A 112,361-nucleotide genomic window follows, 5' to 3' on the forward strand; every position below is an offset into this window, starting at 1 on the left:
TCTCTCACCGGGTTAACCGGGTAAGGCCCCCGCCCAGACCAGCGGGTTGATAGGCCGGAAGTGGAAGCACCGCAAGGTGTGGAGCTGACCGGTACTAACAGGCCGAGGGCTTGACCACACACACCTATCTACTCAGGTTTGTGAAAACGAGTCAGCTAATAGATGTCACGCGTCCACTGTGCGGTTCTGAACGCACGAACCAGTCTGGTTCGACATGTTCACAGAGTTACGGCGGCCATGGCGAGAGGGAAACGCCCGGTCACATTCCGAACCCGGAAGCTAAGCCTTTCAGCGCCGATGGTACTGCCCTGGAGACGGGGTGGGAGAGTAGGACGCCGCCGGACAACCATTACCGAACGGGGGTCAGAGCTAGCGCTCTGACCCCCGTTCGCTTTTTCCATTCCGCCGCCGGCCGTCTCGGCCGTGTGCGGCGTCGAGCGAAGAGGTACCAACAACTCATGACTGCTCCGCGACGCGGTTCCGGCGGCGCCGGATCCGGCGACGGACGACCGGCATCCCGCGGCTCGCGCCCGCAAGGCAACCGCGGATCCGGGGGCAACGCCGGCAACCGCGGTGGTTCGGGGAGCGACCGACCGCGTGGTGACTGGCAGGACCGGCGTCCGCAGGGCGACCGTCCCCAGCGCCCGCAGGGTGACCGGCCACAGCGCTCGGATCGTCCGCAGGGCAGCTGGCAGGACCGTCGCCCGCAGGGCGACCGTCCCCAGCGTGCGCAGGGTGACCGTCCCCGGGGTGACTGGCAGGACCGCCGTCCGCAGGGCGACCGTCCCCAGCGTGCGCAGGGTGACCGGCCGCAGCGCTCGGATCGTCCGCAGGGCAGCTGGCAGGACCGTCGTCCGCAGGGTGACCGCCCGCAGGGCGCCTGGCAGGACCGCCGTCCGCAGGGCGACCGGCCGCAGCGATCCGATCGTCCGCAGGGCGCTTGGCAGGACCGTCGTCCGCAGGGTGACCGCCCGCAGGGCGCCTGGCAGGACCGCCGTCCGCAGGGCGACCGGCCGCAGCGCTCGGATCGTCCGCAGGGCGCCTGGCAGGACCGCCGTCCGCAGGGCGACCGGCCGCAGCGCTCGGATCGTCCGCAGGGCGCCTGGCAGGACCGCCGTCCGCAGGGCGACCGGCCGCAGCGCCCGCAGGGCGATCGTCCCCAGCGCCCGCCGGGTGACCGTCCGCGCGGTGACTGGCAGGACCGCCGTCCGCAGGGCGACCGGCCGCAGCGCTCGGATCGTCCGCAGGGCGCCTGGCAGGACCGCCGTCCGCAGGGCGACCGGCCGCAGCGCTCGGATCGTCCGCACGGCGCCTGGCAGGACCGCCGTCCGCAGGGCGACCGGCCGCAGCGCCCGCAGGGTGACCGCCCGCGCGGTGATTGGCAGGACCGGCGTCCGCAGGGTGACCGGTCGCAGCGCTCGGATCGTCCGCAGGGCGCTTGGCAGGACCGTCGTCCGCAGGGTGACCGGCCGCAGCGTCCGCAGGGTGACCGTTCCCGGGGTGACTGGCAGGACCGGCGTCCGGCGAGAGACGTCGCGGACCGGCGCCCACCCGTCCCGGCCGGCCCGGAGATCCCTGAGTGGGCCGACCCGCGGCAGCTGGACCAAGCGACCCGATCTGCGCTGCGCGGACTGGACCCTCGCAACTCCACCACGGTCGCGGGGCACCTCGTGGTCGCCGGGACGCTCCTCGACGAGGACCCGGAGACCGCGCTCGCGCACGCTCGGGCCGCACGTGACCGGGCGTCACGTCTCGCCGTCGTCCGCGAGGCGGTCGGCGTGGCGGCCTACCACGCCGGCGACTTCGCCGAGGCGGCCCGGGAGATCCGCGCCTACCGCCGCATGAGCGGGGACCAGGGCTACCGCGCCGTGCTCGCCGACTGCGAGCGCGCGCTCGGCCGGCCCGAGGTCGCCATCCGTCTCGTGAACGAAGCGCTCACCGAAGGTGTGGACGCGGAGGAGGAGGTCGAACTCCGCCTGGTCGAAGCCGGAGCCCGCCAGGACCTGGGCGAGGATGCGGCAGCTCGACTGGTGCTGGAGGCGGCCCTGGGTGGCCGTCCCGAGCCCGCAGACCTCCGCGCGGGGGACGAGGGCCGGCTCCGGCTCGCGGCTGCGTACGCCGAGCTCCTCGAGTCCCAGGGTGAGACGGCCCGGGCAGCGGAGTGGCTCGGCGCCGTCGCCGAGATCGATCCCGAGCTCGCCGGCGAGGACCTCGGCGTCGAGTTCACGGAGGCGGAGGACGACGAGGATCTGGACGCCGGGGCGCCGGCCGAGGACGTCGACCTCGAGCTCGACGTCGACGATCTGGGCCTCGGGGACGGCGAGGCCGCCGAGCTAGACGGTGTCGCGGACGACGCTTCGGATGAGGACGCGGCCGGGTCGGCCGAGCCCAGGCTGAGCTTCGCCGAGGAGGTCGAGGCGGAGGTCGCCGAACTGCTGGGCGAGACCGACGACGGGGACGCGGACGCGGCCGACAGCTCCGGGCCCGCGGAGAGCGCCCCGGAGCACTGACGTCCGACAGGACGCCGGAGTCCGTCCACACGCGGGCATGGCGTCCACAGATCGCTGCGTGGCACTCCCGATAGCGCGCAGAGCGGACAGGCTTCGGTCATGACCGTGGCTGTGATCGATCGCAACGACGTGGTTCTGCGGGGGCGGGTGTCCGCCCCCGCAGAACTGCGGACCCTGCCCAGCGGTGACACGCTGCTGACCTTCCGTCTGGTGGTCCGGCGGCCGGCGCCGCGGGTGCGGGGGCAGTCGGTGGACGTGCTCACCTGCATCACCTACGACCGCGCACTGCAACGGCGCATGGCCGTATGGCAGCCCGGTGACGTGGTGGAGGTCGAGGGCGCCCTGCAGCGGCGCTTCTGGCGCACCGGATCAGGCACGGCGTCGGTGTGCGAGGTGAACTGCCGGCGCGGACGCAAGGTCCCGCGGTCGGCCGCGCGAACGGCCGAGGAGACCGCATGAAGCGGCTCGGCGGCCCGCTCAGTCGGGCAGCGGGCGCATCACCAGGCCGGTTCTGGGCTTCGGCACGAACAGCGTCGACTTCCTCGGCATCCGCGCCCCGGCGCGTGCGACGGCGGCGACGTCCGTGGGAGAGGGCGCCCGCAGCAGCACCGCCACGCCGGCCCGGTCCTCGGCTGTCCGCACGGCTTCGTCGAGGCTGTGGGCGATGAGCACGGAGTCCACAGTGTCGGGGCGGCCCCACAGGTGGTGCACGAGCCCGTGGTGAGCCAGCACCACGTCCAGATCCCGCCAGGCCGGCGGGGCCTCCGCCGGGACCGCGGCGCGGACGTCCGGCGTGGCGGCGCTCAACCGCACCAGGCGAACGCCGTCGGTGAGCAGCAGCCCTCGCTCGGCGGGGTCGCCGAGCCACGCGCGCGCCGCTGCGACGACGCCGTCCCGGCCCGCCCCCTCGACCGCCACCTCGGCTGTGACGAAACCGCGCCCGGCTGCGGTGACGGCGTCGCTCCAGGACAGTGCGGGGACCACGCGGTGGATCGGGTCCACCCGGAGACCGCCCGACCCCATGGGCGTGACGAGAGCCAGTACGGCATCGGTCCCCGACGCACACCGCTGGGCCCGGGCGTTGGCGCGTGCCGCAGCGAACCGGTGGTGACCATCGGCGATCACTGCCCGGGTGCGATTGAGCGCCGCGGACACGGCGTCCACCGTCGCGCCGTCGGTCACCCGCCAGAGCCGGTGCAGGACGCCGTCGGCGTCCCGCAGCTCCAAGGTGCGAGGCGTCCGGCGCACCGCCTCCGTCACCCGGGTCACCGCCGGCTCGGGATCGTGGGCGAGCACGATCGGCTCCAGGTCCGTCCGCGTGGCGGCCAGCAGGGCACGGCGGCCCTCGACGGCTGCCGGATAGGTGTCCTCGTGCGGGAGCACGGCCGTCGAATCCGCCGGTGGCAGCGTGACCGCCCCGAGCCAGCCCAGCGTGGCCGCCCCGCCATCGGCCGGCCGCAGCTCGTACAGCCACAGCGCCGGCGATTCGTCGCGAACCAGGACGCCGTCGGCCTCCCACGCCCGGAGAGTGGTGGCAGCCAGGTGGGCGGAGCCGCCGTCCTCCCCGCCGCCGGCGTCCGGCCTCGGCAGGATGAGGCGGACCACGTTGTGCGGGTCGGCCTCGGCCAGCCGATCCCGGCCGGAGGGCGTCACCAGGTCGTAGGCTGGCGAACTGACGCGGGCCAGGTACCCGGGATCGCGTTCTCCGTACGTCAGGGCCCGGAACGGCCGGACGTCGAGCCCGGAGGCCGGTCGGGGAGTCCGGGGATCTGCCGACGACGAGAGCACGACCAGAATCGTAGGAGTGGCACGGCCGGACGGGGTCGGCCGCTCCGGACCGGGCCCGGTGACGAGGCGCGGCAGACCGGCGCGGAGCCGTCCAGGAGGGGGAGCAGCGGTGCCCGAGGGCGGTTCGGCGGAGGAGCGTGCCGGGGCCGGCGACGCCCCGAGCGGCGGTGTCTACGAGTGGTACCGCCGAGGCCTGGACCTGCTCGCGGATCGCCATCCGGATGCTGCGGCCACCCTGCTGGCCCGTGCCGCCGAAGCCGAGCCGGCGTCGCGCAGCATCCGCGAGGCGCTGGCACGCGCCCAGTACGACGCCCACCGCTATCGCGAGGCGATGACCAGCTTCGCGAGCCTGATCGCGGCCAACCCCACCGACGACTACGCCCAGTTCGGTCTCGGCCTGGCCGCCAGCCGGGCCGGTGCCCTCCCACTCGCCGTCGAGCACCTGGCGCTCGCAGTGGCCATGCGGCCGGACTCGGCCCACTACGCGCGGGCGCTGCGCGAGGTCCGCGCCCGCCGGACCCGGGAGTCAGCGTGATCGAGCAGCCCCTCTCGTCCTCCGCGACCGCGCTGGCTGCCGGGTGCCCCGAGCCGCCCGTCCGGCGCTACGACGTGGCCCTGCTGGACCTCGACGGCGTGGTCTACGTCGGCCCGGACGCCGTTCCCGGCGTGCCGGCGGCCCTGGCGGAGGCCCGCTCCGCCGGCATGCGCCTCGGGTTCGTCACGAACAACGCCGCCCGCACGCCCGAGCAGGTCGCCGAGCACCTGACCGAGCTGCAGGTCCCGGCCGAGCCGGCGGACGTCATCACCAGCTCCCAGGCCGCGGCGACCGTCGTCGCCGAACTCCTCGGCGACGGGGCGCGGGTGCTCCCGGTCGGCGGGCCGGGGGTCGCGGCCGCCCTCATGGCCGCCGGCCTGACCGTCGTCGACAGCGCCGACGACCGACCGGACGCGGTGGTCCAGGGATACGGCCGGGAGGTCGGCTGGGCGCAGCTGGCCGAGGCCGTGGTCGCCGTCCGCAACGGCGCCCGGCACGTGGCCACGAACGCCGACGCCAGCATCCCGTCGCCTCGTGGCCCGCTACCCGGGAACGGCGCGATGGTGGCGGTCGTCCGCGGTGTGACCGGGCGGGAGCCGCTGGTCACCGGCAAGCCGGACCCCGCGATGCACGCCGAGTGCGTCCGGCGCACGGGCGCCCGCCGCCCGCTCGTGGTGGGGGACCGGTTGGACACCGACATCGAGGGAGCCCGCCGTGCCGGCGCGGCGAGCCTGCTGGTGTTCTCCGGCGTCACCGACCCGGCGCTCCTGCTCGCGGCGGGACCGTCCCACCGGCCGGACCTGCTCGCGGCCGACGCCTCGGGGCTGCTGCACGCCCACCCCGAGGTGACGTCCGACGGCTCGTCCTGGCGGTGCGGCGGCTGGACGGTCCGGGCCGTCGAGGGCGGCTCCGGACTGGAGCTGGCCGGTTCCGACGGCGACGCCGGGACGACCGGTGCGGTGCCCGACGGGCTGGACGGTCTCCGGGCGCTCTGCGTCGCCCACTGGGCGGCGCACCCCGATGACGGAGCGCCGGTGCACGTGGTGGCCACCGGACGACCGGCGACCGACGCCGTGGCGACCTGGGGCCTCGCGCCGCCGGAGGGAACCTGACCTGCCGCCGTCAGAGCAGCTTGCGCAGCCGCAGCAGGTCCCGCACGCCCGCCTCCAGCTTCACCCGGCCGCTGGCCCACGCCGACCCGAAGGACAGTCGGCCGTCGGTGAGCGCCACCAGGTCGTCACTGGTCATGGTCAGCCGGATGTCGGCCTTCGGGACGGCCGGACCATCGGGGACCGCGTGCAGCTGCTTGACCGCGCCGGAGCTCAGCCGGCCGAGCACCACCTGGTCCAGATCGGTGAGCCGGCAGGAGAGGCTGCGGTCCAGCCCCGCGGCCGCCGGGTTGGCGGCGAGGTCACCGAGGATCCCGTTCAGGGCGGTCATGCACTGGTCCATCGTGGCCACGCGGGCAGGTCTCCCCAGGAGTCGGCGGTCGGTGCGGTCGCCCCGACGCTATCGCGCTGCTCCGTCCGGCCCGTCGGTGTCGCCGCAGGCCGGTAACCTCCGCAGGAGGCGCCGGCACCGGCCGCAGCCGCCCGCGACCCTCGTCCGTTCCCCGATCCCGCACCCGAGAGGCGCACCATGACCGAGCCGACCGTGCCGCGACCGGTACCCGGGCCGTACCGGCCCGTGCCCGGGCCTGCGCCGGTCGCCGCGCCAGATACCGGCTCCGGCCCGGACGGCGCACCGGCGGAGAGCTCGGACGCCCCGCGCGGGCTGGCCGGCCTCGAGGAGCTGCCCGTGGCCGAGCACGTCGCCGTCTTCGAGGCCGAGCACGCGCGCCTGCAGCGCGAGCTCGGCACGATCGACCCCCGCTGATGGCCCGTCGCGCCCGGCTCGACGCCGAGCTGGTCCGTCGCGGGCTGGCGAGGTCGCGCGAGCACGCCGTCGCCCTGATCGCGGAGGGGCGGGTCGCGGTCGGCGGCCAGGCCGCCACCAAGCCGGCCACCGGCGTGGAGGCGGGGACCCCCGTCGTCGTCCGGACCGACCCGGACCAGCCGTCGTGGGTCTCCCGCGGCGCGCACAAGCTGCTGGGTGCGCTCGAGGCGTTCCCCGTCGCGGTCGGGGGGCGCCGCGCACTGGACGCCGGCGCCTCCACGGGCGGGTTCACCGAGGTGCTGCTGCGTGGCGGCGCCGCCGAGGTGGTCGCCGTCGACGTCGGGTACGGGGAGCTGGCGTGGTCGCTCCGCACCGACGACCGGGTGCGGGTGCACGAGCGCACGAACGTCCGCACGCTGACGCCGGAGGCGATCGGCGGGCAGGTGGACCTGGTGGTCGCCGATCTGTCCTTCATCTCGCTGCGCCTGGTGCTGCCCGCGCTCGCCGCGTGCGCCGGCCCCGGCGCCGACCTGCTGCCCATGGTCAAGCCGCAGTTCGAGGTGGGGCGGGAGCGGCTGGGCGCCGGCGGCGTGGTCCGGGATCCCGAGCACCGCGTGCAGGCGGTGCTCGAGGTGGGCAGAGCAGCAGCAGCGCTCGGCTGGGGAACAGCCGGTGTGGTGGCCAGCCCCCTGCCGGGCCCCGCCGGCAACGTGGAGTTCTTCCTCTGGCTGCGGTCCGACGCCGGGCCGGTCGAGGAGGACGCCGTCCGACGAGCAGTCCAGGAGGGACCCCAGTGAGCGAGCCGAGCACGGCAACACCCGACGGGCAGGAGGCCCGGCGGGTCCTGCTGACGGTGCACACCGGGCGGCAGGACATCGTCGAGCTGGCCCAGACGTCCGCGGCGCGGCTGATGCGGGGTGGCATCGGGGTCAAGGTGCTCGAGGACGAGGCGCCCGACCTCGACATCCCCGGCGCCGAGGTCGTGCCCTGCGACGAGAACGCCGCCAAGGACGCCGAGATCGTGATGGTCTTCGGTGGCGACGGCACCTTCCTGCGCGCCGCCGAGCTCGCCCGGTACACCGACGCCGCGCTGATGGGGGTGAACCTCGGCCGGGTCGGGTTCCTCGCCGAGACCGAGCCCGAGGCGGTCGAGGAGACCCTGACCGCCATCGAGAACTGCGAGTACTCGGTGGAGGAGCGCCTGGCGATCCGCGTCGACGTCCGCGACGGCGACGGCACCGTCGTCGGCGGCACGTGGGCGCTCAACGAGGTCTCGGTGGAGAAGGCCGAGCGGTCCCGCGTGCTCGACGTCGTCATCGCGATCGACGGCCGGCCCCTGACCAGCTTCGGCTGCGACGGCGTGCTGTGCGCGACCCCGACGGGGTCCACCGCCTACGCCTTCTCCGCCGGCGGCCCGGTGGTGTGGCCCGACGTCGAGGCGCTGCTGCTGGTGCCCACCAACGCGCACGCCCTCTTCGCCCGGCCCCTGGTCACCTCGCCGAACTCGGTGCTCACCGTCGCGATCCCGGCGGACGGCAACCGGGCCCGGGTGTCGGCCGACGGGCGGCGCACCCTCGAGGTGCCCGACGGCGGCCGGGTCGACGTGCGCCGGGCCAACCGTCCGGTGCGCATCGCCCGCGTGCACGCCGCGACGTTCGGCGACCGGCTCGTCGCGAAGTTCGGGCTGCCGGTGCACGGCTTCCGCGACGCCCGCCACGCCGGGCCGGGGCACGAGCTGTTCACCAGCCGCAACGTCCTGGCCCGGGACGTCGTCACCGCCGACGGCACGGACCTCCCGGCCCCGGCGCGGGAGGTGAGCGGTGGCGGCACGCACGACGACGTCTGACCGGCCCACGAGGACGTCTGACCGGCCCACGCCGGCGGCGACGGCGGCGACCGCAGCCGCGGCCGCGGCCGGCCGGCTCACCGAGCTGCGCATCCGCGGCCTCGGCGCGATCGACGACGTCACGCTCGAGCTCGGCCGCGGTCTGACGGTCGTCACCGGGGAGACCGGGGCCGGCAAGACCATGGTGGTGACCGGCCTCACCCTGCTGTTCGGCGGGCGGGCCGACCCCGGACGCGTCCGCGCGAACGGCCGCGCCGGGGTGGAGGGGCGGCTGGAGCTCCCACCGGAGTCGCCGGCCTGGGCGCGCGCGACCGACGCCGGTGCCGATCCGGACGACGACGGCAGCCTCATCCTGGCCCGCACGGTCAGCGCCGAGGGCCGGTCCCGCGCCTACCTCGGCGGGCGCAGCGTGCCGGTCGGGGTGGTCGCCGAGCTGGCCGAGCACCTGCTGGCGGTGCACGGGCAGACCGACCAGCTGCGGCTCTCGCGGCCGGCCGAGCAGCGCCGGGCGCTGGACCGCTACGCCGGCGCCGACCACCTGGCCCTGCTGGAGCGGTACCGGGAGGCGCACCAGCGCTGGCGCGCCCTCGCGGCGGACCTGGAGCGCCGGCACGGCCAGGCCCGCGAGCTCGCGCAGGCCGCCGACGTGCTGCGGCACGGCCTGGAGGAGATCGAGGCGGTGGCGCCCGAGCCGGGCGAGGACGAGGCGCTCGACACCCAGGCCAAGCGGCTCAGCGACGCCGACGCGCTGCGCGCCGCCGCCGACGAGGCGCGCGCGGCGCTCATCGGTGACGTGACCGGCGACCTGGGCGGGGGTGAGCTGCCCCAGGACGCGTCCGCCGCGCTGGCCATCGCCGAGCGGGCGCTGGCCGCCTCCGACGACCCCACCCTCGTGCTGCTGGCCCAGGACCTCGCCGACGCGGTGGCCGTGGTGTCCGACGTCGCCGGCCAGCTGGCAGGGTACGTCGCCGACCTGGACGCCGACCCCGGCCGCCTGGCCGAGGTGCTCGACCGGCGGGCGGTCATCACCGCGCTCGTCCGCAAGTACGCCGACGCCGGTGCGGGCGTGGCCGGCGTGCTCTCCTGGGCGGAGGACGCGCAGCGCCGGCTCGCCGAGCTGGACGTCTCCGACGAGGCGCTGGAGGCGCTGGCGGCCGAACGGGATGCGGCCCGCGCCGAGGTCGACCGGCTCGGCGCGGAGATCTCCGCCGCACGCCGGGCCGCGGCGGAGGGCTTCGCCGCGGAGGTCGGCGCCGAGCTGGCCGGGCTGGCGATGAAGAGCGCCCGGGTGTCCTTCAGCATCGACAGCCATCCCGACGACCCCGGTCCCGACGGCGTCGACGAGGTGGCGCTGCTGCTCGCCGCCCACCCTGGTGCCCCGCCGCGGCCGGTGCACAAGGGCGCATCCGGCGGTGAGCTCTCGCGCGTCATGCTGGCCATCGAGGTGGTGTTCGCCGGCGCCGACCCGGTACCCGTGATGGTCTTCGACGAGGTCGACGCGGGTGTGGGCGGTCAGGCCGCCGGGGAGATCGGGCGACGCCTCGCCCGGCTCGCCCGGGACCACCAGGTCGTCGTCGTCACCCACCTGGCACAGGTGGCGGCGTTCGCCGACACCCACCTCGTGGTGGACAAGTCACCGGACACCGGCGCGGGGGTCACCGCCACCGACATCCGCTCGGTCGACGGCGAGGACCGAGTGCGCGAGCTCGCCCGGATGCTGTCCGGCCTGGCCGACAGCGAGACGGGTCAGGCGCACGCCCGGGAGCTCGTCGCCGTCGCCGCCGCCGCCCGCTGACCGGCCGTCGCCGGGTCGGGTGACCGGGGAGTGCCGGGCAATGTGCCGGGGTAAGGAGCATCGGTGACCTGCTTCTCCTCCACCGATGAGTCCGCCCACTACGGCCTCTCGGTGTGCATGCTGCTGGCCCAGTACCGCGACCAGCTGCACTGGGCGGAGGAGGGCGTCGACGAGCTGGGCACCGGCGACGCCACCGCGATCGCCGACGTCGTGCAGGCGCTCCCGGGGCTGCGCGTGCACAGCTACGACATCAGCGCACCGTCGGTCGAGCAGGCGCGGGCCAACATCGCCGAACGCGGGCTGGCCGACCGGTACACCGTGGAGCTTGGCGACTTCTTCGACCAGGCCGACTCGGCCGGCGGGCAGCAGGCGTCCACGGTCATCTCGAACCCGCCCTACATCCCGGCCCCCGACCGGGAGATCCTGATGCCCGAGCTGTGGGGCGGTGTGCACGGCAACGACCTGGTGCTCCAGCTGCTCAAGGCGGGGTACACCAACGTCATCTCCGCCGTGGCCAGCTACTCCGACCCCGTGGCGACCGTGCGGACCGCGGAGGAGCTCGGCTACCGCGTCGTGAACTTCCTCGCCATGGGCCTGGACTTCGGGCCCTACAGCAACGAGCCGAAGGTGCGCGAGCACATCCGCCGGCTCTGCGCGGACGGCCACGGCTGGGCGGGGGAGGACGGCTACATGGTCGCCGTCGTCCTCTTCACCCGGGACCCCGACCTCCCCGGCGACCGAGCCGACCAGCTGGTGAAGTCACTGCAGCTCTGACGAGCGCCGTCCTGCCGAGCGGGAGCCCGAAGGGTTCCCCGAGGCAGGACGGGAAGCCGCGGCAGCAACCGGAGCAGGTCAAGACCCGCGGACGGGGACGTGAGCCGCCCCGCGAGGCGTTCCGACGAGCGGGGGCCCGGAGGGCTTCCCGAGGAAGCTCGGCGAACGGCTCAGCCCAGCTCGGGGACGGCACGTGGCCGCGGTGTGATCCGGAGGACCACAGATGTCACCGCGACTTGGCGTAGCCGGCCAGGCCGAACTGCAGGAGTGCGAGGCCGCGACGCCCCTGCCGGCGCAGCTCCGCCGCCAGCTCGGGCCCGCTGACCCCGTCGAGGACCCGGTCGCGCGCCAGCTCGAGCAGCGAGGCGTACAGGCCGAGGACGGCGTGGGCGGCCAGCCACGGCTCGATTTGGCCGGGCTTGGCGGCCGTCTCCTCGGCGATGAGGTCGGCCAGCGAGCCGGTGAGCTCGCCGAGGATCTCCCGCTCGCGGATCTGCAGGGTGCGGCTGCCGCGGATGACCTGCGCCATCTGCGCGACGCCGTCGGCGGCCTCCGGCGTGCCCAGCAGGCTGATCGCGGCGACGACGAAGCTCCCGGCGGCCGCGGACACCGACTCACCGGCGGGGCGCCGGCGCACGGCGTCGAGCAGCGCGGCCCGCATGGGCGGGTCGGCGTCGAAGACCAGGCCCTCCTTCACCGGGAAGTGGTTGAAGACGGTCTTCTCCACGACCCCGGCGCGCTGCGCGATCTCGACGACGCTGACCGCGTCGAAGCCGCGCTCGGCGAACAGCTCGGCGGCGGCGTCGACGATCCGGTTCCGGGTCTGCTGACGGCGGCGCTCGCGGATGCCGGACCCGCGCAGCGCCCGGCGGGCGCGGTGCGGGCCGCCGGAATCACGGTCGGTCACGCCGGCCGGGGGAGCGGCCTCCGCCGCGCCCGGGCTGCCGGACGGGGGCGCCGGATCGTCCTCGACCGCCGGCGGGATCGGCGGGGGTGGCGGCGCCATGGCCGGTCCGGCGGGGGACTCCGCCGACGGGGACTGCGCCGGCGCGGCCCGGTCCGCCCCGGGCGCCGGTTCGGAACCGCCGAGGTCAGGCGTGGGGACAGCCCTGATCACCGCACCGCCGACGGGCGCCGGAGCGTCCTCGTCGGTCTGCGGAAGGGGCATTGCGGTGGTCAGGGCACCCGCCACTCCAGTCACAGCCGCAACGCTAGTCACAACTCGGTAACGGTCCCGCTCAGGCGACACGAGGAGCGCGACCGGCGTGTCGGCCGGACCCGGTGTCGTACACGCTGCGTGACCGGAACGTCGCCGAGGCGCGTCGGATGAACGGCCGGGTAACTCCGCGTGGCAGCATGCGGAGTCATGCGCATCGGCACCGTTCGCCGCGGCCGGGCACAGGAGACGGAGCCCGGCGTCACCGGCCCCGTCCGTCTGGACCGCCGCACCAAGAACCTGACGAAACGACTGCGCCCCGGCGACATCGCCGTCATCGACCACGTCGACATCGACCGGGTGAGCGCGGATGCGCTCGTCGGCTGCAAGGTGGCCGCGGTGGTCAACGCCGCGCCCAGCATCTCCGGCCGGTACCCCAACCTCGGGCCCGAGATCCTCATCAACGCCGGCATCCCGCTGCTCGACGACGTCGGCAAGGACGTCTTCGCCAAGCTCAAGGAAGGTGCGACCGTCCGCCTCGACGGGGACCGGCTCCTCATCGAGGACGGCACCGTCGTGGCCGAGGGCGCCGCGCACGACACCGAGACCGTGGCCGCCGCGATGGCCGAGGCGAAGGCCGGCCTGTCGGTGCAGCTGGAGGCGTTCGCCGCCAACACCATGGAGTACATGAAGCGCGAGCGCGCGCTGCTGCTCGACGGTGTCGGCGTCCCCGACGTCACCACGTCCATCGAGGGCCGGCACGTGCTCGTGGTCGTCCGCGGCTACGACTACAAGGAGGACCTGCACGCCCTCCGCTCCTACATCCGCGACTACCGCCCGGTCCTCATCGGCGTCGACGGCGGCGCGGACGCGCTGGTCGAGGCCGGCTACTCGCCCGACATGATCATCGGCGACATGGACTCCGTCAGCGACGACGTGCTGCGCTCCGGCGCGGAGGTGGTCGTGCACGCCTACGCCGACGGTCGCGCCCCGGGCCTGGCCCGTGTGCAGGACCTCGGGGTCGACGCCATCACCTTCCCGGCCGCCGCCACCAGCGAGGACATCGCGATGCTGCTGGCCGACGAGAAGGGCGCCACGCTCATCGTCGCCGTCGGCACCCACGCCACCCTGGTCGAGTTCCTGGACAAGGGCCGCGGGGGCATGGCCTCGACCTTCCTCACCCGCCTGCGGCTGGGCGGCAAGCTCGTCGACGCCAAGGGCGTCAGCCGGCTCTACCGCAGCCGCATCTCGACCACCGCGCTCGTGATCCTCGTGCTCGCCGCTCTGTTCGCGATCGGGTCGGCGCTGGCCCTCTCCGCGGCCGGCCGGGTCTACCTGGATCTGCTGCTCGACCAATGGAACAGCTTCATGTTCTGGCTGGAGAACCTCTTCTCGTGATCGACTTCCGTTACCACCTGGTCTCGCTGATCGCGGTCTTCCTGGCGGTCGCGCTGGGCATCGTCATCGGCACGACCGCGCTCAACGAGCCGATCCTGGCCGACATCGAGAACCAGGTCGCCGATCTCGAGCAGGACAAGCGGGCCCTCGAGGACCGCACCCAGGAGCTGCAGGCCCAGCTGGACACCTCCTCGGAGTTCGCGGACGCCGTGGCCGAGCCGCTCGTGCAGGGCAGCCTCACCGACCGCTCCGTGCTGCTCATCCCGACCAACGAGAGCGTCACCGCCGAGACGGTGGAGGCGGTCACCGCCCTGATCGGCCAGGCCGGCGGCTCGGTCAGCGGCGTGGTCCGGCTGGAGCCCGAGTACAGCGACCCGGCCACCGCGACGGCGCTGCAGAGCTACGTCACCGGATCGGGCCTGCCCGCGGGCATGCAGCTGCCCCCGGACGGTGACGCCGACGCCCTGGTGGCCTCCCTGCTGGCGCAGACCCTGATGGTCCCGCCGGGCGGGCCGGTGCCCGACACCACCGCGGTCTCCTCGGTCCTCGCCGGCCTCACCTCGCTGGGCGTGCTGAACCCCGAGGGGGCCTCCGTCGTCCCCGCCGACCATGCGGTGCTGCTCACCGGCAGCGGGTTCACCGGCGACGACGCCGAGCGCCGCAACGCCGCACTCACCGAGCTGGCGACCGCCCTGGACGCCCGCGGGCAGGGCGCCGTGGTGGCCGGCGACACGCCGTCGGCCCGCCCGAACGGGCTGATCGGCACGGTCCGCGCCGACCCGGCGCTCGCGGCCGCCGTCTCCACGGTCGACAACGTCGGCACCGTCGTCGGCCGGATCAGCACCGTCCTCGCCCTGGGCCAGGAGTCGCAGGGCACGTCGGGCAGGTACGGGACCGGCGAGGACACCCAGCCGGTGCCGCCGGTGCCCGCCGCCGCGCAGTGAGCGGCCGGCGCCCGGCACTGCTCGCGCTGACCGGGGCGGGGGCGGCGCGTGCCGCCCTCGCCGCAGCCGCCGCGCTGACGGCCCGCCCGGCCGGCGCGCCGTGGCGGCGCACCAACTTCGCCGGCCGGCCGGTGAGCCTGCTGGGCGGCCCGGCGCTGGCGCTGTCGGCCACGGCGGGCGCGGTGCTGGGTGCCCCGCCCGGCACCCGGGCGGCCGCCGCGGTCGTCGGCACCGTGTCCGGCCTGGTGGGCGGCTACGACGACCTCGCCGGGGCCCGGCCGGAGCAGGCCCGGGACAAGGGGCTGGCCGGACACCTGCGGGCGCTGCGGGAGGGCCGGGTCTCCGCCGGTGCGGTCAAGGTGGCCGGCATCGGTGCCGCCGCAGCCGTCGCGGCCCTCCTGACCCGCGGCTCCGGCCGCGGGACCGGTGCGCTGGTCGACGGCGTGCTCACCACCGGGCTGGTCGCCGGCACCGCCAACCTGCTCAACCTGCTGGACCTGCGACCCGGGCGCGCGGCCAAGGCCGGGGCGATCGCCGCGGCCGCCGGTCTGGGCGGGCCGGCCGGGAACCTGGTCGCCGGTCCGCTGGGGGCGACCCTCGCGGTGCTGCCCGCCGACCTCGGCGAGCAGGTCATGCTGGGCGACTGCGGCGCGAACGCACTGGGGGCCCTCCTCGGCCTGCGGCTGGCCGGGGCCTCCTCGCGCGGCGCCCGTGCCGGAGCTCTCGCCGCGATCACCGGGCTCACCCTGGCCAGCGAGCGGATCAGCTTCACCCGCGTCATCGAGGCCACCCCCGTGCTCCGCGAGCTGGACCGCCTCGGTCGCCTGGGCCCGTGAGCGCCCGGCAGGTCGCGCGCGGGGTGGCCGGGGCGGCTGCCCTGATCGCGGCGCTCACCGTCCTGGCGCGGCTGGCCGGCTTCGGCCGCACGCTGGTCTTCACCAACACCGTGGGGCCCGGCAGCACCGGTGACGCCTACCTGGCGGCCAACAACGTCCCCAACATCGTCTTCGAGGTCGTCGCCGGCGGTGCGCTGGCCAGTCTGGTCGTGCCGATGCTCGCCGGCGGCATCGCCGCCGGGGACCGCGAGCAGGTCCGGCGCACGGCGTCGGCGCTGCTCGGCTGGACGCTGCTGCTGCTGATCCCGATGGCGGTCGCGCTCGCGGTGCTCGCCGAGCCGATCGCCCGGCTGCTGCTCGGTGGTGGCGACGACGCCGAGGTGGAGCTGGCGAGCCGGTTCCTGCTGGTCTTCGCGCCGCAGGTGGTGCTCTACGGGATCGGCATCGTGCTCACCGGGGTGCTGCAGGCCCACCGGCGGTTCGCCGGTCCGGCGCTCGCACCGCTGCTGTCCAGCGTGGTGGTGGCGACCACGTACCTGGTCTTCGCCGCCATGGGTGGCGGCGGGGACGCCACCGGGCTGTCCACGCCGGCCGAGCTCGTGCTGGGCGTCGGGACGACCCTCGGCGTCGCCGCCCTGGCGCTGAGCCTGCTGGTCCCGCTGCGGGGTCTGCGGCTCGGCCTGCGGCCCGCCCTCCGGTTCCCGGTGGGCGCGGCGCCCCGAGTTCGCCGGCTGGCCGTCGCCGGCGTGCTGACCCTCGCCGGGCAGCAGCTGCTGGCCGCCGTCGCGATCCGGCTGGCCAACGAGGGCGCCCCCAACGGCACGCTCGTCGTGTACGCCGCCGGTCTCACGGTCTTCCTGCTGCCCTGGGCGGCCCTCGCCGTCCCCCTGGCGACGTCGGCCTACCCCGGGCTGGCCGAGCGCGCCGAGCGCGGCGACGAGGCCGCGTACCGCCGCGCGCTGGCCCCGGTCGCCGTGCTGACGGTCGCCGCCTCCGCCGCCGCCGCCGCGGTGCTGGTCGCGACCGCCGGCCCGGTGGCGCGGGTCTTCCTCGCCGCCCAGGGCGACCGCGACGTCGCCGCGCTGCGGGACACCGTCATGGCGTTCGCCCCGGGGCTGCTCGGCTACGGGCTCGTGGCGCTCCTGACCCGTGCCCTCTACGCCCGTGGGCTGTGGAAGGCCCCGACCGCGTGCGTGCTGGGGGGGTGGCTGCTCGCCGTCGCCGCCGACGTCGTCCTCGCCCGGGCGCTGCCCGCCGAGGACCGGGCGCTGGCCCTGGGCCTGGGGCACACGCTGGGCGTCACCGTCGCCGGCGCCGGACTGCTGCTGGTGGTCGCCCGGGTGGCGGGCCCGCCGGCGCTGGACGGCCTGGCGCGCACCGGCCCGGTGGCGCTGCTGGCCGGCACGCTGGGCGGTGCGGCCGGGCTGTGGGTCGCCCGCACGCTCGGCGCGGACCCGGTGCCCGACGGAGGGCTGCTCGCCACGCTCGGGGCCGGGATGCTGGCCGGGGGCACCGTGCTCGTCGTGGCGCTGGCCGTCATGATGGGGACGGCCCGCGCGCAGCTGGTGGGGGCGTTCCGGGAGTTGCGGTCGACGGGCGAGCAGGAGGTACGCAGTGGCTGAGCCGGCCCTGCGGGACCGCCGGATCACCGAGGTGCTGGCCACCAGCACCGGCGGGGTCGGCACCCACGTGCGCTCGGTGCTGCCGACGCTGGTCGCCGCCGGCGCCACCGTCGAGGTCTGCGGGCCCGCGGCCACCGACGAGCTGTTCGGCTTCTCCGGGCGGGGCGCCGGCTTCATCCCCGTCGAGATCTCGGCCGGGCTCGCGCCCGCCGCCGACGCCCGGGCGGTGCAGGCGCTGCGGCGCGCGCTGGCCGGCCGCGACCTCGTGCACGCGCACGGGCTGCGGGCCGGTCTCGTGGCCGCGACCGCGCGCCGGCTGGGCGCTCCCTCGACCCGGCTCGTCCTCACCCTCCACAACGCCCTCCCGGACGGCGGCGGGCTGCGCCGGCGGGTGCTGGAGCAGGCGGAACGCGCCACCGTCCGCGCCGCCGACGTCGTGCTCGCCGCCTCGGCGGACCTGGCGGAGAACGCCCGCCGGCTGGGCGCGCGGGACGTGCGCCTGGCGCCGGTGTCCGCCCCGCCGCTGCCCCCGGCCACCCGCGTCGCCGGCGAGGTCCGCGCCGAGCTGGGGCTCGTCGACGACCGGGCACTCGTCGTGGCGATCGGCCGGCTGCACCCGCAGAAGGGCTACGACGTCCTCCTGGACGCGGTGGCCCGCTGGTCGACCGACCAGCGCCTGCGCCCGGCGCCGCTGGTGGTCGTCGCCGGGGACGGCCCGCTGCACGACGAGCTGGCCGGTCGCATCCGGACCGAGTCCCTGCCGGTGACCCTGCTGGGCCGGCGCGACGACGTCGCCGACCTGCTCGCCGCCGCCGACCTGTGCGTGCTGCCCTCGCGCTGGGAGGCCCGGTCGCTCACCGCCCAGGAGGCCCTCCGCGCCGGGGTGCCGTTGGTGGCCACCCGCACCGGCGGGCTGCCGGAGCTGCTCGGCGACGCCGCCGAGCTGGTCCCGGTCGGCGATGCCGCGGCGCTGGCCGAGGCGGTCGTGCGGGTGCTCGGCGACAGCGCGCACGCCGCCGAGCTCGGTGAGGCCGGGCTCCGGCAGGCGGCCGGCTGGCCCGACGAGGAGGGCACGGCCGCGCAGCTGGTCGGGATCTACCGCGAGCTGCTGGGGACGCCGGCCCGGCCCCGCGCATGAGCGGCCGGGCCGTGCGGACGGTGCGCCGGGCCGCCGCCCTCCTGACGCTGGTCGCGGTCCTCCTGGTGGGTCTGCCGGCCGGGGCGGGCGCGGTGGTGGAGGAGGAGCCCTACGCCGCCGACCGCGTGGTGGTGGTGGGCGTGCCCGGGCTCACCTGGGCCGACCTCGACCCGGGGACCACCCCGCGGCTGTGGGCCCTGGCCGATGAGTCGGCCATCGGGGCGACGTCCGTGCGTGCCGCCCGCTCGACCAGCTGCCTGCTCGACGGCTGGGCGACGCTCGGGGCCGGCAACCGGGCGCGGTTCCCGGGCACCGACGACGGCCTCCCGCCGGTACCGGTGCCCGCTCCCGGCGACACCGGGGAGACCGGCGGCGACCCGGCGGCGGGGGAGGACCCGGGCGACGGCGCGGAGCCGGCTGCGGCCGAGGAGCCGCGGCTGGACACCTCGCTGACCCACTGCGGCCTGCAGGAGCGGGTGGCGGGGGTGGCCCTCGGCGATCCGCAGGCCACCGTCGCCCGGATCGCCGAGGACGAGGGCACCGTCCGCTTCGGCGCCGAGCCCGGCGCCCTGGGGGAGGCGGTCGGCTGCGCCGCGGTCGTCGGCCGGGCCCCCGCCCTGGCCGCCGCGGTGCCGGGGGTGCGGCTGAGCACCGCGCCCGCCCTGCCCGGGGAGCCGGGCGAGCTGGCCGAGCTGCTCGGGTCCTGCCCGCTGGGCCTGATCTCCCTGGACCAGCTGACCGACGCCGGTGTGCCGGGCGCCGAGCCCACGGACGACGGCACCCGGCCCGAGCCCCGGGCCGCCGCGTTGGGCCGCATCGACGAGGCGCTGGGGCGGGTACGGGCCGCGGTCGACGAGATGCCGGGGGACACCCTGCTGCTGCTCGCCGGCATCTCCGAGGTCAACGACGGCCGTCCCCAGCTGCACGTCGGGATCGCCACCGGTCCGGGGTTCGAGGCGGGCTGGCTGACGTCGGCGAGCACCGGGCGGGCGCCGTTCGTGCAGCTGATCGACGTGGCCCCGACCGCCCTGCGGGCCCTGGGCCTCCCGTCGCCGCCGTCGATGAACGGGCAGCCGTGGCGCAGCACGGGGGAGCGGCCGGCCCTCGCCGAGGCGGTCGACGAGCTGGAGCGGGTCAACACCGCGGCGATCACCCACCACCGCAACACCGGTGGGTTCTTCTGGACCTTCGTGCTGGTCGGCGCGGCCGTCGTCGGGCTGGGCATCCTCCTGGTCACCACCGGCCGGCGGCGCCGGCCGCCCGGCACCTGGCCCGGGGCCCGGCGGGCCCTGCGGCTGTTCTGCCTGGCGGCGGCCGCGCTGCCCGTGGCCACCTACCTGGCGGGGCTCGCGCCGTGGGAGCGCGCCGGCGCGCCGCTGGCCGCGCTCGTGGCCGCCGTCGTCGTCGCCGACCTGGTCGTGGCGGCCGTCGCGGCCCTGGGGCCCTGGCGGCGGCGCCCGCTGGGGCCGCCGCTGGTGGTCCTGGCCGTCACCCTCGCCACCCTGGTCGCCGACGTGCTCACCGGCTCCCCGCTCGAGCTCAACGGGCCACTGGGCTACGACGCGGTCGTCGCCGGGCGGTTCACCGGCTACGGCAACCTGACCTTCGGGCTGCTGTCGGTGAGCGCGCTGACGGTGACCGCGGCCCTCGCCACGGCGGTGGGCCGGCGGGCCGCCCCGGAGCGGCGCCGGACCCGCACCGCGGCGGTGGTCGTCGGCGCCGGGCTGCTCGCCGTCGTCCTGATCGGGGCACCACCGCTCGGCCGGGACTTCGGCGGGGTGCTGGCGGCCCTGCCCGGGTTCCTGCTGCTGGCGATGCTGCTGACCCGCGTGCGCGTGACGGTCGTCCGGCTGATCGCCATCCTCGCCGCCGCCGTCCTCGCCGTGGGGACGGTCGCGGTGCTGGACTGGCTGCGCCCGGCCGGCGAGCGCACCCACCTCGGCCGCTTCGTCGAGCAGGTGCTCAGCGGCGAGGCGTGGACGGTGGTGACCCGGAAGGCCGCGGCGAACATCGGCATCCTGCTCGGCAGCCCGCTGGCCTGGATGCTGCCGGTCGCCCTGGTCGCCGCGGTCTGGCTGCTGCGGCCCGGCGGCCCGCTGCGCAGCGCCGGCGGTACCGCGGTGGCCGGGCCGGGCGGTCTGACGCCGGCCGACACCGCCGTGCTGCGGGCCGCGCTGCTGGCCGTCGCCCTGAGCCTGACCATCGGTGCGGCGGTGAACGACTCCGGCGTGGCACTCCCGGCGACCGCCGCGGCGCTGCTGGTCCCGCTGCTCGTGTGGCTCGTGGTCGCCCCGGACGCCGGGCACCCCGCGAGGGGGGAGACGCCGGGTGGCGCGCCCCACTCCGGGCGGGCGGAGGATGCTGGTCGTGTTACGGTCGTCTCCCGTGGGTCGACCGTCTGGAACACGTGATCTCGGGCTTCTGCACAACACCCAGCCGACGAAGTTCGTCTTCGTCACCGGCGGTGTCGTGTCCTCTCTCGGCAAGGGGTTGACGGCCAGCTCGCTGGGCGCCCTCCTGGCCAGCCGTGGCCTCCGCGTCACGATGCAGAAGCTGGACCCCTACCTCAACGTGGACCCCGGGACGATGAACCCGTTCCAGCACGGCGAGGTGTTCGTCACCGAGGACGGCGCCGAGACCGACCTGGACATCGGCCACTACGAGCGGTTCCTCGACACCGACCTCAGCGGCAGCGCGAACGTCACCACCGGTCAGGTGTACTCCGACGTGATCGCCAAGGAGCGGCGCGGCGAGTACCTCGGCGACACCGTGCAGGTGATCCCGCACATCACCAACGAGATCAAGGCCCGGATCCTCGCCGGCGCCGACAGCGCCGAGCGCGTGGACGTGGTGATCACCGAGATCGGCGGCACGGTCGGCGACATCGAGTCGCTGCCCTTCCTCGAGGCCGCCCGCCAGGTCCGCCACGAGATCGGCCGGGACAACTGCTTCTTCCTGCACATCTCGCTGATCCCCTTCATCGCCCCGTCCGGTGAGCTGAAGACCAAGCCGACGCAGCACTCCGTCGCCGCGCTGCGCAGCATCGGCATCCAGCCCGACGCCCTGGTCTGCCGGTCGGACCGGGAGATCAACGAGGGGCTCAAGCGCAAGATCAGCCTGATGTGCGACACCGACGCCGAAGGGGTCATCTCCTGCCCCGACGCGCCGTCGATCTACGACATCCCGAAGGTGCTGCACCGCGAGGGGCTCGACGCCTACGTCGTCCGCCGGCTCGGCCTGCCGTTCCGGGACGTCGACTGGACGGTGTGGGGCGACCTGCTGGACCGGGTGCACGCGCCGAAGCGGACCGTCACGATCGCGCTGGTCGGCAAGTACATCGACCTGCCCGACGCCTACCTCTCGGTCACCGAGGCGCTGCGGGCGGGCGGCTTCGCCCACCGCAGCCGGGTGCAGATCCGCTGGGTGCCGTCGGACGACTGCGAGACCCCGGAGGGCGCGGAGAAGGCGCTGGCCGGCGTCGACGGCGTCTGCATCCCCGGCGGCTTCGGCGTCCGCGGCATCGAGGGCAAGCTGGGCGCCATCCGGCACGCGCGGGTCAACGGCGTGCCCACCCTGGGCCTGTGCCTGGGGCTGCAGTGCATGGTCATCGAGACCGCGCGCAACCTGGCCGGGATCGAGGGCGCGAACTCCACCGAGTTCGACCCGGAGACCCCCGACGCGGTCATCTCCACGATGGCGACCCAGCTCGACGTGGTCGCCGGCCGCGGTGACATGGGTGGCACCATGCGGCTGGGCAGCTACCCGGCCCACCTGCAGAAGGGCTCGGTGGTCGCCGCCGCGTACGGCGCCACCGAGATCACCGAGCGGCACCGGCACCGCTACGAGGTCGCCAACGCCTACCGGGACCGGCTCGGCGAGGCCGGGCTGGTCTTCTCCGGCACCTCGCCCGACGGCCTGCTGGTCGAGTTCGCCGAGCTGCCGCGCGAGGTGCACCCGTTCTTCGTCGGCACCCAGGCACACCCCGAGCTGAAGAGCCGGCCGACCCGCCCGCACCCGCTGTTCGCGGCGTTCGTGCAGGCGGCGGTGGACTTCCAGGAGGCCGCCCGCCTGCCGGTGCCGGCCGACGAGGCAGAGAAGGTCGGCATCTGATGGGCCAGGAGGAGCCCGACGCCCACGAGTACCGGGTCCTGGCCTCCGAGCCGGTGTACGAGGGCCGGGTCATCCAGCTGCGCAAGGACACCGTGGCCATGCCCGGCGGCGGGGACAGCGTCCGCGAGGTGGTCCACCACCCCGGGGCCGTCGCGGTCGTGGCCGTCGACGACGAGGGGCACGTGGTGCTGCTCCGCCAGTACCGGCACCCGGTCGGGGACTACCTGTGGGAGCTCCCCGCCGGCCTCCGGGACGCCGACGGCGAGCCGCCGCTGGAGACCGCCAAGCGGGAGCTGGCCGAGGAGGCCCGCCTCGCCGCCCAGCGGTGGTCGCTGCTGACGACGCACTACAGCAGCCCCGGGTTCTGCGACGAGATGGTGCTGATCTACCTGGCCGAGGGGCTCGGCGACGTCGACCGGCCCGAGGGGTTCACCGTCGAGCACGAGGAGCTGGACATGACCGTCGAGCGGGTGCCGCTCGCCGACGCCGTCCAGCGGGTGTTCGACGGCGGGATCCGGAACGCCGCCGCCGTCGTGGGGCTGCTCGCCGCTGCGCAGGCGCGGGTGGCGGCCCCACGACTCCGCGACGTCGACGCGACCTGAGCGGCCCGGCGCCACGTCGTCAGCGCGGGTCGGAGGTGCTGCCCGCCGCGGGGCGGAGTCCGAGGCGGTCCAGCTCCAGGCGCGCCAGCGCCCGCACCGCCGTGGGGTCGCCGGACCGCCACGCCGCGCCGGTCCCCGGGGGCAGCGCCGCCAGCTGCGCGAGCGGCGCGGTCGCGGCGGCCCGCAGCGCCAGCACGTCGAGGTCGGCGCCGGAGGTTCGCAGCCGGGCGGCGGCCCCCGCCTCCCGGGCGTACCGCAGCCGCCACGGCAGCCAGCGCAGCAGCAGCCAGCCGACCGGCAGCAGCACGAGCACGACGGCCAGGATCGCGCCCAGCGTGTCCACGGCGTCCTGAGCCGACTGCCCGGCCCCGCGCACGGACCCGCCGGCGTCGCCGAGCGCCGCGAACGGGGTGGCGAGCTCGTCCCCGACGACCGGCACGCCCCCGGCCGCGGAGGCGGCCGACGCCATGGATCCCGAGACCGACCGGCCGAGGCCCTCGACCGCGCGCCCGGGCTCGGCCAGCAGCAGGACCGCGCCGTGCGCGGCCCGTGCCACGAGCACCCACAGCACCGTCCACGCCAGGATGCCCAGGTCAGCGGCGAGCTGACGGGCCCGGAGGGCGGGGTGCTCGGCGTAGCAGCGCATGGACGGTCCTCCGGGAAGGGGTGGGCGGCCCCGTCATCGTGGGCCAGCGCCGCGTGCCCGGCAGCGCGACGGCCGCTGCGCGGGGGGAACGCGGAACGGTCACGAATCGGCGCTCGGCCCGGGACGGGGACGGCCGGCGTGCCTACACTCCGGCGAGGCCCGCCCCGACCGGGCGGCCCACGACGCGGTGGGGTGCCCCGTCACGCTCGGGAGCGGCCCGTCGGGACCAGGAGTGAGTCGATGCGGGTCGGGGTTCCCCGAGAGGTCAAGAACCGGGAGTACCGGGTGGCGCTCACCCCGGCCGGGGTGACGGAGCTGACGCGGGCCGGGCACGAGGTGCTGGTGGAGCAGGCAGCGGGCGAGGGCTCCTCGATCCCGGACGCCGACTTCACCGCCGCGGGGGCGCGGATCGTCGCCTCCGCCGACGACGTGTGGGCCGACGCCGACCTGCTGCTCAAGGTCAAGGAGCCGGTGGCCGAGGAGTACGGCCGGCTGCGCTCGGGCCAGACGCTGTTCACCTACCTGCACCTGGCCGCGTCGCAGGAGTGCACCGAGGCGCTCGTCGCCTCCGGCACCACCGCGATCGCCTACGAGACGGTGCAGACCGCGGACGGCGCCCTGCCGCTGCTCGCCCCCATGTCGGAGGTCGCGGGCCGCATGGCGCCACAGGTCGGCGCACACTGCCTGGAGCGGGCGCACGGGGGCCGGGGGGTCCTCCTCGGTGGGGTCTCCGGGGTGTACGCCGCCAAGGTGGTCGTCATCGGCGCCGGCGTCTCCGGCATGAACGCCGCGGCCATCGCGCTCGGCATGCAGTCCGAGGTCGTCGTCATGGACCGGGACATCGACAAGCTGCGCGCCGCCGACCGGATCTACCAGGGCCACCTGCAGACCGTCGCCTCCAACGCCTACGAGGTGGAACGCGCCGTGCTGGACGCCGACCTCGTGATCGGCGCGGTGCTCGTGCCCGGCGCCAAGGCCCCCACCCTGGTGAGCAACGAGCTGGTCGCCCGGATGAAGCCCGGCTCGGTGCTGGTCGACATCGCCGTCGACCAGGGGGGCTGCTTCGAGGACTCCCGGCCCACCACCCACGACGAGCCGACGTTCCGCGTGCACGACTCGGTCTTCTACTGCGTCGCCAACATGCCGGGTGCGGTACCCAACACCTCGACGCACGCGCTGACCAACGTCACGCTGCCCTACGTGATGGCACTGGCCAACGAGGGAACCTCGGCCGCCGTCCGGCGCGACCCCGCGCTCGCGCACGGGGTGAACGTGGTCGCCGGCCAGGTCGTGCTGCCCGAGGTGGCCGAGGCCCACGGCATGACCGCCGTGCCGCTCCAGGAGGTGCTCCACTGACGAGCGCGCTGTCCGCCGGCCCCGCCGTCGAGCGGGTCGTGACCGGCTACCTCGACCACCTGACCGTCGAGCGGGGCCTGGCGGCCAACACCATCGCCTCCTACCGGCGGGACCTGCGGCGCTACACCGAGTACCTCGGGGCCGCGGGTGTCGGCGGCCTGCGGGAGGTCGCCGAGTCAGACGTCGCGGGCTTCCTCGCCGCGTTGCGCCGGGGCGACGACGACCACCCGCCGCTGTCGGCGACGTCGGCCGCCCGCGCCGTCGTGGCCGTGCGCGGGCTGCACAAGTTCGCCCTGCTGGACGGGCTGGTGCCCGACGACGTCGCGCACGAGGTGCGTCCGCCCACGCCGGCCCGGCGCCTGCCGAAGGCCATCCCGGTGGAGTCCGTGATCGCCCTGATCGAGGCGGCCGGCGCGCTGGAGGGCCCCCGCGGGCTGCGCGACCGGGCGCTGCTCGAGGTGCTGTACGGGACCGGTGCGCGCATCTCGGAGGCGGTGGGCCTCGCCGTCGACGACCTCGACCGCGGGCAGAGCACCGTCCGGCTGGCGGGCAAGGGCGGCAAGGAGCGAGTGGTGCCGGTCGGCAGCTACGCGCTGCGCGCGGTCGAGGAGTACCTGGTGCGGGCCCGCCCGGCCCTGGCGGCCAACGGCACGGCCGGTGTCCGCGGGGGCGCGTTGTTCCTCAACGTGCGGGGCGGCCCGCTGTCCCGGCAGAGCGCCTGGTCCATCCTCCGGACGGCGGCGGAGCGGGCCGCGGGAGCGGGCGGGCTGGACCCGACGGCGATCTCCCCACACACCCTGCGGCACTGCTTCGCGACCCACCTGCTGGACGGCGGCGCCGACGTCCGCGTCGTCCAGGAACTGCTCGGCCACGCCTCGGTGACGACCACGCAGGTGTACACGCTGGTGACCGTGGACCGGCTCCGCGAGGTGTACGCGACGAGTCACCCACGCGCCCTGAACTGACAGACCGACGGCGGATCGTTCGGCGAAAGTTGCGGACGATTCGGCTTGAGTAGTCACACTGGTTGGCATTCGTCGCCATGTCGACACGTCGACGGCGTGCCGCCTTGGGAAGGTCTGCCCTCCTCCCTAGCGTCTCTCCTACCCGAGCGGACAGACGGCTGACCGCACCCCGGAACGTCCGGGCCGGGCATGAGCTGGAGGCGACTACCCATGGCGATCCGAGCGGACGCGGCCTCTGCCGTCGCGCGCCCGCACGACACCGACCCCGAGATGGGGGCGGCCGCGCTGCGGCTGGACCCGGCACGAGCGCGTCAGCGCCGGCTGCCGGACCCCAAGCCGCTGACCGAGCACGGCCCGGCCCGCGTCATCGCGATGTGCAACCAGAAGGGCGGCGTCGGCAAGACGACGTCCACCATCAACCTGGGCGCCGCGCTGGTCGAGTTCGGGCGCAAGGTGCTGCTCATCGACCTCGACCCCCAGGGTGCGCTGTCGGTGGGGCTGGGCGTCCCGGCGCAGAACATGGACCGGACGATCTACAACGTCCTCATGGAGCGGCGGACCAGCCTGCGCGACGTGCGGGTGGCCACCGACATCCCGGGCCTGGACCTCGTGCCCAGCAACATCGACCTGTCCGCCGCGGAGGTGCAGCTGGTCAGCGAGGTCGCCCGCGAGCAGACCCTGCTCCGGGTGCTCGCCGACGTCGTCGACGAGTACGACTACATCCTCATCGACTGCCAGCCCTCGCTCGGCCTGCTGACGGTCAACGCCCTCACCGCCGCCCAGGGCGTCGTGATCCCGTTGGAGTGCGAGTTCTTCTCGCTGCGCGGCGTGGCCCTGCTGGTCGACACGATCGACAAGGTCAAGGAGCGGCTCAACCCGTCGCTGGAGATCAACGGCATCCTCGCCACCATGTACGACTCCCGGACCGTGCACTGCCGGGAGGTGTTCAGCCGCGTCGTCGAGGCGTTCGGCGACACCGTCTTCCAGACCGTCATCCAGCGCACCGTGCGGTTCCCGGAGACCACGGTCGCCGGGCAGCCGATCACCACGTGGGCCCCCACGTCGACGGGCGCCGCGGCGTACCGCGACCTCGCCAAGGAGGTGCTCGCACTGTGATCGAGCGTGCGGGATCACACATGGGTGCAGCGACTCAGGTCATGCTGCCGACGAGCGACGGCGAAGAGGTGTCGGCATGACGCGCCGGCCCGTTCTCCCGGGTGCCTCGGAGCTGTTCCGCCGCACCGACACCGCGTCCGCCGCGGAGGTCACCGAGCTGCCCAGCCTGCCGACGCCGGCCAGCTCCCCGGCGCTGCGCAGCGCCCGCCGCGGCGGCGAGTCCGCCGCGGAGGCAGCCGCGTCGCTGACCCTCGTCCCGGGCGGGGCGCAGCCGGCCGACGACCTCGCCGCCTTCCGCGGCGCGGCCGCCGAGCCGGCCCCGGCCCCGGTCCTGCAGCCGAAGGTCGCCACCCGTGGTCGGCCGGCCCGCGGCCGCGCGGAGCGGACCAAGCACGACGAGAAGATCACCGTCTACATCTCCGCCGACGAGCTGCTGGCCCTCGAGTCCGCGCGGCTGACGCTGCGCGCCCACCACGGGCTGGCCGCCGACCGCGGGCGGATCGTCCGCGAGGCGATCTCGGTGCTGCTGGCCGACCTCGGCGAGCGCGGCGAGGACGCCGTCCTGGTCCGCCGCCTCCAGGGCAGGTGAGGGCCGGACGCCTACCCTCGGCGTCCGTGAGCGAGAGCACCGGAGCGGTTCCGCCGGCCGACGAGGCCGCCGGAGCCGCTCCGGCTCGTTTCACCGTCAAGCTCACCAACTTCGAAGGTCCGTTCGACCTGCTGCTGCAGCTGATCGGCAAGCACAAGCTCGACGTCACCGAGATCGCGCTGTCGACGGTCACCGACGAGTTCATCGCCCACCTGCGGGCGCTGGGCGACGAGCTCGACCTCGACCAGGCCAGCGAGTTCCTGGTGGTCGCGTCCACGCTGCTCGACCTCAAGGCCGCCCGGCTGCTGCCGGCCGCCGAGGTCGACGACGAGGAGGACCTGGAGCTGCTCGAGGCGCGCGACCTGCTCTTCGCCCGGCTGCTGCAGTACAAGGCCTACAAGCAGGCGGCGGCGTTCCTGCGCGAGCGCGAGGCCGCAGCGGCCCGGCGGTTCCCGCGGCAGGCCGGGCTCGAGCCGCGGTTCGCCGAGCTGGTGCCCGAGGTCTCGCTGGAGCTGACCCCCCAGCAGTTCGCCGCGCTCGCCGCCCGGGCGCTGGCGCCCAAGGTGCCCGAGACGGTGAGCGTCTCCCACCTGCACGCGCCGCCGGTCAGCGTCTCGGAGCAGCTGCTGCTGGTCCGCAACCACCTGGTCCGCTCGGGCACCGCGAGCTTCCGCGCGCTCACGGCCGACTGCGGGCACACGCTGGAGGTGGTGGCCCGGTTCCTGGCGCTGCTCGAGCTGTACCGGCAGCAGCGCGTCGTGTTCGAGCAGCTGACGCCGCTGGGCGACCTGCACGTGCGGTGGACCGGCGACACCGTCCCCGACCCGGCCGGTGCGCCGGCCCCCGATGCCGACGAGGAGTACGGGTGACCGACGACCGCCCCGAGCAGGACCGCCCCGAGCAGGACCGCCCCGAGCAGGACCGCGCCGAGCAGGACCGTGCCCCCATCTCGTGGGAGGCGCTCGCCGCCGAGCTGGCCGCCACCCGCGAGGAGGCGGCCCGGCGCGGCGACGACGACCCCACCGCCTGGGACGCCGTGGCCGCGGAGCTGGCGGCCCGGGTCGCCGAGCGCCCGGTGGGGGAGCAGCCGGTCCCCGCCGTCCCGGCCGACGACGAGCCGGGCCGGCTCCCGGAGCCGGCAGCCTTGCCCGCGCCGGAGCCGGAGCCGGAGCCCGAGCCGGAGCCGCTGGAGCTGCTGGACCCGGTCGAGCTGCTCGGTGGGCTGGAGGCGCTGCTGTTCGTGATGGACGACCCGGTGGACACCGACACCCTCGCGGCCGCGCTGCGCTGCCCGGCCGACCAGGTGCGCGCGGGGCTGGCGGAGCTGGCAGCGGGCTACGACGCGCGCTCGGCCGGGATCGTGCTGCGCCGGGTGGGGGAGGGGTGGCGGCTCTACACCCGCGAGGAGCACGCCGCCGTCGTCGAGCGGCACCTGGTCGACGGCCAGCGCAGCCGGCTCACCCAGGCGGCCCTGGAGACCCTCGCGGTCATCGCCTACCGGCAGCCGGTGACCCGCGCCCGGGTGTCGGCCATCCGGGGTGTCGGGGTGGACGGCGTGATGCGCACGCTGCTCACCCGCGGTCTCGTGCACGAGGTCGGCAGCGACCCCGACAGCGGCGGCGGTCTCTACGCGACGACGCCGCTGTTCCTCGAGCGGCTGGGCCTCAGCGGCCTCGACCAGCTGCCCGAGCTCGCGCCGCTGCTGCCGGAGACCGCCACGGTGCTCGACGAGCACCCCGACGTCTGATCGTCGGGCAGCCCGGGCGCCCGGGTCAGGAGCGGGAACGGCGCGGGGGCACGAAGCAGACGGCGGAGGCCACGAAGGTCGCGATCCCGGCGGCCAGCGCGACGCGCAGGGCGGTCCCCGACGCCGCGGTCGACGCCGGGCCGCTGCCGACCCAGAACGCGCCGAGGAGGAGGAGGGAGACCACCGCCAGCGGCGCCCCGATCCGCGCATCGCGCCTGCGGCCCGCCGCGTCGCCCGGCGCGCGCAGGGACACGAGGAGCACGACCAGCGCGATCCCCGAGAGGGCGAGACCGAGCAGGCCCGCCAGGCCGGCGCCGATGTTCGCACCGTCCTCCGGGTCCCCGGTCGCGAGGGCGAGCGCGAACAGCGCCCACGCGATCGTCGCCACCGCGGCGAGGACCAGGCCGACCGTGCGCGTGCCGTTCATGGGGGCATCCTGGAACGGCCGGGCCGCCGGACACCAGCCTTTCGGCCGGGTGTCGCCCGTGCGGGGCGGCGCGCGGCGGACCGCGCCGGGCGCGGGTGGGAGACTGGGCGGCGATGAGCGACGCGACCCCGAACGACGAGAGCACCACCGCGGCCGGCGACGGCTGGTCCGAGGACATGGAACTGGCCCCTGCGCACCCGGGCGACCGGCCGGCCGCCGGCCCCGGTGACGACCGGCAGGGCGAGCGACTGCAGAAGGTGCTGGCCCGGGCCGGTGTCGCGTCGCGCCGCGTCGTCGAGGAGATGATCGACGCCGGCCGGATCGCGGTGAACGGCGAGCAGGTGCGCGTGCAGGGCATGCGGGTCGACGCGCAGCACGACAAGATCGCCGTCGACGGCGTGCGCCTGGAGATCCGGGACGACCGGGTCACCTACGCGCTGAACAAGCCACCGGGCGTCATCACCGCGATGAGCGACGACCGCAACCGCCCCACCGTCGGCGACATGGTGGGCGACCTGGCCAAGGGGCTGGTGCACGTCGGCCGGCTCGACCAGGACACCGAGGGGCTGCTGCTGGTCACCAACGACGGCGAGCTGGCCCACCGCCTGGCGCACCCGAGCTACGAGGTGCGCAAGACGTACCTGGCCCAGGTGTCGGGGTCGGTGCCCCGCGACCTCGCCCGGCGGCTGCGGTCGGGCATCGACCTGGACGACGGGCCGGTGAAGGTCGACTCGTTCCGCGTGGTCGACACCCACGCCGGCCAGTCGGTGGTCGAGGTCGTGCTGCACGAGGGCCGCAAGCACATCGTCCGCCGGCTGCTGGCCGCGGTGCACCTGCCGGTCTCGCGGCTGACCCGGACGGCGGTCGGCCCGATCGAGCTGCGGGCCATGCGGTCGGGCACCATCCGCCGGCTCAGCCGGCAGGAGGTCGGCGCGCTCGAGGAGATCGTCGGGCTCTGAGCCCGCCGGGCCGGCGTCTGGTGGCGGACGCCGGCCCGCCGTCACGCCGGGGCCACCTTGACGGGGGTGGTGAGCACGCGGTCGGCGCCGACGAACCGCTCCGGGCCGGTGAGCCGCACCGGCGCGATCAGCCGCAGGTCCTCGCTCGAGGTGCCCACCGACAGCAGCAGGTCGCCCGGCTCCACGACCCGCCGCAGATCACGGCCGGTGAACGACGCCCGGTCGGTGTGCACCGTGAAGGTGACGCGCGCCGAGGCCCCGGCCGCCAGCTCGACGCGGCTGAACCCGATCAGCCGGCGCACCGGCTGGACGACGCCGGCCACCGGGTCGGAGAGGTAGAGCTGCACCACCTCGGTGCCGGCCCGGTCCCCGGTGTTGGTGACGGTGCAGGCGACGGTGACCGTGCCGTCGGTGGGCACCTCGGCGGGCGCCCGCAGGTCGTCGAGGGCGAAGGCGGTGTACGACAGCCCGAAGCCGAACGGGAACAGCGGGGTCGGGTCCGCGGAGCTGATGCCGCCGGCCCGGCCGAGCGCAGGGCTCAGGTACGTGGCGGGGGAGCCGCCCGGCGTGCGGGGCACCTGCACCGGCAACTTGCCCGACGGGTTCACCCGGCCGCTCAGCACACCGGCGACAGCGCCGGAGCCCTCCTCGCCCGGGAAGAACGCCTGCACCACCGCCTTGGCCCGGCCGACCACCTCGCCGAGCGCGTAGGGGCGACCGCTGAGCAGCACGACCACGACCGGTGTGCCGGTGGCCAGCAGCGCGTCGAGCAGCTCGGACTGGACGCCGGGGAGCCGCAGGTCGTCGGCGTCGCATCCCTCGCCGGAGGTGCCGCGGCCGAACAACCCGGAGACGTCGCCGACGACGGCGACGCAGACCTCGGCGTCCTCGGCGGCACGGACCGCCTCGGCGATGCCCGACCGGTCGGGCTGCTGGACCGAGCAGCCGCGGGCGGAGGTGACCGTGGCGCCGGGGTACTCGCTGCGCACCGCGTCGAGCAGCGTCGGCAGCTCGATGCCCAGTGGCACCTCGGGGTGCTGCACGCCCACGTGGTTGGGGAAGGCGTAACAGCCCATCAGTGACAGCACCTCGTCGGCGCACGGGCCGACCACGGCGACCGACGCCGGCTCGCGGAGCGGCAGCAGACCCGCGGAGTTGTCCAGCAGCACGACCGACCGCTCGGCCATGGTTCGGGCCAGCGCCCGCATGTGCGGCGGGTCGAGGTCGGGCGTCCGGCCCTCGCGCAGCACCTCGGGCTCCGGGTCCCAGCCGGCGTCGAGCAGACCGAGCTCCCCCTTCTGGCGCAGCACCCGCTCGACGGCGCGGTCGACGAGCTCGACCGGCAGCTCACCGGTGCGCAGCTTCTCCAGCAGCGGTTCGCCGTAGCAGCGCACGGTGGGCAGCTCGACGTCCACGCCGGCGGCCAGGGCCAGCGCGGCGGCCTCGCCGGGCGAGCCGGCCACGCCCTGCGTCGTCTGCAGGAAGGAGATGCCGAAGTAGTCGGCCACCACGACGCCGTCGAAGCCCAGCTCCCCGCGCAGCAGGTCGGTGAGCAGGCCGGCGTCGGCGGCCGGCGGCATCCCGTCGACGGCGGCGTAGGAGTGCATGACCGACCGCGCGCCACCCTCGCGCAGCGCCGTCTCGAACGGCGGCAGGACGACGTCGGCGAACTCGCGCGGGCCCAGGTGGACGGGGGCGTGGTTGCGGCCGGACCGGGAGGCCGCGTAACCGGCGAAGTGCTTGAGCGTGGCGACGACGCCGGCACTCTCCAGGCCCCGCGTGTACGCCGCGCCGAGGACGGCGACGAGGTACGGGTCCTCGCCGATGGTCTCCTCGGTGCGCCCCCACCGGTGGTCGACCGCGACGTCGAGCACGGGGGAGAGGCCCTGGTGGACGCCGACCGAGCGCATCAGCGCACCGATGCCGGCGGCCATGGTGCGCACCGTCCCGGGGTCGAACGAGGCCCCCCACGACAGCGGCACCGGGAAGACCGTGGCCTGCCAGGCGGTGAACCCGGCCAGGCACTCCTCGTGCGCGATCGCCGGGATGCCGAGCCGGGAGCCCGCCACCAGGTCGCGCTGCGTCTGGGCCAGCACCCTGGTCGCGGTCAGCGGCTCGACCGGCCCGGTGCCGAACACCCGGGTGAGCTGCCCGAGCCCGGGCTTGGTCAGCTCCTCCCACGGAGGCAGCGGCTCGCTGAACTCGTGCTGGTTGGGCGCGACGTCCTCACCCTCGCCGATGGCCGTCCACACCCCGTAGAGCTGGGCGACCTTCTCCTCGAGCGTCATCGCCGCCATGAGGGCGGACACCCGCTCGGGCAGCGGTCGGGTCGGGTCGGTCCAGGGGAGGGGGCTCGGCTCCGGGACGGCGGGAACCGCGGGCTCGATCACGGACGGTGCTCCAGGGGTGCGGGGGAGGAGGTCAGCGCGGGCGCGCTGCGGTGGAGGCGCGGGGGACGAGGGAGGTGGCCAGCTCCATCCGCTGGGTGTCGAGCTGGCCGCCGGTGATCAGCCGGTGCAGCATCCGGCCGGCCATGCGCCCCATGTCGGCCAGCGGCTGGCGGACCGTGGTCAGCGGCGGGGAGGACCAGCGGGCCATCGGCAGGTCGTCGAAGCCGACGACCGACAGGTCGCCGGGCACGGAGAGCCCGGCCTGGCGGGCGGCCTCCAGGACGCCGAAGGCCTGCTCGTCGCTGCCGGCGAAGATCGCCGTCGGCCGATCGGGCAGCTCCAGCAGCGTCCGCGCCTGGTCGTAGCCGCCCTCGTGGTGGAAGTTGCCGTGCCGGACCAGCTCGGGGTCCACGCCGATGCCCGCCCGCTCCAGCGCGGCGCGGTAGCCGTCGATGCGGGCGCGGCTGCACAGGAACGCCTCGGGGCCGCCGACGACGGCGATCCGGCGGTGGCCCAGCTCGATGAGGTGCTCGGTGGCCGCCAGGCCGCCGGCCCAGTTCGTCGCGCCGACGCTGGGCACGTCCTGCCCGGGCATGTCGACCGGGTCGATGACGACCACGGGCAGGTGCGAGCCGCCCAGCCGGCGCTGGTCGGCGGTGGTCAGCCGGGAGGTGACCACGAGGGCACCCTGCCGGCCGCCGTTGATCAGCGACTGCACCCAGTCGGCGCCGGGCGCGCGGGCCAGGGTGGTGACGACGACGTCGAGCTCGCTCTCGGTGATGCCGCGCAGGATCTCCACCGCCCACGGGCTGTCCAGCGCGGTGAAGACCACGTCGACCAGCGGCCGGTCCGTGCCGGGGGCCCTGCGCACGAGCGGGACGTAGTTGTGCTCCTCGAGCAGCTGGAGCACCAGCGCGCGGGTCGCGGGGGCGACGTCCTGCCGCCCGTTGACCACCTTGGACACGGTCGGCAGCGAGACCCCGGCGGCGGCCGCGATGCTGGCCAGCGTGGGCCGGCCCAGCTGGTGAGTGGCCACCGGGCACCCCTTCCTGTCGATGTCCCGCGGGCGATCCGCCGGCGCTGCCCAGCGGTCCGGACCGTGGTCCGCATCACCGTGGCAGGCCAGCACAAGGTATCGAAAGTTTCGAAGCTCCGAAACCCTGACTGGGGCAGAGTCGCACCATGGCCCGTACCTGCGCTCGGCGTCAAGTGGTGCCGAACGGGGTGGCGGGGCCCAGGATCACGCCGGAGTAACGACCTCGTTGACACCCATGGTGACCGGGCTTACATTCTCGCAACTGCTCGAAACTTTCGGTTTTCAACGACGAAACAGGAAGGTGGCGGTGGGGATGTCCTCCCGGCGTCTGACCCGTACGGCCTGGCAGGCCGGCGCGCTCCTCATGGCAGGCACTCTGGTCGCCTGCGGCTCTTCGGGCCCCGGTGGTGGCGGCGACGGGGGAGGTGGCGGCGGCACCGGCCAGGTCTGGGCCCTGGAGGACGCCGCGCTCAACCCGATCGAGGAGGCCTCGATCGAGCGCTTCAACGAGAGCTCCGACGCCGGCGAGCTCGAGCTGGCCACGTTCGGCAACGACCCGTACAAGCAGCGCCTGCGCGTCGCCATCGGCTCGCCCAACGCCCCTGACCTCTTCTTCAACTGGGGTGGTGGCAACCTCAAGGAGTACGTCGACGCGGGCGAGGTGGAGGACCTGACCCCGCTGCTCGACGAGAACCCGGAGCTGCGCGAGGCCTTCCTGCCCAGCGTGCTCGCCGGCGCCGAGCTCGACGGCAACGTCTACGGCCTGCCGATGCGCGGCATGCAGCCGGTGATGCTCTTCTACAACGACGCCGTCCTCGAGTCCGCCGGCGTCGAGGTCCCGCAGACCTGGGACGAGCTGCTCGCCGCGGTCGACGCCCTCAAGGCCGCCGGCGTCACGCCGATCGCGCTGGCCGGCACCCAGGCCTGGACCGAGCTCATGTGGATCGAGTACATCCTCGACCGCGTCGGCGGCCCGGAGGTCTTCCAGGCCATCCGTGACGGCGAGGAGGGCGCCTGGGAGGACCCGGCGGTCCTGGAGGCCCTGACGATGCTGCGCGAGCTCATCGACCGTGGAGCCTTCGGCAACGACTTCGCCTCCGTCGGCTACGACGTCGGTGGCGCCTCGACGATCCTGGCCCAGGGCGGTGCCGGGTTCCACCTCATGGGCTCGTGGGAGTACACCAACCAGCTCAACGACAGCCCCGAGTTCGTCGAGGCCGGCGACCTGGGGTGGGCGACCTTCCCGGCGATCGAGGGCGGCGAGGGTGACCCGTCCAACCTCGTGGGCAACGTGTCGAACTTCTACTCCCTCACCACCTCGTCGGAGAACAAGGAGGCGGCCCGCGAGTACCTGCGGACCGCGCTGACCGACGACGAGTACATCTCCGACCTCATCGAGGCCGGTGACGTGCCGCCGGTGCAGGGCGTCCGTGACCAGCTGGCGGAGACCGAGAACGGCGACTACGCGACGTTCATCTACGACGCGACGGTCGATGCGGACAACTTCCAGCTGTCCTGGGACCAGGACCTGCCGGCCGACGAGGCGACCGAGATGCTGACCCAGCTGGAGCAGCTGTTCCTCGGCAACCAGACGCCGCAGGGCTTCGTCGACGCGATGTCGGCTCTCTGACGGCATCGGCCGGTAGGGCAGCCAGGGCACGGCGCAGCGGACACAGGACAGGGGAAGCAGGCATGGCGGTCACCCGGCAGGACCGGCCCTCGGGCTGGTACCTGGCACCGGCACTGACGTTCTTCGGGGCGTTCGCGGTGCTGCCGATGGTCCTGGTCGTCTACCTGAGCTTCACCTCCTGGGACGGCTTCGGGATGCCCGAGCTATCCGGGGTGGGGAACTGGGAACGCCTGATGGACGACGGTCGGGCGTGGGACTCGCTGTGGCTGACGTTGGTGTTCATGGTGCTCACCTGGCTCGTCCAGACCCCGATCGCACTGCTGATCGGGGTCTGGGCGGCCGGGCGCCAGCGCAACCGGGCGATCCTCAGCTCGCTGTTCTTCCTGCCGCTGCTCCTGTCGACGGCGGCGATCGCGCTGCTGTGGGCCGCCGTCCTCGACCCCAACTTCGGGGTCACCCAGTCGTTGCCGTTCCTCGGCAACTTCAACTTCCTCGGCAACACCGAGCTGGTGGTCTACACCGTCGTGTGGGTGATCAGCTGGCAGTACGTGCCGTTCCACACCCTGCTCTACCAAGCCGCCGCCCGGCAGGTGCCGCAGAGCCTGTACGAGGCCGCGACGCTCGACGGCGCGGGGCGCTACCGGCAGTTCTTCACGATCACGCTGCCGTTGGTGAAGTACACGATCATCACCTCGACGGTGCTCATGCTCGTCGGCTCGGTCACGACGTTCGACACGATCCTCATCCTCACCGGTGGCGGGCCGGGGACGGCGACGCGCATCCTCCCGCTGCACATGTACATCACCGGCTTCAGCGGGTACGAGTTCGGCTACGCCAGTGCCATCGCGGTGCTGCTGCTCCTCCTGGGCGCCGGGCTCTCCCTCGCCGTCACCCAGGCCACCGGTTTCCGGAAGATGCAGAGCCAGCAGGAGGGCATGTGAGCGACCGGGCGCCACTGGGCGGGGACAGCGTGACGGGCGGTCGGTCGGGCGCGGTGGGCGTGCGGACGGCCGAGGCGCCGCCCTCGCCGATCGCACCGGTACCGGAGGTGCCCGAGCGCCAGCGGCGGCGGGTCTGGAAGCGACGCCGGGGCCACGGCCGCCCGAACGTCCTGGCCGGGGTGCTGGCCACGATCTGGCTGATCGTCGTCGCCGTCCCGCTGTACTTCCTGGTGTCGGCGAGCTTCCGCACCCGGTCGGACTACCTGTCCGACAACCCTCTGGCCCCGCCGCCGGAGCCCACCCTCGAGAACTACGCGACGGTCCTCACCGGCGACTTCCCGACGTACCTGCTCAACACGCTGATCGTCACGATCGCGACCATCGCCATCGTCGTCGCACTGACGGTGCCGGCCGCCTACGCCGTGGCCCGCAACGCGGGCAGCGCAGTCCAGCGCGGCTTCTCGCTGATGCTCGTCGGGCTGGCCATCCCGGCGCAGGCCGCGATCATCCCCGTCTACCTGATGATCACCCAACTGCGCCTGTACGACACCCTGCTGGCGATCATCCTGCCGACGGCGGCGTTCGCCATGCCGGTGGCGCTCCTGGTGATGACCAACAGCCTGCGGGAGATCCCCCGCGAGCTGTACGAGGCGCAGACCCTCGACGGCGCCGGGCCGTTCAAGGCGCTGCGCCACCTGGTGCTCCCGCTGGCCAAGCCGGCCATCACGACCGTGGCGGTGTTCACCTCGCTCACCGCGTGGAACGGCTTCCTGTTCCCCCTGGTCCTCACCCAGTCCGTCTCCACCCGCGTGCTCACCCTCGGCCTCTGGGACTACCAGGGGCAGTTCGGCACGAACGTGCCCGCCCTGCTCGCCGCGGTGACGCTCTCGGTGATCCCGATCTTCGTCCTGTACCTGGTCGGCCGCCGGTATCTGCTCAGCGGCCTGACTGCCGGCGCCGGCAAGTAGCCCGGCCCGCCCCGTCGAGAGGAACCCCATGGCGTCCGTCACCTACGACCACACCCGCTGCGTCTACCCGGGCGCCGACCGCCCGGCGGTGGACCAGCTGGAGCTGCAGATCGAGGACGGCGAGTTCCTGGTGCTGGTCGGGCCCTCGGGCTGCGGCAAGTCCACCTCGCTGCGGATGCTGGCCGGTCTCGAGGAGGTCACCGACGGCCGGATCCTGATCGGCGAGCGGGACGTGACCGACGTGCCGCCCAAGGACCGGGACATCGCGATGGTCTTCCAGAACTACGCGCTGTACCCGCACATGACCGTCGCCGACAACATGGGCTTCGCGCTCAAGATGGCCGGCGTCGGCAAGGCCGAGACCGCCGAGCGGGTGCGGGCGGCCGCGCGGCTGCTCGATCTCGAGGACTACCTGGACCGCAAGCCGCGGGCGCTGTCGGGCGGGCAGCGCCAGCGGGTGGCGATGGGCCGGGCGATCGTGCGCAAGCCGCAGGTGTTCCTCATGGACGAGCCGCTGTCCAACCTCGACGCCAAGCTGCGGGTGCAGACCCGCACCGAGATCGCCTCGCTGCAGCGCCGGCTCGGCGTCACGACGGTCTACGTCACCCACGACCAGACCGAGGCGATGACGATGGGCGACCGGGTCGCGGTGCTCAAGGACGGGCTGCTCATGCAGGTGGGCCGGCCCCGCGAGCTCTACGAGCGCCCGAGCAACGTGTTCGTCGCCGGATTCATCGGCTCCCCGGCGATGAACCTGTTCACGCTGCCCGTCGTCGCCGGCGGCGTCCGGTTCGGCGACGACGTGCACCCGGTGCCGCGAGAGGTGCTCGACCGGGCGTCCGGCGCGTCGGTGACCCTCGGGGTCCGCCCGGAGGACCTGGAGGTCAGCGCGCACGGGCCGGCCATCGAGATCGACGTCGTCGAGGAGCTCGGAGCCGACGCCTACGTCTACGGCCGCACCCGGGCCGGTGACGGCGAGCACCTGATCACCGCCCGCGTCGACGGCCGCACGCCGCCGCGGAAGGGCGACGTCCTCCACGTCACCCCGCGGGCGGGTCGCGTGCACCTCTTCGACGGGACCACCGGCGAGCGCCTCGGCGACTGAGCCGGCGCACCCTTCCAGCTCCGCCCGGCGGCCCGGACGCGGGCCGCCGGGCGGCGACCATGGCGGGGGAGTGGCGGGGCCTCCCTAGACTCGACCGAGGCGCCCGGGCACCGGGACCCTGCCGAAGGAGGAGAGCGCATGGCCGTCCGAGCCGTCCGGGGAGCGACCCAGGTCGACGCCGACGACCGCGACGAGGTCCTCGCGGCGACCCGCGAGCTGGTCGCCACGGTCATGGAGCGCAACGAGCTGGCCGCCGAGGACCTGATCAGCATCCTGTTCACCGCGACCCCCGACCTGGTGTCGGAGTTCCCGGCGCTGGCCGCGCGGGAGCTGGGGCTCGGGGGCGTGCCGTTGATGTGCGCCACCGAGATCGCCGTGCCGCACGCACTGCCCCGGGTCCTGCGGCTGATGGCGCACGCGGAGACCGACCGGCCGCGCGCGGAGATCCAGCACGTCTACCTCCGGGGCGCGGCCGCGCTCCGCCGCGACATCGCCCAGTGAGCACCCGCGGGCCGATCCCGCCGTGGAGCGGCGGGGCGGACCTGCGCAGCATGACGACAGTGCCCGGGAGTCCGGGCACGGAGAGCAGTGAGTGAGCAGATGACATTCCGAGGCCAGGTGACCCTCGACGGACCGTCGGGCACCGGCAAGTCCAGCGTGGCGCGCGGCGTCGCCGCCCGCCTGGGCGCCGCTTATCTCGACACCGGCGCGATGTACCGGGCGGCCACCGTCGCGGTGCTCGACGCGGGCGTCGACCCCGCCGACGCCGACGCCGTGGGCCGCACGGTCGCCGCGGCGAGCATCGAGGTGGGCACCGACGCGGCCACCGAGACCGTCCGGGTCGACGGCGCCGACGTCGCGGCCCGCATCCGGGGCGCCGAGGTGACCCGCGCGGTGTCCGCGGTCTCGGCCGTGCCGGCCGTCCGCCGGCAGCTGGTCGACCAGCAGCGCGCGCTCGTCGCGGCGGCCGGCGCGGTGGTCGTGGAGGGGCGGGACATCGGCACCGTCGTCCTGCCCGAGGCCACGGTGAAGATCTACCTGACCGCCGCCCCGGAGGCGCGCGCCCAGCGCCGGGCCACCCAGCTGGGCATCGTGGACCCGGCCGAGGTCGCCGCGCTGGCCGCGGACCTGCGCCGCCGGGACGACTTCGACAGCAGCCGCGCGGACAGCCCGCTGCGGCCGGCCGCCGACGCGGTCGTCGTCGACAGCACCGAGCTGGACCAGCAGGGCGTCGTCGACCGGGTCGTCGACCTGGTCGCCGGCACCGTGCCGGCGGGGGAGCGGGCATGACCGAGGAGAGCACCGGGCCGCTGCCCGTCGTCGCCATCGTCGGCCGGCCCAACGTCGGCAAGTCGACGCTGGTCAACCGCATCCTCGGGCGCCGCGCGGCGGTCGTCCAGGACACCCCGGGCGTGACCCGGGACCGCATCGCCTACGAGGCGCTGTGGAACGGCAAGCGGTTCACGGTGGTCGACACCGGTGGCTGGGACCCCAAGGCCGCCGGCCTCGGCGCCTCCATCACCCGGCAGGCCGACTACGCCATGAAGACCGCCGACGTCATCGTGCTCGTCGTCGACAGCCAGGTGGGTGCCACCGAGACCGACCTCGCGGCCGCCCGCGTGCTCCGCCGCAGCGACCGCCCGGTGATCCTGGTGGCCAACAAGGTCGACGACGAGCGCAGCGAGGCCAACGCCGCGGAGCTGTGGTCGCTGGGCGTGGGGGAGCCGCACGCGATCAGCGCGCTGCACGGCCGCGCCAGCGGCGACCTGCTCGACCTCATCCTCGACGCGATGCCCGAGGCGCCGCGCGAGCAGGAGGAGGAGGGCGGGCCCCGGCGCGTGGCCCTGGTCGGCCGCCCGAACGTCGGCAAGTCCAGCCTGATCAACCGGCTGGCCAAGGAGGAGCGCTCGGTCGTCGACTCCGTCGCCGGCACCACCGTCGACCCCGTCGACTCGATCGTGACCCTCGGCGGCGAGGAGTGGCGGTTCGTCGACACCGCCGGCCTGCGGCGGAAGGTGAACACCGCCAGCGGGATGGAGTACTACGCCAGCCTGCGCACCGAGGCGGCCATCCAGGCCGCCGAGGTCTGCGTCGTCCTGCTGGCCGCCGACGAGGTGATCAGCGAGCAGGACCAGCGGGTCATCACCCAGGTCGTCGAGTCCGGCCGCGCGCTGGTCCTGGCCTTCAACAAGTGGGACACCCTCGACGAGGACCGCCACCACCAGCTCGAGCGGGAGATCGATCGCGACCTCGCGCACGTGAAGTGGGCGACTCGGGTCAACATCTCGGCCTCCACAGGCCGTGGCGTGGGCAAGCTGGCCGACCACCTCCGCGCCGCGATCGCCTCGTGGGAGACCCGCGTGCCCACGGCGGAGCTGAACACGTTCGTGCGGGCGCTGGTGCAGGAGACCCCGCCGCCGGCACGGGGTGGCCGCGCCCCGAAGATCAAGTACGTCACGCAGGCCGACGTCCGGCCGCCGCGCTTCGTGGTCTTCTCCACCGGCTTCCTGGAGGCCGGCTACCGCAGGTTCCTGCAGCGCAAGCTGCGCGAGCAGTGGGGCTTCCAGGGCACGCCGATCGAGATCTCGGTGAAGGTCCGCGAAGGCCGGGAGAAGGACGGCAAGCGCGGCTGACCACCGTCGAGGCCGGCGACGGCCGTGCGGTAATCTTCCGGGGCGGTTGTTCGCGGGTCCGGGAAGCCCCGGTACGCGGACGGCACGCGGGCTGTAGCGCAGCTTGGTAGCGCACCTGACTGGGGGTCAGGGGGTCGCAGGTTCAAATCCTGTCAGCCCGACAGTGTGATGTCGCAAGACATCTTGGACGCCTGAACCCACGAATCGTGGGTTCGGGCGTCCTTTTTCTCGGTGTGGCTCCGCTGACGCCGGTAGCCGGTAGCCGGTAGCCGGTTGGCGTTCGGTGCGGATGCGGTGGTGGGCCCGGCGGCACGGTCGGGCGATGGCGTGGCCTCGGGCGGTGATAGCCGAGACCCTCCGGGCAGCGAGCGGTGCGGCCGTTGGTGGTTATGGTCCGCTGGGACTCGGTCGGCCTGCATGGGCAACGATCAACGGATGGTCAGCTCGTCGGTCCAAACCTGAAAGCACCTTTACCGCCTCCTCGGCGCATCCGCGTGGGCACCTGCTGATCCTCTTTCCCCACACATCGACGAGGCGCGCGAGCAACAGTGGGAGCGGCGTGTCACTGGTGGGCCGTATGGTCCGGGCGTGTCGCAGAAGCGGACCTATTCCGACGAGCAGCTTCTTGGCGCGATCGCCAACTCAAGCTCTTGGCGCGGAGTGCTGCGGCGATTGGGTTTGCTGGCGACATCGGCTGGATCCATGCGCTCGGTGCGCTCGCACGCCGATCGTCTCGGTGCCGATTACAGCCACTTCAAGGGACAGCGGAAGTGGACCGAAGGCGAGCTTCACGCGGCTATAGAAGCTGCCAGAACGTGGTCAGAGGTTGCCGAGCAGTTGGGTGTCCGCAATGTCTCCGCTGTCGCAGCGTTGAAGGGGCACGCGGCTCGGCTCAAGGCGGACTGCAAGCACCTGACAGAGCAGCCGACCGCTGTGCTTGATCGCAACAGCCGGCCGGACATCGCTCATCTCGGTCGCGCGGGCTCGCTCCTCGCTGCCTCCTGGTTCACGCTGTGCGGTCACGAAGTCTCTTGGCCGCTCGAACCCAGCCGCTATGACCTGGTTGTCTGCACCGATGTGGGAATTCGCCGCGTACAGGTGAAGACGACGACGGCACGGGTCGGAGACACGTGGAAGGTCTATCTCTCAACCTCGCGCCGGGAACGAAGAACGTACGGCCCTGAGGAGACCGATGACTTCTTCATCATCGACGGTGCGCTCACGTGCTATTTGATTCCAGTCGCCGCGGTTGGTGGTCTGCATGCCATTCACCTTCGGGGCTACGCGCAGTACCGATTGGCGCAGGTGGACCCTGCCGCCCGTGCGTGACCACGCTACTGGCCGCCGATGGCGGCGCGGTGAAGCTCGTGGGGCTATGTCCTCCGCTGGTCGAGCCGGTCACGACCAAGATCGAGCGCTTGTCGAGCACCGCACCGAGACTGCCGCTGACGCCCCACCAAGTCGCTGCGGATTGCGGTGATGCGCTCAGGCGGCCTCTCGGACTCCGTGTACTGGACGACGGGTCGGATGCACCCGCAAGAACCTGGGGTCGCCACCGGGTTGACCCGGGAACACCTCGCCCACCGAGTTGACCCTCGACGTCACCGCGTCGGCGTGAGGTCCCGGACCGGCAGCTGCTCCGGCGTTCGATCGCGACCACGCGGCGGTACCGGCGAGGGCCGCCCGCGGCGGCGAAAGACGAGGTGGCGCTGGGCCAGGTAGCTCACGGCGAGCAGCGTTCCTTCGGTGAGCAGCTTCGCCGGCAGGAGGCCGAGCCCGGCGCCGGTGAGGGCGAGGAGGACGGCGTAGTTGGCGCCCAGGAGGAGCACGACGAGGGTGGCGTACCGGACGGCTGCCGCGCCGAAGGTCCGCCGGTCCGGTGCGGTGCCAAAGACCACGCGCCGGTTGACGAGGAAGTTGAGCGTCGAGCTGACCGCACGGGCGCCCAGCACCGACAGCAGGAGCGTGCCGGTGAGGGCGTGCAGGGTCAGCAGCGCCACCGTGTCGACCAGGAAGGCGCCGAACGACGAGAGGAGGAACGCCATCAGCGGCGCGTAGACCCGCAGCGAGTCCACGAGCGGGCGGAAGTGCGAGGACGCGTTGCCCTCCAGGTAGATGGTGGCGATCTCGATCTCCTCGATCGCCAGTCCACGACGCGCCGCCTGCAGGAGGGCGACGAGCTCGTACTCGAACCGGTCACCCGGCACCGCCACCAGCCACGGCAGCAGCGCGGCCGGGTAGCCCCGGAGCCCGGTCTGGGTGTCCTGCAGCCGGCGACCGGTGGCCAGCCGGAAGAGCATCCGGGTCGCCGCGTTGCCGAACCGGCTGCGCGCCGGCACGTCCCCGACGAACTGTCGAGCGCCGAGGACCATCGACCCGCCGCCCGCGACGCGGTCGGCGACGCGGAGGATGTCGATGGGCCCGTGCTGGCCGTCGGAGTCCGCGCAGACCACGTCCTCGCCCGGCCAGTTCCGGGCCACGAACGAGAAGCCGGTCCTCAGGGCGGCGCCCTTGCCCCGGTTGACCGGGTGCTCCAGCACCCGGCACCCCATCGCGCGGACCGCGCCGAACACGTGCGCGTACTCCGGCCCGCTGCCGTCGTCCACGACGACGAGCCGGATCCCGGGGTCGGCCGCCCTCAGCGCGTCGACGACGTCGGGCAGGCGGCCGTCCGGCTGGTAGGCGGGGATGAGGACGATCACGGCGGTCGCCTCAGCCCGCGATGTAGAGGATGTCGGAGACGCCGCGTTCCTCGCCCTTGCCCAGCGGGTCGTTGACCACCTCGCCGTCGAAGTACATGGTCGAGGAGCCGCCGCCGTCGAGGTTGTACGCGGTGGTCGCCCCGAGGTCCTGCATGATCCCGGCGAGCTCGGTCAGCGTGACGCCCTCGCTGTAGCCGGGGCTGCGGCCGTCGACCACGACGAACACCAGGTGGTTGGCGTCGATGACTCCGACGGCGGTGCGCGGCTGGTCGCCCTGGATGGAGTGGTTGCCGACGTTGGTGTCGATCTCGACGTCCTCGATGCCGTCGACGACCGCACCGTCCTCGAGGATGGCCGGCCCGAAGGACAGGGTGTTCCAGACACCGTCGGCCACGAGCTCGTCGGCGGTGGTGGCCGTCTCGTCGTAGACCTGCACGGTGCCGTCGCGGTAGAAGGCGAGTCCCTGGCGGGCGCCCTCGTCGCGGTAGACCACGCCGTTGCGGACGACGATGCCGGTGTCGCGGAAGCCGTAGTAGTCGCCGTTGATCGCGAAGACCGCGCCGTTGTCCTCGGCGATGTCCGAGGTGTTCTCGACGATGTTGGTGCCGAACTGGTTCTCGGCGAAGGCCGACTGCAGCACCGTCGCGTCGGTGAGGGTCACGTCGGCGACGTAGTAGGTGACGGTGCTGTCGCCGCTGCCGGTGACCACCGTGGAGACCTCGACCGTGGCGCCGTCGGAGGTGTAGGAGCTGCCGGTGACGGTGCCGCCGGTCGACAGGGAGGAGGCATCGGTCCCGGTGGACTGCGCGGCCTCGTAGGCGTCGACGTCGGAGATCTCGACGTGGTCGATGACGAAGCGGTCCAGGGCCCAGGCCGAGCCCGCGCCGGCGGCCACCGTCAGTGCGGTGGCGCCGGCGATGACGGCGCGGCGGATCCGGTGCGAGCGGGGGCGGGTGTCCTCGGGCATGCCGTCAGTTGTGACGGAGCCGGTTGTGGCGGCCATGGGCCGGAGCTGTGGGGCGGCTGTAGATCCGCAGGGCGGCCCCCGCGCATCCGCCGCGGTGCACCGACCGGACCGCGGGAACCGGCTCACAGGCACTGTGGAGCTGACGCCCAGTGACAGCGCAGCTCCGTGCCGCAACGTGGAGTTCGCCCCGCCGTCAAGCTCTGGAAAGCCGGATGTCTTCTCCTGTCTACCTGTACGCAGCCGATCTGCTCGCCATCGCGCTGCTCACCTTCGGGGTGTACTTCCCCCGCCACCGGCGCCGTGACCTGGTCATCGCCTACATCGGCGTCAACGTCGGCGTGCTGGCGGTCTCGGTCGCCCTCGCCGGCAGCGGCGTGGGAGCGGGCCTGGGCCTGGGCCTGTTCGGCGTGCTCTCCATCATCCGGTTGCGGTCCACCGAGCTCGACCAGCACGAGGTGGCCTACTACTTCTCGGCCCTGGCTCTGGGGCTGCTGGGCGGCCTCGGTGCGGCGAGCGTGCCGCTCACCCTCGCCCTGATGGCCATGGTCGTCGTCGCCATGTACGCCGCCGGTCACCCGCGGCTGCTGCGCCGGTACCGCCAGCAGGTGATGGTCCTCGACTCGGCGTTCACCGACGAGCAGGGGCTGACCGCGCACCTGGAGGGCCTGCTCGGCGCCCGCGTGCACCAGGTGACCGTCCAGCGCGTGGACCTGGTCAACGACACCACGTGGGTCGACGTCCGGTTCGAGGTCGCCCGTGAACCACGGTCGGCGGTGCGCCCCGCTGCGTCGGCCGCTCCCGTTCCGCTCGGGCGGCCCCACGGCCCCGCGTCCACCCCGGTGCAGCGGTGACCGCGGTCATGCCGGCGCTGCCCTCGGTCGAGCACCTCCCGCCCGTGGGGCTCGAGGAGCTCGTCGCCCGCGCGGCGCTGCAGACCCGGGTCGACCGGAAGTACGTCCTCCCGCTGCCCGCGGCCGAGCAGTTCCTGGCCGGCCTGGCGCGCACCGAGGAGGTGCGGGTGCTGGAGATGGCCGGGCTGCGCGCCTTCGGCTACGAGTCCCTCTACCTCGACACCCCGGAGCTCACCGGCTACCACCTCGCCGCCCGGGGCAGGAGGCGGCGGTTCAAGGTGCGCCGGCGCACGTACCTGGACACGGGGACCGCCTTCCTCGAGGTCAAGACCCGCGGGCCGCGCGGTGCGACGGTGAAGGAGCGCATCCCGGCCACCGGCGACCGGCAGCACGCGGCCGCCTTCGTCGACGACGTCCTGGACCGGGCCGGCCTCGGCCAGGTCCGCAGCGACGAACTCCGGCCCGTGCTCCGCACCGCGTACCGGCGCACCACCCTGCATCTCCCGGCCACCGACGGCCGGGTCACCGTCGACACCGACCTGACCTGGTCCCTGCCCGGCGGCCCGGCCGCCGGGCTCGCGGAGGTCGTGCTCGTCGAGACCAAGTCCGGCTCCGCCCCGTCGGCGGCCGACCGCCGCCTGTGGCGGTCGGGGCACCGGCCCACCCGGATCTCCAAGTACGGCACCGGGCTCGCCGCGCTGCGCGGCGACCTCCCCGACAACAAGTGGTGCCCGGTCCTGCGCCGGCACTTCTCCCTCCTGACCCCCTGCTCCTCCGACGATCGGAACCTCCCGTGAGCCGACTCAAGAAGACCCGCGCCGCTCTGTCCGGTGCGCTGATCGCCGCCGTCCTCGCCGGCTGCACCGCCGGCTCCACCACGACCAGCTCCTCCGACGGCACCGTCTCCACCGTCTCCGCCGAGGAGGTGTCGGCCAGCACGGGGATCTCCGTCGAGGACGCCGTCGCCGCCAACCTGGTCACCCACGACGACGACGCCGACCACGACTACGAGGAGTCCGAGGTGGTCGAGATCGCGCTGACCGGCGACTCGGCCGAGACCGACTCGGACGCGGTCACGGTGTCCGACGGCACGGTGACCATCACGGCGGCCGGCACCTACCGGCTCAGCGGCACCCTGGCGGGCCAGGTCCTCGTCGACACCGCGGACGAGGGGGTGGTCCGCGTCATCCTGGACGACGCGGAGATCACCTCGTCCACGACGTCGGCCCTGGCGTTCATGGCGGCCGACATCGCGATGGTGGTGCTGGCCGACGGGTCGACGAACACCCTCGCCGACGGCTCCGACTACGCCGTCGACGGCGAAGAGCCTAACGCGGCGCTGTACAGCGCCGCGGACCTGACCCTCACCGGGACCGGCGCGCTCGTCGTCACCGGCAACGCCAACGACGGCATCGCGAGCCAGGACGGCCTCGTGCTGGACTCGGGCACGGTCACCGTGGCGGCGGTCGACGACGGCATCCGCGGCAAGGACTACCTCGTGGTCGAGGGCGCCGACGTCACGGTCACGGCCGGCGGGGACGGCCTGAAGTCCGACAATGCCGAGGACGCCACGGCCGGCTACGTGTACGTCGCGGGCGGATCGGTGGACGTGACCTCCGGCGGGGACGGCCTCGCCGCGGAGACCGACGTCATCGTGGCCGCCGGCACGGTCCGGGTCGAAGCAGGCGGTGGCAGCGGGGAGACCGTGGCCGAGGACGCCTCCGCGAAGGGGCTCAAGGGCACGGTCAGCGTGGTCGTCGGTGGCGGCACGGTCGACGTCGACGCCGCCGACGACGCCGTCCACTCCGACGGCGTGGTCAGCATCCAGGACGGCACCCTCACGCTCGCCACCGCCGACGACGGCGTGCACGCGGACGGCGACGTCACGATCGCCGGCGGCGAGCTGACGGTGACCGGGTCCTACGAGGCGGTGGAGAGCGCGGTCATCACGATCTCCGGCGGGCAACTGGACCTGACCGCGAGCGACGACGGCATCAACGTGGGCGGCGGCAACGACGGTTCCGGTCAGCAGGGCCCCGGCGGTGGTGGTGACTCCTTCGCCACCTCGAGCGCGTACCAGCTCACCATCACCGGGGGCACCATCGCCGTCGACTCCGGCGGTGACGGCCTGGACTCCAACGGGAACGGCACCATGACCGGCGGCACGGTCGTGGTCAGCGGCCCGACGCAGAGCGGGAACGGCGCCATCGACGTGCAGAACGGCCTCGTCGTGAACGGTGGCGACCTGCTGGTCACCGGCAGCTCGGGCATGGCACAGGCGCCGGTGACGTCGTCGGAGCAGGCCTGGGTGGCCGCCACCTTCGACGCGCAGGCCGCCGGCTCGACGGTGGAGGTCGTGTCCGCCGACGGTGATGTGCTCGGCACCTGGACGGCGGGCAAGGACTTCGCCCTGGTGACGTTCTCCTCCGCAGACGTGGAGAGCGGCGCGCAGTACACCGTCGTGGTCGACGGCACAGAGGTGGCGACCGCGACGGCCGGGGAGTTCACCGGCGGCGGCATGGGCGGGGGAGGAGCCCGCGGGGGGCGTCCCGCCGGCTGACGCGCACCGCTCCGTCGCAGCGGCGTCGTCCCCGTGGGGCGGCGCCGCTGCGCAGTTGGTCCGGCCGGGTACGCCCGGTCGCCGACGGGGGGGGTGTCCGCCGACCGACTGGCCGTCGGATGATCGGCATGAACTGATGGAGTCGGACGGCCGCTGTGGGCACGCGCCGCCTCCGTCGGTCCCCGACCCACCCCGAGAACCTCCTGAGGAGCAAGTGACCGTGCTCGAGACCAGCCTGCTCATCGGCGACGAGAGCCTGGCCGCCGGCAGCGGCCGGACGTTCGACCGCGCCAACCCCGTGAGCGGGGAGACCGTGAGCCGCTGCCAGGCGGCCGACGTCCAGGACGCGCTGAAGGCCGTCGACGCCGCCGCGGCGGCGTTCCAGAAGTGGGCCGCGACGACGCCCAGCGAGCGCCGGATGAAGCTGCTCCGGGCCGCCGACCTGCTGGAGGCCAGCACCGACCGCTTCGTCGAGCGGATGGCCGCCGAGTGCGGGGCGACCGCCGGCTGGGGCCACTTCAACGTGCACCTGGCCGCGGGCATGCTCCGGGAGGCCGCGGGCCTCACCACGCACGTGGGCGGGCAGGTCATCCCCTCGGACGTCCCCGGCAGCCTGAGCATGGGCATCCGCCAGCCGGCCGGGGTCGTCATCGGCATCGCGCCGTGGAACGCCCCGGTGATCCTCTCGACCCGCGCCGTCGCGTTCCCGCTCGCCGCCGGCAACACCGTCGTCCTCAAGTGCTCCGAGCTCTCCCCGGCGACGCACATGCTCCTGGGCGAGATCCTCGTCGAGGCCGGCCTGGGCGACGGCGTCGTCAACGTCATCACCGTGGCCCCGGAGGACGCCGCCGAGGTGACCGAGGCGATGGTGGCCCACCCGGCGGTCCGCCGGCTCAACTTCACCGGCTCCACCCGGGTCGGCCGGATCATCGGCGAGGTCTGCGCGCGCCACCTCGTGCCGGCGCTCCTCGAGCTCGGGGGGAAGAACCCGCTGCTCGTCCTCGACGACGCCGACATCGACGCCGCCGTGCAGGGCGCGACGTTCGGCGGCTTCGTCAACCAGGGCCACGTCTGCATGTCGACCGACAAGATCATCGTCGACGAGTCCGTCGCGGACGAGTTCGTCGCCAAGCTCGTCGAGCGGGTGCAGTCGCTGCCGGTCGGCGACCCGCGCACCGGCGACGTCGTCCTCGGCTCGGTCATCGGCACCAGCACCGTCGAGCACATCCAGCGGCTGGTGGACGACGCCGTCGTCAAGGGGGCGACGGTGCTGACGAAGGGCGAGCCGCAGGGCACGATCATGCCCGGCGTCGTGCTGGACCACGTCACGCCGGACATGGCGATCTTCTCCGAGGAGATCTTCGGCCCGGCGGTCACCGTCACCCGGGTCCGCGGCGAGGACGAGGCGGTCGCCGCCGCCAACGACAGCGCCTACGGGCTGTCCGCCGCCGTCTTCACCCGGGACGCCGCCCGCGGCTTCCTGGTCGCCCGGCGGATCGAATCGGGCATCTGCCACATCAACGCCCCGACCGTGCACGACGAGGCGCAGATGCCGTTCGGCGGCGTGAAGGACAGCGGGTACGGCCGCTTCGGCGGGCTGGCCGGCATCGATGCGTTCAGCGAGCTGCGCTGGATCAGCATGCAGGTGGAGCCCCGCGTCTACCCGTTCTGAGGGCGGCGGCCACGTGGCGCGGTCGTCCGCGGGGGGACCGCGCTCAGCGGAGGCCGGCGAGCACGGCCGCGGCAGCACGGTCGAGGGCCGTCGACGCCTCGCTCCACGAGGTGGCGGCCGGGAAGTCGCCCAGCAGCACGACGACCCGTCCGTCGCCCAGGACGGCGGCCGAGTGCAGCTGCCGGCGTCCGTCGACGCAGCACATCCAGCCCTGTTTGGCCGCCACCTGCTCGGTGGCGACACCGAGCAGCCCGAACTGCTGGTCGAAGCCGTCCGCGGCCGTCGCGGAGGTCGCGCGCATCCAGCCCAGGAGCGTGGCGGCGTCCTCGGGCCCGAGCCAGTCGTCGACGGCGGCGAGGGCGGTCGCGACGTCGGCGGCCGTGGTCCAGGGCTGGCCCCACTGCCCGGCGACGTCCGGGGGAGCCGTGGCCGACAGCCCGAGGACGGCTGCGCCGTCGGTGACCAGCCGGGCGCCGTCGTACCGGTCCCACAGGATGCTCATGGCGGTGTCGTCGGAGGCGGTCACCGCCCGCTCCATCAGGGCGAGGTCGTCCGCGCTGAGGGTCAGCGCGCCTGCCGCGTCCTGGGCGAGCAGCTGGCCGACCACCAGGATCTTCACGAGGGAGGCCGTGTAGGTCTGCTCACCGGCGTCCGGACCGACGACCAGCGGCGTCCCGTCCGCGGCCAGCACGACGGCGGTGATCGTGCCGCCGGCCGCCGTGCCGGCCGCGGCGACCTCGTCGAGGATCGCCTCCGCGGCTACGGCGACGACGACGGGAGCCGCTGCCAGCATCTGCGTGGTCGTGCCGGTCGGCACGGTGACCGAGGTGACGGTCGCGGCGGAACCGGTGGAGCCGGCCGCCGTCCCGGGGGCGGAGCCGACCACGGCGACGGTGGCCGCTCCGCTCGCGACGACGGCGGCGAGGAGAGCGGCCACCAGAGGCCGCCGCCCGCGACGTAGCAGCTCGGACGCGCTCAGCATGCGATCAAGATCGTGGACGAAGCTGGTGCCCACCTGGGAGCGGCCTGTGCGAAGCGTCCGAGGCGTCGCGCACCGACTGCCGATGAAACAGCCGGGTGCGGGAGTGGAGGGCCTCACCTCGGCGGCGGGACCGGCCGGTGCTGTGCGTCCGTCCGGGTGGCGAAGGTCATGGGCGGCACCGGCGCACGACGGCCGTGCTGTCCGTCATCGAACCGTAACGTGGAGGAGTGCACGGCATGAACCGGTCCTGGGGTCAACGGCTGAGCCGGCTCCCCGACCGGGCGCGGTGGGCGGTCTCCGGCTCCGGTCCGCCGACCGCCCCCTTCGCACTGCGCGCCCAGCCGAGCGGGGTGGACGAGTCCAGCGCGCGCGCAGCGGTCGGTCTGGCCCTCCGCCTGGGGGAGTCGATGATGGCCGTCGGGGCCTCGGCCGCCGACGTCAACGCCACCGTGCTCCGGGTGGCGGCCGCCTACGGCCTCGTCGCCTGCCAGGTGGACATCACGCACACGTCGCTGACGATCAGCTACGACCCGGACGACGCCCCGCCGATGACACTGATGCGCATCGTGCGCCCACGGGGACTGGACTACACCCGGCTGCAGGGGATCACCGACCTGGCCCGGGAGGTGGTGACGGAGCGCCTGGACGCCGAGGTCGCCCACCGACGGCTGGACCGGGTCGTGTCCGCCCCGCACCCGTACCGCCGGCGCGTGCACGCGCTGGGCTGGGCCGGTGTGGCCGGCGCCGTCGCCTTCCAGCTCGGCGGCGGCTGGCTGGTCGCCCTGGTGGCGGCGCTGACCACGGCCACCATCGAGCGGGTCATCCAGGCCCTGGACCGTCGGGGGCTCCCCAGCTTCTTCCAGCAGGCGGCAGGTGCCGCGGTGGCGACGGGCGTGGCCGTCCTCCTCGTCGTCTGGGACGTCGGGGTCCGCAGCTCGCTGGTCGTCGCCGCGGGGATCGTCGTCCTGCTGGCCGGGCTGTCCTTCGTGGGCGCCGCGGAGGACGCGATCAGCGGCTTTCCGGTGACCGCCGCCGCGCGGGCCTTCGAGGTGCTGATGCTGACCACCGGCATCGTCGTCGGCATCGCCGGCGTGCTGGACCTGGCCCAGCGCGCCCAGCTCCCGTTGCGGGTGACCGACCCGGCGGCGTTCACCGTGCCCTTCGCCGTGGCGCTGGCAGCGGCGGCCGGGATGGCCGGGTCCTGGGCCCTGGCGTCCTACGCCCGGGCGCGGGCCGTCGGCGTCGCCACCGTCACCGGCGCGGTGGCCTGGACGACCTACTGGGTCGCCGGCCTGCTCGGGGCAGGACCCGCGGTGGCCACCGCGGCCGCCGCCGTCGTCGTCGGGTTCTGCGGGGAGGCACTGACCGAGCGGCTGCGGATCCCCCCGATGCTGGTCGCGGTCTGCGGCATCGTCCCGCTGCTGCCCGGGCTGGCGATCTACCGCGCTCTGTTCGCCATCGTCGTGGAGGCCGACGTCGCCGGCGGGCTGAACGGCCTCGTCGGGGCCGCGGCGATCGGGCTCGCCCTCGCCGCCGGTGTCGTGCTGGGCAGGTACTTCGGCCGGCCGTTCGGCGGGCGGAGCGACCGGTTCGATCGGCGGGTCCGCCGGCGGGCGACCACCGGGGACTGAGGCCCGGCCCGCTGCTCATACGCCCCCCCTCCAGCCGGGTGAGCGCAGCCGTCCCCGCTCGCCGCGGCCCCGTGTGTACGCGGAGTTCGAACGAGTGGGCGTAACGCGTTCCCCGGTCGCGCGGAGGAGTTCGGAAGGCGACGGGGTCGCCGACCGGGCCATCCGCCGGCCGCGCATGCGCGCAACTCGCGACTTCGCGCCCGTGACCGGTCTCGGTCCCCGGCCGTTCCGGTGCTGTCTATCGGGCCTTGCCAGGGTCGGTTCGCCCACATCCCTGACAGGAGAGGCCAGTCGTGCGCCGCACACCCGTTCCCGTGATCATCTGCTCCCTGACAGCACTCGCCGTCTGCGCCCCGCTCGCCGCGCAGGCCGCTCCGACCGCACCGGCACCGACCAGCGGCTTCTCGACCACGGCCGTCGGTGACCTGCCGTTGCTGACCGACCCCTTCCTCCAGAGCCCCCTGCCCAGCGGTGTGCACGTCGTGTGGATGACCGAGCGCCCGGGTGACCGGCACGTCGTCCTGACGGGCGACGGCGTCGACGACCTGACGGAGCGGGAGCTGGCTGAGATCGCCGACGGGCGACGCGGCCCCCGCGGCGTGAAGGTCCACCGGGCGGGTACGACCCGGCTCTCGCGGGTGGCCGAGGACGCGCGTTCGCAGCTACCCGATGCGACCCGCCCGACGAGCGAGGACGGCATCGTCGAGCGGGACGTGTTCCGCCACGAGGCGGTGGTGCGCGGACTGCGCCCGGGCTCGGAGGTCCCGTACCGGGTGCTCTCGGCCGACGGCGCGCTGATGGGGGCCTCCGCCACCTTCACGCTCTCCCCGGCGGCGCGCCCGGGCGAGCCGCAGCGGATCCTGCTGACGTCGGATCACCAATCGATGGTGAACACCCCGGCCAACCTGCAGGTGGCCGCCGCGACCATCGGCACCATCGACGCAGTGTTCCAAGCGGGCGACCTCGTCAACGTGCCGGACCGGGCCTCGGAGTGGTTCGACGACAGCCGTGGCAGCGCCTGGTTCCCGGTGCTGCAGGGCCACGGTGGCCGCACCGCCACCAACGGCCGGGTCTACACGGGCGCACCGATCATCCAGAGCGCACCTCTGTTCGCCGCCGTGGGGAACCACGAGGTACAGGGACGCATCGCCGGCGCCACCAGCCTGAGCGACGGCAACAGCTCCGTCCCGCGCGACGTCGCGGCGGCCGCGTACGAGGCGGTCGCCGACGAGGTGAACCCGAAGGGGGATCCCGCCGTGCGGGGGCAGTGGATCGAGGACAACTCCTTCAGCACGACCACGTACGAGGAGATCCTGACGCTGCCGGAGAGCAGGCCCGGCGGTGAGACGTACTACGCGACCACCGTGGGCGACGTCCGCCTGATCACCCTGTACGCCACCCGCATGTGGCGCGGCACCGCCAACGACGCCGACCCGGCCGCGCGCACGTCGACGAGCCGCTACCAGGAGGCGGCGCAGGACCTGTCGGACCCGCTCGCCCAGGGCTACGGGGAGTTCGTCTACGAAGGCCTGGAGAAGGGGTCGGAGCAGTACGAGTGGCTCGCGAGGGAGCTGCGCAGCCCGGAGTTCCGCAAGGCTCGGTACACGGTCGTGATGATGCACGAGGGTCCGCAGGGCCTCGGGGACAACATCGCCCCCGCGTTCACCGACCCGGTCCGGATCGAGGAGCGCGACGCGGCCGGCGCGCTGATCGGCGTCCGGTACGAGTACCCGGTCGAGGACAACATGCTGACGCGCGACGTCCAGCCCATGCTCGAGACCGCCGGCGTGGACCTCGTCTACAGCGGCCACAGCCACCTGTGGAACCGGTTCGAGGGGGATGGTGGCACCGTGTTCCTCGAGGCGTCGAACACCGGGAACTCCTACGGCGCCTTCCACGAGCTGAGCGGCCGGAGCCGGCATGTCCCGGGAGCGCCGTGGGACGCCTCGAACTACCTCGCGCAGGGCAATCCCGGCGGCCTCGAGCCGGTGATTCCCACGGTCAACCCGCTGCGCGCGGTCGACGGCACCCCCCTGCCGTTCGTCCAGGACAACGACATCGCCGTCTTCTCGGTGCTGGACACGGGCTCCGGTGAAGTGACCACGTGGACCTACGACCTGCGCACGCCGGACGAGGCGCCCGTCGTGCTCGACCGCTTCCCGCTGACCGACTGACGACGTGGCGGCCTGCCCGGGGGCGCACTGCGGTCCTCGGGCAGGCCGACATCGCTCGGGTACGTCCTGAGCCGGCACGCAGGCAGCCCGAGGGGATGACCGCCCCTGCTGCGGACAGGCTGCCCGCGGGACGGTCCCGCCGTCACCCGCCGACCGGTACGGGGGCGGTGAGCATGCCGAAGAGGTCCTTGGGGTCGTCGGGCTCGGCCACGAGATCGATGGAGTCCACCCACGGCGTCCCGCGGACGGCGTCGCGGAGGTACCGCAGCGCCGAGAAGTCCTCGACGGCGAAGCCGACGGAGTCGAAGACCGTCACCTCGTCGGCCGAGGTGCGGCCCGGGCGGCGGGCGGTCAGGACCTCCCACAGCTCGGTGACGGGGAAGCCGGGCTCCATCGCCTGGATCTCGCCCTCGACGCGTGTCTGCGCGGTGTACTCGACGAAGACGCCGGCGCGGCGCAGGGTCGCCGGGTCGAGCTCGGTCTTGCCCGGGCAGTCGCCGCCGATCGCGTTGACGTGCATGCCGGGCTCGACCCACGCGTCGGGCAGCACGGTGGCCAGCGCCTTGTCCGCCGTGCAGGTGGTGACCACGTCGGCCCCGCGGACCGCCTCGCGGCCGGAGCCGGCCAGGGTGACGTCGAAGCCCAGGGGCTCGAGGTTGCGCGCGAGCTTGGTCAGCGCGGCCGGGTCGGTGTCCCAGGCGCTGACCCGGCCGATGCCCAGCGCGCCCCGCATCGCCAGCGCCTGGAACTCCGCCTGGCTGCCCGCCCCGATCAGGGCGAGCCGCCGGGACCCGGGGCGGGCGAGGGCCTGCGCCGCGACGGCCGAGACGGCGGCCGTCCGGAGCGCGGTGAGCAGCGTCATCTCGGCGAGGAAGACCGGGTAGCCGTTCGACACGTCGGCCAGCGCACCGAAGGCGGTGACGGTCTGGAAGCCGCGGGCCGGGTTGGACGGGTGCCCGTTGACGTACTTGAAGGCGTAGGTCACCGAGTCGCTGGTGGGCATGAGCTCGATGACGCCGAAGGGGGTGTGGCTGGCCGTCCGCGGCGTCTTGTCGAACGACTGCCAGCGGCGGAAGTCCTCGCGCACGTAGCCGGCGATCCCGGCCACGGCGGCCTCGGCGCCCGTCGCGGCGACCCAGCGGACCATGTTGCGGACACCCACGAACTCGGTCATGTCTGCGCGTTCCTCCCGGGGTGCGGATGCGGCACGGCGGGGCCACGTCGTGCGCGGCCTGTCGGTGTCATACCCCAGATAGCGGCCTACGCGACAGCGCGACGTACGGCACCCGCCCGGCGAGCCGGTCCCGACCGGGCGTGGTGCCGCCTCCGCGGCTCACCCCTTCGACCGTTATCCCCAACAGCGAGATGAACAGGGAAGACGGCGACGAGCAACCACGACCCAAACGGCGCCTCAGGACCCCGTGATCCGCCGGCACTCGGGGCATGGGTCGGCCGAGCCCAGGCCGCGGGGACCGTCCCAGCGGCCCTGCACCACACCGACGGAGGCGCCGCAGACGGCGGCCCACGGGGCGGGCAGGTCGGCCGTGCTGCGCAGGACGGCGTGCGCCCGCCCGGTCTCCTGGTCGCGGCCGGCCGCGGCGTCGGTGCTCATGCCACCCAGCATGCGGGCCGCGCGTGCGCGCCGACCGAGCGGGTAGCCCAGCCACCATGGCCAGCGCGCGCGACACCAGCCCGAGGACCCGGCGGATGCCCACCCGCGCGACCGGCCTGCTGTACGGCCTCGGCTTCGGCGGGTTCGTCGACGGGATCGTGCTGCACCAGATCCTGCAGTGGCACCACATGGTGAGCGCCGTGGAGGGGCAGGAGCCGACCACGCTGGCCGGGCTCGAGGTCAACACGCTGGCCGACGGCTTCTTCCACGTCGGCGCCTGGGTGCTCGCCTTCGCCGGCACCGTCACCGCGCTGGTCGCGTGGCGGCAGGACCGCCTGGCGCCCAGCTGGAGCTTCCACTTCGGCCTCGTGCTCGCCGGGTGGGGGCTGTTCAACCTCGTCGAGGGGCTCGTCGACCACCAGCTCCTCGGCATCCACCACGTGCGCGACGACCTGGGCGGCCCGCTGAGCTGGGACCTGGGCTTCCTGGCGTCCGGGGTGCTGCTGATCGCGGGAGGCTGGCTGCTGCACCGGCGCGGGGTGCGGGACCTCGCCCGCCGGGCCGCCGTGCGGCCGGGGGACCGAGCTCCGTAAACGCCTTGCTCCCGAGGTCGACCCGGTGGTCGGCTGCGGTCATGGAGCACCGGGTGCGGATCGACGCCGGTACCGAGCTGTGGGTCGAGGAGTGCGGCGGACCGGCCGGGACCCCGCTGCTGCTGATCATGGGCGCCAACGCCAGCGGGGTCGTGTGGCCCGACGAGCTGGTGGACCGGCTGGGCGCCGTCCACCGGGTCGTGCGCTACGACCACCGCGACACCGGCCGGTCCACCGCGGGCTACGCCGTCCGGCCCTACGCGATCCGCGATCTGGCCGCCGACGCGGTCGCGGTGCTCGACGCGCTGGGCATCGACCGGGCCCACGTCGTCGGCATGTCGATGGGCGGCACCCTCGTGCAGCTGCTCCTGCTGGATCACCCCGGCCGGCTGCGCAGTGCCACCGTGTTCGCCACCTCGGCGCTCGGGGCCGGGCACCCCGGCGGCACCGGGCCGGCGGAGCTGCCGCCGCCGGACGCCCGGCTGCTGGCGATGTGGGAGACGATGGGGGAGCGGCGCGACCGGGCGGCGGAGCTCGCCTGGCGGGTCGAGCACTGGCGGCTGCTCAACGGTGACGTGGTGCCGTTCGACGCCGCGGAGTTCGGGGCCCTGGAGGAGCGGGTCGCGGCGCACAGCGGCAGCTGGCGCAACCCCGTGGCGCACGCGCTGGCCGACCAGTCCGGCCTCGACCGGGGCGCGGAGCTGGCGGGCGGAACGGTGCCGACGCTCGTCGTCGAGGCTCCGGAGGATCCGGTCAACCCGCCCCCGCACGCCGCGGTCCTGGCCGCGCTGGTCGGTGGCGCCCGCCTGGTCCCGGTGCCCGGCATGGGGCACGCCCTCCCGGCAGCGGTCGTCGGGCCGCTGGCGGACGCGGTGCTGGCGCACACCCGCGCGGTCGACGCAGCCTGAGGGAGGGGGCGCAGGCCTCTTGATCGACCGCGGCGGCGAGGGCAGGCTGTGAGCCAGTTCACAGTGCGACACCGGGGAGGCCCCGTGGAAGCCCACCACCCGGACCGGGCGGTCGCCCGGCCCCGGCGCCGTCCCGTCGTCCCCGGCCAGCGCCCGGCGGAGGACGCGGCGTGAGCCGGGCGACGGGGAAGGAGCCGCCCGCTCCGGCGCCGCGGCCGGCCGCGCAGGTGCGCAACGTGGCCCTGGTCGGCCGCACGGGGGCCGGCAAGACGACGCTGGCCGAGGCGCTCCTCGCCGCGACCGGCGCGATATCGCGCGCCGGCCGGGTGGAGGAGGGCACCACCTGCCTGGACAGCGAGGAGGTCGAGGTCCGGCAGCAGCGGTCGGTGTCGCTGGGGGTGGCCGCCGTCGAGCACGCCGGGCACCGGCTCACGGTGCTCGACACGCCCGGGGCGCCGGACTTCGTGGGCGAGCTGCGGGCCGGTCTGCGCGCCGCCGACTCGGCCCTGTTCGTCGTCTCCGCGCTGAGCGGGGTCGACGCTGCCACCGTCCAGCTGTGGGAGGAGTGCGCCGAGGTCGGCATGCCGCGCGCGGTCGTGCTCACCCAGATCGACCGGCCGCGCGCCGACGTCGACGAGGCCGTCCGGCTCTGCCAGCTGATGCTGGGGGAGGGGGTCTACCCGATGCACCTGGTCGACCGCGGGCCCGACGGCGCGGCCCGGGGGCTGCGGTCGCTGCTGGAGCCCGACGTCGACGCCACCCGGGCGGTGAGCGCCGACGCCGACCGGCTCCGGGCCGAGCTGATCGAGGGGATCATCGGCGAGAGCGAGGACGAGACGCTCATGGACCGCTACCTCGCCGGCGACCAGTTGGCCGTCGACGACCTCGTCGCCGACCTGGAGACCGCCGTCGCCCGCGGCCACTTCCACCCGGTGCTGTGCGTCTCGCCGCTGACCGGGGTCGGGGTCGGCGAGCTGCTCGACCTGCTGGTCGCCGCCCTCCCGTCCCCCCTCGAGCACGGCTGCCCGCCGGCGACCCGTCCCGACGGCTCCCCGGCCCCCGCGCCGGCCTGCGACCCGGACGGCCCGCTGGTGGCCGAGGTCGTGCGGACGACCACCGACCCCTACGTCGGACGGGTCTCGCTGGTGCGGGTGTTCTCGGGGACCCTGCGGCCGGACGTCACCGTGCACGTGTCCGGCCACGGGATGGCCGAGCGCGGGCACCCCGACCACGACGCCGACGAGCGGATCGGCGTCCTCTCCGCGCCGCTGGGTGCCGCCCTGCGCCCGGTCGCCGCGTGCCCGGCCGGGGACGTCTGCGCCGTCAGCCGGCTGTCGACCGCCGAGACGGGTGACACCCTCAGCGCGCCGGAGGACCCCCGCCTCGTGCCCCCGTGGCACCTGCCGGTCCCGCAGTTGCCGGTCGCGGTCGAGGCCACCTCGCGGTCCGACGAGGACCGCATGGCCACCGCGCTGACCCGGCTCGTCGCCGAGGACCCCACGGTGCGGCTCGAACGCCGCTCCGACACCGGCCAGCTGCTGCTGTGGTGTGTCGGGGACGCGCACGCGGAGGTGCTGCTCGAGCGGCTGCGGACCCGGCACGGCGTCGCCGTCAGCACCGTTCCGGTCCGGGTGCCCCTGGTGGAGACGCTCTGCGGCCCCGCGCGGGTGACCGGCCGGCACGTCAAGCAGTCCGGCGGGCACGGGCAGTACGCCGTCGTCGTCGTCGAGGGCGAGCCCGGACCTCCGGGGTCGGGCATCGTCTTCGAGCAGCGCATCGTCGGCGGGACGGTGCCCGGCCAGTTCCACGGCAGCGTGGAGAAGGGCATCCGCGCGCAGGCGCAGCGCGGGGTCCACGAGGACCGGCCGATCGTCGACATCCGGGTGACCCTGGTCGACGGCAAGGCGCACTCGGTCGACTCCTCCGACGCCGCCTTCCAGGCTGCCGGGGCGCTGGCGCTGCGCGAGCTGGTCGCCGCGGTGGGCACCCGGGTCCTCGAGCCGTGGTGCGAGGTCGAGGTCCGCGTGCCCGGTGAGTACGTGGGCGCGGTGATGAGCGACCTGTCGTCCCGGCGGGCGCGGGTCACCGGCACCGACGCCGACCCGGACCGGGACCGCACCACGGTGCGCGCGGAGATCCCGGAGTCCGAGCTGCTCGGGTACCCGGGGGTCCTGCGCTCGGTCACCCACGGCACGGGCAGCTTCGACCGGCGTCCCCTGGGTCACGAGCCCGCACCGGCGGCGATACCGGTCCCCGCCTGACGGAGACGTCTGCCCGAGCTGGCGCGCCGGGCCGGAACCGTTCCGGCCGGGGCCCCGCGGTGCGCCGCCGTCCGGCACGCGGGAGCGGGACACTAGCCTCGGGCACGGTCGGGTGGAGGGGCTGGAGAAGATCGTGACGTCGTCGAACGGGCCGTCGGCCGCCGCACCCGTACCCCGGGCCGGCAGGGCGGCCCCGGCCGGGAGCGACCGGGAGGACCTCCCCGACCGCATCTGGACCCTGCCCAACGCGCTCTCGGTGCTCCGCCTGCTCGGCGTGCCGCTGTTCCTCTGGCTGCTGCTGGGCCCGGAGGAGGACGGCTGGGCGGTGGTCGTCCTCATGGTCTCGGGCTTCACCGACTGGCTGGACGGGAAGCTCGCCCGGTGGCTCGACCAGGGCAGCAAGCTGGGCGCGCTGCTGGACCCGGCCGCCGACCGGCTCTACATCGTCTCCACGCTCGTCGCGCTTGCCCTGCGCGAGGTCGTGCCCGTGTGGCTGGTGGCGCTGCTCGTCGGTCGGGAGGTGGTGCTCGGCGTCATGCTCCTGGTCCTGCGGGCGCACGGCTACCCGCCGCTGCAGGTGCACTACCTGGGCAAGGCGGCCACGCTGCTGCTGCTCTACGCGTTCCCGGGGCTCCTGCTGGCCGACGGCACCGGCACGCTGGCCACCCTCGCCGAGCCGTTCGCCTGGGCGCTCACCATCTGGGGGACGGCGCTGTACCTCCTGGCCGCGGTCTTCTACGTCATCCAGGTCGTGGGTCTGCTGGCCGCCGAGCGGTCGGCGCGCGCGGGGAGCCGGCGGTGACCCGGACACCGTCGCCCGGGGGCGTGCGCTCGCTGGGCGCCTCCCTGCTCGACGACGTCCTCGCCGAGACCCTCGACCCCGCGTACGCCCAGGCCACGGCCGCGCGAGAGGCGCGGGGCGAGCAGCCCCGCCGCGGCCGCGGCCAGGTGCTCGTCGCGCTCACGATGGCCGTGGCCGGGCTGCTGGCGGCGGTGACCTACGACCAGGCGGCCGACCGGGCGCAGGGTCGGCAGGAGATCCGGGAGGCCCTGGTCAGCGACATCCAGGACGAGTCCGCCGTCAGCGACGAGCTGGCCGCACAGCTCGAGACGCTGCGCGCCGAGGTCAGCCGGACCAGCGACGACCTGCTCGCCGCCACCGCGGTGGGGCAGCGGGCGCTGGACGCCCTCGCGCGCGCCGAGCAGGGCACTGCCGCCGTGCCCGTCACCGGACCGGGCCTCCTCGTCACGCTGGCCAACGCCGAGGCCGCCGCCGACGAGGACCCGCTGGGCGGGACGGCGGGCGAGGCGCAGGAGGTCCGGGTGGCCGACGGCGACCTGCAGCTGGTGGTCAACGCCCTGTGGGCGGCCGGTGCGGAGGCGATCAGCATCAACGGCCAGCGGCTGGGCCCGACCAGTGCCATCCGGTTCGCCGGGGAAGCGGTGCTCGTCGACTTCCGCCCGGTCACCAACCCCTACCTGGTCCGGGCCATCGGCGAGCCCGACGCGCTGGCCAACGCCTTCCTCGCCAACCCCGAGGTGGAGTCCCTCGCGCGGTTCGCCGCGTCCGCCGGGCTCCGCTTCGAGTTCGCCAAGGAGGAGGAGCTGTCGCTGCCCGCCGCCGGCCCGCCCGAGCTCCGCTACGCCGAGCCGGTCAGCACCCGCCGCACCGCCGGCACCGATCCCACCCCCGGAGGCTGACGCCGTGATCCCGATCCTCGGCCTCGCGGCGGGCGTCATCCTCGGGCTCGTCTTCGACCCGACCGTCCCGCTGTGGCTCCAGCCGTACCTGCCGATCGCCGTCGTCGCGGCGCTGGACGCCGTCTTCGGTGGCTTCCGTGCCCGCCTGGACGGCATCTTCGACGCGAAGGTCTTCGTGATCTCCTTCGTGTCGAACGTGGTGGTGGCCGGGCTGATCGTCTTCCTCGGGGACCAGCTCGGCGTCGGGGCGCAGCTGTCCACGGCGGTCGTGGTCGTCCTCGGCATCCGGATCTTCGGCAACGCCGCGGCCATCCGGCGGCACGTGTTCCGCGCATGACGGGTGCACCGCCGCCCGGGCCCCCGCCGGGCGACGGACCGGAGCCCGACGCCCCGACGGGCGACGGGGGCGCGGCGGGGCCGCCGGTCCGCCCGCCCGCCGCGGTGCGGCGGCGCCGGGACCACCTGGCCGCCGCGCTCATCGGCGTGCTCACCCTGCTGCTCGGGTTCGCCCTCGCCGTGCAGGTCCGCAACGCGGACGAGGCGCAGCTGCTGGCCGGCGCGCGGGAGGAGGACCTGGTCCGGATCCTCGGCGAGCTGGGCAGCCGCGAGGAGCGGCTGCGGGCCCAGCTCGCCGAGCAGCGGACCGCCCTGCGGGAGCTCGGCGGCTCCGGCAGCCGGACGGGGACCGCGCTGGAGGAGGCGCGACGGCGCGCCGAGGCCCTCGGCATCCTCAACGGCACCCTGCCGGCCCAGGGACCGGGCCTGACGCTGGCGATCGCCGACCCCTCGGGCGCCGTCCGGGTCTCCGACGTCATCGACGTGATCCAGGAGCTGCGCGGGGCCGGGGCGGAGACCATGCAGGTCGACGACGTCCGCATCGGCCTGTCGACGGCCGTCACCGGCACCACCGGGAACCTGCGGGTCGACGGCACGCCGCTGAGCTCGCCGTACGAGTTCGTCGTCCTCGGCGACCCGCAGGGGATGGAGACGGCGATGAACATCCCGGGCGGCGTGGTGCAGCGCATCGAGCGCCGCGGCGGCACCGTTCGCATCACCCAGTCGCCCGAGCTGGTCGTCGACGCGTTGCGGCCCCTGGACCGCCCTCAATACGCTGCGCCCGAGACCGGCGACTGAACCGGCCGTGCACCGCACCGACCACCAGCCCCAGCCATCCTTGGAGACGACCGCCGCATGAGCACCCCCGACGACCGCCGCTACACCGACCAGCACGAGTGGGCGCTGGTGCAGGGCACCGACGGCACGTCGACCGTCGTCCGGGTCGGCATCACCGACCACGCGCAGGACGCGCTGGGGGACATCGTCTTCGTGCAGCTGCCCGAGGTCGGCCAGGAGGTGGGCCCCGGCACCGCCATCGGCGAGGTCGAGTCGACCAAGTCCGTGTCCGACGTCTACGCGCCCGTCATAGGGGTCGTGGCGGCCGTGAACGAGCGCCTGGCCGACGCGCCCGAGACGATCAACGCCGATCCCTACGGTGCGGGCTGGCTGGTCGACATCGCCGTGCCGGGGGAGGGCGGCGACCCGATCGGGCAGCTGCTCGACGCCGACGCCTACCAGGCCCTGGTCGACGGCTCGTAGCCGGGCCGCCGGGAGGCTGAGTCCCGGCATCGATCACTATGATCGCGCTGGGCGGGGAACAGCGGGGAAACCCGCCTGTCCCAGCCCTCCCCGTCCGGTTGACCCTCGGGCCGACCGGCTGGTTCCATGACCCACGGTCCGCCGCCCACCCGCGGCGGCCGACCCGCGGCGGGCCGTCCGGCCCACCGTCCGCCGGCCGCCCGCGGCCCGTTCGAGGGCCGCGGCGGGCCCCCTCGCACCGGAGGAGACGCAACGTGCACTGCACTCGATGTGGCCACGAGAACCCCGAGGGCAGTCGCTTCTGCGCGCAGTGCGGTGGCGCGCTGGCCCCCGAGCGCATCGGCGAGGCCACCAGCGTGATCCCGAAGGTCGGTGGTGAGGACTCCGGCGACCAGCCGGAGGTCACCGAGCCGGCCGACGCGCACGCGGGCGCGGTCGAGTCGCTGCCGGCGGGCTCGGCCCTGCTGGTCGTCAAGCGCGGCCCCAACGCCGGGAGCCGTTTCCTGCTCGACCAGGACGTCACGACGGCCGGCCGGCACCCCGACAGCGACATCTTCCTGGACGACGTCACGGTCAGCCGCCGGCACGTCGAGTTCCACCGCGAGGGCGGCGGCTTCTCGGTGCACGACGTCGGCAGCCTGAACGGCACCTACGTCAACCGGGAGCCCGTCGACGTCGCCAACCTCGCCGGTGGCGACGAGGTGCAGATCGGGAAGTTCCGGCTCGTGTACCTGACCGGCCCGCGCACGGGCGAGCCGGCCGCTCGCTAGTGCACCGACCGGTCGGCTACCGCATGCGGGGACCGCGGCCGGGGACACCGCGACGGTGCCCCGGCGAGAGAGGGGCGTGACCGCCGTGCCCGAGCGCGAGCGTGCGCTCGGGGACGCCGGCGACCAGCACGCGCCGCGCCTGACCATCGGCGAGGTGCTGGCTGTTCTTCGCGACGACTTCCCCGACGTGACGATCAGCAAGATCCGCTACCTGGAGTCCGAGGACCTGGTCCACCCGCAGCGCACGCCGTCGGGGTACCGGAAGTTCTCGCGGGCCGACGTCAGCAGGCTGCGGTACGTGCTCACCGCCCAGCGGGACCACTACCTGCCGCTGCGGGTGATCAAGGACCACCTGGACGCCCTGGACCGCGGCGAGCCGCTCCCCGGCACCAGCAGCGCGTCGGCGCCGCTGCCCCCTGCCTCCACGGAGGAGGGGTCGGTGGCGCCGCTGACCGCGGAGCAGTTCGCCCGGGCCGCCGGGCTGGAGCCCGATCAGCTGGCCGACTGCGTGCAGTTCGGTCTGCTGACCACCGACGCCGACGGCCGGCACCCTGCCGGGGACCTGCCCATCGGGCGGGCCGCGGCGGGGCTGGCCCGGCACGGCATCGAGCCGCGGCACCTGCGGGTCTACCGCAGCGCCGTGGAGCGCGAGGCCGGGCTCGTCGAGCAGCTCGTCGCGCCCGTGCTGCGGGCCCGCTCGGAGGAGGCCCGGTCCCGGGCCACCGAGAAGCTGCAGGACCTCGCGGCGCTCTCCGCGCAGCTGCACACGGCACTGCTCGAGACGCGCCTGCGGGATCTCCTGCGCCCCTGAGCGGGCGTACCGTGGACGCGTCGCCGCCCGCGCGTCCGAGGGGCCGACGTGTCACCGGCCGCCTGACCAGACCGCCCCGCCCGACCCCGGGCCGCAGCCGAGGGAGCCGCACCGTGCAGGAGCTTCGAGTCGTCGGCGTCCGCGTCGAACTGCCCGGCAACCAGCCGATCCTGCTGCTGAAGGAGACGCAGGGGGAGCGCTACCTGCCGATCTGGATCGGCGCCGTGGAGGCGGCGGCGATCGCGTTCGAGCAGCAGGGCGTGCGCCCGGCCCGCCCGATGACGCACGACCTGCTGCGCGAGGTCGTGCGCACGCTGGGTGCGGAGCTGGAGGCGGTGAACATCACCGAGATGCGCGACGGCATCTACATCGCCGAGCTGGTGTTCGGCGACGACCGCATCGTCAGCGCCCGGCCGTCGGACGCCGTCGCCCTGGCCGTCCGCACCGGCGCGCCGATCTTCGGCGCGGACGACCTGCTCGACGAGGTGGGCATCGAGATCCCCGACGAGCAGGAGGACGAGGTGGAGAAGTTCCGCGAGTTCCTCGACCAGATCTCGCCCGAGGACTTCGGCGCCGGCTCCGGCTCCGGCGGCGGTGGCCCCGCCTGAGCGGGGCTCGACCAGGGCCGTTCCGGGCCCATCCCGGGAGCATCGGCAGCGGACCACCGGACCTCCACCCGAAATGATGAGGAGAGCGACACGCCGCCCCGCTCAGTTGACCGGCCACCTGGCCCGGCTTACCGTCGGCGAACAACAGCGGTGTGACACCTGGGATCACGGGTGCCGAGCCGTCGACCTGCCGCAGGCGTGGCGGGACAGAGGAGGACGCTGGACGTGAGCGACCAGAGCAACGGCTCGCAGGGTCAGCTGTTCAGCGACGCCGCCGTCGGTGCGCCGCAGTACGACGAGGTCGACACCGACCTCGTCGGCTACCGCGGACCGACCGCCTGCGCCGCTGCCGGGATCACCTACCGCCAGCTGGACTACTGGGCCCGGACCGGTCTGGTCGCCCCGTCGGTGCGCAGCGCCACCGGGTCGGGCACCCAGCGGCTCTACTCCTTCCGCGACATCCTGGTGCTCAAGGTCGTCAAGCGGCTCCTGGACACCGGCGTCTCGCTGCAGAACATCCGCAAGGCCGTCGACCACCTCCGCCAGCGCGGGGTGAAGGAGCTGGCCAACGTCACGCTCTTCTCCGACGGTGCGACGGTCTACGAGTGCACGTCCGCCGAGGAGGTCGTCGACCTGCTGGCCGGCGGGCAGGGCGTCTTCGGCATCGCCGTCTCCGGGGCACTCCGCGAGCTCTCCGGTGAGCTCGCCGAGCTGCCGGCCGAACGGATCGACGGCGGCCAGGTCGTCCCCTCCGACGACGAGCTGTCCATGCGCCGTCGCCGCCGGGCCGCGACGGCGTAGATCGAACCGGGAAGAGCCCCGTCCGCAGCCGCGGACGGGGCTCTTCGCCGTGCGGGCTCAGTAACCCGCTCCCAGGGCGTTCCTCGTGGTCCGGGACCGTTGCCGGCCCCCGAGAGCACGAGGAACACCCCACAGCGCCGCGGCGGGGAGCCCGTCGCGGCGCTGGTACCGTCCGAGCAGTGACCGACCGCGCTGCCGGTGCCGCGGGCGAGCCGACGGGGGAGACCCTTCCGCCGCTCGCCGGGCCGCTGCCCTCCCTGAACGCCCTCGACACCGCCGGCTCCTTCGCCGGCCGCCACATCGGCCCGCGCCCCGGCGACACCGCCGCGATGCTCGAGGTCGTGGGGCACCCGTCGCTGGAGTCGCTGGTGGACGCGTGCGTCCCGGAGGGGGTGCGCGACCGCGAACCGCTGGCGCTCCCGCCGGCCGAGGACGAGGCCGCGGTGCTCGCCCTCCTCCGCGAGCGGGCGGCGGAGAACGAGGTGTTCACCTCGATGATCGGCCTGGGCTACCACGGCACGCTCACCCCGCCGGTCATCCAGCGCACGGTCCTGGAGAACCCGGCCTGGTACACCGCCTACACGCCGTACCAGCCCGAGATCAGCCAGGGCCGGCTCGAGGCGCTGATCAACTTCCAGACGACGGTCGCGGACCTCACCGGCCTGCCGGTCGCCGGCGCCTCGATGCTCGACGAGGCGACCGCCGCGGCCGAGGCGATGACGCTGGTCCGCCGGGCGGGGCGCGCCAGGGCCGACGCGGTCTTCGTCGTCGACGCCGACACCCTGCCGCAGACCCTCGGCGTGCTGCGGACCCGTGCCGAGCCGCTGGGCATCCGGCTGCACGTGACCGACCTCTCCAGCGGCTGGCCCGCCGACCTGCCCGAGGCCGGCGCATTCGGCGTCCTGCTGTCCTACCCGGGCGCCGGCGGCGCGGTCCGCGACCACCGGGCGCTCGTGGCGGCGGCGCACGAGGCCGGCGCCTCCGTCGTGGTTGCCGCGGACCTGCTCGCGCTCACCCTCTTGGAGGCCCCGGGGGAGTGGGGCGCCGACGTCGCCTGCGGCACGACCCAGCGCTTCGGCGTGCCGATGGGCTTCGGCGGTCCGCACGCCGGCTACCTGTCGGTCCGCGAAGGTCTGGCGCGGCAGCTGCCCGGCCGCCTGGTCGGCGTCTCTGTGGACGCCGACGGCGACGTCGCCTACCGGCTGGCGCTGCAGACCCGTGAGCAGCACATCCGCCGCGAGAAGGCGACCAGCAACATCTGCACCGCGCAGGTGCTGCTGGCCGTCATGGCCGGCGCCTACGCGGTCTACCACGGCCCGGACGGGCTGGCGGCGATCGCGGCGCGGGTGCACCGCAGCGCCACCACGCTGGCCGGCTGGCTGACCGCCGGGGGCCTGGAGCTGGTGCACGAGCGCTACTTCGACACCGTCTGCGTCTCCGTGCCGGGCCGGGCGGCGGACGTGCTGGCCGCCGCCGCCCAGCGGCGGATCAACCTGCGCCGGGTCGACGACGACACCGTCGCGGTCGCCTGCGACGAGACGACGACGCCGGCGATCCTGCGCGACGTCGCCGCGGCGTTCGGCGTGGCCGCCGACGACTCGGACCTGGCCGACGACGGCGCGGACGCGCTGCCGCCGGAGCTCCGCCGCCGCACGCCCTTCCTCACCCACCCGGTGTTCTCCGCGCACCGCTCGGAGACGGCGATGCTGCGCTACCTGCGCTCGCTGAGCGACAAGGACCTGGCGCTGGACCGCACGATGATCCCGCTGGGCTCGTGCACGATGAAGCTGAACGCCGCCACCGAGATGGCCGCGATCACCTGGCCGGAGTTCGCGAACCTGCACCCGTTCGTGCCCGCCGACCAGGCCCGCGGCTACGCCCGGCTGATCGACGAGCTGTGCGCCGGGCTGGCCGAGGTCACCGGGTACGCCGCGGTCAGCGTGCAGCCCAACGCCGGCTCCCAGGGGGAGTTCGCCGGCCTGCTGGCCATCCGCGGCTACCACCGCAGCCGGGGCGAGGAGCAGCGCGACGTCTGCCTGATCCCCAGCTCGGCGCACGGCACCAACGCGGCCAGCGCCGTCATGGCGGGCATGCGAGTGGTCGTGGTGGCCTGCGACGAGGCGGGCAACGTGGACCTGGCGGATCTGCGGGCCAAGGTCGGCCAGCACGCCGAGCGGCTGGCGGCGATCATGATCACCTACCCGTCGACGCACGGCGTCTTCGAGACCGAGATCCAGGACATCTGCGCCGCCGTGCACGACGCCGGCGGTCAGGTCTACGTCGACGGCGCGAACCTCAACGCCATGGTGGGGCTGGCGCGGCCGGGCCGGTTCGGCTCCGACGTCAGCCACCTGAACCTGCACAAGACGTTCTGCATCCCGCACGGCGGCGGCGGTCCCGGTGTCGGGCCGGTCGCCGTCCGCGAGCACCTGGTGCCCTTCCTGCCCAACCACCCGGTGGTGCCCGCCGCCGGTCCGGAGACCGGTCCCGGTCCGGTCTCCGCGGCGCCGTGGGGCTCCGCGGACATCCTGCCGATCTCCTGGGCCTACATGCGGCTGATGGGCCCGGACGGCCTGACCCGGGCCACCGAGCACGCGATCCTGGCCGCCAACTACCTGGCCGCCCGGCTGCGCGAGCACTACCCGGTGCTCTACACCGGCCGGAACGGTCTCGTCGCCCACGAGTGCATCCTCGACATCCGGCCGCTCACCAAGGCCACCGGCGTCACCAACGACGACATCGCCAAGCGGCTGATCGACTTCGGCTTCCACGCACCGACGATGAGCTTCCCGGTGGCCGGCACGCTCATGGTCGAGCCCACCGAGAGCGAGGACAAGGCCGAACTCGACCGGTTCGTCGAGGCGATGGTGGCCATCCGCGGAGAGATCGAGAAGGTCGCCACCGGGGAGTTCGACCGCACCGACAACCCGCTGCGGAACGCGCCGCACACGCTGGCGATGCTGGCGGGGGAGTGGGACCGCCCCTACCCCCGGACGACGGCGGTCTACCCGGTGCGCGGGCTGCAGGGCCGCGGCTACCTGAGCCCGGTCCGGCGGATCGACCAGGCCTACGGCGACCGCAACCTGGTCTGCTCGTGCCCGCCGCCCGAGGCGTTCGCCGAGCACGACTTCGACGGGCACGCCCCGGCCGGCGACGGCCAGGTGCCGACCCGGGGTGCCGGGGCGCCGGACGACCTGGGCACGACCGCCGACGTGGTGGGTGCCTCCGCCTAGCACCGGCCACGGTGTCGGTCGTCGGTGGCACGCTCTGCGCCATGACCGATGCAGCCGGGTACAAGGACGACCTCGTGCAGTACCTCCAGGAGGCGCGCGACGTCGTCCTGCTCAAGCTGGAGGGGGTGTCGGAGTACGACGCCCGGCGGCCGCTGACGCCGACCGGCACGAACCTGCTGGGCCTGGTGAAGCACCTGGCCTTCGTGGAGCTCGGGTACTTCGGTGCGGTCTTCGGCCGTCCCCACCCGGACACGGAGGCGTGGCTGGCCGCCGACCCGGGCGACAACGACGACATGTGGGCCACCGCGGCGGAGAGCCGGGATGACGTCGTGGCGCGGTACCGCCGTGCCTGGGCCCACGCGGCCGGGACGATCGGGACGCTGGCGCTGGACGACGTCGGGCGGGTGCCGTGGTGGGGCCACGGTGGTCGCGAGGTGACGCTGCACCGCGTCCTCGTCCACGTGATCGCCGAGACCCATCGGCACGCCGGTCACGCCGACATCGTGCGGGAACTGGTCGACGGCTCGGTGGGCTACCGGTCGGTCGGCGACAACCTGCCCGAGCACGACGACGCCTGGTGGCGGCAGCACCGCGACCGGGTGGAGCGGACCGCGCGGGCGGCGGCGGGGGAGCAGCGGGGAGCCGCCGTCAGGCGCTGACGGGCTCCGGGGCCAGCCAGACGTGGTGGTCGGCGAACGCGCGGCCGTCGGGGAGCAGCTGACCGTCGTCGTCGAACAGGACGACGCCGTTGCAGAGCAGGCGCCACCCCTGCTCGGGGTGGCTGGTCACTACGGCGGCCAGATCGCGGGCCTCGCTGGCGGCCTCGGGGCAGGGGGTGCGGTGGGTGCACATGGTGGCTCTCATCCGTTCCGCCGGGGGGAGCCGGCAGTCACTGGTAGTGCTCGTCCGATGACCGGACTCTTCCAGTGTCGGCACGAGCCCAGGGGTTCATCACGTGATGCGGGTCACCTAATCACCCGTCCGGGTCGTCAGGTCCTGCCATGGCGGCGGTGTCGGCCGCGTGGGTGGGCCGGTGCCGGCGGCGTGTCGCGCCGGGTCAGAGCTTGCGCAGGAGGACCCGGCGCACCGAGTGGTCGGCCGACTTCTGCAGCACCAGCCGGGCGCGCGACCGCGTGGGCGCGATGTTGTCCCGCAGGTTCGGTCCGTTCACCGCCGCCCAGATGCCCAGCGCCGTCTCCCGGGCCTGCTCGTCGGTGAGGGCGGCGAAGCGGTGGAAGTACGCGGTGGAGTCCTGGAACGCCGTGCGCCGGAGCGCGCGGAAGCGCTCGACGTACCAGCGCTGGATGTCGGCCTCGGCGGCATCGACGTAGACGGAGAAGTCGAAGAAGTCCGACAAGAAGATCTCCGGGGCCGAGCCGTCCGTGCGGCGCCCGGCCTGCAGCACGTTCAGCCCCTCGAGGACGAGGATGTCGGGCCGGTCCACCGCCTGCACCCGCCCGGGCACGATGTCGTAGGACTGGTGGTCGTACACCGGCGCGAACACCTCCTCTCGGCCGGACTTCACGTCGGCCAGGAAGCGCAGCAGCGCGCGGCGGTCGTAGCTCTCGGGGAATCCCTTGCGGCCCAGCAGCGACCGCTCCTCGAGCACCGCGTTGGGCAGGAGGAAGCCGTCGGTGGTCACCAGGTCGACGCGGGGGGCGCCCGGGGTGGCCGCCAGCAGCGTCTGCAGCAGGCGGGCGGTGGTGCTCTTGCCCACGGCGACGCTGCCGGCGACGGCGATGACGAACGGCACCTTGGCCGTCGTGTCCCCCAGGAACTCGCTCTGCGCGGCCCACAGCCGGCGACTGGCCGTCACGTGCAGGCTCAGCAGCCGCGCCAGCGGGAGGTAGACCGTGGCCACCTCGTCGAGGTCGATGCGGTCACCGAGCGAGGCCAGGGTGTCCAGCTCCGCCGCGTCCAGCGGCAGGCTCGAGCCGGCCGCCAGTGCTCGCCACGAGTCGCGGTCGAACACCGCGTAGGGCGAGATGGAGCCACGCGTCCCAGCCGTCACGCGCCCCATGGTGCCGTCCTGCCCGGGAGCGACCTGCGTGCGGGGTCACCCGGGCGGGTGGGCAGGCCCGGGCGGCGGGCGGCAGAGCGCCCTGCGACGGCGCCACCCGTCTAGGGTTCTCCCGTGCCTGCCCGCCCGGGACTGCTCGAGTGCATCGAGCGGTACTTCACCGCCGCGCCCCTGCCGGACGCCCGGATCGAGCGCGCCGGGGCCCTGGACGTCCCGATCGCCGACCCCACCTGGCCGTACCCGGCCCGGCCGCGCAAGGACGCCGGGACGGTCACCGCCGACGACGTCCGCGGCGCGATCGCGCTGCAGCAGGCCGCGGGCCTCCCGGCCGCGCTGGAGTGGATCCCCGAGTGCTCGCCCGGGGTGGCCGCCGCCGCCCGCGCGGCGGGGATGGCGGTCGAGGAGCTGCCGCTGCTCGTGGCCGACGACCCGGTGGACGTGGTGCTGCCGACGGGAGTCCGGCTGTTCCTGGTGGGGGCCGAGGATCCGGAGCTGCCGCACTACCAGCAGCTGGCCGCGCTGGCCTTCGCCCACCCCGGTGGACCGGCCGACGTGCCCGAGGTGCCGGCCGACACCTCGCCCGAGGCGGCGGCGCGCACGGCCGTCCTCCGGGAGCGGATAGCCGAGGGGCGCACCGTGCTGATGGTGGCCATCGAGAGCGGGATCCCGGTCGCCGTCGGGTCGCACCAGCCGGTGGACATCGACGGCACCGAGGTCAGCGAGATCGTCGCGGTGGCCACGCTGCCCCGGCTGCGCGGTCGCGGCCTGGGAGCCGGCATCGCCTCGGCGCTGGCCGCGCACGCCCGGGAGAGCGCCGACCTGGTCTTCCTGGCCGCCGGTGACGACGACGTGGCCCGGGTCTACGAGCGCATCGGATTCGCCCGGGTGGCGACCACGGGCGTCGCCGAGCTCCCGCTCCCGGAGTGATCCGACCGCCGGCTCACCTGCCGCCGGCGGTCGTCGTCCCGGCGGCCACCGCCGCGCCCGCCGCGGTGAGGGCTGCGCGCGCGGAGTCGTAGTCGACCGACCGCGGTACCTCGCTGAGCAGCACGACCACCCGGGAGCCGACCACCGCGACCGAGTGCAGGTGCCGCTGCCCGTCGACGCAGCACATCCACCCCTGCTTCACCGCCGGGCGGCCGGGCAGGGTGCCGAAGAGCCCGAACCGCTGGTCGAAGCCGTCGGCCGCCTCGGGCGTCGCCGCCCGCATCCAGCGGAGCAGGGCCGCCGCGTCCGCCGGATGGGCGACCACGGGCAGCCGGGACAGGAACCGGGCCACGTCCTGCGCCGTCGTGACCGCCTGTCCCCACTGCCCGGGGATCTCCGCCGGCGGAGGGCCGGTGCCCGGCAGGCCGTACCGGGCGGCCACGTCGCGCACCATCTGCCCGCCGCCGAAGCGCACCCACAGGGTCGAGGCCGCCGGATCGTCGGAGCGGCGGATCATCTCGCGCAGCAGCACCTGGTCGTCGGACGTGAGGACGATGCTCCCGGCGCGGGCCCGGCCCAGGATGTCCTCGGCCATGAACAGCTTGACCATCGACGCGGTCGGGAAGGGCCGGTCGGCCACCGGGCCGTTGTCGGAGCGGTACGCCGCGCGACGGGCCGCGCGGGCCTCGGCGGCGCGGAGGCTGCCCTCGGTGATGCGGGTCTGCTGACGGGCGACCACGACCGCGAGCGTGCCCGCCGAGTCGTACGCCTGCACCGCGTCGGCCACGACGCGGGCCGGTGGCACGCCGCCGGCCGCCGCACGCCCGGGGCGGAGGGCTTCCAGCGTCAGCAGCTGGACGACGGTGAGCAGGGCCGTGACCAGTGAGAGCGCGAGGACCCCGGATCGATGCCGGGCAACCGGATGGGGCACCCCCTGGTGATGCCACCCGACGGCCGGCGGCTCACCCGGGACGAGGCGGCAGTCCCGGAGAGGCGGGGTGGCCTGCCGCTGTGCAGTCGGGTGGCTGCACAGCGGCGGCGCCTCACTGCTGCTCGTAGGTGGCGACCAGCGTGGCCCGCGCCAGCGTGTGGGAGAACAGGTTGAACCCGAGCACGGCGGGCGTGGTGCCGGCGTCGACGTCGAGGCGGTCGGTGTCGACGGCGTGCACCACCACGAAGTAGCGGTGCGGGCCGTGCCCGGGCGGGGGAGCGGCGCCCACGAAGCCGGCGAAGCCGGCGTCGTTGCGCAGCTGGACCGCGCCGTCGGGGAGCTGCGGGGAGTCCTTGTCGCCGGCGCCGGAGGGCAGCTCGGTGACCGAGGCCGGGATGTTGGCCACGGCCCAGTGCCAGAAGCCGCTGGCGGTGGGGGCGTCGGGGTCGTAGACGGTGACGGCGAAGCTGCGGGTGCCCTCCGGGAAACCGGACCAGGACAGCTGCGGCGAGCGGTCCTCGCCGCCGGCGCCCATGACGCCGCTGACGTGCGGCATCGGCAGCACCTGTCCGTCGGACACGTCGCTGCTGGTGACGGCGAAGCCCGGCACCTGCGGCAGGAAGTCGTACGGGTTCGGCGGGGTGGGCCGGTCGGCCATAGTGGTCCTCTCCCTCGGTAGCGGTGCACCGGCTGCTCGGGTCGCGCCGGAGCGTTCCTCCCGGACCCTAGGCAGCGGTGCCCGGTGGCGCCCGTCGGCGGCCCCGACACGGTCCCGCCGCCGTCCCGACACGTGCGCGGTGCACGCCGCCGGTAGCGTCGCGGCGTGTCCTCTCCGCGATCGGTCGGCCTCCCCGACGGCGTCCGGGCCTGCCTGTTCGACCTCGACGGCGTCCTCACCCGGACGGCGACGGTGCACATGGCGGCCTGGAAGCGCACCTTCGACGAGTTCCTGCGAGCCCGTGACCCGGCGGCGCCGGAGTTCACGCAGGAGGACTACAACCGCCACGTCGACGGCAAGCCACGCGCCGACGGCGTCCGCGACTTCCTGGCCAGCCGCGGCATCACCCTGCCCGAGGGCGACCCTGGGGATCCGGCGGACGCCCAGACGGTGCAGGCGGTCGCCGGCCGGAAGAACGTGCTGGTGCTCGCCGAGCTCGACGAGCACGGCGTCGAGGTCTACGAGGGGTCGGTCCGCTACCTGCGGGCGGCGCGGGAGGCCGGGCTGGCGACGGCGGTCGTGACCGCGTCGGCGAACGGCGAGCACGTCGTCTCCGTCGGCGGCTTCGCCGACCTGGTCGACGTACGGATCGACGGCGTGACCGCCAAGCGTGACGGCCTGCGTGGCAAGCCCGCCCCCGACACCTTCCTCGCCGGCGCCCGGGCGCTCGGCGTGGCCCCCGGTGAGGCGGTCGTCTTCGAGGACGCCCTCGCCGGGGTGGCCGCCGGCCGCGCGGGGAACTTCGCCCACGTCGTCGGCGTCGACCGGGTCGGGCACGCCGACGGGCTCCGGGAGGCGGGGGCGGACGTCGTCGTCACCGACCTCGCCGAGCTGCTGGAACGGTCGTGACGGAAGGCCGGGCGATCTTCCCGGTCGAGCCCTGGGCGCTGACCGAGGTCGGGCTGGACCACGCCAGCCTGGGCGTGCACGAGTCGGTGTTCGCGCTGGCCAACGGGCACCTCGGCATGCGCGGCTCGCTCGAGGAGGGCGAGCCGGTCGTCGTGCCGGGCACCTACCTCAACGGCTTCTTCGAGGAGCGGCCGCTGCCCTACGCCGAGGCCGGGTACGGCTTCCCGGAGATGGGCCAGACCGTCGTCAACGTGACCGACGGCAAGCTCATCCGGCTGCTGGTCAAGGACTCGCCGCTGGACCTGAACTACGGCGAGGTGATCGACCACCGCCGGACGCTCGACCTGCGCGCCGGGGTGCTGCGCCGGTCGACCGAGTGGCGCTCCCCGGGCGGCCGGACGGTGCGGCTGACCAGCACCCGCCTGGTGTCGCTGGCCCGGCGCTCCATCGCGGCGATCGAGTACCAGGTCGAGGTCACCGACGACCTCGGCGACCTCTACGTCGCCCTGCAGTCGGACCTGCTGGCCAACGACGACGGCGCGCCCGCCGACGACGGCGATCCCCGTGCGGCCGCCGCGCTCGCCCGTCCGCTGGAGTGCGAGCTGGCCGCCGGCCGCGGCCGGCGCGCGGTGCTGGTGCACCGCACCCGCCGCAGCCGGCTGCGCATGGCCGCCGGCATGGACCACCTCATCGAGGTCCCGGACAGCTGCACCGAGGACATCGAGGCCGGAGGGGACCTCGCCCGGTACACCCTGGCCGCGCGCATCCCGCCGGGTGGCTCGCTGAGGCTGGTCAAGTTCCTGGCCTACGGCTGGTCGTCCCGCCGCTCGGAGGCGGCGCTGCGCGACCAGGTGGAGGCCGCGCTGGCCACCGCGAAGCTGGCCGGCTTCGACCGGCTGCTGCGCGAGCAGCGCGAGCTGCTGGACCAGCACTGGGCCGAGGCCGACGTCGAGATCGAGGGCGACGACGAGCTCCAGCAGGCCGTGCGGGTGGGGATGTTCCACGTCCTGCAGGCCGGGCTGCGCGCGGAGCGCCAGCCGATCCCGGCGAAGGGGCTCACCGGCCCCGGGTACGACGGCCACACCTTCTGGGACACCGAGACCTACGTGCTGCCGGTGCTCACCTACACCGCGCCGAACGCCGCCCGTGACGCGCTGGTGTGGCGGCACACCACCCTGGCGCTGGCCCGCGAGCGGGCGCGGGTGCTCGGGCTGCGCGGCGCCGCCTTCCCGTGGCGGACGATCCGCGGCGAGGAGACCTCCGGGTACTGGCCGGCGGGCACCGCGGCCTTCCACATCAACGCCGACATCGCCGACGCCGTCGTCCGCTACCACGACGCCACCCTCGACGAGCCCTTCGACCGCGACTACGGCGCGGAGCTGCTCATCGAGACCGGCCGGCTGTGGGCGTCGCTCGGGCACTTCGACGCCGAGCACGGCTTCCGGATCGACGGCGTGACCGGGCCGGACGAGTACACCGCCGTGGTCGACAACAACGTCTACACGAACCTCATGGCGCAGCGGAACCTGCGCGAGGCCGCGGCGGCGGTGCGCCGGCAACCCGACGTCGCCGGCCGGCTGTCGGTCACCGAGGAGGAGGTCGAGGAGTGGCTGCGGGCGGCGTCGCTGATGGCGGTGCCCTACGACACCCAGCTCGGCGTGCACATGCAGTCCGACGGCTTCACCCACCACGAGGAGTGGAACTTCGCCGGCACGCCGCAGGACCACTACCCGCTGCTGCTGCACTACCCCTACTTCGAGATCTACCGGAAGCAGGTCGTCAAGCAGGCGGACCTCGTGATGGCCCTGCACCTGCGGGGTGACGCGTTCACGCTCGAGGAGAAGATCGCCGACTTCGCCTACTACGAGGCGCGCACCACCCGCGACTCGTCGCTCTCGGCCACCCAGCAGGCCGTGGTCGCCGCCGAGACCGGGCACCTGCAGCTGGCCTACGAGTACTGGGCCGAGGCGGCGCTGACCGACCTGCAGAACCTGCACCACAACTCCGGGCACGGGCTGCACATCGCCTCGCTTGCGGGCGGCTGGACGGTCGCGGTCGCCGGGTTCGGCGGGCTGCGGGACCACGGCGGGCAGCTGGCGTTCGCGCCGCGGCTCCCCGAGCGGATCAGCCGGCTGCGGTTCCGGGTGGTCTACCGCGGCCGCAAGCTCACCGTGACCGTGACGCCGGACCGGGCCACCTACCGCCTGGTCGACGGCGATCCGCTGGACATCCGGCACCACGGTCGGCAGGTGCGGATCGACCACGACGACGTGGTGCTCGACGTGCCGCCGCCCCCGCAGGTGGAGCCGGTGCGCCAGCCCCCGGGGTGCGAGCCCCGGCGCCGCTCGCGGGGCTGAACCCGGGCCTTTCCGCGGGGGACCGGTGTCCCCTCCCGGCGAGGTCCCCGCCAGCACCTGCGTCGTGGGTGGTCCGTCTCTGCCCGGCCTGCCTGGGCAGAGACGGACCACCCGCAGGCCTGCTGCCGAGCGCGCCAGGGGATCGGCCCTGCGGGAGGGAGGGGGACGGTCCGGCTCCACGCTCGACCGTTATCCCCAACAACGAACGGTGTATGACGGGGTTCAGCCGAGCAGCCACCTCGCGCCCAGGACGAGCGCAGCAACATCCAGGATCAGGAACACCCCGACCCAGACGAGCGCGGGTACCCGGGTCAGCCGGGCCAGCTGGTCGGCGTCCGAATCCGGCGCGCCGTGGCGCCGGCGGGCGGTCTGCAGCTCCATCACGGCGCGCGGGGCGGCCAGCAGGAGGAACCACGTGGCGACCGCGGCGAACACCGACTGACCGACCGGTGGCAGCCACCAGGTGGCCGCGAAGACGATGCTCCCGGTGACCAGTACCGACCACAGGCCGTACCAGTTGCGGATCTGCACCAGCAGGAGAGCGAGCAGGAGCAGCAGCGCCCAGAGCAGCCCGACTGCGTGACCGGCGGCCAGCAGCGCCGCGGCGCCGAGCCCGAAGAGGGCCGGTCCGGTGTACCCGGCGGCACAGGTGAGCACCATGCCCAGCCCCGTCGGCCGGCCCGCGGAGACGGTCAGGCCCGAGGTGTCCGAGTGCAGCCGGATGCCGGCCAGCCGTCGTCCGGCCGCCAGCGCCACCAGGCCGTGGGCGCCCTCGTGGGCGATGGTCACGACGTTGCGGGCCGGGCGCCAGAGGGCGGGGGAGAGGACCAGGAGGGCCGCGGCGGCCGCGGTGGCGACCAGCACCGCCGTGGAGATCTCCGGGACGGTCGCCGTCACGCGGGCCCAGAAGCGGGCGAGGACCTCCACGCAGGGCAGTCAACCGCACGCACCTGGGAGGTCCCGGGGAGTGGCCGGGGTGTCGGAGGAGGCGGGTCTCACACCGGCGCGGGGGACGCGGGGGAGCGGTGCAGGCCCGATCCTGGAGGGATGACGACGTCAGCCTCCGTCACCCGGGACGACCTCCCGGTGACGGTGTCCTTCACGCGCCGGGCCGACCCGGCGCACGCCCGCGAGATGACGGCGTGGATCCGCGCCGGTCTCAGCATGGCGGAGAGCTTCCCCGGGTTCCTCGGCGCCGGCTGGGTCCGCTCCCGCCGCGACGCCGACGAGTGGCACATGCTCGCCCGGTTCGCCGACCAGCCGACCCTGACCGCCTGGGAGGCGTCCCCGGAGCGGCAGTGGTGGCTCCGGTCGGCCCAGGGCCTGGCCGAGGTGACCCGCACCGAGCGGCGCACCGGCATCGAGGGCTGGTTCGACTCGCCGGTGGCCGAGGTGGTGCACCCCGAACCGTCGGTGGCCGCGCCGCCGCGGTGGAAGCAGGCGGTCACCATCTGGCTGGTCTTCTTCCCGGTGAACCTGCTGGCCACGCTCACCCTGGGGGCGGCGCTCGCCGACGCGCACGTCGTGCTCCGGGTCCTCGTGATCACGCTCGCCCTGACGCCGGTCATGACCTACCTGCTGCTGCCGTGGATCACCGCGCGGCTGCAGTGGTGGCTCCAGGGCCGTCGCTGGCGCGACCGGTAGGGGAGCGGTGCCGGGGTCGCCCGGCCCCGCCCGCCCGGTCAGTTGCCCGGCTTGACCGCCTTGCCGCGCTCCTGCTCGGCCTCGTCGGCCTGATAGGCGCCCGGAATGGCGCGCGCCGCGCCGTCGTCGCCGGGCCCCACGGGGCGGTCGGTCAGGTTGTCCGGGCCGGGCGCGGGCGTGCCACCCGGCTCGCGGCGGTCGTCGGTGTCGGGTCGGGCCTCGGTCATGGGTCCTCCTGGGTCGCTCGGTCCCTGCGTCCGCTACCCGGCCGCGGCCGCCGGAACCGGGTCACAGCAGGCCGGCGTCGTGCACCACCAGCGCGACCTGCACCCGGTTGGCCGCCTCGAGCTTCACCAGCAGCCGGGAGACGTGCGCCTTGACCGTCGCCACGCTCATGTAGAGCTCGGCGGCGATGCCGGCGTTGGACAGCCCGCGCCCGACCGCCAGCGCCACCTCCTGCTCCCGCTCGCTGAGCCGCGCCAGCAACGCACGGGCCCGGTCGCCGGCGTCGTCGCGAGGTGCCGCGGCGCCCGCGACGTGCGCCATCAGCTGCCTGGTCACGGTGGGGGAGAGCATCGGCTCGCCGTCGGCGACCCGGCGGACGGCGTCGACGATCGACGCCGGCGGGGTGTCCTTGAGCAGGAACCCGCTGGCCCCGGCGCGGAGGGCGCGCAGCACGTGGTCGTCGGCGTCGAACGTGGTCAGCACGATGACCTGCGGGCCGGTCCCGCCCGCCTGGAGGAGCTCGGTGGCAGCCAGGCCGTCCACGCGCGGCATGCGGATGTCCATGAGGACGAGGTCGGGGTCGGTCGCGGCCACGGCGGCGGGCACCTCGTCACCGTCGGCCGCCTCGCCGACCAGCCGGAGGCCCGGCGTGCCGCCGAGGACCATCGCCAGCGCCGCGCGCACCAGCGGGTCGTCGTCCACGACCAGCACCCGGACGTCGGGGGCCTCCTCGCTCACGCGGCGGCCACCGGGGACGGCCACGGGAGGCGCGCGCAGGCGGAACTCGCCCTCGGGGGTCCAGCCGTGCTCCAGGGTGCCTCCGGCAAGGCTGATCCGTTCGAGCAGGCCGATCAGCCCGGTACCGCTGCCGGGCAGGGCAGGCGGCGCCGGCCCGGCCACGGCCAGCGGGTTGCGCACCTCGACGGTGAGCCCGGTCCCCGCGGTGCCCTCGACGAGGACGTCGGCGACGGTGCCGGGTGCGTGCTTGCGCACGTTGGTCAGCGCCTCCTGCACCACCCGGTAGGCCGCGCGCCCGGTCGCCGCCGGCACTCCGCCGAGCTCGGGCACGCGGTACCGGGCCCGCACCCGAAGGCCGGCCCGCCGGCACTCCTCGACGAGCACCGGCAGCTCCCGCAGCGTCGGCTGTGGACGTTCGACGGCACCGGGCTCGGCCGACTCGCGCAGCACGCCGATGACCGCCCGCAGGTCTTCCAGGGCCTGCCGGGCACTGGCGCGCACCACCCCGGCCGCCGCCGCCACGTCGGCAGCGGGCGCATCGGGCCGGAACTCCAGGGCGCCGGCGTGCATGCTCAGCAGCGACAGCCGGTGGGCCAGCACGTCGTGCATCTCCCGGGCGATGCGGGTGCGCTCCAACTGCTGGGCCTGCGCGACCCGCAGCCGCTGCTCCGCCTCGGCGCGGGCGGCCCGCTCGCGGAGCGACACGACGAGCTGGCGCCGGGCCCGCACGAACATGCCCCAGGCGGTGGCGGCGGCGAGCAGCACGACGCCCAGTGCCGTGAACACCGGCCAGGGCAGTTCCGGGTCCGGGCGCAGCTGCACGTAGACCGCCAGCGCGGCGAGGTTCGCCGCGGCGACGGCGGCCACGGTCCGCCAGGTGCGGTGGACGGCCACGGTGAACAGGGCGGTCATGACGGCGATGGCCGCCATGTCGGAGAACGTCCCGATCGCCGCGAGGACCAGCGCGACGCCGACGGGCCACCGGCGCCGGCCCCACAGCAGCAGGCAGGCCAGCGTCCCTGCGACCAGGTCGGCGAGCAGGAGCAGGTCCGGGGGCGGGTCCCGGCGGCTCGCGGCCTCGGCGATGAAGAGCAGCCCCAGGCCCAGCGAGAGCAGGAACAGCGAGACGTCGACGACCCAGTCGCGCACCGAGCGTCGTACCCGGCGGTGCGACGGCGCGGGCCCCGTCCCGGGGGAGAGCGAGTCGGCGAGGAGGAGGGCCGGCACCAGTGACGGGTGGTCCACGCCGGGGGGCCGTAGCCCCTCCCGGTCGGTCACCGCGCTCACGACGTGAGGTTACGGGCGGAAGGGCCCGTCGCGGCACCGACGAAGGTCGACGTCCCCCTCGCCGGGGGCAGACCTAGGTCGGGGGATCGCCGACCGGCGGCCGATGCTTGGAGGACGGCCCGGACGACAGGGTGACCCGGTGATCGAGATCCAGCACCTGACCCGGAGGTACGGCACGCAGCAGGCCGTCTCCGACGTGTCCTTCAGCTGCCCGCCCGGCACCGTCACCGGGTTCCTCGGCCCCAACGGGGCGGGCAAGAGCACCACGCTGCGCGCGCTGTGCGGGCTGGCCGAGCCGACCGCCGGTTCCGCCACCATCGCCGGCCGCCGCTACCGGGAGCTGCCCAACGCCGGGCGGCACGTCGGCGTGCTGCTCGACGCCGGCGCGCAGCACTCCGGGCGGACCGGACGCGAGGTGCTCACCCTCTCGGCCATGGTCCTCGGCGTGCCGCGGTCCCGGGTCGGCGAGGTGCTGGACCTGGTCGGGCTCGCCGGGGCGGCGGCCGGCAAGCGGGTGGGGAAGTACTCGCTGGGCATGCGGCAGCGGCTGGGGCTGGCCGGCGCGCTGCTGGGCGATCCACAGGTCCTGGTGCTCGACGAGCCGGCCAACGGGCTGGACCCGGAGGGCATCTTCTGGATGCGGGGGCTGCTGCGCGGGTTCGCCGACCGCGGCGGCACGGTGCTGCTCTCCTCCCACCTGCTGCGGGAGGTGGAGGCGGTCGCCGACCGGCTGGTCGTCATCGCAGGCGGCCGGCTGGTCGCCTCGGGCACCAAGGAGGAGCTGCTGGCCGGCGCCGGCACCGTCGTCCGGGCCCGCGAACGAGAGGCGCTCCAGCAGGCTCTCGCCTCGTCCGGGATCGACGTCGACCCGGGTGCGGACGACGCCCTCCTGGCCGGCGCCGACCCCGAGGCGGTGGGACTGGCGGCCGCGCGGGCCGGGATCCCCCTCCTGGAGCTGCGGCCGGCCTCCGGTGCGGGGCTCGAGGAGCTCTTCCGCTCGCTCACCCACGCCGGCGAGCCCGCCGGCGCCGTCCCGACCCCCGCTCCGGTGCAGGAGGCCCACTCGTGACCACCACCGCCCCCGCTCCCGCCGCTCCGGCCGTCGACGTGCCGGCCCCGTCGCTGCCCACGCTGGTCGCCGTCGAGCTGCGCAAGGCTGCGGACACCCGCGCCGGTGCCTGGCTCCTCGTGGCCATCGCGGTCCTGGCGCTCGCCGTCCCCGCCCTCGTCCTGTTCTTCGGGGAGGCGCCGGAGAAGACGCTCGCCGAGTACCTGGGCGCCGCCCACCTGCCGGTGGCCGTCCTGCTGCCGGTCCTCGGCATCCTGCTGGTCACCAGCGAGTGGTCGCAGCGCACCGCCCTGACCACCTTCGCCCTGGTGCCGCAGCGCTCCCGCGTGCTGGTCGCCAAGCTGGGCGCGGCGGTCCTGCTGGCCGTCCTCGGCATCGTGGCCGGCGGTGCGGCCGCGGCTCTGGCCGCGGCCCTCACCCCGGTGCTCACGGACGACCCGACCTCGTGGTCGCTCGGCGCGGACCAGGTGGTCCAGGTGCTCCTGGTCCAGGTGCTCAACGTCCTCGTCGGCGTCGCGTTCGGGCTCCTGCTGCTCAGCTCGCCGCTGGCGATCGTCGTGTACTTCGCCCTGCCGACGGCGTTCACCGTGCTGGTGACCACGGTCGGGGCGCTGGACTGGGTACGCGACTGGCTGGACCTGTCGACGACCACGGGTCCCATGTACGCGGGGGAGCTCGACGGTCAGGGCTGGCTGCAGGTGGGGACGTCGGCGGCGCTGTGGCTGCTCGCTCCGCTGGTCGCCGGGTGGGTCCGGGTGCAGCGCAGCGAGGTCGCCTGAGCCCGCCTGCCGCTCCACCGGTCGGCGGAGCGGCAGGTCAGAGCTGCTGGGTCAGGTTGAGGGCGTTGCCGTCGGGGTCGGTGACGTGTGCGACGCGCTGGCCCCAGGGCATGTCGGCCGATCCGGACGGAGCGGAGCCGCCGAGCTCGGCGACGCGGGCGAGGGCCCCGTCGACGTCGGGCACCTCGATGCTGAGCAGCACCCGGCCCGGCGTGCCGGTGTCCACCGCGACGTCGGCGGTGAGGCCGAGCCCGGAGTTCCCCACGCGCAGTCCCAGGTAGAACAGCGGGCCCTCCTCGGGGAACCGCTCGGTCTCCGCCGCCTGGAGCAGGCCGACGTAGAAGGAGCGCAGCCGCTCGAGGTCCGGCGTGACGAGGATCGGGGTGATGGCGGGCGACATGCGGGCTCCCGGGAGGTAGGTGGTCCGGCAGCAGGATGGACCGCCGTGCCCGCGGGAAGTGAGCGGTCAGCCCTCGCGGGTGAACAGCCAGCGGGCGAAGACGGCATCCGCGTAGAGCTCGGTGCGCCAGCGCACCGACAGCCGGAACGCGCCCGGGGGTACGACCAACAGCGGGCTCGTATCGGTGGCCGCGTCCTCGTCCGGCACGGCGGAGTCCGGCGTCGGGCCGGGGGACTCGGGCAGGAGGAAGGCGCCGTTCTCGCCGGTGCCGTCCAGCGCCGCGCTGATGAACGCCAGCCGTCCGCTGGGTACCGACACCGTCTCGCCGGTCTGCTCGTCGCCCGCCGGGAAGGCGAGGGCGGCGTCGAGGGTGCCCCGGTAGTCGCCGGCGTCCGCCTGGACGACGGCGATGCTGCCGTCCTCGGCGCGGAACACCTCCAGCCACCCCTCGTCGCCGATCTCCGGATCGGTCAGGACCAGCGCGGCGGTGCCGGCACCCACCGGGATGCCGGTCAGGGAGTAGTCGAGGCGCGGCGCCAGGGCCTCGTACGCCTGGTCGCTGAGTCCGCGCCAGGAGGGCAGCAGCTCGCCGTCGAGGGCGAGGAAGGGTTCACCGTCGGTCCAGCAGCGGCCGACGTGGGTCCAGGTGCGGGGCATGCCCCGATCATCGTCCCCGCGGACGCGCGGGCGCCGCTACCGTCCGCGAGATGACGGTGCACCGGCTGGACCGGGACGAGGCGCGGGCGATCGCGGTGCGCGCCCAGTTGCTGGACGCGGGGCGCCCCGGCGGGCTCCTGGCGGCGGTCCGGCACCTCACGCTCGTGCAGGTCGACCCCACGGCGGCGGTCGCCCCGAGCGCCGACCTGGTGGCCTGGAGCAGGCTGGGGCGGGGCTACCGGCCCGAGCACCTGACCCGGGCGCTCGGGAACCGCAGCCTCGTGGAGCACAACGCGCTGATCCGGCCGATGGAGGACATCGGGCTCCTCCTCGCCGGGATGGCCCGCTGGCCCAGCCGGGAAGCGCCCCGGCAGTGGCTCCAGGCCAACGAGTCGTTCCGGCGGGACGTCGTCGACCGCCTTCGCTCGTCGGGGCCGCTGCTCTCCCGGGAGATCCCCGACACGAGCACCGTCCCGTGGGCCTCCACGGGCTGGACGCACGACCGGAACGTCACCCAGATGCTCGAGTTCCTCATGATGAGGGGCGAGGTGGCGATCGCCGGCCGGCGTGGCCGGCAGCGGCTGTGGGACGTCGCCGACCGGGTCTACCCGCCTGCGGTCCCCGTCGTCCCGGAGGACGAGGCCCGGCGGATCCGGGCGGACCGCCGGCTGCGGGCCCTGGGCATCGCACGGGAGAAGGGCGCCTCCGTCCCGGGCGAGCCGGTCGACGTCGGCGACGCGGGGGAGCCCGCCGTCGTCGAGGGGGTTCCCGGCACGTGGCGGGTCGACCCCGCGGCTCTCGGTCGGCCGTTCCAGGGGCGGACGGCGCTGCTGTCCCCGTTCGACCGCCTGGTGCACGACCGGTTGCGCGCCCAGGAGCTCTTCGGCTTCGAGTACGTGCTGGAGATGTACAAGCCGAAGGCCCGGCGGCGCTGGGGCTACTTCGCCCTCCCCGTGCTGCACGGCGACCGGCTCGTCGGGAAGCTCGACGTCACCGCCGACCGCACCGGAGGCAGGCTCGTGGTGAACGCGATCCACGAGGACGTGCCGTTCACCGCGACCGTCCGGGAGGCGGTGCAGGCGGAGATCGAGGACCTCGCCGGCTGGCTCGGGCTGGCTCTCGCCGATGGCGCCCGCTGAGCTCAGCCGCCGTCGGCCGCGACGATCTCCTGCAGGGCGCGGACGTGGCCCCGGTAGGCCTGCTTGCCGTCGGCGGTCAGCGCCAGCCAGAGACGGCTGCGGGAATCACGGACCCCCTTTTCCTGAGTGACGTAACCGGCGTCTGCGAGCTGGGTCAGGTGCTTGCTGAGTGCCGACTTCGAGATGTCCAGCTTCTGCTGCAGCGCCCCGAACTCGACCTTCTGGGCGGCGCTGAGCATCGCGCAGATGCGCAGCCGGTGCGGGGCGTGGATGACCTCGTCGAAGGCCGGCGTCTCAGTCGCCATGCCCGTGCTCCTGGACCCCGTACTCCGGGACCCCGTACTCCTGGACGTAGCGGAAGCCGGTGACGAGGACGGCGCCCGCGGTGACGGCGGCACCGGGGAACCAGATCCACCAGGCGCCGGTGGTCCCGTCGACGAGCCAGCACACCGCGAAGGTCCCCAGGACGACGGTCAGGTACGGGACCATGTCGGTGAACGTGACCGACGCGCCGGTGACCCCGTCGGCGTTGAACCAGTAGCGATGGGCGAGCAGGCCCATGAGCACCACCAGGGGGAGCACCACGATGGCCGCCGTCCTGGGCGGAAGCAGCTGCGCGAGGGTGACCCCCGCGACCACGGCGGCCCCCACGACGAAGAACCACCGGGGGATCGGCGGGTACCGGACGGCGTCCTCGTCCTTCCCGAGCTGAGCGAGGGTCTCCCGGGCTTCCTGAGGTGACGGCGATCCACCGTTCGAAGTTTCCATGAAGGAAACAGTAGGGCAGGGTTTCCCCTATGGCAACACTCGGGCTGGGGGCGGCGCGACGGCGACCCTGCCAGCCATTGACTTAGTCAGACTTAGCTAGGAATCATGTCTGAGTGACCAGGACCGTGAACGTGCACGAGGCCAAGACGCACCTGTCCCGGCTGCTGGAGGCGGTCGAGGCGGGGGAGGACGTCGTCATCGCTCGTGCCGGCAAGCCGGTCGCCCGACTGGTCGCCGCCGGAGCACGCACCGATCGGCGCGTGCCGGGCTCCTTGCGAGGGCGGATCCGGATCGCCGACGACTTCGACGAGACGCCGGAGGCGGTGCTCGCCGCGTTCCGCGGTGACGCCGGCCCGTGACGCTGCTGCTCGACACCCACGCGCTGCTCTGGTGGCTGGCCGACGACCCTCGGCTCACCGTGACCATGCGGGAGGCGATCGCGGAGCCGGGGGCTGCCGTTGCGGTGTCGGCCGTGTCGGCGTGGGAGATCGCGATCAAGTCGGCGCTGGGCAAGCTGGACCTGCCGGAGGGGCTGGCCGACGAACTGCACCGCCAGGGGTTCGACGAGCTGCCGGTCACCGTCGAGGACGGGCTGGCCGCCGGAGCGCTGCCGCGCCACCACGATGATCCGTTCGACCGGATGCTCATCGCCCAGGCGGCACGCCGACGACTGGTCGTGGTGACGGCCGACCGTCGTTTCGCCGACTACGGCGTCCTGGTGCTCGGGTAGGGGGCGTCAGCCCCGACTAGTTGACATAACGTCGATTATCGGCGCTATGGATACAGGTGGCGGAAGGGGTTGTCGATCTTGTCGACTGTCCCTGGCGCCGCGGCGACATGCGCGCACGTCGCCGCACGAGTGAGCTGGCGCCGTCCGCGTGAGCGAGCGTCGTCCGCCACGTCGCTGCCTCGACCGCGCGGTTCGTGCCACCTCGGCTCGGCGGCCGCCCGTCACGCGCTGGGCCGGCCGGCGTCCATGGTCGGACGGGTTGCTCGGCAGGTGTCGCTCCCCCGAAGTTGATCTTCACTGGATCGACCATGATCATCACGACCACCCCGGCCCTCGATCCGCCGTGCCGACATCGTGCCCTCGGAAGGTCGGATCCCGTCGGGCCGGCCACGTCCCCCGACCCGGCCACACCACCGTTAATACGTCACTGTGACGTAAGCAGTGTGGTGTCGGTCGTTCGACGGGCGGCTGGCGGTCGGCGTTCGTAGGGTCGAGGCATGAGAATCCGACGACCGTTCGCCGCACTGATGACTTCGCTGACACTGTTCGGTGGAGCCGCCACGCTGACCGCCTGCGGTGACCCGGCCGGAACGGACCGGAGCGACGGATCGACCGACGAGACGGTCCAGACGGTCGACCCGGAGGACGCTGATCGGGACAACTTCCCGGACGTCAGCGACCCGGAGGTCGGGCAGAACCTCGACGAGGACACCCAGGACCCGGACTGACCCCGGAGCTCAGCTGGAGCGCTCGGTGACCCAGAGCCGGTCGAGCCGACCCGTCGAGTGGACGAGGTCGGCCAGCGAGCGCTCCAGCTCGGCCTTCGTCGGGCGCTCCTGCAGCATCGTCTGGACGTCCTCGAGAGCGCAGCGCAGTTGGTACAACCGGTCCTGCAACCCGTCGAGCTCGGCCCGGGAGACCAGGACGACGTCGCCCGGCAGGCCGGCCTTCGCCGTCGCCGAGCGCTGTTCGTAGGCGCGCTGGCGGCACGCCTGGCCGCAGTACAGCCGGGGCCGCCCCACCGAGCCCTGCTGAGGGAGGACCCGCCGGCACCAGCCGCACCGCCGCTGCTCGCCGCTCCCCCGGCTGGGGAGGGGTGCGACGGGGACGGAGGTCAGACTGCCGGACGCGTGCTGCTGTGCCACGTCTGCGCACGGTAGACGTCACCACCGACAGCTTCGGGTGACACGCCAGGACGGCGAGCGGAAGGGGCCTGCGATGGAGGAACGGACCGCCGAGGACCTCTCCCCGGTCTTCGACTCGTTCAGCGAGGAGGGGCTGCGCGCCGCCGGCAGCCTGAAGTGGACCCGGTACGGCACGGCGACCGGCGCCTTCGTGGCCGAGATGGACTTCGGGACGGCGCCGGCCGTCACGGAGACGCTGCACGCCGCCGTGGACGCCGGCCGGTTGGGCTACCTGACCCCGGAGGCCGCCGCGGACATGGCCCGGGCGTGCGCGCGGTGGCAGGCCGACCGCTACGGGTGGACGGTGCCCGCCGAGTGGGTGACCCCGCTGGCCGACGTGCTGGCCGGTCTCCAGGCGGCGATCGAGCACTTCACCCCGCCGGGGAGCCCGGTCGTCCTGCCCACGCCGGCCTACATGCCGTTCCTGCAGGTGCCCGGCCTGCTCGGGCGGGAGATCCTCGAGGTGCCGATGGTGCGCCGCGACGGCCGGGCGACCTACGACCTGGACGGGATCGCCCGGGCGCTGGCGGCGGGTGGCCACCTGGTCGTGCACTGCAACCCGCACAACCCGCTGGGCCGGGTGTTCTCGGCCGAGGAGCAGCTGGCGCTCGCCGACGTCGTCGAGCGTGCGGGCGGGCGGGTGTTCGCCGACGAGATCCACGCGCCCCTCGTGCTGCCCGGCGCCGTCCACCGGCCCTACGCCTCCCTCTCCCCCGTCACGGCAGGGCACACCGTCACCGCCACGTCGGCGTCGAAGGCCTGGAACCTGCCGGGCCTCAAGGCCGCGCAGCTGATCCTGAGCAGCGAGGCCGACGCGGACCACTGGGCCGGGGTGGGCTTCCTCGCCGGTCACGGTGCCTCGACGCCGGGGGTGCTGGCGGCGACCGCCGCGTACGACCGGGGCCGGGGGTGGCTCGACTCCGTCCTCGGCTACCTCGACGGCAACCGCCGGCTGCTGGTGGACCGGCTGGCCGAGCGTGTGCCCGGCATCGGGTTCGACCCGCCGGAGGGCACCTACCTGGCCTGGCTCGACTGCCGGGACCTCGGGCTCCCGGGGCCGCCGGGCGGGTTCTTCCTCGAGCACGCCGGCGTCGCACTCGTCGAGGGCACGGAGTGCGGTGCCCCCGGAGCCGGCCACGTGCGGCTGAACTTCGCGACGCCCCGCCCGGTGCTGACCGCCCTGGTGGACCGGATGGTCGCGGCTCTCCCCGACCCGAACAGGGGCCCGCACGGGCCCGCGGGGCTGCCACTAGCGTGAACGCGTGCCTGCCGCGCGGTTCGCCTACCTCGACGCGCCGACGCCGTTGGCCATGGCGCACCGGGGCGGCGCCATCGAGCACCTGGAGAACACCATGCCCGCCTTCGAGGCGTGCGTGGAGCTGGGCTATCGCTACCTGGAGACCGACGTCCAGGTGACCGCCGACGGCGTGCTCATCGCCTTCCACGACCCGACGCTGGAGCGGGTGACCGACCACAGCGGGCGGATCGACTCCCTCACGTGGGCGCAGATCTCCGAGGCCCGGATCGGTGGCCGCGCGCCGATCGTGCGGCTGGAGGACCTGCTCGGCGCGTGGCCCGACGTCCGCTTCAACCTGGACATCAAGGGCGCGGGCGTGCTGGCTCCGCTCGTCCGGCTGGTGCGGAGCATGCAGGTCGCCGACCGGATCTGCCTCGGCTCGTTCTCCGACGCCCGGGTCGCGGCCGCCCGGCGGCTGTTCGGCCCGACCGTGTGCACCTCCCTGGGGCCCCGGGGGGTGGCGGCGCTGCGCCTGTCGTCCTACTCACCCCGGGCGGCCGGGCTGGTGCGCATCTCGGCCGGCTGCGCCCAGGTGCCCCTCCAGCTCGGCGGGCGCGCCCTGGTCGACGAGCGGTTCATCGCCGCCGCGCACGCCCGGGACCTGCAGGTGCACGTGTGGACCGTCGACGACCCCGCCGAGGCCGAGGCGATGCTCGACCTCGGGGTCGACGGGATCATGACCGACCGGCCGGCCATGCTGCGCGAGGTGCTGGAGAAGCGCGGCCAGTGGGCGCCGCGGTGAGCCGGCTGCGCGACTGGCGGCCGCGCACGCCTCCCCTGCCGGAGGACCTCGCACAGCTGGTCCGACCGGATGACCCCGAGTGGTTCGCCCGGGAGCTCGCCATCGCCATGGCGCCGCCCTGGTGGTTCTGGCAGTTCCTGCTGCGCCGGTTCTCCTGGCTGGTGAGCCTCTTCGGCCGGATCGAGGTCACCGGGACCATCCCCGAGGAGCTGCGCCGGGGGCCGCTGCTGCTGGCCGCCAACCACATCGGCGACTTCGACCCGGCCGTCGTCGCCGTCGCGCTGCACCGGCTCGGGGTCACGCCGCGGTTCATGGCGACCGGCGGGATCATCTCGGCGCCGGTCGCCGGCCCGCTGCTCGAGCGGGCCGGCACCATCCGCGTCGAGCGCGGCACCGAGCTGGCCCGGCAGGCGGTGCGGGTGACCGAGGTGGCTCTCGTCCACGGCGGTCACGTCGTCGCCTATCCCGAGGGCCGGGTGGGCCTGGCGCCGGACCTCTGGCCCGAGCGGGGCCGCACCGGCATGGCCCGTCTCGCGCTCGGCCTGCGGGTGCCGGTCATCCCGGTCAGCCAGTGGGGGGCCCACGAGGTGCTGCAGTACGGCAACGACCGGGGCAAGCTGCGAACCGCCGTCCGTGCGGTGTTCCGCCGCCCGGCGCTGCGCGTGCACGTCGGCCCGCCCGTGCACTTCGACGACCTCGCGATGGGCCGCGTCGGTGACGCCAACCGGGCCCGCACGCGCATCGCCGCAGCGCTGACCCGGGGCCTGCGGCAGCTGCGCGCCGGCGAGCTCGACGCCCCGGCCTTCGTGGACCCGACGCGCCCGACGACCGCCGTCGCCGCCTTCCCCGGCGGGATCGTCCCGGAGGACATCCCGTGACCGCACGGTGCCGGTGCTGGACCGGCCACGACCGGACTGGAACCCTGCCGCGGTGACCACTGCCCCGTCCACGGCCGGCCCCGCCGTGCTCCCCGCCGACCGCGCCCTGAAGCGCGAGCGGTTCGGCTGGTACTCCTACGACTGGGCGATGTCGGTCTTCAACACCTCGGTGACGACCGTCTTCCTCGGCCCCTACCTGACCGCGATCGCGCGGGATGCCGCCGGCCCGGACGAGCGGTTGTCGTTCCTCGGCCTGTCGATCGCGGCCGGCAGCTGGTTCTCCTACGTGCTCTCGGCGTCGGTGGTCCTGCAGGTGCTCGTGCTGCCGCTGACCGGTGCGGTGGCCGACCGCACCGGCCGCAAGCGGGAGATGCTCGCCGGCTTCGCCGCCCTGGGGGCGCTGGCCACGACCGCGCTCTTCTTCGCCGGGGACGGTCGGTGGCTGCTGGCAGCGGCGCTGTTCGTCGTCGCCAACATCGCCTTCGGTGCCGCGACCGTCGTCTACTACTCGTGGTTGCCCGACCTGGCCGGGCCGGACGAGCGCGACCTGGTCTCCAGCCGGGGCTGGGCCTTCGGCTACGTCGGCGGGGCCCTCCTGCTCGCCGTCCACCTCGGGCTCGTGGTCGCCGCCGAGGACCTCGGGCTGACCACCGGTGAGGCGGTGCGGATCTGCCTGGCCACCGCCGGGCTGTGGTGGGGCGCCTTCACCCTGTTCTCGGTGTCCCGGCTGCGCAACCGCCCGGTCGCCGCGTCCGCGAGGCGGTCGGGCAGCAGCTTCCGGCAGCTGGCCACGACGTTCCGGGAGATGCGCGCCTTCCCGCTGACGCTGTGGTTCCTCGGGGCCTACCTGCTGTTCAACGACGGCGTCCAGACCGTCATCTCGCTGTCCGCCGTCTACGCCACCGAGGAGCTCGACCTCGCCCAGGACGTGCTCACCGGCGCCATCCTGATGGTCCAGGTGGTGGCGATCTTCGGCGCCCTGGGGCTCGGCCGCCTGGCCGGGCGCTACGGGGCCAGGCGGGTGGTCCTGGGCGCCCTCGTGGCCTGGATCGGTGTGCTGTTCGCCGCGTTCTTCCTGCAGACCGGGGCGGTGGCGCAGTTCTACGCCCTCGCCGCGGTCATCGGCCTCGTGCAGGGCGGCACCCAGGCGCTCTCCCGGTCGCTGTTCAGCCAGCTCATCCCGGCGGGCAAGGAGGCCGAGTACTACGGCTTCTACGAGATCAGCGACCGCGGCACCAGCTGGCTCGGCCCGCTGGCCTTCGGCCTGACCTACCAGCTGACCGGCTCCTACCGGCTGGCGATCGTCAGCCTTGTCGTCTTCTTCGTGGGCGGGTTCATCGCCCTGGCGGCCCTGCCGATCCGGCGCGCGGTCCTGGCCGCCGGGAACACGCCGCCGGAGCGGCTGTGAGCCCCGGATCCGGCTCATCGGGTCCGGGAGAAGGCCGCTCCCCCGTCCTGCCGGCGCCGTCGTCCGTGCCGGCCTCGGGAGACCGCCGGCGGCACCCCGCGCCGGCGCACCTGCGCTTCTTCCACGGCCCCATGGACTGCGGGAAGTCCACCCTCGCGCTGCAGGTCGACCACAACCACAGCCGGCAGGGCCGGTACGGGATGCTGGTGACCCAGGGCGACCGGTCGGCCGCTCCGCAGATCAGCTCGCGGGTCGGCCTGAGCCGGGCGGCGGTCGAGATCGACGGCGGCACCGACCTGCGGCTGCTGGTCCGCGATCGGTGGGCCGCCGGGCACCGCGTGGACTACCTGATCGTCGACGAGGCGCAGTTCCTGTCGCCCGACCAGGTCGACCAGCTCGCGGAGCTCGCCGACGAGTCCCACGTCGACGTGTACGCATTCGGGCTGACCACCGACTTCCGGGCGCGGCTGTTCCCCGGCACCCGGCGGCTGCTGGAGGTGGCCGACGACGTCCAGCGCATCCAGGTCGAGGTGCTGTGCTGGTGCGGCCTGCCCGGGCTGCTCAACGCCCGCGTGGTCGACGGGGTGATGGTCCGCTCCGGGGAGACCGTCGTGGTCGCCGACACCGCGCCGCCCGAGCTGCCCGGCGAGGTCGCCGGCTCCTCCCCCGCCGTCCGGTACCAGGTGCTGTGCCGGCGGCACTACGTCCGCGGCGAGCTGGGCCCCACGGCCGCCGGACCGGGGCAGCTGGCCCTGCCGGGGGCGGCCTCCTCACCCGTGCGGGGGGCGGGCGAGCCCGGGAACTGACCCCATGCGATGATGAACAGCCGATTCGGCGGAATCTCTCCGCCTTTTCCGTCGTTCATCTCTCTGACTCCACGATGACTGGGTACTGCCCGGGCACCGGACGTCGAGTCCCCGACCGACACAAGCACGAGAGGACGGTGTGCCATGGGCGAGCGTTCCCTGCGCGGCAGCCGACTGGGCAGCGTCAGCTACGAGACCGAGCGGAACACCGCGCCGATCGAGCGGCAGTACGCCGAGTACCGGTGCCCCTCGGGGCACCTGTTCACGGTGCCGTTCGCCGACGACGCCGAGCTCCCCGACACCTGGGAGTGCAAGTTCGACGGCTCCGGGGCGAAGCTGGTCGGGGGCACCGAGCCGACTCCCAAGAAGGTGAAGCCCCCGCGGACCCACTGGGACATGCTGCTCGAGCGCCGCAGCGTCGAGGACCTCGAGGAGGTCCTCGCCGAGCGCCTCGAGGTGCTCCGCGGCCGGCGTACCCGCGCCAGCTGACCCCAGCACGACCGCGAACGGCCCCGGTGGAGCGATCCACCGGGGCCGTTCCGCGTCCGGGGGCTCCGGTCGCGGCAGTCAGCTGCGGCTGTCGGGGTCCCGGAGGACCTCCCCCTCGATGACCAGCGGCCGATCCGCGCCGTCCGGGTCGACCGGCGCGGCACGGGTGCTGCCCACGCGCACCGGGCCGCGCATGTGGTCGGGCAGCCGGGCGAGCACCACGCGCATCAGGGCACGGCGCACCAGGCCGCGGGTGCCCGGCAGCAGGCACAGCAGCCCGAGCAGGTCACCGAGGAACCCGGGCAGCACCATGAGCAGGCCGCCGACGGCGACCAGCCCGGCGTCCCCGAGCTCCCGCCCCGCGCGCTCGTGCGACCGGGCCCGTTCCCGCAGGTCGGCGAGCGCCCGCCGGCCCTGCCGGGCCAGCAGCACCCAGCCCAGCGCGCTGGTGACCAGGGTCGCCACGATCGTCCAGCCCAGGCCGATCCAGGCGGCCACCAGGACGAAGACGACCAGCTCCGCCAGTGCGGTCAGCCCGACCACCACGCGCAGCCGTCGGCGCACCACGTCAGCCACGACGGTTCCTCCTCCCGGTTGCCCGGCTCGTGCTCGCCCGGCGGCGGTCCCGCCGGGCGCGGGTCACGGTCCGGAGTCCCCGGCCGCACCGGCCGCCGGTGGACGCACGCGGCCCGGCAGCCAGTCGGCCAGCCGGTCCTGCACGCCCCACACCGTCACCCGGGCCCACGCCTCCCTAACGATCGAACCGCTCATCTTGCTCCGGCCGTGGGCGCGTTCGGTGAAGGTGATCGGCACCTCGGTGATCCGGGCGCCGGATCGCAGCGCCCGCCAGGCCCAGTCGACCTGGAAGCAGTAGCCCGCGCTGGCGACCTCGTCGAAGGGCAGCCGGTCGATCAGCTCGGCCCGCGCGGCCCGGAACCCGCCGGTCGCGTCCTGCAGCGGCAGGCGCAGCACCCACCGGGTGTACCGGTTCCCCAGGCGGGACAGCAGGAGCCGGTGGACCGGCCAGTCCTCCACCCGGCCGCCGTCGACGTACCGGGAGCCGAGCACCAGGTCGGCGTCGGCCAGCGCGGCCAGCAGGTCGGGGAGCTGCTCGGGGGCGTGCGAGCCGTCGGCGTCCATCTCCACCAGCACGTCGTAGCCGCGTTCCCGCGCCCAGCCGAACCCGGCGACGTAGGCGCGCCCCAGGCCGGCCTTGGCGGTGCGGTGCAGCACGTGGACGCGCGGGTCGGCCGCGGCCAGCCGGTCGGCGAGCTCGCCCGTGCCGTCGGGCGACCCGTCGTCCACGACCAGGGCGTGCGCCTCGGGCACGCTGGCGTGCAGCCGCTCGAGGATCCGCTCGAGGTTCTCCACCTCGTCGTAGGTCGGGATGACGACCAGTACGCGCTCGCTCACGCTGCCGCCCTCCACCGACGCCGGCCCAGACCGAGGACGACCGCGCCCAGCCCCAGCGCGGTCAGGACCCACTCCGGTGCCGGGCCGAGCCGCTGGGCCACCGTGCGGTCGTCGCGCTGGGCGATCTCCTCGACGAAGACGTCGGGCTCGAACAGCTCCGACGACCGGACGACGGTGCCGTCGGGGGCGACGACGGCGGAGATGCCGCTGGTCGCCGCGACGGCGACGGTGCGGCCGTACTCGACCGCGCGCACCCGGCTCAACGCCAGCTGCTGGGCGCTCTCGTCGGTGTAGCCGAAGGTCGCGTTGTTGGTCTGGACGACGAGCATGCCCGCTCCGCCGTCGACGACGTCGCGCACCAGCCCGTCGTAGACCACCTCGAAGCAGATGAGATCCCCCAGCCGGATGCCGCCGATGTCGAGCAGGCCCACCTCGTCGCCCGCGGCGAAGTCCCGTCCGACCAGGTCGACCTTCTCGCTGAAGAGGCGGAAGAAGTCGCGCGCCGGGATGTACTCGGCGAAGGGCACGGGGTGGCGCTTGACGTAGGTGTCGCCGGGGCCGTCCTCGGGCGTCCAGACGATCGCGGTGTTGCTCACGAACTCCCCCGGGCCCTCCACGACCGCACCGACGAGCACCGGTGCACCCACCGCGTCGGCTGCGCGCTGGATCTGCGCGGCGGCGTCGTCGTTGCGGTAGGGATCGATGTCCGAGCTGTTCTCCGGCCACAGCACGACGTCGGGCTGCGCGCGCCGGCCCGCGGCGACGTCGGCGGCCAGCCGCAGCGTCTGCTGGACGTGGTTGTCGAGCACCGCCCGGCGTTGCGCGTTGAAGTCCAGCCCGGCACGGGGCACGTCCCCCTGGATCACCGCGACGGTGGCGGTCTCCCCGCCGGCGGTCAGGGAGCCGCCGGCCAGCGGCAGCCAGGCGAGGCCTCCCACCAGCGGTACCGCCAGTGCGGCGGCGACCGTCCGCAGCGCCCGTCGGGAGGCGGTGCGCCGCTCCCCCGCCGGGCCGTCCGCGGCCCGCCACGCCCGCGTTGCGGCTAGGACGGCGGCGGCCAGCAGGGTGCCGGTGAGAGCGACGGCGAAGCTGACCAGCGGCACCCCGCCGTAGGCGGCGAGGGCCAGCAGCGGGCCGTCGGTCTGGGAGAAGCCCAGGCGACCCCACGGGAAGCCGCCGTAGGGGAAGCGGCCGCGGACGGCCTCGTCGGCCACCCAGAGCGCCGCGGCCCAGAGCGGCCAGAGCGGCAGCCGGGTGACCACGGCGGTGAGGCCGCCCAGGAGCGCGACGAACAACGCCTGGCTGACGGCCAGGGCCAGCCACGGGAACGAGCCGACGTAGACGCCGGTCCAGGACAGCAGCGGCACGAAGAACGCCAGCCCGGTGACCAGGCCGAGCCACAGGCCGGCGCGCACGCGCTGCCCGTGCACGGCCAGCGCCAGGGCGGCGGGTCCGCCGACGGCCAGCACGAAGAGGTCGTGGCCCGGGAACGCGAGGAACATCGACAGCCCACCGGCCGCGGCCAGCAGCGTGCGCCACGGCAGGCGGGAACGGTCGGAGGGGCTCGGGGGCTGCGCCGGCTGCCCGGGTGCTCCCGGGCCGGCCGGACGCGGCAGCGTGCCCGTCACCGGCCCGCCATCGCCTGCGGGCACGCAGCGCCTCCCCGGGTGCAGCCGCCCGACGGGCGGATCCTCCCCGCACCGCTCGGACGGGGTCCGGACCGCGGCGTGCGCGCGCGGTCCTGACCCAGCATCCCATTCCGGCCCGGCGGGCGAGCGGGCGTACGCCGCCAGCGCCCGGCCGGGCTCCGGACTCCCCGGCCGGGACGCGCCGGCGGCAGCCCTCCGCGGGCGGCGCACCTTCGGGCCGGACGGCCGGTCGCTGGCGGCGAGCGGCGCGACCGTTGTCTGATGGCGCGGGTCCACGGAGGCTCCGCCGGGATGCCCGCGCCGCGTCCTCCGGCGGGCCCGCCGCTCCCCCTCGGCCTGGCGGCGTGCCGGCGGGAGCCGGTCCACGCCGGCCGGGGGGACCGGGCGTGCCCGAGGAGGAAGCGCGCTGCGGTGCTTCCGGTCAGGAACTGCAGGGACTGTAAGAACCGCGGCCCGGCGAATCGAGACCCGGGAGGGCTCCGAGTCGCACTGTGATCGGATCGTTACTGATCGTTGTAGGACCGGAGGTGCGGCGGCGCTCACACCGCAGGGCTGATCGGCTCGCCGGCGACCAGGAGCAGCCGGCAGTCCGGTCGTCCGCGGTCGGCCAGGACCCGGGAGAGCCCCCCGTCCGTCGCCCACAGCGCGAGGTCCGCGGGCGCGCCGACGGCGAGCGGGCCGCCCGGGTGCTCCCCGCGCGCGGCGTACCAGCCGCCGTGCGTCGCGGCGTCGAAGGCGTCGAACGGCCGCAGCCCGGCTCCCGGGGTCCGGTGGTCCACCGCCGCGTGCACCCCGCCCCAGGGGTCCAGGGGGGTCACCGGGGCGTCGCTGCCGAGGGCGAGCGCCACGCCGGCGTCGGCGAGCTCGGCGAGCGGGTTGGTGGCCAGTGCCCGCTCCCGGCCCAGCCGATCGGCGTACATCCCGGTCTCCCCGCCCCAGGCCGCATCGAACGCCGGCTGCACGCTGGCCACCACGTGCCAGTCCCGCATCCGGTCGACGACCGCGGCCGTGGGCATCTCCAGGTGCTCCAGCCGGTGCCGGCAGGCGCGGACGGCGGAGACGCCGAGCTCGGCGACCACGGCCCCGACGGCGTCGAGGACCTGGTCGACGGCGGCGTCGCCGATGACGTGGAACCCCGCCTGGATCCCCGCGACGGTGCAGGCACGGAGGTGCTCGACCAGCGCGGCCGTCTCGAACCGGAGCGCCCCCGAGGTCTCCGGCCGGTCGGTGTAGGGGGCGCTCAGCGCGGCCGTGTGCGAGCCGAGGGCGCCGTCGCAGAACAGGTCTCCCCCGGCGCCGGCGAGCCCGAGCTCGCGCACCAGGTCCAGCCCGCCCCGCTCCGACAGCTCGCCCCAGTACCCGAGGACGCGCGGCCCGGGGACCGCCGCGGCCAGCCCCAGCAGCTCCCTGAGGTCGTCGGCCGACGAGACCTCCGGCCCGGCCATCTCGTGGAGGCTGCCGATGCCGGCTGCCGCCGCGGCGGCGCGGGTGGCCTGCTGGGCGGCGCGACGCTGGGCCGTGCCGACGGCGCCGTAGGCGGCCCGGCGGGCGGCGTGGTGCGCGTCCAGCCGCAGCCGCCCGTCGGCCGAGAAGCCGGGCAACGCGGCGATCCCGGGGATGCGGTCGAGCAGCGCGGTCGAGACCGTCGCGGAGTGGACGTCCACCCGGGCCAGGTAGACCGGCCGGTCCCCGGCCACCGCATCGAGATCGGCCCGGGTCAGCCCCCGGTGCTCCGGCCAGCCGGTCTCGTCCCAGCCGGTGCCCAGCACGATGCCGTCCGGTGTCGTTGCCACGTGCGCCCGGATGGACGACACGGCGTGCGCGAGGCTCGGGCTCGAGTGGAGGTCGAGACCCGTGAGCGCCAGGCCGGTGGCGGTGGCGTGGACGTGCGCGTCGACGAAGGCAGGGGTCAGCAGGGCGCCCTCCCCCGAAATCACCCGGTCCGCCGGTGGTGCGCCGACGGCGTCGCCGGTCCACGCGATCCGGCCGTCGACGACGAGCAGCGACCGTCCGGGGCGGTCGCCCACGCGGACGTCGGTGACCAGCACCCTCATGCCGGCACCCGGGTGCCCCGCTCGATCCGCACGGTCGCCGCCACCTCTCCGTTCTCCGGCACCGACCCGCTGGCGGCGCCGGGAGTAGCAGACCACGAGGCCGGCGGCGGCCTCCTCCAGGTGTCGCCGGCGCCCCGGCGGTGCAGTGACTGCAACCAGGCGCGCACGACTGCAGTGGCGACCGGTCCGGGTGGCCGGAGCCCCGCCCCGGCGGTAGGCAGGACCGATGGCGGCGGTGGCGGAGGAGCTGCGGACCGCGCGGCTGCGCCTCCGGCCCTGGACCACCGGGCCGGCCGACCTCGCGCGGCTGACCGACATGTACGGCCGCCCCGAGGTGACCCGCTGGCTGGGGGGCGCGCCCTCGGTGCCACCCACCGAACTGGTCGCCCGCTGGGCGGCGGTCCACCGGCTCGACGACCGCTTCCTGTGCTGGGCCGTCGAGCGGCCCGACGGCACCCCGGCCGGCACGGTCCTGCTCAAGCCGCTGCCGAACGGGGTCGGCGAGGTGGAAGTGGGCTGGCACCTCCATCCGGACTCCTGGGGGCACGGCTACGCCACGGAGGCGGCGCGGGCGGTCATCGACCGCGGGTTCGCCCTGGGGCTGCCGGAGGTCTACGCCGTGGTGCGTCCGGGGAACGCGCCGTCGATGGCCGTCTGCCGACGGCTGGGGATGACGTCGCTCGGGCGCATGCGCCGCTGGTACGACGTCGACCTGGAGGCGTTCCGGCTCATGGCCCCGCCCGTCGTGGAGTGATCCACGCAGGTCACCGCTTGCGGCGCAGGAACCGGGTGACGCGCCGGACCGGCGAGGGCCGCCGGGCCTTGATGGCCCGCCCGGCGGCGCGCGCCGAGTCGGCGGCGGCCGCCTCGGCGGGCGTCGGGGCGGTGCCGCCCAGGTGGGCCGGCTGCCACCAGCGGTCGTCGTCGCCGGCCGGCTGGTCGGGGTAGCTGCGCTGCGCCTCGTCCAGCAGCGCCTCGATGGCCGTCCTGGTCCGCGCCAGCAGCGCCGGGATCTTCTCCCCCGGCTCGGCCGTGATCGGCTCCCCCAGCACGACTGTGACGGGGATTCCGCGGCGCCACTGCACCGGGCGGTTCCGCGTGGCCACCCGGTGCCCGCCCCACACCGCGGCCGGGATGATCGGCACCCCGGAGTCGATGGCCATGCGCGCCACACCCGCCTTGAGGTCCTTCACGGTGAAGCTCGTGGTCATCGTCGCCTCGGGGAAGACCCCGACGACCTCGCCGTCCTTGAGTGCCCGCACCGCCGCCTCGAAGGCCGCCGAGCCGGCCTTCCGGTCGACCGGGATGTGCTTCATCGCGCGCATGAACGGGCCGGCGAACCAGTTGTCGAACACCGCGGACTTGGCCATGAACCGGACCAGCCGGTGCTGCGGGAGGGCGCCGAGGCCGAGAAAGGTGAAGTCGAAGTAGCTGACGTGGTTGCTGGCGATGATCGCGCCGCCGGTGGGCGGGACGTGCTCCGCGCCGCGGACGTCGAACCGGAAGCGGAACAGCCGGAAGACCACCAGCGTGAGCCGGATGACGAACCGGTAGGGCTTGTCCCGGGGGTCGGGCGAGGCGCCGAACAGCCCCGGGCGGACGACGTCGCGCCAGCTCGCGGTGTACATGGCCGGAATCTAGCGGCTGCCCCCGGCGACCGCCCGGGCGGCGTCCTCACCGGCCGTGACGTCGACGGCGGCCCGGACCACGGCGGCGAGGCTCCCGGTCTCGCGGTGGACGCGCCGCTGGAGGTCGGCACCCGTACCCCGGGACAGCAGGGCGTCCAGCCCGTCCCGGATGGGCGCCTCGTCACCGGCGTCGGCGAGGGCGGCGCGGACGTGGCCGAGGAGATCGCCGAGCACGTCGGCCGCACGCGCGGGCCGGCCGGTGTGCGGGTGCACCAGGTCGCCGGACAGGCCGGACCGGCCGGCCCGCCAGGTGGCGAGCCGCAGGACCTCTGCCCGCATCTCCGGAGGCGCGACCCCGGCCCGGGCCTCGCGCGCGGCGGTCTCCACCAGGCCGCGCACCAGACCGGCCAGCGTGACGGCGTCCTCGACGTGCAGCGCCACGTCGGCGGTGCGGACCTCGACGGTGGGCCAGGTGGCCGACAGCCGGGCGTCGAAGTAGACCATCCCGGTGTCCAGCACCGTGCCGGTGGCGAGCACCGCGTCCACGACCGCGTGGTAGTCGGCGGCGTCGGCGAAGGGGCCGTTCGGCCCCGCGGAGGGCCAGCGGTGCCACACCTCCGACCGGTAGCTGGCGTACGAGCTGTCCCGGCCCTGCCAGAACGGCGAGTTGGCGGTGATCGCCGTGAGCACCGGGAGCCACACGCGGATGCGGTTGAGGACCGCCACGCCCTCCTCGTCGTCGGCCACCGAGACGTGCACGTGGCAGCCGCAGGTGAGGACCTCCTCGGCCGTCCGCCCGAAGGTGTCCACCAGCTGCTCGTACCGCTCCCCCTCCGTGGGCACCGGTTCGACGGCGACCGGCGAGGTGGCCAGGGCCGCGACGCGCGCACCGACGGCGCCGGCGGCGGCGTCGGCCCGGTCCCGCCAGTGGCGCAGCTGGTCGTGCACCTCGCCGAGCGTCGAGCACACGGGGGTGCCGAGCTCGAGCTGCTGGGCCTTCAGCTCCGGCATCAGCCGGGCGGTGTCCGGGACGCCGGTCTCCTCGCCGCGCTCGGCCCGGTCGTGCTGCTCGACGTCCTCCCCCTCGCCGCGGTGCGCCGCGACCGTCAGGGCCTCGGGCGCCTGCGGTACGGGAATCCCGTCCGCATCGACCACGAGCAGCTCTTCCTCGACACCCACCGTCCGCACCGCTCCATGATCCGGACACCGGCGACGGTGCGCAGGGTCAGCATGTGTGCGGCTCACCCGGCCGGGCGGCGCTCGGCGGGCGACAGGCGGCCGGTCGCCCGTTCGGGTCCCCGGGTTGGTGCGGCGGCGCCCGGAGGGCGACGTGATGCTGGTCTCGACAGGTGACCACAACGATAAGTCGTATTGTTGTTGGGGATAACGGTAGTATTCGGGGATGCCACGTGCATGGCAGCAGCCACTGCCCGACATGCCCGCCCCTCCCCCGGCACGCGCCTGGGCGCGCTGGTCCCCGCCGCCGGGGTACGAGGCGCAGTGGCGGCGGCTGGTCGACGCCGCCCTCGAGCTGGACCTGGGCCCCGACGACCTGGCGTCCGGCGGGCTCGACGAGCTGGCCGCCGCGCGGGAGTGGAAGCCGGCCACCGTGGCCCTGTACAGCAAGGTCGCCCGGTACGGGGGGCTCGCCCTCCCGCTCCCCCGCACCCCGGAGCCCGATCCCCCGCGGCTGGACCTCCGCCCCCTCACCCAGGTCCGCGGCGACGATCCGGAGCACCTCCGCTCGGTGGCCTGGTGCGCACTGGCCCTGGGCTGGCCGGCGCCCGTCGGCGTGTTCCGTTCGCTGCGCCGCGACCAGGTGCGCGTGACCACCCGGCGACTGCTCCTGTCCACCGACGACGGCGAGTGGGCGGTTCCCGGGGCGCTGACCGCCTGGCACGCGTGGGAGTCCGTGCGCGGGCGGTATCCCGCGCTGGCCACCAGTGCCTGGGTGCTCCCGGCGCTGCGCCGCGGACCCGGTCTGGACTCCCGCATCGGTGGCCGGCTGTCCAACCAGGCCCTGCAGGCCACCTTCACCAAGCACGTGCGGACCACGATCGGGCACCTGCGGGCGACGACACCGCCGTCCCGCCGCGACCACGTCGAGGAGCTCGCCGCCGCGTACCGGTCGCTCTCCTACGACTCCTACCGCCGGCTCGCCCTGGCCGACGGCGCCCCGCCGGTGGGGCGGCGGGGCGTGGTCCGCGCGAGCCGGGCGGTGGCGCGGGCCTCCCGGCTGGCCGGCTGAGCTCCGCTCACAGCAGCGTCAGCTGCTCGGCGGGCGCGGCGGCACCGTGGCCGGCCGGGGCCGGCCCGCCGGCGGGCGCGGGCGCGGTGCCGGGCAGCCCCGCTGAGGGCAGGCTCCCGGTGGGGAAACCGACCTCCTCGTCCCCGGGCACGCCGTCGGCGGTCGCTCCGTCCAGCCCGCGTGCCGCGCCCCCGGAGCGCCGGTCGAGCCCGTGGCGGGCGAGCAGTGGCGCGACCCGCCGTGCCAGCCACGTCCGGTACTCGGCCGGCACGTAGGCCCGGCGGGCGTAGAGCTGCTCGTAACGCGGCAGCAGGTCCGGGTGCGACCGGGCCAGCCAGGCCATGAACCACTCCCGGGCGCCGGGGCGCAGGTGCAGCGGGATGACCGTCACCCCGGCCGCGCCGGCGGCAGCGATCGCCCCGAGGGCGGCGTCGAGGTGCTCCACCGAGTCGGTGAGGCCGGGCAGCACGGGCGCGAGGAAGACGCCGCAGGGCAGGCCGGCCTCGGCGAGCGCGCGCACCAGGTCGAGCCGGGCGCGCGGCGTCGGCACCCCGGGTTCCAGTCCGGCGTGCAGGTCGTCGTCCCAGATGGCCAGGGAGACGCCGAGCCCGAGCGGCACGTCGCGGGCCGCGGCCGCCAGCAATGGCACGTCCCGCCGCAGCAGGGTGCCTTTCGTCAGGACGGAGAACGGCGTGCCCGACCGTGCCAGCGCCCCGATGACGCCGGGCATGAGCCGGTACCGGCCCTCTGCCCGCTGGTAGGGGTCGGTGTTCGTGCCCAGGGCGACGTGCTCCCGCTGCCAGGACGGGCGGGCCAGCTCCCGTTGCAGCACCTCGACCAAATTGGTCTTCACCACCACCTGGCTGTCGAAGTCCCGGCCCGAGTCGAGCTCCAGCCACTCGTGCGTCCGGCGGGCGTAGCAGTAGACACACGAATGACTGCATCCACGGTAGGGGTTGATGGTCCACGGGAACGGCATGGCGGATTCACCGGGCACGCGGTTCAGCGCGCTCTTCGACCGCACCTCGTGGAACGTGAGGCCGGGGAACTCCGGCACCTGCACGCTGCGCAGCAGACCCCGGATGCTCGGCATGCCGGGCAGCGCCCCGGGCTCGTCCAGGTCCAGCCGCTGCGCGTCCCACCGCATGCCCTCATCCGAACACACGTTCGAACGCGTGTCCAGCGGGTCAGATGAGCGGGCGCGCCTCGTAGGAGGTCGACAGCACCACCGTGGTCCGGGTGCTCACGTTCGCGGTGGACCGGATCTCCTTGAGCAGGTTCTCCAGCGCGTCGGGCGAGGCGACCCGCACCTTGAGGATGTAGCTCTCCACGCCGGCGACCGCGTGGCACTCCTCGATGGCGTCCAGGTGGGCCAGCAGGGACGGCGCGTCGTCGGTCTGCGCGTCGGTCGGGGTGATCGACACGAACGCCGTCAGCGGCAGCCCGATCTGCGGGGCGTCCAGCGTCGCGCGGTACCCGGTGATCAGCCCCCGCTGCTCGAGCCGGCGCACCCGCTGGTGCACCGCTGAGACCGACAGGCCCACCCGTTCGGCGAGCTCGGTGAAGCTCGCGCGGCCGTCCCGGGCCAGTGCCGCCAGCAGGGCGCGGTCGACGTCGACCGCGGTCGCCCCGGCCTCAGCCGGGGAGTTCGACGAGCTCACGGGAACCGTTGTTGAGGACGCGGACGCCGTCGTCGGTGCAGACCACGATGTCCTCGATGCGGGCCCCGTGGCGGCCGGGCAGGTAGATGCCCGGCTCCACGGAGAAGGCCATGCCGGGCTCGAGGGGCAGCTCGTTGCCGGCGACGATGTAGGGCGCCTCGTGCGAGTCCAGACCGATGCCGTGACCGGTGCGGTGGATGAAGTACTCCCCCCAGCCGGCGTCGGCGATCACCTCGCGGGCCGCAGCGTCGATCTGCTCGGCCGTGACGCCCGGCCGCACCGCCGCCGTCGCGGCCTGCTGGGCCGCGTGCAGCACGGCGTACCACTCGGCGACCTCGGCGTCGGGCGTGCCGTCGACGACGTAGGTGCGGGTGCAGTCCGAGCGGTAGCCGGTGGCGGTCTCCCCGCCGATGTCGATCACGACCAGGTCGCCGGCGGCGATCACCCGGTCGGAGAGCTCGTGGTGCGGGCTGGCGCCGTTGGGCCCGGACCCGACGATGGTGAAGTCCACGCCGACGTGCCCCTCGGCGAGGATCGCGGCGGCGATGTCGGCTCCCACCTGGGCCTCCGTGCGCCCGACGGTCAGCCACTCCCCCATGCGGGCGTGCACCCGGTCGATGGCGGCACCGGCCAGCGCGAGCTCCTCGACCTCGGCCGGGGTCTTGACCATGCGCAGCCGGTCGACGACCGGCGACGCCAGTTCCAGAGCGGAGCCGGGCAGCGCCCGCTGCACACCGAGCGCGTGCTCGGCCCAGGTGCGCGAGCCCACGGCGACCCGCGCCGGAGCCGAGCCCAGCCGCTCGGTGGCGGCGGCGGCGAGCAGGGCGAACGGGTCGTCGGTCTCGTCCCAGGCCAGCAGCTCCAGCCCGAGGGCACCGGCCGGGCTCACGTCCACCATGGGCGCCTCCAGCCGCGGCACGACGAGGAAGGGCTCGCCCGACCGCGGAACGGCGAGCGCGGTCAGCCGCTCCATCGCGTGGGCGGCGTACCCGCAGAGGTACCGCAGGTCGGCGCCCGGGGTGAGCACGAGCAGGTCGACGCCCAGTTGCCCGGCGACCGCCCGTGCGGCGTGCACCCGGTCGATGGTCACGAGCGGGCCGGTTCCGGCCGGAGTCGTCACGGTTCCCACGAGCGCAGACTAACCACGGGGACCGTCGTTTCCCGCAATCGTTGCCAGACCGCTACCGTCCGCCGTCGTGGAGCAGTTCCGGAGGTCCCGCAGGAGCACGGCACCGTCGACGGCGCGGAGGGCGGATCGCCGCCCGTCCACCGGGGACGGGGGTGCGGCCGCGTGACCACCATGCTGCTGGATGCCGCGTCGCTGTACTTCCGTGCCTTCTACGGCGTCCCCACCAGCGTGACCACGCCGGACGGACGCCCGATCAACGCCGTGCGCGGCTTCCTCGACATGACCGCCCGGCTGGTCACCACGCACGGCCCCGACCGGCTGGTGGCCTGCTGGGACGACGACTGGCGGCCGGCCTTCCGCGTCGAGGCGCTGCCCTCGTACAAGGCGCACCGGCTCGCTCCCGACGGCGGCGAAGAGACACCCGACGAGCTGGGCCCCCAGGTGCCGATCCTGGTCGAGGTGCTCGCCGCGGCCGGGCTCGCCCGCGTGGGTGCGCCCGGCTACGAGGCCGACGACGTGATCGGCACGCTCGCCACCCGCGCCCGAGGCCCGGTCGACGTCGTCACCGGCGACCGGGACCTGTTCCAGCTCGTCGACGACGCCCGCGGCGTGCGGATCCTCTACACCGCCCGCGGCATCTCGGACCTGGAGTTCGTCGACGAGGCCGCGGTCGCCGCCAAGTACGGGATCCCCGGCCGCGCCTACGCCGACTTCGCCGTGCTGCGCGGCGATCCCAGCGACGGACTCCCCGGCGTCGCCGGGGTCGGGGCGAAGACGGCGGCCGCGCTGATCAACGAGTTCGGCGACCTCGCCGGCATCCGGGCAGCGGCCGCGCGGACCGTCGTCCCGAAGGCGCCGCTGACCGCGGCCGTGCTGAAGAAGCTGCACGCCGCCAGCGATTACCTCGACGCCGCCCCGGTCGTGGTCGCCGTGGCCACCGGCATCGACCTGCCCGCCGTCGAGGGCGCCCTCCCCCGCACGCCGGCCGACCCCGCGGCCCTCGCGGCGCTGGCCGAGGCCCACGGGCTGCAGTCGTCGCTCAACCGGCTGGGCGCCGCCCTCGGTTGGCCGGACGGCGTGCTGGGCTGACCCGGGTCAGGGCTCGGTCCAGGTGTAGCGGGCGCCGTCCTCGTCGGTGATCTCGAGCCGCAAGGTGATCTGCTCGTCGTCGGCGGTCACGCCGGTGCACTCGTAGGTGGCGCCCTCCTCCACCGTCATCTCCTCGGCGCACTCGAGGTCCACCGCCACGCCCTCGCGCTGCTCGAACTGGAGCGCGACGTCGCGCTCGACCGCCGCCCGCGAGAGGACGGTCGGCCCGGTGGTGGTGGCGAGGACCGCGACGCCGGCGACGGCGACGACGGCGAGGACCAGCAGCACGGCGAGCAGGCCCCACCGGGGCCCGCGGGGCACGGACGACTGCCCCGGCGCCGCGAACGGCGGCACGCCGTGTGCCGTGGCGCCGTACCCCGGACCGCCGTGGGGCGGACCGGGGTACCCGGGACCGCCGTAGGGCGGGGCCGAGCTCCCCGGGGGCCCTCCGTACTGCTGGGGGGACGGCGGCGGCGCCCCCCACGGCGGCCCCCAGGGCTGGTGTGCGGGGGGCGCGGGGTGCCCGAAGCCCCCGGGCGGGCGGGTGTAGGGCTGGGTGGCGCCGTGCGGCGGACCGCCGGGCTGGTGCCCCCAGGGGCCGTACGGGGCCTGCTGGCCGGAGGGCGGCGGCTGCTGCCCGTGCGGCGGTGGCTGCCCCTGCGGCTGGGCGCCCCCGGGACCGGGCGCCGGGCCGCCGCCCGGCTCCTCACCGCTACGGCCCTGGCGGTACGGCGGGTCGGTCATCGTCGCTCCCGGGTCACTGCGTCCCTCGGCGGGACGCGCTCGGATTCTGCCGCACCGGCACCCCTCCCCATGGCCGGCGACGCGCTCGTCAGCCGCCGACCGCGACGGCGACGACGCCGCGGCGGATCCGCTCCACCGCGGAGCGGGCCGTCCGTGCGACGGCGTCGTCGGCGACCTTGCCCAGCTGGTCGAGCAGGTCGAGCAGCTGGCGGGTCCACCGGACGAAGTCGCCGCCGGAGAGCTCCGTGCCGGCCTGCTCCGCCCCGGCCAGCACCCGGTCCAGGCTCTGCCCGTCCGCCCAGCGGTAGGCGGCCCAGGCGAAGCCGAGGTCGAGGTCGCGGCCGGCCGGGACGCCGTGGTCGAGCTCCACGTCCTGCAGCCGCGACCGGATCCCGCGCATCTCGCCGATCGCCGCCGCGACCTTGCCGGCCGGCACCGCGGGCAGGCCCGGGGTGTCCCGCCGCGCCTCGAAGACGAGGGTGGAGACCGCGGCCGCCAGCTCCGCCGGGTTCAGCCCCCGCCACACGCCGGCCCGGAGGCACTCGGCGGCCAGCAGGTCCGACTCGGACCAGATGCGGGACAGCCGGCGCCCGTCGTCGGTGACCCTGACCTCCCCCGCTGCACCGGCGCCGACCGCACCGGCCACCTGGGTGTCGGCCGCCACGAACGGGGCCGGCTCCGGCAGCAGGTAGCCCAGCTCCTCCAGGACGTCGCAGGTGCGGTCGAACTGCCGGGTGAGCGAACCGGTGCGCTCGGCCATCTTCCGCTGCAGCGACTCCGCCTCGTGCACCGCGCGCAACCAGCGCTCGGCTGCCCGAACCCGCTCCTCGCGGTCGGGCAGCTGGTGCACCGGGTGGTTGCGCAGCGCCTGCCGGAGGTCGGCCAGGACCGGGTCGTCGGCGGCGGCCGAGCGGTGCTTCACCCGCCGGGCGCCCAGGTCGTGCTCGACGCGGGCGTTGCGCAGCGTGGACGCGAGGTCCCGGCGCGCGTGCGGGCTGCGGTGGTTGAAGTTCCTCGGCACCCGCACCCTGGCCAGCGCCGACACCGGTGCCGGGAAGTCGACCGAGCCGAGCCGGCCCGCCCACTTGTCCTCGGTCAGCACCAGCGGGCGGGGATCGGCGAGGTCGGTGATGCCGGGGTCCAGGACGACCGCGAGCCCCTGCCGGCGTCCCGTCGGCACCCGGATGACGTCGCCGGGGCGGAGCGCGGCCAGGGCGTCGGCGGCCTCCATCCGGCGCTTGGCCTGCGAGTCGCGGGAAAGCTCCTTCTCGCGGTCGGCGATCTCCCGGCGCAGCCGGACGTAGCCGCCGACGTCCCCCCGGTCTGATCGCATCTCAGCGGCGAACTGCTCGGCCTCGCGCTCGTGGCGGGCCGCCGCCCGGGCCAGGCCGACGACCGAGCGGTCGGCCTGGAACTGGGCGAACGAGCTGGCCAGGAGCTCCCGTGCCCGTGCGCGGCCGAAGGAGCTGACCAGGTTGACGGCCATGTTGTAGCTGGGCCGGAAGCTCGACCGCAGCGGATAGGTGCGGGTGCTCGCCAGCCCGGCGACGACCGACGGGTCCATGCCGGGCGCCCACACGACGACGGCGTGCCCCTCGACGTCGATCCCGCGCCGCCCGGCCCGGCCGGTGAGCTGGGTGTACTCCCCCGGCGTGACGTCGACGTGCGCCTCGCCGTTCCACTTGACCAGCCGCTCGAGCACGACGGTCCGCGCCGGCATGTTGATGCCCAGCGCCAGGGTCTCGGTGGCGAACACGGCCTTGACCAGGCCGCGGACGAAGCACTCCTCGACCGTCTCCTTGAACGCCGGCACCAGCCCCGCGTGGTGGGCGGCCAGCCCGGCGAGCAGGCCTTCGCGCCACTCCCAGAAGCCCAGGACGTGCAGGTCCTCCTCGGGCAGCGATCCGGTGCGCTCGTCGATGATCGCGGCGATCTCGGCGCGCTCGGTCTCGTCGGTGAGCCGGAGCCCGCTCAGCAGGCACTGGTGCACGGCGGCGTCGCACCCGTTGCGGCTGAAGACGAAGGTGATCGCCGGCAGCAGCCCGGCCCGGTCGAGCCGCTCGACGACGTCGGAGCGGGCCGGCGGACGGTACCGCGGCCGGTGGTGGCCGTCCCGGCGGCCGGAGCCGCCCCAGCTGTCGATCCGCCGTTCCTGCTCGCGCACGTAGCGGACCAGTTCGGGGTCGACGACGGAGGCGCCGCGCTCCCGGGTGGACAGCGGGCGGGGCCCCTCCCCCTGCTCCGCCGCGTGCGCCGCCGGGCGGAGCGAGAACAGGTCGAACACCCTGTTGCCGACCAGCATGTGCTGCCAGAGCGGGATGGGCCGGACCTCGCTGACCACCACCTCGGTGTCGCCGCGCACGGTCACCAGCCAGTCGGCGAACTCCTCGGCGTTGCTCACCGTCGCCGAGAGGGAGATCAGGGTGACCGACGGCGGGAGGTGGATGATCACCTCCTCCCAGACGGCGCCGCGGAACCGGTCGGCGAGGTAGTGCACCTCGTCCATGACCACGTAGCCCAGCCCGGTCAGCGTCGGCGACTCGGCGTAGAGCATGTTGCGCAGCACCTCGGTGGTCATCACGACCACCGGGGCGTCGCCGTTGACGGCGTTGTCGCCGGTCAGCAGCCCGACCCGGTCGGCGCCGTAGCGCTCGACCAGGTCGTTGTACTTCTGGTTGGACAGCGCCTTGATCGGGGTCGTGTAGAACGCCTTGCGCCCCTCGGCCAGGGCCTTGTGCACGGCGAACTCGCCCACCACGGTCTTGCCGGCGCCGGTGGGCGCGCAGACCAGGACGCCCGAGCCGTCCTCCAGCGCCTCGCAGGCCTCCACCTGGAACGGGTCCAGGGAGAAGCCGAGCTCGGCGGTGAAGTCGGCCAGCGTCGGGTGGGAGGTCCGCCTCCGGGCAGCGGCGTACCGCTCAGCGGGGCTGGACATGCCTCCACGTTAGGCGCTCGTCACCGGACGATGAGGTCGGCTGATCGTTCCGGGTCCTGGCTCACCACCGACGGTGAGCCAGGACCCCGGACGATCAGGTCACCTGATCACCGTGGGGCGGTCAGGCGGGGCGGGCGCCGGCCACCCGGACGGCGCCGGGCACGCACTCGCTGACGAGCGGCAGCGGCGCCACCGGCTCGCCGTCGGCGTAGGTGGTCACGCCGGCGCAGGCCAGCTCCACGCGGGCGGCCCGGTGCACGGTGACCAGCGGGTGGTCGACGTGCGAGCCGTCGGCCAGCCTCGGCTTGGTGCGGATCAGCTCGCGTCGGGTGACGGCGCCGACGACGGTGACGTCGAAGAGCCCGTCGGCCGGATCGGCGCCCGGGCAGATGCGGAGCCCGCCGCCGTACCAGGCGGTGTTGCCGACGGCGACCATCGTCGCCGGGAGCGTCCGCGCGGCCCCGTCCAGCGACAGCGTCACCTCGTACGGGCGCAGCCGGGCCAGCTCGGCGAGGACGGCGAGGTCGTAGCGCCGCCTCCCCGGCGGCCAGCGCAGCCGGTTGGCCCGGTCGGTCACCGCGGAGTCGAAGCCGCAGCAGAGCACCGTGGCCCACCAGCGGCCCGCCGACCGGCCGGCGTCGACGCGACGGACGCGGCCGGTCAGCAGGTCGGCCGCGGCGGCGCGGACGGCCGCGGCCGGGTCGGCGGGCACGCCCAGGGCGAGGGCGAGGTCGTTGCCGGTCCCGGTCGGGACGAGCGCCAGCGGGACCGCCGTGCCGGCGACCGCCTGCAACCCGGCGTGCGCCGCGCCGTCCCCGCCGACGGCCAGCACCGCGCCCGCTCCCGCGGCGACGGCGTCGGCCGCCTGCCGCTCGGCGTCCGGCCGCGTGCACGCGTCCAGGACCAGCGGCGTCAGGCCCGCCTGCCGCAGCAGCCCGGGGACCGCCGCGGCCAGGCTCCGCGCCCGGCCACGGCCGGCGGAGGGGCTGGTGAGGACGGCGACGTCCACCGTGGTCAGCCGCGAGCGGACGGCGAGGATTCGACGGGCTCGTCGAGGGTCGAGGGTCGGGTGTCCAGCGGGGAGGCCTCGTCGTCGCCGAGGTCGTGGAAGTGCTCCAGCGCCGCCCGCTTGGCCCGGCGCCGGTCCACGATGCGGGCCAGCTGGATGGCCAGCTCGAACAGCACGATCATCGGGCCGGCCATGAGCAGCATGGTGAACGGGTCCTGCGTCGGCGTGACGAAGGCGGCGAACACGATGGTGAGGAAGAAGATCCAGCGGCGGCTCTTCGCCAGCACCTCGTGGCTCAGCACGCCGACCAGGTTCAGCGCGACGGCGATGAGCGGGACCTCGAAGCTGGCGCCGAACGCGACCAGCAGCGACAGCACGAAGCCGATGTAGTCCTGCGCGGTGAGCGCGACGACGACGCCGTCGCCGGCGAGGCTCAGCAGCAGTTCCAGGCCGGCCGACAGCGACACGTAGGCCAGCACCGCGCCGAGGCCGAACAGCGCAGAGGAGACGGCCACGAAGCCGATGCCGTAGCGCTTCTCCTTGCTCTTGAGGCCCGGGGTGATGAACGCCCACAGCTGCCACAGCCAGAACGGTGCCGAGAGCACCACGCCGGCCAGGAAGGCCACCTTGAAGCGGATGAAGACGCCGCCGAAGACATTGGTGATCAGCAGCCCGCACCCGCCGGCGTCGTCGCCGCCGTAGCGAAGATCCTCCGGCAGCCCGCAGTACGGGGCGCGGATGAACTCGCCGAGGCCGTGCTCGTACCACCAGAAGCAGACCGCGGTGGCCAGCAGGATGGCCAGGCCCGCCTTGGCGATGCGGTTGCGCAGCTCGGTCAGGTGCGCGATCAGGCTCATGGTGGCCTGCTCGTCGCGGGGTGGCCGACGCCG

The 112,361-nt window shown here is 74.7% G+C and carries 108 protein-coding genes, 1 tRNA gene and 2 rRNA genes (1 of these 111 running past the window's edge); 74 read left to right on the forward strand and 37 right to left on the reverse strand.

Annotated features, from left to right (window positions below; all coding sequences use genetic code 11):
* The 4 genes from ACI79T_RS12055 to ACI79T_RS12070 form a co-directional block, all read left to right on the forward strand.
* Window positions 1–118, forward strand: a 23S ribosomal RNA gene (locus tag ACI79T_RS12055); the annotation flags it as partial.
* Between the two features lie 109 nt (window positions 119–227).
* A 5S ribosomal RNA gene (gene rrf / locus ACI79T_RS12060) occupies window positions 228–344 on the forward strand.
* 1,326 nt (window positions 345–1,670) lie between these two features.
* Complete coding sequence (locus ACI79T_RS12065) at window positions 1,671–2,510, forward strand: hypothetical protein (RefSeq protein ID WP_456610303.1); 840 nt, start codon at window positions 1,671–1,673, stop codon at window positions 2,508–2,510.
* A 99-nt stretch (window positions 2,511–2,609) separates the two neighbouring features.
* Complete coding sequence (locus ACI79T_RS12070; RefSeq protein ID WP_456610304.1) at window positions 2,610–2,969, forward strand: single-stranded DNA-binding protein; 360 nt, start codon at window positions 2,610–2,612, stop codon at window positions 2,967–2,969.
* An 18-nt stretch (window positions 2,970–2,987) separates the two neighbouring features.
* Here ACI79T_RS12070 and ACI79T_RS12075 read toward each other — a convergent pair whose 3' ends face one another.
* Complete coding sequence (locus ACI79T_RS12075) at window positions 2,988–4,298, reverse strand: DUF1015 domain-containing protein (RefSeq protein WP_456610305.1); 1,311 nt, start codon at window positions 4,296–4,298, stop codon at window positions 2,988–2,990.
* A gap of 109 nt (window positions 4,299–4,407) precedes the next feature.
* On the opposite strand from ACI79T_RS12075, the gene ACI79T_RS12080 reads away from it, so the two are divergent.
* On the forward strand, window positions 4,408–4,833 hold the full coding sequence (locus ACI79T_RS12080; RefSeq protein ID WP_456610306.1) for a tetratricopeptide repeat protein: 426 nt from the start codon (window positions 4,408–4,410) through the stop codon (window positions 4,831–4,833).
* Complete coding sequence (locus tag ACI79T_RS12085; protein ID WP_456610307.1) at window positions 4,830–5,945, forward strand: HAD-IIA family hydrolase; 1,116 nt, start codon at window positions 4,830–4,832, stop codon at window positions 5,943–5,945. The genes ACI79T_RS12080 and ACI79T_RS12085 overlap by 4 nt, the downstream gene beginning before the upstream one ends.
* Window positions 5,946–5,955: 10 nt before the next feature.
* Here ACI79T_RS12085 and ACI79T_RS12090 read toward each other — a convergent pair whose 3' ends face one another.
* Window positions 5,956–6,273, reverse strand: coding sequence for an alkyl sulfatase C-terminal domain-containing protein (locus ACI79T_RS12090; protein ID WP_456610308.1), 318 nt, complete (start codon window positions 6,271–6,273; stop codon window positions 5,956–5,958).
* 198 nt (window positions 6,274–6,471) lie between these two features.
* On the opposite strand from ACI79T_RS12090, the gene ACI79T_RS12095 reads away from it, so the two are divergent.
* From ACI79T_RS12095 to ACI79T_RS12115, 5 genes are all read left to right on the forward strand, one after another.
* Window positions 6,472–6,708: a hypothetical protein gene (locus ACI79T_RS12095; protein WP_456610309.1), complete on the forward strand. Its 237-nt coding sequence runs from the start codon at window positions 6,472–6,474 to the stop codon at window positions 6,706–6,708.
* A complete protein-coding gene (locus ACI79T_RS12100) occupies window positions 6,708–7,505 on the forward strand; it encodes a TlyA family RNA methyltransferase (RefSeq protein WP_456610310.1) in 798 nt (265 codons plus the stop codon). The genes ACI79T_RS12095 and ACI79T_RS12100 overlap by 1 nt, the downstream gene beginning before the upstream one ends.
* Window positions 7,502–8,554: an NAD kinase gene (locus tag ACI79T_RS12105; protein WP_456610311.1), complete on the forward strand. Its 1,053-nt coding sequence runs from the start codon at window positions 7,502–7,504 to the stop codon at window positions 8,552–8,554. Before ACI79T_RS12100 ends, ACI79T_RS12105 begins: the two co-directional genes overlap by 4 nt.
* The gene (gene recN, locus ACI79T_RS12110; RefSeq protein WP_456610312.1) at window positions 8,529–10,349 is read left to right on the forward strand and encodes a DNA repair protein RecN; all 1,821 of its coding nucleotides are present in this window, start codon (window positions 8,529–8,531) and stop codon (window positions 10,347–10,349) included. The genes ACI79T_RS12105 and recN overlap by 26 nt, the downstream gene beginning before the upstream one ends.
* Before the next feature lie 63 nt (window positions 10,350–10,412).
* Window positions 10,413–11,123 (forward strand): methylase, encoded by a 711-nt coding sequence (locus ACI79T_RS12115; RefSeq protein ID WP_456610313.1) that lies wholly within the window; start codon window positions 10,413–10,415, stop codon window positions 11,121–11,123.
* A 226-nt stretch (window positions 11,124–11,349) separates the two neighbouring features.
* Here ACI79T_RS12115 and ACI79T_RS12120 read toward each other — a convergent pair whose 3' ends face one another.
* Window positions 11,350–12,129, reverse strand: a complete 780-nt coding sequence (locus tag ACI79T_RS12120) for a TetR/AcrR family transcriptional regulator (RefSeq protein WP_456610314.1) — start codon at window positions 12,127–12,129, stop codon at window positions 11,350–11,352.
* Between the two features lie 360 nt (window positions 12,130–12,489).
* Here ACI79T_RS12120 and steA point away from each other — a divergent pair, with 360 nt between their 5' ends.
* From steA to ACI79T_RS12160, 8 genes are read left to right on the forward strand one after another with little or no spacing between them, the layout of a single operon-like run.
* Complete coding sequence (steA, locus tag ACI79T_RS12125) at window positions 12,490–13,677, forward strand: putative cytokinetic ring protein SteA (RefSeq protein ID WP_456610315.1); 1,188 nt, start codon at window positions 12,490–12,492, stop codon at window positions 13,675–13,677.
* Entirely contained in the window at window positions 13,674–14,621 is a 948-nt protein-coding gene (locus ACI79T_RS12130; RefSeq protein WP_456610316.1) for a copper transporter, read from the forward strand. Before steA ends, ACI79T_RS12130 begins: the two co-directional genes overlap by 4 nt.
* Window positions 14,618–15,457, forward strand: a complete 840-nt coding sequence (locus tag ACI79T_RS12135) for a hypothetical protein (protein ID WP_456610317.1) — start codon at window positions 14,618–14,620, stop codon at window positions 15,455–15,457. The genes ACI79T_RS12130 and ACI79T_RS12135 overlap by 4 nt, the downstream gene beginning before the upstream one ends.
* Window positions 15,454–17,079: a murein biosynthesis integral membrane protein MurJ gene (gene murJ, locus ACI79T_RS12140; protein WP_456610318.1), complete on the forward strand. Its 1,626-nt coding sequence runs from the start codon at window positions 15,454–15,456 to the stop codon at window positions 17,077–17,079. Before ACI79T_RS12135 ends, murJ begins: the two co-directional genes overlap by 4 nt.
* A complete protein-coding gene (locus ACI79T_RS12145) occupies window positions 17,072–18,217 on the forward strand; it encodes a glycosyltransferase family 4 protein (RefSeq protein ID WP_456610319.1) in 1,146 nt (381 codons plus the stop codon). Before murJ ends, ACI79T_RS12145 begins: the two co-directional genes overlap by 8 nt.
* Window positions 18,214–20,628 carry a hypothetical protein gene (locus ACI79T_RS12150; protein ID WP_456610320.1) on the forward strand — a complete coding sequence of 805 codons (2,415 nt, stop codon included), beginning with the start codon at window positions 18,214–18,216 and terminating at the stop codon, window positions 20,626–20,628. Before ACI79T_RS12145 ends, ACI79T_RS12150 begins: the two co-directional genes overlap by 4 nt.
* The gene (locus tag ACI79T_RS12155; protein ID WP_456610321.1) at window positions 20,603–22,327 is read left to right on the forward strand and encodes a CTP synthase; all 1,725 of its coding nucleotides are present in this window, start codon (window positions 20,603–20,605) and stop codon (window positions 22,325–22,327) included. Before ACI79T_RS12150 ends, ACI79T_RS12155 begins: the two co-directional genes overlap by 26 nt.
* Window positions 22,327–22,929: an NUDIX domain-containing protein gene (locus tag ACI79T_RS12160; RefSeq protein ID WP_456610322.1), complete on the forward strand. Its 603-nt coding sequence runs from the start codon at window positions 22,327–22,329 to the stop codon at window positions 22,927–22,929. Before ACI79T_RS12155 ends, ACI79T_RS12160 begins: the two co-directional genes overlap by 1 nt.
* A 19-nt stretch (window positions 22,930–22,948) precedes the next feature.
* Here ACI79T_RS12160 and ACI79T_RS12165 read toward each other — a convergent pair whose 3' ends face one another.
* Complete coding sequence (locus tag ACI79T_RS12165; RefSeq protein WP_456610323.1) at window positions 22,949–23,575, reverse strand: hypothetical protein; 627 nt, start codon at window positions 23,573–23,575, stop codon at window positions 22,949–22,951.
* A gap of 240 nt (window positions 23,576–23,815) precedes the next feature.
* On the opposite strand from ACI79T_RS12165, the gene ald reads away from it, so the two are divergent.
* The 6 genes from ald to scpB all read left to right on the forward strand — a co-directional run bounded on the left by ald (window position 23,816) and on the right by scpB (window position 29,348).
* Window positions 23,816–24,931: an alanine dehydrogenase gene (ald, locus tag ACI79T_RS12170; RefSeq protein WP_456610324.1), complete on the forward strand. Its 1,116-nt coding sequence runs from the start codon at window positions 23,816–23,818 to the stop codon at window positions 24,929–24,931.
* A gap of 38 nt (window positions 24,932–24,969) precedes the next feature.
* Window positions 24,970–25,896: a site-specific tyrosine recombinase XerD gene (locus tag ACI79T_RS12175; protein WP_456610325.1), complete on the forward strand. Its 927-nt coding sequence runs from the start codon at window positions 24,970–24,972 to the stop codon at window positions 25,894–25,896.
* Between the two features lie 210 nt (window positions 25,897–26,106).
* Complete coding sequence (locus ACI79T_RS12180; protein WP_456610326.1) at window positions 26,107–27,012, forward strand: ParA family protein; 906 nt, start codon at window positions 26,107–26,109, stop codon at window positions 27,010–27,012.
* Window positions 27,013–27,088: 76 nt separating this feature from the next.
* Window positions 27,089–27,601: a hypothetical protein gene (locus ACI79T_RS12185; RefSeq protein ID WP_456610327.1), complete on the forward strand. Its 513-nt coding sequence runs from the start codon at window positions 27,089–27,091 to the stop codon at window positions 27,599–27,601.
* Window positions 27,602–27,627: 26 nt separating this feature from the next.
* Entirely contained in the window at window positions 27,628–28,470 is an 843-nt protein-coding gene (locus ACI79T_RS12190) for a segregation and condensation protein A (protein WP_456610328.1), read from the forward strand.
* Window positions 28,467–29,348 (forward strand): SMC-Scp complex subunit ScpB, encoded by an 882-nt coding sequence (gene scpB / locus ACI79T_RS12195; RefSeq protein WP_456610329.1) that lies wholly within the window; start codon window positions 28,467–28,469, stop codon window positions 29,346–29,348. The genes ACI79T_RS12190 and scpB overlap by 4 nt, the downstream gene beginning before the upstream one ends.
* Before the next feature lie 25 nt (window positions 29,349–29,373).
* On the opposite strand, the gene ACI79T_RS12200 is transcribed toward scpB, so the two are convergent.
* On the reverse strand, window positions 29,374–29,775 hold the full coding sequence (locus ACI79T_RS12200) for a hypothetical protein (protein ID WP_456610330.1): 402 nt from the start codon (window positions 29,773–29,775) through the stop codon (window positions 29,374–29,376).
* A 113-nt stretch (window positions 29,776–29,888) separates the two neighbouring features.
* Here ACI79T_RS12200 and ACI79T_RS12205 point away from each other — a divergent pair, with 113 nt between their 5' ends.
* Window positions 29,889–30,734 (forward strand): pseudouridine synthase, encoded by an 846-nt coding sequence (locus ACI79T_RS12205; RefSeq protein ID WP_456610331.1) that lies wholly within the window; start codon window positions 29,889–29,891, stop codon window positions 30,732–30,734.
* 41 nt (window positions 30,735–30,775) lie between these two features.
* Here the strand turns inward: ACI79T_RS12205 and ACI79T_RS12210 are convergent, their stop codons facing one another.
* Both ACI79T_RS12210 and ACI79T_RS12215 read right to left on the reverse strand, forming a co-directional pair.
* Complete coding sequence (locus tag ACI79T_RS12210; RefSeq protein ID WP_456610332.1) at window positions 30,776–33,124, reverse strand: beta-xylosidase/alpha-l-arabinosidase; 2,349 nt, start codon at window positions 33,122–33,124, stop codon at window positions 30,776–30,778.
* A gap of 31 nt (window positions 33,125–33,155) precedes the next feature.
* Window positions 33,156–34,160, reverse strand: coding sequence for a LacI family DNA-binding transcriptional regulator (locus ACI79T_RS12215; protein WP_456610333.1), 1,005 nt, complete (start codon window positions 34,158–34,160; stop codon window positions 33,156–33,158).
* A 313-nt stretch (window positions 34,161–34,473) separates the two neighbouring features.
* On the opposite strand from ACI79T_RS12215, the gene ACI79T_RS12220 reads away from it, so the two are divergent.
* The 9 genes from ACI79T_RS12220 (at window position 34,474) to ACI79T_RS12260 (ending at window position 42,766) form a co-directional block, all read left to right on the forward strand.
* Window positions 34,474–35,790, forward strand: coding sequence for an extracellular solute-binding protein (locus ACI79T_RS12220; protein WP_456610334.1), 1,317 nt, complete (start codon window positions 34,474–34,476; stop codon window positions 35,788–35,790).
* A gap of 62 nt (window positions 35,791–35,852) precedes the next feature.
* Window positions 35,853–36,731 carry a carbohydrate ABC transporter permease gene (locus tag ACI79T_RS12225; RefSeq protein WP_456610335.1) on the forward strand — a complete coding sequence of 293 codons (879 nt, stop codon included), beginning with the start codon at window positions 35,853–35,855 and terminating at the stop codon, window positions 36,729–36,731.
* Window positions 36,728–37,699, forward strand: a complete 972-nt coding sequence (locus ACI79T_RS12230) for a carbohydrate ABC transporter permease (protein ID WP_456610336.1) — start codon at window positions 36,728–36,730, stop codon at window positions 37,697–37,699. The genes ACI79T_RS12225 and ACI79T_RS12230 overlap by 4 nt, the downstream gene beginning before the upstream one ends.
* Window positions 37,700–37,727: 28 nt before the next feature.
* A complete protein-coding gene (locus ACI79T_RS12235; protein ID WP_456610337.1) occupies window positions 37,728–38,804 on the forward strand; it encodes an ABC transporter ATP-binding protein in 1,077 nt (358 codons plus the stop codon).
* Window positions 38,805–38,942: 138 nt separating this feature from the next.
* The gene (aroH, locus tag ACI79T_RS12240) at window positions 38,943–39,305 is read left to right on the forward strand and encodes a chorismate mutase (RefSeq protein ID WP_456610338.1); all 363 of its coding nucleotides are present in this window, start codon (window positions 38,943–38,945) and stop codon (window positions 39,303–39,305) included.
* A 99-nt stretch (window positions 39,306–39,404) separates the two neighbouring features.
* On the forward strand, window positions 39,405–40,094 hold the full coding sequence (gene cmk / locus ACI79T_RS12245) for a (d)CMP kinase (protein ID WP_456610339.1): 690 nt from the start codon (window positions 39,405–39,407) through the stop codon (window positions 40,092–40,094).
* Window positions 40,091–41,437 (forward strand): ribosome biogenesis GTPase Der, encoded by a 1,347-nt coding sequence (gene der, locus ACI79T_RS12250; protein ID WP_456610340.1) that lies wholly within the window; start codon window positions 40,091–40,093, stop codon window positions 41,435–41,437. The genes cmk and der overlap by 4 nt, the downstream gene beginning before the upstream one ends.
* Before the next feature lie 87 nt (window positions 41,438–41,524).
* Window positions 41,525–41,598, forward strand: a tRNA-Pro gene (locus ACI79T_RS12255).
* A gap of 427 nt (window positions 41,599–42,025) precedes the next feature.
* Window positions 42,026–42,766: a group I intron-associated PD-(D/E)XK endonuclease gene (locus ACI79T_RS12260; RefSeq protein ID WP_456610341.1), complete on the forward strand. Its 741-nt coding sequence runs from the start codon at window positions 42,026–42,028 to the stop codon at window positions 42,764–42,766.
* 272 nt (window positions 42,767–43,038) lie between these two features.
* Here the strand turns inward: ACI79T_RS12260 and ACI79T_RS12265 are convergent, their stop codons facing one another.
* Complete coding sequence (locus ACI79T_RS12265; RefSeq protein ID WP_456610342.1) at window positions 43,039–44,139, reverse strand: glycosyltransferase; 1,101 nt, start codon at window positions 44,137–44,139, stop codon at window positions 43,039–43,041.
* A gap of 10 nt (window positions 44,140–44,149) precedes the next feature.
* Window positions 44,150–45,106, reverse strand: a complete 957-nt coding sequence (locus tag ACI79T_RS12270) for a phosphodiester glycosidase family protein (protein WP_456610343.1) — start codon at window positions 45,104–45,106, stop codon at window positions 44,150–44,152.
* A gap of 212 nt (window positions 45,107–45,318) precedes the next feature.
* Between ACI79T_RS12270 and ACI79T_RS12275 the strand changes: the two genes are divergently transcribed.
* From ACI79T_RS12275 to ACI79T_RS12290, 4 genes are all read left to right on the forward strand, one after another.
* On the forward strand, window positions 45,319–45,957 hold the full coding sequence (locus tag ACI79T_RS12275) for a DUF4956 domain-containing protein (RefSeq protein WP_456610344.1): 639 nt from the start codon (window positions 45,319–45,321) through the stop codon (window positions 45,955–45,957).
* A complete protein-coding gene (locus ACI79T_RS12280) occupies window positions 45,954–46,754 on the forward strand; it encodes a polyphosphate polymerase domain-containing protein (RefSeq protein WP_456610345.1) in 801 nt (266 codons plus the stop codon). Before ACI79T_RS12275 ends, ACI79T_RS12280 begins: the two co-directional genes overlap by 4 nt.
* Window positions 46,751–48,517 carry a carbohydrate-binding domain-containing protein gene (locus ACI79T_RS12285; protein ID WP_456610346.1) on the forward strand — a complete coding sequence of 589 codons (1,767 nt, stop codon included), beginning with the start codon at window positions 46,751–46,753 and terminating at the stop codon, window positions 48,515–48,517. Before ACI79T_RS12280 ends, ACI79T_RS12285 begins: the two co-directional genes overlap by 4 nt.
* A gap of 220 nt (window positions 48,518–48,737) precedes the next feature.
* Window positions 48,738–50,189 (forward strand): aldehyde dehydrogenase, encoded by a 1,452-nt coding sequence (locus ACI79T_RS12290; RefSeq protein WP_456610347.1) that lies wholly within the window; start codon window positions 48,738–48,740, stop codon window positions 50,187–50,189.
* Between the two features lie 43 nt (window positions 50,190–50,232).
* Here ACI79T_RS12290 and ACI79T_RS12295 read toward each other — a convergent pair whose 3' ends face one another.
* Complete coding sequence (locus ACI79T_RS12295) at window positions 50,233–51,126, reverse strand: serine hydrolase (RefSeq protein ID WP_456610348.1); 894 nt, start codon at window positions 51,124–51,126, stop codon at window positions 50,233–50,235.
* A gap of 281 nt (window positions 51,127–51,407) precedes the next feature.
* On the opposite strand from ACI79T_RS12295, the gene ACI79T_RS12300 reads away from it, so the two are divergent.
* Window positions 51,408–52,802, forward strand: a complete 1,395-nt coding sequence (locus ACI79T_RS12300; RefSeq protein WP_456610349.1) for a threonine/serine ThrE exporter family protein — start codon at window positions 51,408–51,410, stop codon at window positions 52,800–52,802.
* Between the two features lie 293 nt (window positions 52,803–53,095).
* Entirely contained in the window at window positions 53,096–54,976 is a 1,881-nt protein-coding gene (locus ACI79T_RS12305) for a metallophosphoesterase family protein (RefSeq protein ID WP_456610350.1), read from the forward strand.
* Between the two features lie 142 nt (window positions 54,977–55,118).
* Here ACI79T_RS12305 and ACI79T_RS12310 read toward each other — a convergent pair whose 3' ends face one another.
* Both ACI79T_RS12310 and ACI79T_RS12315 read right to left on the reverse strand, forming a co-directional pair.
* Complete coding sequence (locus ACI79T_RS12310) at window positions 55,119–56,150, reverse strand: ornithine cyclodeaminase (RefSeq protein ID WP_456610351.1); 1,032 nt, start codon at window positions 56,148–56,150, stop codon at window positions 55,119–55,121.
* Between the two features lie 237 nt (window positions 56,151–56,387).
* The gene (locus ACI79T_RS12315; protein WP_456610352.1) at window positions 56,388–56,588 is read right to left on the reverse strand and encodes a hypothetical protein; all 201 of its coding nucleotides are present in this window, start codon (window positions 56,586–56,588) and stop codon (window positions 56,388–56,390) included.
* A gap of 95 nt (window positions 56,589–56,683) precedes the next feature.
* Here ACI79T_RS12315 and ACI79T_RS12320 point away from each other — a divergent pair, with 95 nt between their 5' ends.
* The 14 genes from ACI79T_RS12320 (at window position 56,684) to ACI79T_RS12385 (ending at window position 70,529) form a co-directional block, all read left to right on the forward strand.
* Window positions 56,684–57,181, forward strand: coding sequence for a DUF2243 domain-containing protein (locus ACI79T_RS12320; protein WP_456610353.1), 498 nt, complete (start codon window positions 56,684–56,686; stop codon window positions 57,179–57,181).
* A 41-nt stretch (window positions 57,182–57,222) separates the two neighbouring features.
* On the forward strand, window positions 57,223–58,089 hold the full coding sequence (locus ACI79T_RS12325) for an alpha/beta fold hydrolase (RefSeq protein ID WP_456610354.1): 867 nt from the start codon (window positions 57,223–57,225) through the stop codon (window positions 58,087–58,089).
* Between the two features lie 170 nt (window positions 58,090–58,259).
* Window positions 58,260–60,350 carry an elongation factor G-like protein EF-G2 gene (locus ACI79T_RS12330; RefSeq protein ID WP_456610355.1) on the forward strand — a complete coding sequence of 697 codons (2,091 nt, stop codon included), beginning with the start codon at window positions 58,260–58,262 and terminating at the stop codon, window positions 60,348–60,350.
* A 112-nt stretch (window positions 60,351–60,462) separates the two neighbouring features.
* Window positions 60,463–61,152 (forward strand): CDP-alcohol phosphatidyltransferase family protein, encoded by a 690-nt coding sequence (locus ACI79T_RS12335; protein WP_456610356.1) that lies wholly within the window; start codon window positions 60,463–60,465, stop codon window positions 61,150–61,152.
* Entirely contained in the window at window positions 61,149–62,051 is a 903-nt protein-coding gene (locus ACI79T_RS12340) for a DUF881 domain-containing protein (RefSeq protein WP_456610357.1), read from the forward strand. Before ACI79T_RS12335 ends, ACI79T_RS12340 begins: the two co-directional genes overlap by 4 nt.
* Before the next feature lie 4 nt (window positions 62,052–62,055).
* Window positions 62,056–62,388: a small basic family protein gene (locus tag ACI79T_RS12345; RefSeq protein ID WP_456610358.1), complete on the forward strand. Its 333-nt coding sequence runs from the start codon at window positions 62,056–62,058 to the stop codon at window positions 62,386–62,388.
* Window positions 62,385–63,185: a DUF881 domain-containing protein gene (locus ACI79T_RS12350; RefSeq protein ID WP_456610359.1), complete on the forward strand. Its 801-nt coding sequence runs from the start codon at window positions 62,385–62,387 to the stop codon at window positions 63,183–63,185. The genes ACI79T_RS12345 and ACI79T_RS12350 overlap by 4 nt, the downstream gene beginning before the upstream one ends.
* Window positions 63,186–63,242: 57 nt before the next feature.
* Entirely contained in the window at window positions 63,243–63,647 is a 405-nt protein-coding gene (gene gcvH / locus ACI79T_RS12355) for a glycine cleavage system protein GcvH (RefSeq protein WP_456610360.1), read from the forward strand.
* 254 nt (window positions 63,648–63,901) lie between these two features.
* Complete coding sequence (gene odhI / locus ACI79T_RS12360; RefSeq protein WP_456610361.1) at window positions 63,902–64,417, forward strand: oxoglutarate dehydrogenase inhibitor Odhl; 516 nt, start codon at window positions 63,902–63,904, stop codon at window positions 64,415–64,417.
* A 76-nt stretch (window positions 64,418–64,493) separates the two neighbouring features.
* Window positions 64,494–65,228 (forward strand): transcriptional regulator FtsR, encoded by a 735-nt coding sequence (gene ftsR, locus ACI79T_RS12365; RefSeq protein ID WP_456610362.1) that lies wholly within the window; start codon window positions 64,494–64,496, stop codon window positions 65,226–65,228.
* 113 nt (window positions 65,229–65,341) lie between these two features.
* Window positions 65,342–65,836, forward strand: coding sequence for a bifunctional nuclease family protein (locus ACI79T_RS12370; protein ID WP_456610363.1), 495 nt, complete (start codon window positions 65,342–65,344; stop codon window positions 65,834–65,836).
* 225 nt (window positions 65,837–66,061) lie between these two features.
* Window positions 66,062–66,637, forward strand: coding sequence for a MerR family transcriptional regulator (locus ACI79T_RS12375; RefSeq protein WP_104527461.1), 576 nt, complete (start codon window positions 66,062–66,064; stop codon window positions 66,635–66,637).
* A gap of 179 nt (window positions 66,638–66,816) precedes the next feature.
* Window positions 66,817–69,870: an aminomethyl-transferring glycine dehydrogenase gene (gcvP, locus tag ACI79T_RS12380; protein WP_456610364.1), complete on the forward strand. Its 3,054-nt coding sequence runs from the start codon at window positions 66,817–66,819 to the stop codon at window positions 69,868–69,870.
* Window positions 69,871–69,911: 41 nt separating this feature from the next.
* Complete coding sequence (locus tag ACI79T_RS12385) at window positions 69,912–70,529, forward strand: DinB family protein (RefSeq protein WP_456610365.1); 618 nt, start codon at window positions 69,912–69,914, stop codon at window positions 70,527–70,529.
* Here ACI79T_RS12385 and ACI79T_RS12390 read toward each other — a convergent pair.
* Both ACI79T_RS12390 and coaA read right to left on the reverse strand, forming a co-directional pair.
* On the reverse strand, window positions 70,519–70,722 hold the full coding sequence (locus ACI79T_RS12390) for a DUF5999 family protein (protein WP_456610366.1): 204 nt from the start codon (window positions 70,720–70,722) through the stop codon (window positions 70,519–70,521). The two genes, ACI79T_RS12385 and ACI79T_RS12390, sit on opposite strands and share 11 nt — an antisense overlap.
* A 205-nt stretch (window positions 70,723–70,927) precedes the next feature.
* On the reverse strand, window positions 70,928–71,890 hold the full coding sequence (coaA, locus tag ACI79T_RS12395; RefSeq protein WP_456610367.1) for a type I pantothenate kinase: 963 nt from the start codon (window positions 71,888–71,890) through the stop codon (window positions 70,928–70,930).
* A 114-nt stretch (window positions 71,891–72,004) separates the two neighbouring features.
* Between coaA and ACI79T_RS12400 the strand changes: the two genes are divergently transcribed.
* Window positions 72,005–72,817, forward strand: a complete 813-nt coding sequence (locus ACI79T_RS12400; RefSeq protein ID WP_456610368.1) for a GNAT family N-acetyltransferase — start codon at window positions 72,005–72,007, stop codon at window positions 72,815–72,817.
* A 13-nt stretch (window positions 72,818–72,830) separates the two neighbouring features.
* On the opposite strand, the gene ACI79T_RS12405 is transcribed toward ACI79T_RS12400, so the two are convergent.
* Together ACI79T_RS12405 and ACI79T_RS12410 are read right to left on the reverse strand one after the other, a co-directional pair.
* The gene (locus ACI79T_RS12405; RefSeq protein ID WP_456610369.1) at window positions 72,831–73,748 is read right to left on the reverse strand and encodes a serine hydrolase; all 918 of its coding nucleotides are present in this window, start codon (window positions 73,746–73,748) and stop codon (window positions 72,831–72,833) included.
* Between the two features lie 112 nt (window positions 73,749–73,860).
* The gene (locus ACI79T_RS12410) at window positions 73,861–74,406 is read right to left on the reverse strand and encodes a YbhB/YbcL family Raf kinase inhibitor-like protein (RefSeq protein ID WP_456610370.1); all 546 of its coding nucleotides are present in this window, start codon (window positions 74,404–74,406) and stop codon (window positions 73,861–73,863) included.
* A 165-nt stretch (window positions 74,407–74,571) separates the two neighbouring features.
* Here ACI79T_RS12410 and ACI79T_RS12415 point away from each other — a divergent pair, with 165 nt between their 5' ends.
* Both ACI79T_RS12415 and ACI79T_RS12420 read left to right on the forward strand, forming a co-directional pair.
* Complete coding sequence (locus tag ACI79T_RS12415) at window positions 74,572–75,315, forward strand: HAD family hydrolase (RefSeq protein ID WP_456610371.1); 744 nt, start codon at window positions 74,572–74,574, stop codon at window positions 75,313–75,315.
* On the forward strand, window positions 75,312–77,672 hold the full coding sequence (locus tag ACI79T_RS12420; protein WP_456610372.1) for a glycoside hydrolase family 65 protein: 2,361 nt from the start codon (window positions 75,312–75,314) through the stop codon (window positions 77,670–77,672). Before ACI79T_RS12415 ends, ACI79T_RS12420 begins: the two co-directional genes overlap by 4 nt.
* Window positions 77,673–77,894: 222 nt before the next feature.
* On the opposite strand, the gene ACI79T_RS12425 is transcribed toward ACI79T_RS12420, so the two are convergent.
* Window positions 77,895–78,599, reverse strand: coding sequence for a M50 family metallopeptidase (locus ACI79T_RS12425; RefSeq protein WP_456610373.1), 705 nt, complete (start codon window positions 78,597–78,599; stop codon window positions 77,895–77,897).
* A 120-nt stretch (window positions 78,600–78,719) separates the two neighbouring features.
* Between ACI79T_RS12425 and ACI79T_RS12430 the strand changes: the two genes are divergently transcribed.
* On the forward strand, window positions 78,720–79,316 hold the full coding sequence (locus ACI79T_RS12430) for an antibiotic biosynthesis monooxygenase (protein WP_456610374.1): 597 nt from the start codon (window positions 78,720–78,722) through the stop codon (window positions 79,314–79,316).
* 38 nt (window positions 79,317–79,354) lie between these two features.
* Here the strand turns inward: ACI79T_RS12430 and ACI79T_RS12435 are convergent, their stop codons facing one another.
* The gene (locus tag ACI79T_RS12435) at window positions 79,355–79,543 is read right to left on the reverse strand and encodes a hypothetical protein (RefSeq protein ID WP_456610375.1); all 189 of its coding nucleotides are present in this window, start codon (window positions 79,541–79,543) and stop codon (window positions 79,355–79,357) included.
* A gap of 61 nt (window positions 79,544–79,604) precedes the next feature.
* Window positions 79,605–81,566: a response regulator gene (locus ACI79T_RS12440; RefSeq protein WP_456610376.1), complete on the reverse strand. Its 1,962-nt coding sequence runs from the start codon at window positions 81,564–81,566 to the stop codon at window positions 79,605–79,607.
* A gap of 139 nt (window positions 81,567–81,705) precedes the next feature.
* Here ACI79T_RS12440 and ACI79T_RS12445 point away from each other — a divergent pair, with 139 nt between their 5' ends.
* Both ACI79T_RS12445 and ACI79T_RS12450 read left to right on the forward strand, forming a co-directional pair.
* Window positions 81,706–82,635, forward strand: coding sequence for an ABC transporter ATP-binding protein (locus ACI79T_RS12445; protein WP_456610377.1), 930 nt, complete (start codon window positions 81,706–81,708; stop codon window positions 82,633–82,635).
* Window positions 82,632–83,414, forward strand: coding sequence for a hypothetical protein (locus ACI79T_RS12450; protein WP_456610378.1), 783 nt, complete (start codon window positions 82,632–82,634; stop codon window positions 83,412–83,414). The genes ACI79T_RS12445 and ACI79T_RS12450 overlap by 4 nt, the downstream gene beginning before the upstream one ends.
* Window positions 83,415–83,451: 37 nt before the next feature.
* On the opposite strand, the gene ACI79T_RS12455 is transcribed toward ACI79T_RS12450, so the two are convergent.
* The gene (locus tag ACI79T_RS12455; protein WP_456610379.1) at window positions 83,452–83,814 is read right to left on the reverse strand and encodes a VOC family protein; all 363 of its coding nucleotides are present in this window, start codon (window positions 83,812–83,814) and stop codon (window positions 83,452–83,454) included.
* Window positions 83,815–83,880: 66 nt separating this feature from the next.
* Window positions 83,881–84,471 carry a hypothetical protein gene (locus ACI79T_RS12460; protein WP_456610380.1) on the reverse strand — a complete coding sequence of 197 codons (591 nt, stop codon included), beginning with the start codon at window positions 84,469–84,471 and terminating at the stop codon, window positions 83,881–83,883.
* A gap of 50 nt (window positions 84,472–84,521) precedes the next feature.
* Here ACI79T_RS12460 and ACI79T_RS12465 point away from each other — a divergent pair, with 50 nt between their 5' ends.
* Window positions 84,522–85,610 (forward strand): DNA glycosylase AlkZ-like family protein, encoded by a 1,089-nt coding sequence (locus ACI79T_RS12465; protein ID WP_456610381.1) that lies wholly within the window; start codon window positions 84,522–84,524, stop codon window positions 85,608–85,610.
* Between the two features lie 2 nt (window positions 85,611–85,612).
* Here the strand turns inward: ACI79T_RS12465 and ACI79T_RS12470 are convergent, their stop codons facing one another.
* Together ACI79T_RS12470 and ACI79T_RS12475 are read right to left on the reverse strand one after the other, a co-directional pair.
* Window positions 85,613–85,915: a transcriptional regulator gene (locus tag ACI79T_RS12470; RefSeq protein WP_456610382.1), complete on the reverse strand. Its 303-nt coding sequence runs from the start codon at window positions 85,913–85,915 to the stop codon at window positions 85,613–85,615.
* A complete protein-coding gene (locus ACI79T_RS12475; RefSeq protein ID WP_456610383.1) occupies window positions 85,905–86,378 on the reverse strand; it encodes a hypothetical protein in 474 nt (157 codons plus the stop codon). Before ACI79T_RS12475 ends, ACI79T_RS12470 begins: the two co-directional genes overlap by 11 nt.
* Window positions 86,379–86,491: 113 nt before the next feature.
* Between ACI79T_RS12475 and ACI79T_RS12480 the strand changes: the two genes are divergently transcribed.
* The 3 genes from ACI79T_RS12480 to ACI79T_RS12490 all read left to right on the forward strand — a co-directional run bounded on the left by ACI79T_RS12480 (window position 86,492) and on the right by ACI79T_RS12490 (window position 87,836).
* Complete coding sequence (locus ACI79T_RS12480) at window positions 86,492–86,737, forward strand: type II toxin-antitoxin system Phd/YefM family antitoxin (RefSeq protein ID WP_456610384.1); 246 nt, start codon at window positions 86,492–86,494, stop codon at window positions 86,735–86,737.
* A complete protein-coding gene (locus tag ACI79T_RS12485) occupies window positions 86,734–87,108 on the forward strand; it encodes a type II toxin-antitoxin system VapC family toxin (RefSeq protein ID WP_456610385.1) in 375 nt (124 codons plus the stop codon). The genes ACI79T_RS12480 and ACI79T_RS12485 overlap by 4 nt, the downstream gene beginning before the upstream one ends.
* Before the next feature lie 497 nt (window positions 87,109–87,605).
* Complete coding sequence (locus ACI79T_RS12490) at window positions 87,606–87,836, forward strand: hypothetical protein (protein WP_456610386.1); 231 nt, start codon at window positions 87,606–87,608, stop codon at window positions 87,834–87,836.
* 9 nt (window positions 87,837–87,845) lie between these two features.
* Here ACI79T_RS12490 and ACI79T_RS12495 read toward each other — a convergent pair whose 3' ends face one another.
* A complete protein-coding gene (locus ACI79T_RS12495; RefSeq protein ID WP_456610387.1) occupies window positions 87,846–88,253 on the reverse strand; it encodes a hypothetical protein in 408 nt (135 codons plus the stop codon).
* A gap of 73 nt (window positions 88,254–88,326) precedes the next feature.
* On the opposite strand from ACI79T_RS12495, the gene ACI79T_RS12500 reads away from it, so the two are divergent.
* The 6 genes from ACI79T_RS12500 to ACI79T_RS12525 all read left to right on the forward strand — a co-directional run bounded on the left by ACI79T_RS12500 (window position 88,327) and on the right by ACI79T_RS12525 (window position 93,912).
* The gene (locus ACI79T_RS12500; protein WP_456610388.1) at window positions 88,327–89,550 is read left to right on the forward strand and encodes a MalY/PatB family protein; all 1,224 of its coding nucleotides are present in this window, start codon (window positions 88,327–88,329) and stop codon (window positions 89,548–89,550) included.
* A 4-nt stretch (window positions 89,551–89,554) separates the two neighbouring features.
* A complete protein-coding gene (locus ACI79T_RS12505; RefSeq protein WP_456610389.1) occupies window positions 89,555–90,331 on the forward strand; it encodes a glycerophosphodiester phosphodiesterase in 777 nt (258 codons plus the stop codon).
* On the forward strand, window positions 90,316–91,209 hold the full coding sequence (locus ACI79T_RS12510) for a lysophospholipid acyltransferase family protein (protein WP_456610390.1): 894 nt from the start codon (window positions 90,316–90,318) through the stop codon (window positions 91,207–91,209). Before ACI79T_RS12505 ends, ACI79T_RS12510 begins: the two co-directional genes overlap by 16 nt.
* Before the next feature lie 52 nt (window positions 91,210–91,261).
* A complete protein-coding gene (locus ACI79T_RS12515) occupies window positions 91,262–92,617 on the forward strand; it encodes an MFS transporter (protein ID WP_456610391.1) in 1,356 nt (451 codons plus the stop codon).
* A gap of 65 nt (window positions 92,618–92,682) precedes the next feature.
* Window positions 92,683–93,423, forward strand: coding sequence for a thymidine kinase (locus ACI79T_RS12520; protein WP_456610392.1), 741 nt, complete (start codon window positions 92,683–92,685; stop codon window positions 93,421–93,423).
* A gap of 144 nt (window positions 93,424–93,567) precedes the next feature.
* On the forward strand, window positions 93,568–93,912 hold the full coding sequence (locus ACI79T_RS12525; RefSeq protein WP_456610393.1) for an RNA polymerase-binding protein RbpA: 345 nt from the start codon (window positions 93,568–93,570) through the stop codon (window positions 93,910–93,912).
* Window positions 93,913–93,990: 78 nt separating this feature from the next.
* On the opposite strand, the gene ACI79T_RS12530 is transcribed toward ACI79T_RS12525, so the two are convergent.
* The 4 genes from ACI79T_RS12530 to ACI79T_RS12545 form a co-directional block, all read right to left on the reverse strand.
* Window positions 93,991–94,488: an FxsA family protein gene (locus ACI79T_RS12530; RefSeq protein ID WP_456610394.1), complete on the reverse strand. Its 498-nt coding sequence runs from the start codon at window positions 94,486–94,488 to the stop codon at window positions 93,991–93,993.
* A gap of 63 nt (window positions 94,489–94,551) precedes the next feature.
* On the reverse strand, window positions 94,552–95,325 hold the full coding sequence (locus tag ACI79T_RS12535; protein WP_456610395.1) for a polyprenol monophosphomannose synthase: 774 nt from the start codon (window positions 95,323–95,325) through the stop codon (window positions 94,552–94,554).
* Entirely contained in the window at window positions 95,322–96,977 is a 1,656-nt protein-coding gene (lnt, locus tag ACI79T_RS12540; protein WP_456610396.1) for an apolipoprotein N-acyltransferase, read from the reverse strand. The genes ACI79T_RS12535 and lnt overlap by 4 nt, the downstream gene beginning before the upstream one ends.
* Window positions 96,978–97,513: 536 nt before the next feature.
* Entirely contained in the window at window positions 97,514–99,028 is a 1,515-nt protein-coding gene (locus ACI79T_RS12545) for an amidohydrolase (protein ID WP_456610397.1), read from the reverse strand.
* Window positions 99,029–99,254: 226 nt separating this feature from the next.
* On the opposite strand from ACI79T_RS12545, the gene ACI79T_RS12550 reads away from it, so the two are divergent.
* Window positions 99,255–99,782: a GNAT family N-acetyltransferase gene (locus ACI79T_RS12550; RefSeq protein WP_456610398.1), complete on the forward strand. Its 528-nt coding sequence runs from the start codon at window positions 99,255–99,257 to the stop codon at window positions 99,780–99,782.
* Between the two features lie 10 nt (window positions 99,783–99,792).
* On the opposite strand, the gene ACI79T_RS12555 is transcribed toward ACI79T_RS12550, so the two are convergent.
* Complete coding sequence (locus ACI79T_RS12555) at window positions 99,793–100,656, reverse strand: lysophospholipid acyltransferase family protein (RefSeq protein ID WP_456610399.1); 864 nt, start codon at window positions 100,654–100,656, stop codon at window positions 99,793–99,795.
* 9 nt (window positions 100,657–100,665) lie between these two features.
* The gene (locus ACI79T_RS12560) at window positions 100,666–101,844 is read right to left on the reverse strand and encodes a carboxylate-amine ligase (protein WP_456610400.1); all 1,179 of its coding nucleotides are present in this window, start codon (window positions 101,842–101,844) and stop codon (window positions 100,666–100,668) included.
* 214 nt (window positions 101,845–102,058) lie between these two features.
* Here ACI79T_RS12560 and ACI79T_RS12565 point away from each other — a divergent pair, with 214 nt between their 5' ends.
* Window positions 102,059–102,904 (forward strand): hypothetical protein, encoded by an 846-nt coding sequence (locus ACI79T_RS12565; RefSeq protein ID WP_456610401.1) that lies wholly within the window; start codon window positions 102,059–102,061, stop codon window positions 102,902–102,904.
* Window positions 102,905–102,911: 7 nt separating this feature from the next.
* Here ACI79T_RS12565 and ACI79T_RS12570 read toward each other — a convergent pair whose 3' ends face one another.
* From ACI79T_RS12570 to ACI79T_RS12580, 3 genes are read right to left on the reverse strand one after another with little or no spacing between them, the layout of a single operon-like run.
* Window positions 102,912–104,051 carry an Rv2578c family radical SAM protein gene (locus ACI79T_RS12570; RefSeq protein WP_456610402.1) on the reverse strand — a complete coding sequence of 380 codons (1,140 nt, stop codon included), beginning with the start codon at window positions 104,049–104,051 and terminating at the stop codon, window positions 102,912–102,914.
* Between the two features lie 40 nt (window positions 104,052–104,091).
* Window positions 104,092–104,565 carry an Lrp/AsnC family transcriptional regulator gene (locus ACI79T_RS12575; protein ID WP_456610403.1) on the reverse strand — a complete coding sequence of 158 codons (474 nt, stop codon included), beginning with the start codon at window positions 104,563–104,565 and terminating at the stop codon, window positions 104,092–104,094.
* Entirely contained in the window at window positions 104,540–105,694 is a 1,155-nt protein-coding gene (locus tag ACI79T_RS12580) for a M24 family metallopeptidase (protein WP_456610404.1), read from the reverse strand. The genes ACI79T_RS12575 and ACI79T_RS12580 overlap by 26 nt, the downstream gene beginning before the upstream one ends.
* A 171-nt stretch (window positions 105,695–105,865) precedes the next feature.
* On the opposite strand from ACI79T_RS12580, the gene ACI79T_RS12585 reads away from it, so the two are divergent.
* Complete coding sequence (locus tag ACI79T_RS12585) at window positions 105,866–106,783, forward strand: 5'-3' exonuclease (RefSeq protein WP_456610430.1); 918 nt, start codon at window positions 105,866–105,868, stop codon at window positions 106,781–106,783.
* A 6-nt stretch (window positions 106,784–106,789) separates the two neighbouring features.
* Here the strand turns inward: ACI79T_RS12585 and ACI79T_RS12590 are convergent, their stop codons facing one another.
* The 4 genes from ACI79T_RS12590 to tatC form a co-directional block, all read right to left on the reverse strand.
* Complete coding sequence (locus tag ACI79T_RS12590) at window positions 106,790–107,104, reverse strand: DUF4333 domain-containing protein (protein ID WP_456610405.1); 315 nt, start codon at window positions 107,102–107,104, stop codon at window positions 106,790–106,792.
* Between the two features lie 511 nt (window positions 107,105–107,615).
* Window positions 107,616–110,462, reverse strand: coding sequence for a DEAD/DEAH box helicase (locus ACI79T_RS12595; protein ID WP_456610406.1), 2,847 nt, complete (start codon window positions 110,460–110,462; stop codon window positions 107,616–107,618).
* A 121-nt stretch (window positions 110,463–110,583) separates the two neighbouring features.
* Window positions 110,584–111,471, reverse strand: a complete 888-nt coding sequence (locus tag ACI79T_RS12600) for a diacylglycerol kinase family protein (protein WP_456610407.1) — start codon at window positions 111,469–111,471, stop codon at window positions 110,584–110,586.
* 5 nt (window positions 111,472–111,476) lie between these two features.
* Window positions 111,477–112,361, reverse strand: partial view of a twin-arginine translocase subunit TatC gene (gene tatC / locus ACI79T_RS12605; RefSeq protein WP_456610408.1) — the 3' portion only. The gene runs 30 nt beyond the window's last position; only the last 885 of its 915 coding nucleotides appear in the window; its start codon lies beyond the right edge, outside the window — the gene reads right to left on this strand; it ends in the stop codon at window positions 111,477–111,479.

This window comes from Blastococcus sp. SYSU DS0619 (assembly GCF_054051035.1).

What these genes read in the sequence shown, in the direction of transcription:
- ACI79T_RS12070 (WP_456610304.1), top strand. Translation starts at nt 2,610, where the DNA reads ATGACCGTGGCTGTGATCGATCGCAACGACGTGGTTCTGCGGGGGCGG.
- ACI79T_RS12090 (WP_456610308.1), bottom strand. Translation starts at nt 6,273, where the DNA reads ATGACCGCCCTGAACGGGATCCTCGGTGACCTCGCCGCCAACCCGGCG.
- ACI79T_RS12095 (WP_456610309.1), top strand. Translation starts at nt 6,472, where the DNA reads ATGACCGAGCCGACCGTGCCGCGACCGGTACCCGGGCCGTACCGGCCC.
- ACI79T_RS12100 (WP_456610310.1), top strand. Translation starts at nt 6,708, where the DNA reads ATGGCCCGTCGCGCCCGGCTCGACGCCGAGCTGGTCCGTCGCGGGCTG.
- ACI79T_RS12120 (WP_456610314.1), bottom strand. Translation starts at nt 12,129, where the DNA reads ATGGCGCCGCCACCCCCGCCGATCCCGCCGGCGGTCGAGGACGATCCG.
- steA (WP_456610315.1), top strand. Translation starts at nt 12,490, where the DNA reads ATGCGCATCGGCACCGTTCGCCGCGGCCGGGCACAGGAGACGGAGCCC.
- ACI79T_RS12150 (WP_456610320.1), top strand. Translation starts at nt 18,214, where the DNA reads ATGAGCGGCCGGGCCGTGCGGACGGTGCGCCGGGCCGCCGCCCTCCTG.
- ACI79T_RS12160 (WP_456610322.1), top strand. Translation starts at nt 22,327, where the DNA reads ATGGGCCAGGAGGAGCCCGACGCCCACGAGTACCGGGTCCTGGCCTCC.
- ACI79T_RS12165 (WP_456610323.1), bottom strand. Translation starts at nt 23,575, where the DNA reads ATGCGCTGCTACGCCGAGCACCCCGCCCTCCGGGCCCGTCAGCTCGCC.
- ald (WP_456610324.1), top strand. Translation starts at nt 23,816, where the DNA reads ATGCGGGTCGGGGTTCCCCGAGAGGTCAAGAACCGGGAGTACCGGGTG.
- ACI79T_RS12180 (WP_456610326.1), top strand. Translation starts at nt 26,107, where the DNA reads ATGGCGATCCGAGCGGACGCGGCCTCTGCCGTCGCGCGCCCGCACGAC.
- ACI79T_RS12185 (WP_456610327.1), top strand. Translation starts at nt 27,089, where the DNA reads ATGACGCGCCGGCCCGTTCTCCCGGGTGCCTCGGAGCTGTTCCGCCGC.
- ACI79T_RS12200 (WP_456610330.1), bottom strand. Translation starts at nt 29,775, where the DNA reads ATGAACGGCACGCGCACGGTCGGCCTGGTCCTCGCCGCGGTGGCGACG.
- ACI79T_RS12205 (WP_456610331.1), top strand. Translation starts at nt 29,889, where the DNA reads ATGAGCGACGCGACCCCGAACGACGAGAGCACCACCGCGGCCGGCGAC.
- ACI79T_RS12220 (WP_456610334.1), top strand. Translation starts at nt 34,474, where the DNA reads ATGTCCTCCCGGCGTCTGACCCGTACGGCCTGGCAGGCCGGCGCGCTC.
- ACI79T_RS12225 (WP_456610335.1), top strand. Translation starts at nt 35,853, where the DNA reads ATGGCGGTCACCCGGCAGGACCGGCCCTCGGGCTGGTACCTGGCACCG.
- ACI79T_RS12235 (WP_456610337.1), top strand. Translation starts at nt 37,728, where the DNA reads ATGGCGTCCGTCACCTACGACCACACCCGCTGCGTCTACCCGGGCGCC.
- aroH (WP_456610338.1), top strand. Translation starts at nt 38,943, where the DNA reads ATGGCCGTCCGAGCCGTCCGGGGAGCGACCCAGGTCGACGCCGACGAC.
- cmk (WP_456610339.1), top strand. Translation starts at nt 39,405, where the DNA reads ATGACATTCCGAGGCCAGGTGACCCTCGACGGACCGTCGGGCACCGGC.
- der (WP_456610340.1), top strand. Translation starts at nt 40,091, where the DNA reads ATGACCGAGGAGAGCACCGGGCCGCTGCCCGTCGTCGCCATCGTCGGC.
- ACI79T_RS12270 (WP_456610343.1), bottom strand. Translation starts at nt 45,106, where the DNA reads ATGCCCGAGGACACCCGCCCCCGCTCGCACCGGATCCGCCGCGCCGTC.
- ACI79T_RS12275 (WP_456610344.1), top strand. Translation starts at nt 45,319, where the DNA reads ATGTCTTCTCCTGTCTACCTGTACGCAGCCGATCTGCTCGCCATCGCG.
- ACI79T_RS12300 (WP_456610349.1), top strand. Translation starts at nt 51,408, where the DNA reads ATGAACCGGTCCTGGGGTCAACGGCTGAGCCGGCTCCCCGACCGGGCG.
- ACI79T_RS12310 (WP_456610351.1), bottom strand. Translation starts at nt 56,150, where the DNA reads ATGACCGAGTTCGTGGGTGTCCGCAACATGGTCCGCTGGGTCGCCGCG.
- ACI79T_RS12315 (WP_456610352.1), bottom strand. Translation starts at nt 56,588, where the DNA reads ATGAGCACCGACGCCGCGGCCGGCCGCGACCAGGAGACCGGGCGGGCG.
- ACI79T_RS12320 (WP_456610353.1), top strand. Translation starts at nt 56,684, where the DNA reads ATGCCCACCCGCGCGACCGGCCTGCTGTACGGCCTCGGCTTCGGCGGG.
- ACI79T_RS12325 (WP_456610354.1), top strand. Translation starts at nt 57,223, where the DNA reads ATGGAGCACCGGGTGCGGATCGACGCCGGTACCGAGCTGTGGGTCGAG.
- ACI79T_RS12350 (WP_456610359.1), top strand. Translation starts at nt 62,385, where the DNA reads ATGACGGGTGCACCGCCGCCCGGGCCCCCGCCGGGCGACGGACCGGAG.
- gcvH (WP_456610360.1), top strand. Translation starts at nt 63,243, where the DNA reads ATGAGCACCCCCGACGACCGCCGCTACACCGACCAGCACGAGTGGGCG.
- ACI79T_RS12385 (WP_456610365.1), top strand. Translation starts at nt 69,912, where the DNA reads ATGACCGATGCAGCCGGGTACAAGGACGACCTCGTGCAGTACCTCCAG.
- ACI79T_RS12390 (WP_456610366.1), bottom strand. Translation starts at nt 70,722, where the DNA reads ATGTGCACCCACCGCACCCCCTGCCCCGAGGCCGCCAGCGAGGCCCGC.
- coaA (WP_456610367.1), bottom strand. Translation starts at nt 71,890, where the DNA reads ATGGGGCGCGTGACGGCTGGGACGCGTGGCTCCATCTCGCCCTACGCG.
- ACI79T_RS12410 (WP_456610370.1), bottom strand. Translation starts at nt 74,406, where the DNA reads ATGGCCGACCGGCCCACCCCGCCGAACCCGTACGACTTCCTGCCGCAG.
- ACI79T_RS12430 (WP_456610374.1), top strand. Translation starts at nt 78,720, where the DNA reads ATGACGACGTCAGCCTCCGTCACCCGGGACGACCTCCCGGTGACGGTG.
- ACI79T_RS12435 (WP_456610375.1), bottom strand. Translation starts at nt 79,543, where the DNA reads ATGACCGAGGCCCGACCCGACACCGACGACCGCCGCGAGCCGGGTGGC.
- ACI79T_RS12455 (WP_456610379.1), bottom strand. Translation starts at nt 83,814, where the DNA reads ATGTCGCCCGCCATCACCCCGATCCTCGTCACGCCGGACCTCGAGCGG.
- ACI79T_RS12460 (WP_456610380.1), bottom strand. Translation starts at nt 84,471, where the DNA reads ATGCCCCGCACCTGGACCCACGTCGGCCGCTGCTGGACCGACGGTGAA.
- ACI79T_RS12465 (WP_456610381.1), top strand. Translation starts at nt 84,522, where the DNA reads ATGACGGTGCACCGGCTGGACCGGGACGAGGCGCGGGCGATCGCGGTG.
- ACI79T_RS12470 (WP_456610382.1), bottom strand. Translation starts at nt 85,915, where the DNA reads ATGGCGACTGAGACGCCGGCCTTCGACGAGGTCATCCACGCCCCGCAC.
- ACI79T_RS12475 (WP_456610383.1), bottom strand. Translation starts at nt 86,378, where the DNA reads ATGGAAACTTCGAACGGTGGATCGCCGTCACCTCAGGAAGCCCGGGAG.
- ACI79T_RS12490 (WP_456610386.1), top strand. Translation starts at nt 87,606, where the DNA reads ATGAGAATCCGACGACCGTTCGCCGCACTGATGACTTCGCTGACACTG.
- ACI79T_RS12500 (WP_456610388.1), top strand. Translation starts at nt 88,327, where the DNA reads ATGGAGGAACGGACCGCCGAGGACCTCTCCCCGGTCTTCGACTCGTTC.
- ACI79T_RS12525 (WP_456610393.1), top strand. Translation starts at nt 93,568, where the DNA reads ATGGGCGAGCGTTCCCTGCGCGGCAGCCGACTGGGCAGCGTCAGCTAC.
- ACI79T_RS12545 (WP_456610397.1), bottom strand. Translation starts at nt 99,028, where the DNA reads ATGAGGGTGCTGGTCACCGACGTCCGCGTGGGCGACCGCCCCGGACGG.
- ACI79T_RS12550 (WP_456610398.1), top strand. Translation starts at nt 99,255, where the DNA reads ATGGCGGCGGTGGCGGAGGAGCTGCGGACCGCGCGGCTGCGCCTCCGG.
- ACI79T_RS12555 (WP_456610399.1), bottom strand. Translation starts at nt 100,656, where the DNA reads ATGTACACCGCGAGCTGGCGCGACGTCGTCCGCCCGGGGCTGTTCGGC.
- ACI79T_RS12565 (WP_456610401.1), top strand. Translation starts at nt 102,059, where the DNA reads ATGCCACGTGCATGGCAGCAGCCACTGCCCGACATGCCCGCCCCTCCC.
- ACI79T_RS12570 (WP_456610402.1), bottom strand. Translation starts at nt 104,051, where the DNA reads ATGCGGTGGGACGCGCAGCGGCTGGACCTGGACGAGCCCGGGGCGCTG.
- ACI79T_RS12585 (WP_456610430.1), top strand. Translation starts at nt 105,866, where the DNA reads ATGCTGCTGGATGCCGCGTCGCTGTACTTCCGTGCCTTCTACGGCGTC.
- ACI79T_RS12595 (WP_456610406.1), bottom strand. Translation starts at nt 110,462, where the DNA reads ATGTCCAGCCCCGCTGAGCGGTACGCCGCTGCCCGGAGGCGGACCTCC.